General features: G+C 65.6%; 99 protein-coding genes and 1 tRNA gene (2 of these 100 only partly in view). 41 read left to right on the forward strand and 59 right to left on the reverse strand.

Annotation, left to right across the window (positions count from 1 at the left end; genetic code table 11):
- Window positions 1-101 carry the 3' end of a winged helix-turn-helix transcriptional regulator gene (locus CAL26_RS16525; protein ID WP_094847935.1) on the forward strand. 349 nt of this gene lie to the left of the window's left edge, so the window shows 101 of its 450 coding nt (coding positions 350-450); the start codon falls outside the window, past its left edge; the stop codon is at window positions 99-101.
- Between the two features lie 114 nt (window positions 102-215).
- Here the strand turns inward: CAL26_RS16525 and CAL26_RS16530 are convergent, their stop codons facing one another.
- Together CAL26_RS16530 and CAL26_RS16535 are read right to left on the reverse strand one after the other, a co-directional pair.
- The gene (locus CAL26_RS16530) at window positions 216-1,208 is read right to left on the reverse strand and encodes an MBL fold metallo-hydrolase (RefSeq protein WP_094847936.1); all 993 of its coding nucleotides are present in this window, start codon (window positions 1,206-1,208) and stop codon (window positions 216-218) included.
- Window positions 1,209-1,216: 8 nt separating this feature from the next.
- Window positions 1,217-1,888 carry an HD domain-containing protein gene (locus tag CAL26_RS16535; RefSeq protein WP_094847937.1) on the reverse strand — a complete coding sequence of 224 codons (672 nt, stop codon included), beginning with the start codon at window positions 1,886-1,888 and terminating at the stop codon, window positions 1,217-1,219.
- Between the two features lie 181 nt (window positions 1,889-2,069).
- On the opposite strand from CAL26_RS16535, the gene pdxR reads away from it, so the two are divergent.
- The 4 genes from pdxR (at window position 2,070) to CAL26_RS16555 (ending at window position 5,305) form a co-directional block, all read left to right on the forward strand.
- Window positions 2,070-3,479 carry a MocR-like pyridoxine biosynthesis transcription factor PdxR gene (gene pdxR / locus CAL26_RS16540; RefSeq protein WP_094847938.1) on the forward strand — a complete coding sequence of 470 codons (1,410 nt, stop codon included), beginning with the start codon at window positions 2,070-2,072 and terminating at the stop codon, window positions 3,477-3,479.
- A gap of 119 nt (window positions 3,480-3,598) precedes the next feature.
- Entirely contained in the window at window positions 3,599-4,015 is a 417-nt protein-coding gene (locus tag CAL26_RS16545; RefSeq protein WP_094847939.1) for a cupin domain-containing protein, read from the forward strand.
- 20 nt (window positions 4,016-4,035) lie between these two features.
- A complete protein-coding gene (locus CAL26_RS16550) occupies window positions 4,036-4,491 on the forward strand; it encodes a carboxymuconolactone decarboxylase family protein (RefSeq protein WP_094847940.1) in 456 nt (151 codons plus the stop codon).
- Between the two features lie 40 nt (window positions 4,492-4,531).
- Complete coding sequence (locus CAL26_RS16555; protein WP_094849926.1) at window positions 4,532-5,305, forward strand: HD domain-containing protein; 774 nt, start codon at window positions 4,532-4,534, stop codon at window positions 5,303-5,305.
- A 39-nt stretch (window positions 5,306-5,344) separates the two neighbouring features.
- Here CAL26_RS16555 and CAL26_RS16560 read toward each other — a convergent pair whose 3' ends face one another.
- Window positions 5,345-5,962 carry an FMN-dependent NADH-azoreductase gene (locus CAL26_RS16560; protein WP_094847941.1) on the reverse strand — a complete coding sequence of 206 codons (618 nt, stop codon included), beginning with the start codon at window positions 5,960-5,962 and terminating at the stop codon, window positions 5,345-5,347.
- A 109-nt stretch (window positions 5,963-6,071) separates the two neighbouring features.
- Here CAL26_RS16560 and CAL26_RS16565 point away from each other — a divergent pair, with 109 nt between their 5' ends.
- Genes CAL26_RS16565 through CAL26_RS16580 form a run of 4 tightly spaced genes read left to right on the forward strand, consistent with a single transcriptional unit; the run spans window position 6,072 to window position 7,756 of the window.
- Window positions 6,072-6,515: a winged helix-turn-helix transcriptional regulator gene (locus tag CAL26_RS16565; protein WP_094847942.1), complete on the forward strand. Its 444-nt coding sequence runs from the start codon at window positions 6,072-6,074 to the stop codon at window positions 6,513-6,515.
- Window positions 6,512-6,946: a YeeE/YedE family protein gene (locus tag CAL26_RS16570; RefSeq protein WP_094847943.1), complete on the forward strand. Its 435-nt coding sequence runs from the start codon at window positions 6,512-6,514 to the stop codon at window positions 6,944-6,946. Before CAL26_RS16565 ends, CAL26_RS16570 begins: the two co-directional genes overlap by 4 nt.
- A gap of 1 nt (window position 6,947) precedes the next feature.
- The gene (locus CAL26_RS16575) at window positions 6,948-7,355 is read left to right on the forward strand and encodes a YeeE/YedE family protein (protein WP_094847944.1); all 408 of its coding nucleotides are present in this window, start codon (window positions 6,948-6,950) and stop codon (window positions 7,353-7,355) included.
- A 32-nt stretch (window positions 7,356-7,387) separates the two neighbouring features.
- A complete protein-coding gene (locus CAL26_RS16580; protein ID WP_094847945.1) occupies window positions 7,388-7,756 on the forward strand; it encodes a VOC family protein in 369 nt (122 codons plus the stop codon).
- Between the two features lie 48 nt (window positions 7,757-7,804).
- Here CAL26_RS16580 and CAL26_RS16585 read toward each other — a convergent pair whose 3' ends face one another.
- Window positions 7,805-8,071, reverse strand: coding sequence for a VOC family protein (locus CAL26_RS16585; protein WP_373454515.1), 267 nt, complete (start codon window positions 8,069-8,071; stop codon window positions 7,805-7,807).
- Between CAL26_RS16585 and CAL26_RS16590 the strand changes: the two genes are divergently transcribed.
- Window positions 8,066-8,401 (forward strand): TetR-like C-terminal domain-containing protein, encoded by a 336-nt coding sequence (locus CAL26_RS16590; RefSeq protein ID WP_218831561.1) that lies wholly within the window; start codon window positions 8,066-8,068, stop codon window positions 8,399-8,401. The genes CAL26_RS16585 and CAL26_RS16590 overlap by 6 nt on opposite strands.
- 94 nt (window positions 8,402-8,495) lie before the next feature.
- Here CAL26_RS16590 and guaA read toward each other — a convergent pair whose 3' ends face one another.
- From guaA to fusA, 3 genes are all read right to left on the reverse strand, one after another.
- Window positions 8,496-10,088 carry a glutamine-hydrolyzing GMP synthase gene (gene guaA, locus CAL26_RS16595; RefSeq protein ID WP_094847946.1) on the reverse strand — a complete coding sequence of 531 codons (1,593 nt, stop codon included), beginning with the start codon at window positions 10,086-10,088 and terminating at the stop codon, window positions 8,496-8,498.
- A gap of 82 nt (window positions 10,089-10,170) precedes the next feature.
- Complete coding sequence (gene guaB, locus CAL26_RS16600) at window positions 10,171-11,631, reverse strand: IMP dehydrogenase (RefSeq protein WP_094847947.1); 1,461 nt, start codon at window positions 11,629-11,631, stop codon at window positions 10,171-10,173.
- 191 nt (window positions 11,632-11,822) lie between these two features.
- A complete protein-coding gene (gene fusA / locus CAL26_RS16605) occupies window positions 11,823-13,931 on the reverse strand; it encodes an elongation factor G (protein WP_094847948.1) in 2,109 nt (702 codons plus the stop codon).
- 281 nt (window positions 13,932-14,212) lie between these two features.
- On the opposite strand from fusA, the gene CAL26_RS16610 reads away from it, so the two are divergent.
- Window positions 14,213-15,073: a class I SAM-dependent methyltransferase gene (locus CAL26_RS16610; RefSeq protein WP_094847949.1), complete on the forward strand. Its 861-nt coding sequence runs from the start codon at window positions 14,213-14,215 to the stop codon at window positions 15,071-15,073.
- A gap of 33 nt (window positions 15,074-15,106) precedes the next feature.
- Here CAL26_RS16610 and CAL26_RS16615 read toward each other — a convergent pair whose 3' ends face one another.
- The 11 genes from CAL26_RS16615 to CAL26_RS16665 all read right to left on the reverse strand — a co-directional run bounded on the left by CAL26_RS16615 (window position 15,107) and on the right by CAL26_RS16665 (window position 29,921).
- The gene (locus CAL26_RS16615) at window positions 15,107-15,655 is read right to left on the reverse strand and encodes a DUF1415 domain-containing protein (protein WP_094847950.1); all 549 of its coding nucleotides are present in this window, start codon (window positions 15,653-15,655) and stop codon (window positions 15,107-15,109) included.
- A gap of 3 nt (window positions 15,656-15,658) precedes the next feature.
- Window positions 15,659-17,131 (reverse strand): M20 family metallopeptidase, encoded by a 1,473-nt coding sequence (locus CAL26_RS16620; protein ID WP_094847951.1) that lies wholly within the window; start codon window positions 17,129-17,131, stop codon window positions 15,659-15,661.
- A gap of 15 nt (window positions 17,132-17,146) precedes the next feature.
- A complete protein-coding gene (gene purL / locus CAL26_RS16625; protein ID WP_094847952.1) occupies window positions 17,147-21,184 on the reverse strand; it encodes a phosphoribosylformylglycinamidine synthase in 4,038 nt (1,345 codons plus the stop codon).
- A gap of 114 nt (window positions 21,185-21,298) precedes the next feature.
- A complete protein-coding gene (gene greB / locus CAL26_RS16630; RefSeq protein ID WP_086065730.1) occupies window positions 21,299-21,856 on the reverse strand; it encodes a transcription elongation factor GreB in 558 nt (185 codons plus the stop codon).
- Between the two features lie 46 nt (window positions 21,857-21,902).
- Window positions 21,903-22,751, reverse strand: coding sequence for a 3',5'-nucleoside bisphosphate phosphatase (locus tag CAL26_RS16635; protein WP_094847953.1), 849 nt, complete (start codon window positions 22,749-22,751; stop codon window positions 21,903-21,905).
- 35 nt (window positions 22,752-22,786) lie between these two features.
- Complete coding sequence (locus CAL26_RS16640) at window positions 22,787-23,710, reverse strand: alpha/beta fold hydrolase (RefSeq protein ID WP_094847954.1); 924 nt, start codon at window positions 23,708-23,710, stop codon at window positions 22,787-22,789.
- Window positions 23,692-26,343 (reverse strand): DNA internalization-related competence protein ComEC/Rec2, encoded by a 2,652-nt coding sequence (locus CAL26_RS16645; RefSeq protein WP_094847955.1) that lies wholly within the window; start codon window positions 26,341-26,343, stop codon window positions 23,692-23,694. The genes CAL26_RS16640 and CAL26_RS16645 overlap by 19 nt, the downstream gene beginning before the upstream one ends.
- Before the next feature lie 324 nt (window positions 26,344-26,667).
- A complete protein-coding gene (locus CAL26_RS16650; protein WP_086065733.1) occupies window positions 26,668-27,012 on the reverse strand; it encodes a DUF4148 domain-containing protein in 345 nt (114 codons plus the stop codon).
- A 175-nt stretch (window positions 27,013-27,187) separates the two neighbouring features.
- Window positions 27,188-27,997, reverse strand: coding sequence for a TatD family hydrolase (locus CAL26_RS16655; protein ID WP_094847956.1), 810 nt, complete (start codon window positions 27,995-27,997; stop codon window positions 27,188-27,190).
- A 24-nt stretch (window positions 27,998-28,021) separates the two neighbouring features.
- A complete protein-coding gene (locus CAL26_RS16660) occupies window positions 28,022-28,696 on the reverse strand; it encodes an ABC transporter ATP-binding protein (RefSeq protein ID WP_094847957.1) in 675 nt (224 codons plus the stop codon).
- On the reverse strand, window positions 28,689-29,921 hold the full coding sequence (locus CAL26_RS16665) for a lipoprotein-releasing ABC transporter permease subunit (RefSeq protein WP_256988642.1): 1,233 nt from the start codon (window positions 29,919-29,921) through the stop codon (window positions 28,689-28,691). Before CAL26_RS16665 ends, CAL26_RS16660 begins: the two co-directional genes overlap by 8 nt.
- A 101-nt stretch (window positions 29,922-30,022) precedes the next feature.
- On the opposite strand from CAL26_RS16665, the gene CAL26_RS16670 reads away from it, so the two are divergent.
- Entirely contained in the window at window positions 30,023-31,057 is a 1,035-nt protein-coding gene (locus CAL26_RS16670) for a hypothetical protein (RefSeq protein ID WP_094847959.1), read from the forward strand.
- Window positions 31,039-32,739: a single-stranded-DNA-specific exonuclease RecJ gene (gene recJ, locus CAL26_RS16675; RefSeq protein WP_094847960.1), complete on the forward strand. Its 1,701-nt coding sequence runs from the start codon at window positions 31,039-31,041 to the stop codon at window positions 32,737-32,739. The genes CAL26_RS16670 and recJ overlap by 19 nt, the downstream gene beginning before the upstream one ends.
- 16 nt (window positions 32,740-32,755) lie before the next feature.
- On the opposite strand, the gene CAL26_RS16680 is transcribed toward recJ, so the two are convergent.
- Window positions 32,756-34,063 carry an MFS transporter gene (locus CAL26_RS16680; protein WP_094847961.1) on the reverse strand — a complete coding sequence of 436 codons (1,308 nt, stop codon included), beginning with the start codon at window positions 34,061-34,063 and terminating at the stop codon, window positions 32,756-32,758.
- Window positions 34,064-34,289: 226 nt separating this feature from the next.
- Between CAL26_RS16680 and prfB the strand changes: the two genes are divergently transcribed.
- The 3 genes from prfB to lysS all read left to right on the forward strand — a co-directional run bounded on the left by prfB (window position 34,290) and on the right by lysS (window position 37,801).
- Window positions 34,290-35,394, forward strand: a protein-coding gene (gene prfB, locus CAL26_RS16685; RefSeq protein ID WP_143277448.1) for a peptide chain release factor 2 whose coding sequence is annotated in 2 segments (ribosomal slippage) — window positions 34,290-34,370 and window positions 34,372-35,394 — 1,104 coding nt in all. Because the reading frame shifts where the segments join, the coding sequence is not laid out codon by codon here.
- Between the two features lie 107 nt (window positions 35,395-35,501).
- A complete protein-coding gene (locus CAL26_RS16690) occupies window positions 35,502-36,257 on the forward strand; it encodes an SDR family oxidoreductase (RefSeq protein ID WP_094847962.1) in 756 nt (251 codons plus the stop codon).
- 8 nt (window positions 36,258-36,265) lie between these two features.
- Window positions 36,266-37,801 carry a lysine--tRNA ligase gene (gene lysS, locus CAL26_RS16695; protein ID WP_094847963.1) on the forward strand — a complete coding sequence of 512 codons (1,536 nt, stop codon included), beginning with the start codon at window positions 36,266-36,268 and terminating at the stop codon, window positions 37,799-37,801.
- 9 nt (window positions 37,802-37,810) lie between these two features.
- Here lysS and CAL26_RS16700 read toward each other — a convergent pair whose 3' ends face one another.
- The 11 genes from CAL26_RS16700 to uvrB all read right to left on the reverse strand — a co-directional run bounded on the left by CAL26_RS16700 (window position 37,811) and on the right by uvrB (window position 47,741).
- Window positions 37,811-38,698 (reverse strand): methylglyoxal synthase, encoded by an 888-nt coding sequence (locus CAL26_RS16700; RefSeq protein WP_094847964.1) that lies wholly within the window; start codon window positions 38,696-38,698, stop codon window positions 37,811-37,813.
- A 106-nt stretch (window positions 38,699-38,804) separates the two neighbouring features.
- Window positions 38,805-38,999 carry a Fe-S cluster assembly protein IscX gene (iscX, locus tag CAL26_RS16705; protein WP_094847965.1) on the reverse strand — a complete coding sequence of 65 codons (195 nt, stop codon included), beginning with the start codon at window positions 38,997-38,999 and terminating at the stop codon, window positions 38,805-38,807.
- Entirely contained in the window at window positions 38,999-39,340 is a 342-nt protein-coding gene (gene fdx, locus CAL26_RS16710) for an ISC system 2Fe-2S type ferredoxin (RefSeq protein ID WP_094847966.1), read from the reverse strand. The genes iscX and fdx overlap by 1 nt, the downstream gene beginning before the upstream one ends.
- 67 nt (window positions 39,341-39,407) lie before the next feature.
- Window positions 39,408-41,303: a Fe-S protein assembly chaperone HscA gene (gene hscA / locus CAL26_RS16715; RefSeq protein WP_094847967.1), complete on the reverse strand. Its 1,896-nt coding sequence runs from the start codon at window positions 41,301-41,303 to the stop codon at window positions 39,408-39,410.
- Window positions 41,304-41,422: 119 nt separating this feature from the next.
- Window positions 41,423-41,947: a Fe-S protein assembly co-chaperone HscB gene (gene hscB / locus CAL26_RS16720; protein WP_256988495.1), complete on the reverse strand. Its 525-nt coding sequence runs from the start codon at window positions 41,945-41,947 to the stop codon at window positions 41,423-41,425.
- Window positions 41,944-42,267, reverse strand: a complete 324-nt coding sequence (gene iscA, locus CAL26_RS16725) for an iron-sulfur cluster assembly protein IscA (RefSeq protein ID WP_086065745.1) — start codon at window positions 42,265-42,267, stop codon at window positions 41,944-41,946. Before iscA ends, hscB begins: the two co-directional genes overlap by 4 nt.
- A gap of 1 nt (window position 42,268) precedes the next feature.
- Window positions 42,269-42,655: a Fe-S cluster assembly scaffold IscU gene (gene iscU / locus CAL26_RS16730; RefSeq protein WP_094847968.1), complete on the reverse strand. Its 387-nt coding sequence runs from the start codon at window positions 42,653-42,655 to the stop codon at window positions 42,269-42,271.
- A gap of 78 nt (window positions 42,656-42,733) precedes the next feature.
- Complete coding sequence (locus CAL26_RS16735; protein WP_094847969.1) at window positions 42,734-43,945, reverse strand: IscS subfamily cysteine desulfurase; 1,212 nt, start codon at window positions 43,943-43,945, stop codon at window positions 42,734-42,736.
- Window positions 43,946-43,966: 21 nt separating this feature from the next.
- Window positions 43,967-44,521: a Fe-S cluster assembly transcriptional regulator IscR gene (gene iscR / locus CAL26_RS16740; protein ID WP_256988497.1), complete on the reverse strand. Its 555-nt coding sequence runs from the start codon at window positions 44,519-44,521 to the stop codon at window positions 43,967-43,969.
- 441 nt (window positions 44,522-44,962) lie between these two features.
- The gene (locus CAL26_RS16745) at window positions 44,963-45,454 is read right to left on the reverse strand and encodes a low molecular weight protein-tyrosine-phosphatase (RefSeq protein WP_066351875.1); all 492 of its coding nucleotides are present in this window, start codon (window positions 45,452-45,454) and stop codon (window positions 44,963-44,965) included.
- Window positions 45,455-45,713: 259 nt separating this feature from the next.
- Window positions 45,714-47,741 (reverse strand): excinuclease ABC subunit UvrB, encoded by a 2,028-nt coding sequence (gene uvrB, locus CAL26_RS16750; protein WP_094847970.1) that lies wholly within the window; start codon window positions 47,739-47,741, stop codon window positions 45,714-45,716.
- 86 nt (window positions 47,742-47,827) lie between these two features.
- Here uvrB and CAL26_RS16755 point away from each other — a divergent pair, with 86 nt between their 5' ends.
- Both CAL26_RS16755 and lexA read left to right on the forward strand, forming a co-directional pair.
- A complete protein-coding gene (locus CAL26_RS16755) occupies window positions 47,828-49,033 on the forward strand; it encodes an amino acid aminotransferase (RefSeq protein ID WP_094847971.1) in 1,206 nt (401 codons plus the stop codon).
- Between the two features lie 176 nt (window positions 49,034-49,209).
- Complete coding sequence (gene lexA / locus CAL26_RS16760; protein WP_094847972.1) at window positions 49,210-49,860, forward strand: transcriptional repressor LexA; 651 nt, start codon at window positions 49,210-49,212, stop codon at window positions 49,858-49,860.
- A gap of 101 nt (window positions 49,861-49,961) precedes the next feature.
- On the opposite strand, the gene lon is transcribed toward lexA, so the two are convergent.
- The 4 genes from lon to tig all read right to left on the reverse strand — a co-directional run bounded on the left by lon (window position 49,962) and on the right by tig (window position 55,943).
- Window positions 49,962-52,415: an endopeptidase La gene (lon, locus tag CAL26_RS16765; RefSeq protein ID WP_094847973.1), complete on the reverse strand. Its 2,454-nt coding sequence runs from the start codon at window positions 52,413-52,415 to the stop codon at window positions 49,962-49,964.
- 165 nt (window positions 52,416-52,580) lie between these two features.
- The gene (gene clpX / locus CAL26_RS16770; protein WP_094847974.1) at window positions 52,581-53,879 is read right to left on the reverse strand and encodes an ATP-dependent Clp protease ATP-binding subunit ClpX; all 1,299 of its coding nucleotides are present in this window, start codon (window positions 53,877-53,879) and stop codon (window positions 52,581-52,583) included.
- 97 nt (window positions 53,880-53,976) lie between these two features.
- Entirely contained in the window at window positions 53,977-54,633 is a 657-nt protein-coding gene (gene clpP / locus CAL26_RS16775) for an ATP-dependent Clp endopeptidase proteolytic subunit ClpP (protein ID WP_086065754.1), read from the reverse strand.
- Entirely contained in the window at window positions 54,633-55,943 is a 1,311-nt protein-coding gene (gene tig / locus CAL26_RS16780; RefSeq protein WP_094847975.1) for a trigger factor, read from the reverse strand. The genes clpP and tig overlap by 1 nt, the downstream gene beginning before the upstream one ends.
- Window positions 55,944-56,173: 230 nt before the next feature.
- On the opposite strand from tig, the gene CAL26_RS16785 reads away from it, so the two are divergent.
- Window positions 56,174-56,749 carry a TIGR00645 family protein gene (locus tag CAL26_RS16785; RefSeq protein WP_094847976.1) on the forward strand — a complete coding sequence of 192 codons (576 nt, stop codon included), beginning with the start codon at window positions 56,174-56,176 and terminating at the stop codon, window positions 56,747-56,749.
- Window positions 56,750-56,856: 107 nt separating this feature from the next.
- Here CAL26_RS16785 and CAL26_RS16790 read toward each other — a convergent pair whose 3' ends face one another.
- Both CAL26_RS16790 and CAL26_RS16795 read right to left on the reverse strand, forming a co-directional pair.
- Window positions 56,857-57,063 carry a cold-shock protein gene (locus CAL26_RS16790; protein ID WP_094847977.1) on the reverse strand — a complete coding sequence of 69 codons (207 nt, stop codon included), beginning with the start codon at window positions 57,061-57,063 and terminating at the stop codon, window positions 56,857-56,859.
- Window positions 57,064-57,311: 248 nt separating this feature from the next.
- Window positions 57,312-57,398, reverse strand: a tRNA-Leu gene (locus CAL26_RS16795).
- Between the two features lie 44 nt (window positions 57,399-57,442).
- Between CAL26_RS16795 and dapC the strand changes: the two genes are divergently transcribed.
- From dapC to CAL26_RS16820, 5 genes are read left to right on the forward strand one after another with little or no spacing between them, the layout of a single operon-like run.
- The gene (dapC, locus tag CAL26_RS16800) at window positions 57,443-58,642 is read left to right on the forward strand and encodes a succinyldiaminopimelate transaminase (RefSeq protein ID WP_094847978.1); all 1,200 of its coding nucleotides are present in this window, start codon (window positions 57,443-57,445) and stop codon (window positions 58,640-58,642) included.
- Window positions 58,643-58,662: 20 nt separating this feature from the next.
- Window positions 58,663-59,484, forward strand: a complete 822-nt coding sequence (gene dapD / locus CAL26_RS16805; protein WP_094847979.1) for a 2,3,4,5-tetrahydropyridine-2,6-dicarboxylate N-succinyltransferase — start codon at window positions 58,663-58,665, stop codon at window positions 59,482-59,484.
- Entirely contained in the window at window positions 59,484-60,623 is a 1,140-nt protein-coding gene (gene dapE, locus CAL26_RS16810; RefSeq protein WP_094847980.1) for a succinyl-diaminopimelate desuccinylase, read from the forward strand. Before dapD ends, dapE begins: the two co-directional genes overlap by 1 nt.
- Before the next feature lie 8 nt (window positions 60,624-60,631).
- Window positions 60,632-61,528, forward strand: a complete 897-nt coding sequence (gene prmB / locus CAL26_RS16815) for a 50S ribosomal protein L3 N(5)-glutamine methyltransferase (RefSeq protein ID WP_094847981.1) — start codon at window positions 60,632-60,634, stop codon at window positions 61,526-61,528.
- On the forward strand, window positions 61,525-63,453 hold the full coding sequence (locus tag CAL26_RS16820; protein ID WP_094847982.1) for an ABC-F family ATP-binding cassette domain-containing protein: 1,929 nt from the start codon (window positions 61,525-61,527) through the stop codon (window positions 63,451-63,453). Before prmB ends, CAL26_RS16820 begins: the two co-directional genes overlap by 4 nt.
- Before the next feature lie 49 nt (window positions 63,454-63,502).
- Here CAL26_RS16820 and CAL26_RS16825 read toward each other — a convergent pair whose 3' ends face one another.
- Window positions 63,503-65,800, reverse strand: coding sequence for a UvrD-helicase domain-containing protein (locus CAL26_RS16825; RefSeq protein WP_094847983.1), 2,298 nt, complete (start codon window positions 65,798-65,800; stop codon window positions 63,503-63,505).
- Window positions 65,797-67,005: a DesA family fatty acid desaturase gene (locus CAL26_RS16830; RefSeq protein ID WP_094847984.1), complete on the reverse strand. Its 1,209-nt coding sequence runs from the start codon at window positions 67,003-67,005 to the stop codon at window positions 65,797-65,799. Before CAL26_RS16830 ends, CAL26_RS16825 begins: the two co-directional genes overlap by 4 nt.
- A gap of 138 nt (window positions 67,006-67,143) precedes the next feature.
- Here CAL26_RS16830 and CAL26_RS16835 point away from each other — a divergent pair, with 138 nt between their 5' ends.
- Window positions 67,144-67,665 (forward strand): hypothetical protein, encoded by a 522-nt coding sequence (locus CAL26_RS16835; RefSeq protein WP_143277449.1) that lies wholly within the window; start codon window positions 67,144-67,146, stop codon window positions 67,663-67,665.
- Here CAL26_RS16835 and CAL26_RS16840 read toward each other — a convergent pair.
- Entirely contained in the window at window positions 67,637-69,055 is a 1,419-nt protein-coding gene (locus tag CAL26_RS16840; RefSeq protein WP_094849929.1) for an RsmB/NOP family class I SAM-dependent RNA methyltransferase, read from the reverse strand. The genes CAL26_RS16835 and CAL26_RS16840 overlap by 29 nt on opposite strands.
- 151 nt (window positions 69,056-69,206) lie before the next feature.
- Window positions 69,207-69,821, reverse strand: a complete 615-nt coding sequence (purN, locus tag CAL26_RS16845) for a phosphoribosylglycinamide formyltransferase (RefSeq protein ID WP_373454485.1) — start codon at window positions 69,819-69,821, stop codon at window positions 69,207-69,209.
- A gap of 119 nt (window positions 69,822-69,940) precedes the next feature.
- Between purN and CAL26_RS16850 the strand changes: the two genes are divergently transcribed.
- The 5 genes from CAL26_RS16850 (at window position 69,941) to coaBC (ending at window position 77,182) form a co-directional block, all read left to right on the forward strand.
- The gene (locus CAL26_RS16850; RefSeq protein ID WP_094847987.1) at window positions 69,941-70,909 is read left to right on the forward strand and encodes a bifunctional riboflavin kinase/FAD synthetase; all 969 of its coding nucleotides are present in this window, start codon (window positions 69,941-69,943) and stop codon (window positions 70,907-70,909) included.
- Window positions 70,899-73,760, forward strand: a complete 2,862-nt coding sequence (gene ileS / locus CAL26_RS16855) for an isoleucine--tRNA ligase (protein ID WP_094847988.1) — start codon at window positions 70,899-70,901, stop codon at window positions 73,758-73,760. Before CAL26_RS16850 ends, ileS begins: the two co-directional genes overlap by 11 nt.
- 13 nt (window positions 73,761-73,773) lie before the next feature.
- Complete coding sequence (gene lspA, locus CAL26_RS16860; protein WP_373454517.1) at window positions 73,774-74,295, forward strand: signal peptidase II; 522 nt, start codon at window positions 73,774-73,776, stop codon at window positions 74,293-74,295.
- Between the two features lie 151 nt (window positions 74,296-74,446).
- Window positions 74,447-75,892, forward strand: coding sequence for an NAD-dependent succinate-semialdehyde dehydrogenase (locus tag CAL26_RS16865; RefSeq protein ID WP_094847990.1), 1,446 nt, complete (start codon window positions 74,447-74,449; stop codon window positions 75,890-75,892).
- Window positions 75,893-75,985: 93 nt separating this feature from the next.
- Complete coding sequence (coaBC, locus tag CAL26_RS16870; RefSeq protein WP_094849930.1) at window positions 75,986-77,182, forward strand: bifunctional phosphopantothenoylcysteine decarboxylase/phosphopantothenate--cysteine ligase CoaBC; 1,197 nt, start codon at window positions 75,986-75,988, stop codon at window positions 77,180-77,182.
- Window positions 77,183-77,194: 12 nt separating this feature from the next.
- On the opposite strand, the gene CAL26_RS16875 is transcribed toward coaBC, so the two are convergent.
- Window positions 77,195-78,235, reverse strand: coding sequence for a metal-dependent hydrolase (locus tag CAL26_RS16875; protein WP_094847991.1), 1,041 nt, complete (start codon window positions 78,233-78,235; stop codon window positions 77,195-77,197).
- A 94-nt stretch (window positions 78,236-78,329) separates the two neighbouring features.
- On the opposite strand from CAL26_RS16875, the gene CAL26_RS16880 reads away from it, so the two are divergent.
- The 3 genes from CAL26_RS16880 to dut are packed head-to-tail and all read left to right on the forward strand — an operon-like array spanning window position 78,330 to window position 80,081.
- The gene (locus CAL26_RS16880) at window positions 78,330-78,971 is read left to right on the forward strand and encodes a DedA family protein (RefSeq protein ID WP_094847992.1); all 642 of its coding nucleotides are present in this window, start codon (window positions 78,330-78,332) and stop codon (window positions 78,969-78,971) included.
- 8 nt (window positions 78,972-78,979) lie between these two features.
- The gene (locus CAL26_RS16885) at window positions 78,980-79,579 is read left to right on the forward strand and encodes a hypothetical protein (RefSeq protein WP_094847993.1); all 600 of its coding nucleotides are present in this window, start codon (window positions 78,980-78,982) and stop codon (window positions 79,577-79,579) included.
- Window positions 79,580-79,631: 52 nt separating this feature from the next.
- Window positions 79,632-80,081 carry a dUTP diphosphatase gene (gene dut, locus CAL26_RS16890; RefSeq protein ID WP_094847994.1) on the forward strand — a complete coding sequence of 150 codons (450 nt, stop codon included), beginning with the start codon at window positions 79,632-79,634 and terminating at the stop codon, window positions 80,079-80,081.
- Window positions 80,082-80,095: 14 nt separating this feature from the next.
- Here dut and CAL26_RS16895 read toward each other — a convergent pair whose 3' ends face one another.
- Window positions 80,096-81,208, reverse strand: a complete 1,113-nt coding sequence (locus CAL26_RS16895; protein WP_094847995.1) for an NADH:flavin oxidoreductase/NADH oxidase — start codon at window positions 81,206-81,208, stop codon at window positions 80,096-80,098.
- Between the two features lie 222 nt (window positions 81,209-81,430).
- Here CAL26_RS16895 and CAL26_RS16900 point away from each other — a divergent pair, with 222 nt between their 5' ends.
- Window positions 81,431-82,723: an Nramp family divalent metal transporter gene (locus CAL26_RS16900; RefSeq protein ID WP_094847996.1), complete on the forward strand. Its 1,293-nt coding sequence runs from the start codon at window positions 81,431-81,433 to the stop codon at window positions 82,721-82,723.
- Window positions 82,724-82,754: 31 nt separating this feature from the next.
- On the opposite strand, the gene CAL26_RS16905 is transcribed toward CAL26_RS16900, so the two are convergent.
- The 13 genes from CAL26_RS16905 to clpS form a co-directional block, all read right to left on the reverse strand.
- Window positions 82,755-83,486: an ABC transporter ATP-binding protein gene (locus tag CAL26_RS16905; protein WP_094847997.1), complete on the reverse strand. Its 732-nt coding sequence runs from the start codon at window positions 83,484-83,486 to the stop codon at window positions 82,755-82,757.
- The gene (locus tag CAL26_RS16910; RefSeq protein ID WP_094847998.1) at window positions 83,483-84,268 is read right to left on the reverse strand and encodes an ABC transporter ATP-binding protein; all 786 of its coding nucleotides are present in this window, start codon (window positions 84,266-84,268) and stop codon (window positions 83,483-83,485) included. The genes CAL26_RS16905 and CAL26_RS16910 overlap by 4 nt, the downstream gene beginning before the upstream one ends.
- Window positions 84,265-85,308 carry an ABC transporter permease subunit gene (locus CAL26_RS16915; protein WP_373454518.1) on the reverse strand — a complete coding sequence of 348 codons (1,044 nt, stop codon included), beginning with the start codon at window positions 85,306-85,308 and terminating at the stop codon, window positions 84,265-84,267. The genes CAL26_RS16910 and CAL26_RS16915 overlap by 4 nt, the downstream gene beginning before the upstream one ends.
- A 41-nt stretch (window positions 85,309-85,349) precedes the next feature.
- Complete coding sequence (locus CAL26_RS16920) at window positions 85,350-86,279, reverse strand: branched-chain amino acid ABC transporter permease (RefSeq protein ID WP_094848000.1); 930 nt, start codon at window positions 86,277-86,279, stop codon at window positions 85,350-85,352.
- Window positions 86,280-86,381: 102 nt separating this feature from the next.
- Window positions 86,382-87,536: a branched-chain amino acid ABC transporter substrate-binding protein gene (locus tag CAL26_RS16925; RefSeq protein ID WP_094848001.1), complete on the reverse strand. Its 1,155-nt coding sequence runs from the start codon at window positions 87,534-87,536 to the stop codon at window positions 86,382-86,384.
- 311 nt (window positions 87,537-87,847) lie between these two features.
- Window positions 87,848-91,660 (reverse strand): trifunctional transcriptional regulator/proline dehydrogenase/L-glutamate gamma-semialdehyde dehydrogenase, encoded by a 3,813-nt coding sequence (gene putA / locus CAL26_RS16930; protein WP_094848002.1) that lies wholly within the window; start codon window positions 91,658-91,660, stop codon window positions 87,848-87,850.
- Window positions 91,661-91,913: 253 nt separating this feature from the next.
- A complete protein-coding gene (locus tag CAL26_RS16935) occupies window positions 91,914-92,564 on the reverse strand; it encodes a PqiC family protein (protein WP_094848003.1) in 651 nt (216 codons plus the stop codon).
- The gene (locus CAL26_RS16940; RefSeq protein WP_094848004.1) at window positions 92,561-94,261 is read right to left on the reverse strand and encodes a PqiB family protein; all 1,701 of its coding nucleotides are present in this window, start codon (window positions 94,259-94,261) and stop codon (window positions 92,561-92,563) included. Before CAL26_RS16940 ends, CAL26_RS16935 begins: the two co-directional genes overlap by 4 nt.
- A 12-nt stretch (window positions 94,262-94,273) precedes the next feature.
- Entirely contained in the window at window positions 94,274-95,626 is a 1,353-nt protein-coding gene (locus CAL26_RS16945) for a paraquat-inducible protein A (RefSeq protein ID WP_094848005.1), read from the reverse strand.
- On the reverse strand, window positions 95,626-97,929 hold the full coding sequence (gene clpA / locus CAL26_RS16950; RefSeq protein ID WP_179283382.1) for an ATP-dependent Clp protease ATP-binding subunit ClpA: 2,304 nt from the start codon (window positions 97,927-97,929) through the stop codon (window positions 95,626-95,628). Before clpA ends, CAL26_RS16945 begins: the two co-directional genes overlap by 1 nt.
- A gap of 52 nt (window positions 97,930-97,981) precedes the next feature.
- Window positions 97,982-100,252, reverse strand: coding sequence for a penicillin-binding protein 1C (pbpC, locus tag CAL26_RS16955; RefSeq protein ID WP_373454519.1), 2,271 nt, complete (start codon window positions 100,250-100,252; stop codon window positions 97,982-97,984).
- Window positions 100,253-100,254: 2 nt separating this feature from the next.
- Window positions 100,255-105,516 carry an alpha-2-macroglobulin family protein gene (locus tag CAL26_RS16960; RefSeq protein WP_094848007.1) on the reverse strand — a complete coding sequence of 1,754 codons (5,262 nt, stop codon included), beginning with the start codon at window positions 105,514-105,516 and terminating at the stop codon, window positions 100,255-100,257.
- A 141-nt stretch (window positions 105,517-105,657) separates the two neighbouring features.
- Entirely contained in the window at window positions 105,658-105,972 is a 315-nt protein-coding gene (clpS, locus tag CAL26_RS16965; RefSeq protein ID WP_094848008.1) for an ATP-dependent Clp protease adapter ClpS, read from the reverse strand.
- A gap of 220 nt (window positions 105,973-106,192) precedes the next feature.
- Between clpS and CAL26_RS16970 the strand changes: the two genes are divergently transcribed.
- Window positions 106,193-106,438: a cold-shock protein gene (locus tag CAL26_RS16970; RefSeq protein ID WP_006220277.1), complete on the forward strand. Its 246-nt coding sequence runs from the start codon at window positions 106,193-106,195 to the stop codon at window positions 106,436-106,438.
- A gap of 95 nt (window positions 106,439-106,533) precedes the next feature.
- Entirely contained in the window at window positions 106,534-107,040 is a 507-nt protein-coding gene (locus CAL26_RS16975) for a DUF192 domain-containing protein (protein WP_094848009.1), read from the forward strand.
- A gap of 137 nt (window positions 107,041-107,177) precedes the next feature.
- Here the strand turns inward: CAL26_RS16975 and pcaF are convergent, their stop codons facing one another.
- From pcaF to xseA, 4 genes are all read right to left on the reverse strand, one after another.
- Window positions 107,178-108,383, reverse strand: a complete 1,206-nt coding sequence (gene pcaF / locus CAL26_RS16980) for a 3-oxoadipyl-CoA thiolase (protein ID WP_094848010.1) — start codon at window positions 108,381-108,383, stop codon at window positions 107,178-107,180.
- Window positions 108,384-108,477: 94 nt separating this feature from the next.
- Window positions 108,478-109,863 carry a chloride channel protein gene (locus CAL26_RS16985; RefSeq protein ID WP_256988505.1) on the reverse strand — a complete coding sequence of 462 codons (1,386 nt, stop codon included), beginning with the start codon at window positions 109,861-109,863 and terminating at the stop codon, window positions 108,478-108,480.
- Between the two features lie 185 nt (window positions 109,864-110,048).
- Window positions 110,049-110,627: a superoxide dismutase [Fe] gene (sodB, locus tag CAL26_RS16990; RefSeq protein ID WP_094848011.1), complete on the reverse strand. Its 579-nt coding sequence runs from the start codon at window positions 110,625-110,627 to the stop codon at window positions 110,049-110,051.
- Between the two features lie 140 nt (window positions 110,628-110,767).
- A complete protein-coding gene (xseA, locus tag CAL26_RS16995; RefSeq protein ID WP_094848012.1) occupies window positions 110,768-112,129 on the reverse strand; it encodes an exodeoxyribonuclease VII large subunit in 1,362 nt (453 codons plus the stop codon).
- A gap of 367 nt (window positions 112,130-112,496) precedes the next feature.
- Here xseA and CAL26_RS17000 point away from each other — a divergent pair, with 367 nt between their 5' ends.
- The 5 genes in view from CAL26_RS17000 to kdsB are tightly spaced (at most 42 nt apart) and all read left to right on the forward strand, a layout consistent with a single transcriptional unit that may run on beyond the window.
- Window positions 112,497-113,180, forward strand: coding sequence for a MotA/TolQ/ExbB proton channel family protein (locus CAL26_RS17000; RefSeq protein WP_094848013.1), 684 nt, complete (start codon window positions 112,497-112,499; stop codon window positions 113,178-113,180).
- A complete protein-coding gene (locus CAL26_RS17005) occupies window positions 113,177-113,587 on the forward strand; it encodes an ExbD/TolR family protein (RefSeq protein WP_086065793.1) in 411 nt (136 codons plus the stop codon). The genes CAL26_RS17000 and CAL26_RS17005 overlap by 4 nt, the downstream gene beginning before the upstream one ends.
- A complete protein-coding gene (lpxK, locus tag CAL26_RS17010) occupies window positions 113,584-114,651 on the forward strand; it encodes a tetraacyldisaccharide 4'-kinase (protein ID WP_094848014.1) in 1,068 nt (355 codons plus the stop codon). Before CAL26_RS17005 ends, lpxK begins: the two co-directional genes overlap by 4 nt.
- A 42-nt stretch (window positions 114,652-114,693) precedes the next feature.
- Complete coding sequence (locus tag CAL26_RS17015) at window positions 114,694-114,882, forward strand: Trm112 family protein (RefSeq protein ID WP_094848015.1); 189 nt, start codon at window positions 114,694-114,696, stop codon at window positions 114,880-114,882.
- Between the two features lie 7 nt (window positions 114,883-114,889).
- Window positions 114,890-115,003, forward strand: partial view of a 3-deoxy-manno-octulosonate cytidylyltransferase gene (gene kdsB / locus CAL26_RS17020; RefSeq protein ID WP_094848016.1) — the 5' portion only. 651 nt of this gene lie beyond the right edge of the window; the window shows 114 of its 765 coding nt (coding positions 1-114); it begins with the start codon at window positions 114,890-114,892; the stop codon falls past the right edge of the window.

Below are 115,003 nucleotides of genomic sequence, written 5' to 3' on the forward strand. Positions count from 1 at the left end.
TCTACGATTGGGCGCTGACGTACGGCCCCCAACTGGAACGCGCTCAAGCGGAATACGACCGCGCGCGGGACGACGGGACGACGCGCGCCAGCGCTGCTTGATCCCGATGGCGGCTGAGCGGCACTTGATCAAGCAGCAAAGTCGTCTCCTCAATGCGCGCAAAACGGCCATCGGATCACGCCGTGCGAACACGGATACTTCCTGGCGAAACCGGCCTATAGACCCGCGTATACCATCTTCGTGAACTGATCGCCGTTGAACACGAAATTGCCCCATTTGGCATCGAAAGCGACCGTAGGTTTGGCGGCGACGATTTCGTCGAGCGATTTTCCCTGTTGTTTCAGCGCGGCCACGCTGTTGCGGACGGCAACCAGCATGTCGCGGAATTCGATCAGCTGAGCACGCCTGCCGACAGGCCCGTGACCGGGGATGACGATGGTGTGATCCGTCGTGCGCGCGACAGCCTCGTTGGCCCAATGGATCGCGCCGTCGATGTTGCCGCCGTCTTCGTTGTCTATATACGGATAGAACCCATTCCAGAAGGTGTCTCCCAAAGCGAGTACGTCCGCCTGCCTGAAATAGACCCAGAGGTCGCCGTCGGTATGACCACCGCCGAAGTTTTCCACGTCGATTTCGGTTCCTGCGAACGTGAAGGTCTTCTTGTGGTTGACCAATAGCGTCGGCCGCGCTTCCACTGGAACGGGATAGAAGGTCCAGTTCCATGCATTGACGTGTGTCTTTTCGCTCAGGTGCTTCAGCGTATTCCCGTGCGAAACGATGGTGGCCCCAGCCGCATGCATCCATCCATCGCCATCGGTGTGATCCCAGTGCCAATGCGTGTTCACCACGTATCTCAGCGGTGATGAACGGATTTTGTCCAATGCAGCCTGCAGCTTGTCGTGCGACTTGCTGATGCCGGCGTCCACGAGGAACTTGCCTTCCTTTCCGGACAGAACGGTAATGTTGCCACCGGAGCCCATCACCACCGAGATGTCCCCGCGCAAAGGTTCGATCGTGAGATCCGAATCAGCACGTCGCAGGTATCGGGCGCCCGCACCCGTGTGGAAATAGTCATCGGGCGCCGTCGCCTGGCTGCTGGAAGATAAGGCCGTCTGGGCGGTCAGTAGCAAGCCAGCGGCAATGGAGATCGATACCAGCAAGAGCCGGCTCGGCTTTTTCACGAATGATTGGATAGGGAGACGAGACATGAGTTTCTTCAGGTAGTGGGAAATTCCCACGGGGAACTAAAAATGACGCTGCACAGGTTCACGCGCTCGAAGCCCGGGTCCTTGTATGCCAGGAAATCGTCGTTGAACGTGCCGAACGTCGTGCCCGGACGATGCTTCATGCCGTTGTAAAAGGCATCGATCATCCTGTCGGCGAAACAAGCGCCGCGAGGAAAGCCTGCGATAACCGCCGCGCGCTGTTCCTCGGTAAAGTCGTCAAAGCCCCGTCCCGCCACGTCCATCCCCGCTCCGGCCTGCACCAGCGAGATTTCGCCGTGCATGTGCTCGGGAATGCCCGGCGTCGTATGGAGCGCAACTGCGCTCCATACCTTCGCGACATCTGCCTCGTCGACGTGATGACTGCGCAGAAAATCGCGCGCCGCGTTGGCGCCGTCAACTTCAAAACGCAATCCGCTTTCGCGATAGGCTGACGTCAAGCCGATATCGTGGAACATGGCCGCAACGTAGAGCAGCTCCGGATCGAAGGCGACATCCTTTCGTTTCCCCAGCAGCACGCCCCATAGATAGACCCGTGTCGAGTGGTTGAAAAGCAATTCGCTTTCGGTGTCGCGGATGAGCTGTGCGACCTCGCGCGCCAGCCGGCTGTCGGGAATGATGACGCCGGCCATGTCGTTCGCCGGTGTTTCTTTATCCTGGTTCATCAGGTGCCTCGAGCGATGAATAGCGGTCGGTTTCCGCGACACGCTGGACTTCCGGAGGGCGCCGCTTGGTCCGCAGACATCGCATGCGAATGCTCCGGCAGCGCCACCCCGGCAAAGTTACGCTGCCCTTGAGTCATGCAAAAGACCCAAGTTCGAACAATCCGAATGTACTATCGCGTCCATGAGCAAGCTTTCCGTCGGCCTCGACCGCTCGGGGCGTATTTCTCTATCGGCGCAAATCTACGGCTCGATTCGAGACGCGATCGGGTCGGGCCAGCTTGCCGCCGGCGCGCGGCTGCCCTCCTGGTCGGATCTGGCCGCCCAGCTCGGAGTGTCCCGGGGCACGGTGCGGGCCGCCTATGAACGTCTGATCGACGAGCAGTACGCGATCGGCCTGGGCGCGGCGGGCACCCGGGTCGCCGCGCGGCCCTCGCCAGCGACGACCGGGTGGTCGCCCGAGACGCCGCCGCTGCCTGATCTGTTCTACGACTTCAATGCGGCGCCTTTGGCATTTCAAATGGGTGTGCCCGCCCAGGACGCCTTTCCATTCAAGCTCTGGTCACGCATACAGGCGCGCGCGGCGCGCCGCGCAGCGGCAACTCCGGTCGGCTACCCCGATCCCCGTGGCGAACCGGACTTGCGACAGGAGATCGCGGCGTATCTTGGTGTCTCACGCGGGCTTCGATGCAGCCCGTCCCAGGTCTTCATCACGGCAGGTTTCTCCGGCGCGCTCAATCTCGCGATTCGTGCCCTGCGCGTGGAAGGCGGACACGCCTGGATGGAAGACCCTGGATTCCCGCTCACGCGTACGGCGCTCGGGCTGGCGGGAATGACCGTGGCGGGCGTGCCGGTGGACACGGACGGGCTCGATGTCGACGCAGGCATCCGGATCGCCCCCGAAGCCGTCCTCGCGGTGGTGACGCCGGGCCAGCAGGCCCCGCTCGGGATGACGATGTCCCTCGCCCGACGGATGTCACTGCTCGGCTGGGCCAGACGACACGACGCCTGGATCGTCGAAGACGATTATCTCGGCGAGTTGCAGCTGAAAGGACGGGCCGCGCCGGCATTGGCCTCGCTGGATCAGGACGGACGGGTGCTGCACGCCGGGACCTTCAGCAAAACGATCAACCCGGCGCTGCGCCTGGGGTTTCTCATTGTCCCGCCGGCCATGGCACGCCACTTCGACGACGTCGCGGCGTGCCTGTCCCCCGCCCCGGCCGCGGCCGTGCAGCACGCCGTGACCGAGTTCATGCACGACGGACACTATCTGCGCCATCTGCGTCGAATGAAACGCCTCTACACCGCGCGGCAGGAAGCGCTCGTCCGTTGCCTGAAGGAGCAGGACTCGGAGTCGCTGAGGGTGCAAGCCGCCGCCGGGATGACCGTCGTGGCCGCGCTTCCCCAATCCGCGTCGGACGTCGATATCGCCTCGCGGGCGCGCGCTTTCGGGCTGGCCCCGGTGCCGCTTTCACCTTGGTACGCGGGCGATAAAAGGCAGCAGGGGCTACTGCTCGGCGTGACGAATCTGGATGAAAGAACCCTGCCGGCCAACTGTTCCCGCCTGCAGGAAATCGCTCGTGGGCACCACTGACGGACCCGCGACATCTGCTTTGCCACCGCTTCTTGGTACAGTGAAAATGTTCATTCCTGGTGCTTTTGCACGCCCGCGTGTCACACGACAATGCGGTAAAGCAAAGGAGCCAGACTTCCATGAATATTCAATCCATCGCAAGAGCCGCCTGCACAGCCATGGCCGTTGGCATCGCCGTGCCTGCCTTGGCGCACGGTGGGACTGAAACCGTCACGCCGAACTTTCAACACGCCATTCCCAACATCCCCGGCAAGGCCTTGACCGCCGTCGTCGTCGACTATGCACCCGGTGCGGCGTCTTCAGCGCACACGCATGCGGGCTCGGCCTTCATCTATGCCTATGTCGTATCGGGCGAGATCGAGTCACAGGTCGATGACGGTCCGAAGCGTGTCTACCATGCCGGCGAGAGCTTCTTCGAAGCGCCCGGCGCCGTTCATCGTATAAGCCGCAACGCGAGCGGAACAAGGCCTGCAAAGTTGCTCGCCGTGTTCGTCGCGGACAGCGACGACAAAACCTTGACCACTCCCATCAAGTAATCCCCTCAAGGAGTCACATCATGAGCAAGCGCCTGGACTACACACAGATTTCGCCCGCGGGCGTCAAAGCCCTCGGCGGCGTCTACGGCTACGTCATGCAGAGCGGCCTGTCGCCGGTTGTCGTCGACCTGGCCTACCTGCGCGTATCGCAGATCAACAACTGCGCGTATTGCCTGGACATGCACACGCGCGATTTGATATCAAAAGGCGCAGCGATCGAAAAACTGGCCTTGGTGCAGGCGTGGCGGGAAGGAGGCGATCTCTTCGATCCCCGCGAGCGCGCGGCACTCGCGTGGGCGGAATCGGTCACGCTGGTCGCGCAGACCGGCGTGCCGGACGCCGCCTACGAGGCTGCCCGCGCCGTGTTCAACGAACGCGAACTGGTCGACCTGACCATCGCCATCGGTTTGATGAATACCTATAACCGTATGGCCATCAGCTTCCGAAACACCCCACAGGCCGTGATGAAACAGTAAAGGCATGCGGGTTCTCGGCATCTTGAAAAGGAATTGGATGATGAAGATCGCTCGCGCCATGGGATCGGCTTGCGCCGTGCTCTTAATTCTTGTGCTGGGCTTCATTCAAGCGTCGGACGTGCGTGCCGCCGACCGTGCACTTGCACCGGATCACCAGCGTTCGGAAACGGCGGATCGGACGCCCGCCATGGCGATCCCCGACAGCGCACTGGCACGCGACGCTGCTCAATACATACGTGATTCGGAAGGAAAATTCCTTTTCGAGCATTCGATGCGGGTCTACTATTGGGCGGCCTTGACGGCGCAACGAAATGGCCTTTCCTACGACCCGCAGCTTTTGTACGTCGCAGCAATGTTCCATGATTACGGCCTGACGGCGCACTACGCACAGAGCCATCTGCGATACGAGGTGGATGGCGCGAACGCTGCTCGCGAATTCCTGCGTCGCCACGGCGTACCGGAGGCCACGAGCGAGCAGGTCTGGCTTGCGATTGCGCTGCATACGACGAACGGTATCCCCGCGCACGTCTCACCGCTGGCCACACTGATCGCACAGGGCGCAAACATGGATCTGGTGGGCGCCGGCTACGACGATTTCACCGCCGAGCAGCGAGATGCCGTCGAGAAGACCTATCCTCACCCGTCCGACTTCGCCGAGGTTTTCATGCGTGCCTTATACGACAGCCTCAAGCATCGGCCTGAAACCACGCAGGGCACCGGCCTGGCGGACGTCATGGCCTATGAGGATCCCAAGTTCGTCCGTAGAGACTTCAGCGCGCTCATGCGCAATTCTCATTGGGCCGCAAGGAAATGAGAACCGAATAACGTGATAGTCCTTTTCCCAGCCATGCCGTCACTCAGCCTTCGCCAACAAGGCCTTGACGGCCATTTCGGTGTTGACGATCGCGGTCTTCGCCGCATCGGGTCCGAGAACCGTGCCTTCGACGCGCACTACTTCAACGTCTGTCAGGCCGATGAAACCGAGCAGGTGCAGCAGATAGTTGGTCTGAAAGTCGAACGGCGCCCAGGCACCTTCCGAGAACACGCCGCCAGCAGCGGTAACGAGATAGACCTTTTTGCCGGTCAGCAGGCCCTTGGGGCCAGTATCGCCATAGCCGAAAGTGACGCGCGGCCAGGTGACGTGGTCGAACCACGCCTTGAGCTGCGACGGCAGGCCGAAGTTGATCATGCCCGAACCGAGCACGATCACATCGGCCGCCTTCAACTCATCCACGAGCGTCTGGGCGACCTTCACCGCTTCCACCTGTTCCGGCGTGCGATCTTCTGGCGCCGTGATCCGGCCTTGGATGTAGGCCGGCGTGATGTGCGGCGGTGGATTCGCGGCGAGATCGCGCACGGTCAGCGGTCCGCCTGAGCGGGCCTGGATGTCTTCGGCGATTTCGGTAGCAAAGCGAGTGGAAAGGCTGTCAGCCCCGCGCGGGCTGGAAGTAATAAGCAAGACATGGCCCATGACGGCTCCAAGGTATAAAACAATAACCAAGTCATTCAAAGAGCCTGACTTACTGGTCTATACGAAGGATGGTATGGTTCCTGCCAACTCTCCACAAGAAGGCACACGCATGTCACCTGGTCACACCAAGCAGCCTGCCGATAAGCCCTCACCTGACGATGGCGGCTGCCTGGCGACCCGCGAAATCCTGGATCGCATCGGCGACAAGTGGAGCCTCTACATCGTCGCCGTGCTGGCCGAAGGCCCCCGGCGCTTCAACGAATTGAAGCGTGGCATCGACGGCATTTCGCAGCGGATGCTGACCTTGACCTTGCGCGGGCTGGAACGCGACGGACTGATCACGCGAACGATGTTCCCGACGATTCCTCCCCGTGTCGATTACGAACTCACCGACATGGGAAGAACGCTGTTGAAGCCCGTCATGGCGCTGGTCGACTGGGCGAACAAGCACCGATTCGCCATTGCCGAAGCACACCAACGTTTTGACGAAAAGCCGGAGGCCGATCAGGTCCTGATTCAGGACGTCGTCTACCAACGTCGATACTTGAAATGAACATAGACTGGGTCCACTTCACACCACTTTCCGCCTTAAGCGGTGGCTTGTTGATCGGTCTCGCGGCAACACTGCTTGTACTTGGGAACGGTCGCATCGCTGGCGTCAGCGGCATTCTTGGCGGCCTCCTCGACACCACATCCGGCGATCGTGCATGGCGCGCGGCCTTCGTCATCGGGCTGTTCGCCGGGCCCTGGATATTCAAGCTGTTTTCGGCACTTCCGGCTATCACGATCACCGCGACGCCGCCCGTGCTCATCCTGGCGGGCCTGCTCGTTGGCTTCGGCACGCGTTACGCATCGGGCTGCACCAGCGGTCATGGCGTATGCGGCCTGTCCAGAGGTTCGATACGCTCGCTGGCCGCCACGGGGACGTTCATGGCGGCGGGTTTTCTCACCGTCTTCGTCATCCGCCGTTTATTGGGGCTTTGACATGCTCAATTTCAACGCGCTGCTGGCTGGACTGATATTCGGCGTGGGACTGATCGTGTCCGGCATGTCCGACCCTGCCAAAGTACTGGGCTTTCTTGATATCGCCGGCAATTGGGATCCGTCGCTGGCGTTTGTCATGGCCGGCGCAATCGCGATCGGCAGCATCGGCTTCGCGATTGCACGCAGACGCAAGCGCAGCCTACTCGGCGCGCCGATGTCTCTCCCCACCGCCACGCGCATCGACCGGCGCCTGATCGCGGGTAGCGCCCTCTTCGGCGCCGGCTGGGGCCTCGCCGGTTTCTGTCCGGGACCAGCACTCGTGAATGCCGGCGCCGGCGACTACAAGGCAGTGCTATTCGTGATCGCAATGCTGGTCGGCATGAAGATTTTTTCCCTGGGCCGGCGATAGCGCCTGAACCACACTATCGAGGATGGAAGCTCATGTTTGACCACATAGGCATACGCTCAGGCAACCCTGAAGGCCTGGAGGCATTTTTTCTTCGCGCTCTGGCGCCATTGGGCGTGACGACCGCCATGCGGGGCCCGCATGGCGCGGGGCTGGGAAAGAGTGGAAAGCCCTCGCTGTGGATCCACGCGACCACTGAGAAACCGACCCCGCTGCACCTCGCGTTCACCGCCGAGCACCGTAGCCAGGTGGATGCGTTCTACGCATCGGCCATCGCGGCAGGCGGTCAGGACAACGGGCCTCCCGCACTGCGGCCGCATTACCACCCGCACTACTACGCCGCCTTCGTCATCGGGCCGGACGGCCACAACGTCGAGGTGGTCTGTCATCGGCCAGAAGCCTGATTTGGAACCTGCGAAATCGCAGCCACTGGCGTCGGGGCCGTCGGCCGATCAACCCCTCGGGATCGGCTTGAAGAAATTGACGGGGTTGCCGTCGGGATCGCGGAACAACATCGAGCGGTTGCCCCACGGCATATCCTTGGGTTGCTGCAACCAGTCCGCCACGAACGGATCGATCCGCGCGCGCTCTGCATCGACATCGTCGACTTCGAATTCGAGGATCGCCGACCTGTTCGCGCTTGCCGACCATTCCACGCCATGCATGAGATTTGCGGCCTTCCGGCTGGCGATCGCGAGGATAGCGCCGCCCGGATGCAGCTCGACATAGTTATCATCGCCCTTGGGCGAAACGCCGAGGACCCGGCCTGGGCCTCGGTCTATCCGTCGATCATCGATGCCGCCGAGCGCGATCCCGAAATCGCCGCGCTGCAGGCTGGACTGCACAAGGCCTTCATGCCGCCGTTCCACGCTGCCGTCGAACAAGCCAAGGACAGGGGTGAAGTGCAGCCGGAGAAGTCAGCCGCCGAAGTGACCGCGGCGGTGGTTGGTCCACTCTTTTATCGCCGCTGGTTCTCCAAAGAGGCGATCGATGACCGCTTCATCGAAAACACAATCGATGGAGCGGTTAAGGCCGCTCTCGGCCGTTGACGTTGGCGTGTCTATATTGGGTGCCGGCGCTGCGCCTACAGGCTTGGTCGGCTCCATTAGCGCAGCCTTGGGCGTGAGGTTCTAGCGCGGCAAATCACTCCCACTCGATCGTCGCCGGCGGCTTGCTGCTCACGTCATACACGACCCGATTGATCCCCCGCACCTCATTGATAATCCGCCCGCTGACTTTCGCCAGCAAGGGATACGGCAACGGCGCCCAATCCGCGGTCATGAAGTCCGACGTCTGCACCGCGCGCAGCGCGACGACGTAGTCGTAGGTCCGTCCATCGCCCATCACGCCCACCGACTTCACCGGCAGGAACACGGCGAAGGCCTGCGACGTCAGGTCGTACCAGGACTTGCCGCTGACCGGATCCAGCGTGCTGCGCAATTCCTCGATGAAGATCGCGTCCGCGCGACGCAGCAGATCGGCGTATTCCGTCTTGACCTCGCCCAGGATGCGCACGCCCAATCCCGGTCCCGGGAACGGATGGCGATACACCATGGAATGCGGCAGGCCCAGTGCGACGCCCAGCTCGCGGACTTCGTCCTTGAACAGTTCGCGCAGCGGCTCCAGCAGCTTCAGGTTCAGTGTTTCCGGCAGGCCGCCGACGTTATGGTGCGACTTGATCGCCACGGCCTTGCCGGTTTTCGCGCCGGCCGACTCGATGACGTCGGGATAGATCGTGCCCTGCGCCAGCCACTTGGCCGCCTTCAGCTTGCCGGCTTCGGCCTGGAAGACTTCGACGAACTCGCGGCCGATGATCTTGCGCTTGGCTTCGGGATCGGAGACGCCCGCCAGCTTGCCCATGAACTGTTCGCTGGCGTCGATGTGCAGGATCTTCACGCCCATGTTTTCGGCGAAGGTCTGCATGACCTGCTTGCCTTCGTCCAGGCGCAGCAGGCCGTGGTCGACGAACACGCAGGTCAGCTGGTCGCCGATGGCCTTGTGGATCAAGGCCGCGGCCACGGAAGAATCGACGCCGCCGGACAGGCCCAGGATGACCTCGTCATCGCCGACCTGTTCGCGAATGCGCTGCACGGCTTCGGAGACGTAGTCGGGCATGTTCCAGTCGCCCTGGCAACCCGCGATATCGCGAACGAAGCGTTCCAGCAGGGCCTTGCCCTGGATGGTGTGGGTGACTTCGGGATGGAACTGCACGCCGTAGAAACCGCGCGCTTCGTCGGCCATGCCGGCGATGGGGCAGGAAGGCGTGGAGGCCATCAGCTTGAAGCCCGGGGGCAGCTGGGTGACCTTGTCGCCGTGGCTCATCCAGACCTTCAGCATGCCGTAGCCTTCGGGCGTGGTGAAGTCCTCGATATCCGTCAGCAGGCGCGTGTGGCCATGCGCGCGCACTTCGGCGTAGCCGAATTCACGATGGTCGGACCACTCGACCTTGCCGCCCAGTTGCTGCGCCATGCTTTGCATGCCGTAGCAGATGCCCAGGACGGGAACGCCGACTTCGAACACGGCCTGCGGCACGCGCAGCGAGCCTTCGTCATAGGCCGAGGCGTGGCTGCCGGACAGGATGATGCCTTTCAGCCCCTGCGATCGCTGTTCGCGCACGAAATCGTCGCCGACGTCGCCGGGGTGGATTTCGCAGTACACGCCGGTTTCGCGCACGCGGCGGGCGATAAGCTGGGTGACCTGTGAACCGTAATCGAGGATCAGAATGCGCTGGTGCATGGTTGGCTCTAAATAGAAAAGCGCACCGGCGGGAAGCGGGCTTCCTCCGGTGCGCGGATGCTGCGTGGCGGTGCGCCGGAAATCACTCGGCGCGGTAGTTCGGCGCTTCCTTGGTGATCTGCACGTCATGGACGTGCGATTCGCGGAAACCCGCGGACGTGATCTGCACGAACTGGGTCTTGGTGCGCATCTCGTCGATGGTGGCGCAGCCGCAATACCCCATGGAGGCACGCACGCCGCCGGCCAGTTGGTAGATGATCTGCAGCACGCTGCCCTTGTAGGGGACGCGGCCTTCGATCCCTTCCGGCACCAGCTTGTCGGCGTTATTGGCGGGATCCTGGAAATAGCGGTCGGCTGAACCATCCGCCATCGCGCCCAGGCTGCCCATGCCGCGATACGACTTGTACGAACGGCCCTGGAACAGGACGACTTCGCCCGGGGCTTCTTCGGTACCGGCGAACATGCCGCCCATCATGCAGGCGAAGGCGCCGGCCGACAGGGCCTTGGCGACGTCGCCGGAATAGCGGATGCCGCCGTCGGCGATCAAGGGGACGCCGGTGCCTTCCAGCGCCTTGGCGACGTCGGAAATGGCGGTGATCTGCGGCACGCCCACGCCGGCGACGACGCGGGTGGTGCAGATGGAGCCGGGGCCGATGCCGACCTTGACGCCGTCGGCGCCGTATTCGAGCAAGGCGCGGGCGGCTTCCGCGGTGGCGATGTTGCCGCCGATGACGTCGACCTTGGGGTAGTTCTTCTTGACCCAGCGCACGCCTTCCAGCACGCCCTGGGAATGGCCGTGGGCGGTATCGACGATGATGACGTCGACGCCGGCGGCGACCAGTTTTTCAACGCGTTCTTCCGTGCCCGCGCCCACGCCGACCGCGGCGCCGACACGCAACTGGCCTTGGGCGTCCTTGTTGGCTTGCGGGTGCGCGGTGTTCTTGACGATGTCCTTGACAGTGGCCAAGCCGCGCAGTTCGAAGGCGTCGTTAACGATCAGGACGCGTTCCAGGCGATGCTTGTGCATCAGGTGCTGGGCTTCGTCCAGGGTGGCGCCTTCGCGCATGGTGACCAGGCGTTCCTGCGGGGTCATGATGTTGCGCAGGGGTTCGTCCAGCCGCGTCTCGAAGCGCAGGTCGCGGTTGGTGACGATGCCGACCACCTTGCGGCCTTCCACCACCGGCAGCCCGGAAATCCCATGCTGCTGCTGCAGGGCGATGGCGTCGCGCACTTTCATCTGCGGCGTGACGGTGATCGGGTCGATCACGATGCCGAATTCGTGCCGCTTCACGCGGGCGACTTCCCGGGCCTGTTCATCCGCCGTCAGGTTCTTGTGGATGATGCCTATCCCGCCTTCCTGCGCCATGGCGATCGCCAGGCGCGACTCCGTCACGGTATCCATGGCGGCGGACACAAGCGGAATGTTCAGGGTGATATTGCGAGTGAGGCGGGTGGCCAGCGACGTGTCGCGCGGCAGCACCTGGGAGAACGCGGGCACCAACAGAACGTCGTCGAAGGTGAGCGCAGTTTGGATGAGACGCATGGGAAACTCCGGGCGCAAAGCAAGATTATACGCGTTCCGCCAGGAATTTCTAGGTGTAACCCCTAACATACCGCGGTATGCGGTTATACGCGCGGCGCGCCCGCGCAACACCCGCCGGGCGGCCCCGCCGGGGAACCGCGCCGGCGTCCGACAGGCCGGGCCAGGGACCTGGCCCGGCGCCACCGTCCCGATTACTTGCCGCCCTTGGACGCCATGACTTCCTCGGCGATCTGGCGCGGCACCTCCGCGTAGTGCTTGAACTCCATGGTGTACGTCGCCCGGCCCTGGGACAGGGAGCGCAGCGTCGTGGAATAGCCGAACATCTCGGAAAGCGGGACTTCGGCGCGCACCAGCTTGCCACCGCCGCCCGCGATGTCGTCCATGCCCTGCACCATGCCGCGCCGCGAGGATAGGTCGCCCATGACGTTACCCATGAAGTCCTCAGGGGTTTCGACCTCGACGTGCATCATGGGCTCCAGCAGCACCGGCTTGGCGCGCCGCATGGCTTCCTTGAAGGCCATGGAGCCCGCCATGCGGAAGGCGTTTTCGTTGGAGTCCACATCGTGGTACGAACCGAAGGTCAGCGTGACCTTGACGTCGACGACCGGGTAGCCCGCCAGGATGCCGGACTTCAAGGTGTCCTGGATGCCCTTGTCCACCGCCGGGATGTATTCGCGCGGAATGACGCCGCCCTTGATGGCGTCGACGAATTCATAGCCCTTGCCCGGCTCGTTCGGCGCCAGCGTGATAACCGCGTGGCCGTACTGGCCGCGACCGCCCGACTGCTTGACGAACTTGCCTTCGACATCGGTCGCCGTGGCTCGCACCGTTTCCCGGTACGCGACCTGCGGCTTGCCGACCGTGGCTTCGACGCCGAATTCGCGCTTCATCCGGTCGATCAGGATTTCCAGGTGCAGTTCGCCCATGCCGGAAATGATGGTCTGGCCGGATTCCTCGTCCGTATGGACGCGGAACGACGGGTCTTCCTGGGCCAGGCGATTCAGGGCGACGCCCATCTTCTCCTGGTCGGCCTGGGTCTTGGGCTCCACCGCCTGCGAAATCACCGGCTCGGGGAAGATCATCTTTTCGAGCACAATGGTCTGCCCCGGATCGCACAGCGTGTCGCCGGTCGTGACGTCCTTCAGGCCCACCGCGGCGGCGATATCGCCCGCACGGACTTCCTTGATCTCCTTGCGCTCGTTGGCATGCATCTGCAGCAGGCGGCCCAGGCGCTCTTTCTTGCCCTTGCTGGACACCAGCACGGTGTCGCCGGAATTCACCACGCCGGAATAGACGCGGAAGAACACCAGCTGGCCGACGAAGGGGTCGGTCATGATCTTGAAGGCCAGCGCCGAGAACTTTTCATCGTCGGCGGGATGGCGCTCGATTTCCTTGTCGTGGTCGTCATGGCCCTTGATGGCGGGCACGTCCACCGGCGACGGCAGGTAATCGATGACGGCGTCCAGCATGGCCTGCACGCCCTTGTTCTTGAAGGCGCTGCCACACAGCATGGGGACGATTTCGTTGGCGATGGTGCGCGAGCGCAGGCCCTGCTTGATTTCGTCTTCGGTCAGCGTTTCGCCGCCCAGGTACTTGTCCAGCAGGGTTTCATTGGCTTCGGCGGCGGCCTCCACCATCTTGTCGTGCCATTCCTGGGCTTGCTCGCGCAGTTCGGCCGGGATGTCGGCGTACTGGAACTTGACGCCCTGGCTGGCGTCGTCCCAAATGATGGCCTGCATCTTGACCAGGTCGATGACGCCCTGGAAATGGTCTTCCGCGCCGACCGGAATCTGTATGGGTACCGCGACGCCCTTCAGGCGTTCGCCGATCTGCCGCTGCACGCGAAAGAAGTCCGCGCCGATACGGTCCATCTTGTTGACGAAGGCGATGCGGGGGACTTTGTACTTGTTGGCCTGGCGCCAGACGGTTTCGGATTGCGGCTGCACGCCGCCCACCGAGTCGTAGACCATGCAGGCGCCATCCAGCACCCGCATGGAGCGTTCGACTTCGATGGTGAAGTCCACGTGTCCCGGGGTGTCGATGATGTTGATGCGGTGTTCGGGATAGTTGCCGGCCATGCCGCGCCAGAAGGCGGTCGTCGCGGCGGACGTGATCGTGATGCCGCGCTCCTGCTCCTGCTCCATCCAGTCCATGGTGGCGGCGCCGTCGTGCACCTCGCCAATTTTGTGGTTCACCCCGGTATAGAAAAGAATGCGCTCGGTGGTCGTGGTCTTGCCAGCGTCGATGTGCGCGCTGATACCGATGTTGCGGTAATTCTCAATGGGGGTCTTGCGAGGCACGATTTTCTCCAGGATGGGATCGTCCGCGGCCGGCCGGGCCGGATAGGCTGGGCCGACGAGCGCGATACAGGCGCTTCAGGTAGCGCGACAACACTACGCACGCGGAACTCCGCCCGCTATATTCGCCTTGCCATACGGAAAGCGCAAGGGACGGAGAGGCGAAGTAAATGGGGCGTTTCCCAGGCTTTCAAAGTTGCGTCCCTTATTATTTGGCTCTGGAACTCCGCCAAGTAAAATGCGTCCGTGCCGGCGTCCTCGCCAGCCTGTCTTTCCCCCGCCACATGTCCAATACCCACGAAATCCGCCCCGGCCAGTCCATCGAGCTGCTGAAGGAACTCCACATCCTGACGCGCGACGGCAAGATGAACCAGGACAGCCGGCGCAAGCTCAAGCAGGTCTATCACCTGTTCCAGTTCATCGAACCGCTGCTCAAGAGCCTGAAGGAAGACGGCCGCGATATCTCGCTGGTCGACCATGGCGCGGGCAAGTCGTACCTGGGCTTCATCCTGTACGACCTGTTCTTCAAGGATCTGGACGACGGCTCGCATATCTACGGCATCGAAACGCGCGAAGCGCTGGTGCGCCATACGCGCGAACTGGCGCAGCGGCTGGGCTTCGCGGGCGGCATGTCCTTCCTGAACCTGTCGGTGGCCGACGCCACCGAGTCGACCGAACTGCCGGCGTCGGTGGATGTGGTGACCGCCCTCCACGCCTGCGACACGGCGACGGACGACGCGATCCGCTTCGCGCTGCGCAAGCAGGCGCGCTATATCGTGGTGGTGCCCTGCTGCCAGGCGGAAGTCGCGTCGGTGCTGCGGCGGCACAAGAAGAGCGTCATGGGCGACCCCCTTTCGGAAATCTGGCGTCATCCGCTGCATACGCGGGAATTCGGCAGCCAGGTGACCAACGTGCTGCGTTGCCTGCAACTGGAAGCCCATGGCTACCAGGTCAGCGTGACGGAACTGGTCGGCTGGGAACACTCGATGAAGAACGAGCTGATCATCGCCCAGCACAAGCATCCGCCGCAACGGCGCGCCACCGAACGGCTGAACGCCATGCTGGAGCGCATCGGGCTGGACGAATTGAAAGCGCGTTTCTTCGCGCCCGCCGCGACGGCCGGCGCCGCCACGCAATCGGCCTGACCGTCCAAGGGCGGCAGCGGCCAGCGGCCTGCCCTACCCGCCCGTCATCAGCTTGCGCCAGCCATCCCATCCCAGGCGGCGCATGGTGTCCTGATTGCGTTCGTAGATATCGTCAGGATCCGGATAGGCATCCACGGCCCGCGCGATGCTGTCCTCGCGCAGCAGGTGCAGGATGGGATAAGGCGAACGGTTCGTGCAGTTTTCGATATCGTCCTGCTCGGTATCGGCGAACTGGTAGTCCGGATGGAAGCTGGCGATCTGCAGGATGCCGCGCAGGCGCAGGCGCTTGAGGATGCGGTCGGCTTGAGTCAAGAAATCGTTGTACTCGGCAAAATCCAGCAGCGCCGACGGCAGTATGAGCAGCGTGGTATCGACGCGTTCGGGATCGCTGTCGGCCAGCAGGCGCAATTCGCTTTCGAGGTCGGCAGCCACCGCGGCCGCATCGGCGGCCGGACTGGCGACGTAGCGTATCTGTCCCTTCACGTGCACGGCCTTGGCGAAGGGACAGAGATTCAGCCCGATGACGGCGCGCGTCAGCCAGGCCTGGGTGGCGGCGATGGCGGCATCCGCTGACACCGGCACCGCTCAGGCCGCCGGCATGGCCGCGATGGTCTGCGCCACAGCGGCGGTCAGCTTCTTGCCATACGGCACGTGCAGGAATTCATTCGGCCCGTGCGCGTTCGACTTGGGACCGAGCACGCCGCAGACCATGAACTGCGCCTTGGGAAAGCCTTGCTGCAGCGTATTCATCAAGGGGATGGTGCCGCCCTGGCCGATATAGCCGCAGGGTGCGCCGTAGTACTGCCGGGACGCCGCGTCCAGCGCCGCGCTCAGCCAAGGCTGCGAAGCCGGTGCGTTCCATCCTGTGGCCTGCCCTTCGCTGGGCTTGAAGATGACCTTGGCGTTGTACGGGGCGTCGCGCTCCAGCAGGGATTTCAGCTCCTGGGCAGCGGCGACCGCGTCGACCAGCGGCGGCAGGCGCAGCGACAGCTTGAACGCGGTGCGCGGACGCAGGACGTTGCCCGCGTTCGAAAGCGGCGGCAGGCCATCGGCGCCCGTGACCGACAAGGTGGGCCGCCACGTGCGGTTCAACAGGGCTTCTTCCGGCTCGGTCGTCATCGGCAGCACGAAGCCGCCGTCGGCGCCGCAGCTCCAGGGAAAGCGGCGCCAGACTTCATCACCCAATATCCTGGCGGTCGCATGGACCTGCTCGATGCGCTCGGCGGGGATCTCGCAATGGAAACTTTGCGGCAGCAGACGGCCAGTGCCGCTGTCTTCCAGGCGATCCAGCAGATGGCGCAGGATGCGAAAACTGGAGGGCACGACGCCGCTGGAGTCGCCGGAGTGGACGCCTTCGTCCAGCACCTGCACTTCCAGCGTGCCCGACACCATGCCGCGCAGCGACGTCGTCATCCACAACTGGTCGTAATTGCCGGCGCCGGAATCCAGGCAGACCACCAGCGCGACATTGCCCAGGCGTTCGCGCAAGGCATCCACATAGGGCAGCAGGTCATAGCTGCCGGATTCCTCGCAGGTTTCGACGATGCCGACACAGCGCGGCCGCGGGATGCCCTGCTTGTCCAGCGCCAGGATGGCGGTCAGGGAAGCATAGATGGCGTAACCGTCATCGGCGCCGCCCCGGCCATACAGCTTGCCGTCTTCATACTTGGGCGTCCACGGGCCCAGTCCGGCGCGCCAGCCGGAAAACTCGGGCTGCTTGTCCAGGTGGCCATACAGCAGCACGGTGTCGCCGTTGTCGGCGCGGGTGGCGGGCGCGTCGAAGAAGATCACCGGCGTGCGGCCGGGCAGGCGCACGATCTCCAGCTTCAGGCCGCCGACCTTCTGCGCTTCCACCCATTGCGCGGCGTCGCGCACCACGCGCTCGATATAGGCATTGGCTTCCCAGTCCGCGTCGAAGGCGGGACTCTTGGCGGGGATCGCGATGTAGTCGGTCAGCGCCGGCAGGATTTCGTTATCCCATTTCTGGTCGACGTAGGCCTGCAGGGCCTGCGGATCGATGGGACCGGAATGCGCGGAATCGGGGACTCGTGCGTTCATGGAAACTCCTTGCGGTTACTTCATCCAGACACGGGCATTGCGGAAGGCGCGCATCCACGGACTGAACGCGCCGCCGCTGTCGAGCTCGCCCCATTTTTCCGGCGCCCAGGACATCATGACGTTGCGGGTGACCCGCTCCGGGTGCGGCATGATCGCGGTGAAGCGTCCATCCGGCGTGGTGACCGAGGTGATGCCGCCGGGACTGCCGTTGGGGTTATAGGGATAGGTTTCGGTCTGGGCGCCCCGGTTGTCGACGAACCGCGCCGCCACGATGGTCTTGGCCGCATCGCCCTGCCGCGCGAAGTTCGCATAGCCTTCGCCATGCGCCACCGCCACGGGCGTGCGGGTTCCCGCCATCCCCGCGAAGAAAATCGAAGGCGATTCGGCGATCTCCACCATGGCCAGGCGGGCTTCGTATTTCTCCGACAGGTTGCGGGTGAAGCGCGGCCAGGCCTGTGCGCCGGGGATCATGCTGGCGAGCGCGGCAAACATCTGCGCGCCGTTGCACACGCCCAGGCCGAAGGTGTCCTGGCGGCCGAAGAACGCGGCGAACTGGTCGGCCAGCTGATTGTGGAAGCGGATGGTGCGCGCCCAGCCTTCACCGGCGCCCAGCACGTCGCCATAGCTGAAACCGCCCACGGCCACCATGCCGTTGATGGTGCGCAGGTCCACGCGGCCGGTGAGCAGGTCCGTCATATGCACGTCGACCGCCTCGAAGCCCGCGGTGTCGAAGGCCCAGGCCATTTCCACCTGGCTGTTGCAGCCCTGCTCGCGCAGGATGGCGACGCGTGGACGCTTGCCGGTGGCGATGTAGGGCGCCGCCACGTCTTCCTGCGGATCGTAGGTGACCCGCGGCGTGAAGCCGGGATCTTCCTTGTCCTGCCACACGTCGAATTCGGCCTGCGCGCAGGCGGGGTTGTCGCGGCGCGCCATGATGCGATAGCTGGTCTCGCTCCACGCACGGCCCAGTTCGGCGCGCGGCTGGCCCCAGATCTTGCGGCCATCGCGATAGAACTCGACTTCATCGCTGTTGTTCAGGCCGCCGATGACATGGGCGAACCTGGACAGGCCGGCGCCGCGCAGCACCTGCATGACGGCGTCGCGCTGGGACGCCGGCACCTGGATGACCGCGCCGGCTTCTTCCGAGAACAAGGCCTTGAGCGTGAGTTCTTCGCGCTGCACGGCCACCTGCTCGGGACGGATCTTGTAATCCCCCCAATCGGCGGAATTGGCGTCGAAGGTCAGCATGTCCAGGTTGACCGACACGCCGGTATGGCCGGCGAAGGCCATTTCGCAGATCGTGGCGAACAGGCCGCCATCGGAGCGGTCGTGATAGGCCAGCAGCGTGCCGGCCTCGGCCAACGTACGTATGGTGATGAAGAAGGCCCGCAGGTCCTGCGGCACATCGATGTCCGGCGCTTCCGTGCCGACCTGGTTGTACACCTGCGCCAGGATGGAGCCGCCCATGCGATGCAGGCCGCGTCCCAGATCAATCATGATCAATACGGTATCGCCCGCATCGGTGCGCAGGCGCGGCGTCAGGCTCGCGCGCGCGTCCTCGACCGGCGCGAACGCGGTGACGATCAGCGAAACCGGTGAAACCACCTGGCGCTGCTCGCCGTCCTGCGACCAGGAGGTCCGCATGGACAAGGAGTCCTTGCCCACGGGAATCGACAGGCCGACCGTCTGGCACAGCTCGCTGACCGCGGACACGGTGTCGTACAGCGCGGCGTCCTGGCCGGCCACGCCGCAAGCGGCCATCCAGTTCGCCGACAGCTTGATATGTTCGACCTGGCGCACGTCGGCCGCCGCCAGGTTGGTCAGCGCTTCGGCCACCGCCATGCGGCCGGACGCGGGTGCATTGATCATGGCGATAGGCGTGCGTTCGCCCATCGCCATGGCTTCGCCGCGGAAGCCTTCATAGTCGGACAAGGTGACCGCGCAATCGGCCACGGGCACCTGCCAGGGACCGACCATCTGGTCGCGCGACGACAGGCCGCCGACGTTACGGTCGCCGATGGTGATCAGGAAGGTCTTGTTGGCCACGGTGGGATGGCGCAACACGCGATAGGCGGCTTCGGTCAGCTCGATGCCGGCCAGGTCCAGCGGCTCGGCAACGCCGGGCAGGCGCTGGACGTCGCGCGTCATGCGTGGCGGCTTGCCCAGGATGACGTCGATGGGCACGTCCACCGGGCGCACCGGCCCCGCGGCCTGGCCCCGGGGATCGACGCCCGGCAGGCCTTCGCCCTGCACCACGCGCAGTTGCCGTTCTTCCGTGGCGACGCCGACGACCGCATAGGGACACCGTTCGCGCCGCGCGATCTCGTCGAAACGGCCCAGATCGTCGGGCATGATCGCCAGGACATAGCGTTCCTGCGATTCGTTGCTCCAGATCTCGGCGGGCGACATGCCGGATTCTTCCACCGGCACGCGCTTCAGGTCAAAGACCGCGCCACGGCCCGCGTCGTTGACCAGTTCAGGGAAAGCGTTGGACAAGCCGCCGGCGCCGACGTCATGGATGGCCAGGATGGGATTGTTGCCGCCTTGCTGCCAGCAACGGTCGATGACTTCCTGGGCGCGCCGCTCGATTTCCGGGTTGCCGCGCTGGACCGAATCGAAATCCAGGTCGGCGCTATTGCTGCCGACGCCCATGCTGGACGCCGCGCCGCCGCCCATGCCGATACGCAGGCCGGGGCCACCCAGCTGGATCAGCAAAGCGCCGGGCGGAATCTTTTCCTTGTGGGTCAGGCCGGCATCGATGCTGCCCAGGCCGCCGGCGATCATGATGGGCTTGTGGTATCCCCAGCGCGTGCCGCCCGCCGTCTGTTCGAAAGTCCGGAAGTAACCCAGCAGGTTGGGCCGGCCGAATTCGTTGTTGAACGCGGCGCCGCCCAAGGGGCCGTCGATCATGATGGACAACGGCGAGGCGATGCGGTCCGGCAGACCGTGATGATCGCTTTCCCAGGGCTGCGGCGCATCGTCGAAACGCAGGTGCGAGACGGTGAAACCCGTCAGCCCGGCCTTGGGCTTGGAACCGCGTCCGGTGGCGCCTTCGTCGCGGATTTCCCCGCCGGCGCCGGTGGATGCGCCGGGGAACGGTGCGATGGCGGTGGGATGGTTGTGCGTTTCCACCTTCATCAGCGTGTGGACGACGGCGTCCCGGCGCCGGTAGGTCAGCGCGTCATCCGATGTGCCGGCGACGTCCGCGTGGAAGCGCTGGGCCATGCCGCCTTCCATGATGGCGGCGTTGTCGGAATACGCCACCACGGTGCCGCCGGGCTGGGCGGCGTGCGTGGCCCGTATCATGCCGAACAGCGTCTTGTCCTGCGCCTGGCCGTCGATGACCCACTGCGCATTGAAAATCTTGTGGCGGCAATGCTCGCTATTGGCTTGCGCGAACATCATGAGCTCGACGTCGGTGGGATCGCGCTCCAGCCGGGCGAAGGCTTCCGCCAGATATTCGATTTCATCGTCGGAAAGCGCCAGGCCCAGCGTGGTGTTGGCCTGTTCCAGCGCGGCGCGCCCCTGGGCCAACACCGGCACGGTGCGCATGGCGCGGCCTTCGACCGCCGCGAACAGGGCCTGGCCGTCGAACTGCGCATCGACCACGGTTTCCACCATCCGGTCGTGCAGGCAGGCGGCCGCGCGCGCCAGCATGGCGTCGTCGAAGGATTTGGCGCCGAGCAGGCCGCGCTCCGGCGTGAGCATATAGCGCACGCCGCGTTCGATACGGCGTACAGAGGAGAACCCGCAGTTATGGGCGATATCCGTGGCCTTGCTGGCCCACGGCGAAATCGTGCCCAGCCGCGGAATGACCCGCAGCACCATGGCCTTGGCGGGTTCGGCGCCTTCGTAGGGATCGCCGTAGTCCAGCAGGTCGGCCAGCCTTTGCTGGTCCGCCGCGGACAACGGGGCATCGCACAGCACGAAATGCTCGTAGCGGGCGGAGACTTCCGCGACGGGCAGCCCGGCCTGTTTCAGTTGGGCGAGCAGGCGCTCACGGCGAAAGTTGGACAGGACAGACGAGCCGGGGAGGTACTGAACGATGGACACGATGCGGGCGCCGTAGTGGGAAGGGCAAAAACTGGATTTTACCCGTTACCGCCGGCGTTTCCGGCGCCCCGGGACGGTTTTGTCCCCGCTCCCGGCCCCGCCCTGCCGAAGCGCCTAGCCGGCCTCCGGATAATGGACTTCCAGGATATCCAGGCTTTCCACGCCGCCGGGCGTGCGCAGCGTCACGGTATCCCCTTCCCTGGCCTTGAGCAGCGCGCGGGCGACGGGGGATATCCAGCTAATCTTGCCCGCCAGCGGCTCGGCCTCGTCCACGCCCACGATGGTGACTTCATGCTCCTGCCCGGCCTTGTCCAGATAGAGCACGCGGGCGCCGAAAAACACCTGGTCCCGATTCGGCTGCACGGCCGGGTCGACCACTTCGGCGATATCCAGGCGTCGCGTCAGGAAACGCATGCGGCGGTCGATTTCGCGCAGGCGCTTCTTGCCGTAGAGGTAATCGCCGTTTTCCGAGCGATCGCCGTTGGAGGCGGCCCAGGAGACGACCTGGACGACGGACGGCCGCTCCACATTCATCAAGTGGGTGAGCTCATCGCGCAGCCGCGCATAGCCCTGCGGCGTGATGTAGTTGCGCGTGCCGGGCGGTAGCGCCTGGGCCTGCGGAATATCGTCGTCTTCGTCCTGGTCGGACTCTTTCACAAAAGCTTTGTTCATGGCGGATTCGAATGCCGGGCAATCCTGGACGGACGCCGGACTGCTGTCAGAACCAGTCGTGCCAGACCGGCTTCAGGTCAGCGGGCAATGGCGGCAGCCTGCCGAGGTCGACCCGGCTTTCATGGGGACTATGGAAGTCGGATCCCCGCGAAGCCAGCAACGAGCGCTCCCGCGCCACGTCGGCGTAGCGGCGGCATTCGTCGGAATTGTGGCTGCCGGTGGTGACTTCGACGCCTTCGCCGCCCAGGGCCTGGAATTCGTCGAACAGGGCGGTGACCTGCAGCGGCGTGTATTTGTAGCGCCCAGGATGGGCCACCACGGCGCGCCCGCCGGCATCGTGGATCCAGCCCACGGCCTCGGCCAGCGAGGCCCATTGGATGGCCACCTGCCCCGGGCAATCGTCGCCCAGGTACTTGTTGAAGACGGTCTGGACGTCGGGGCAGAACCCGGCTTCGACCAGATAGCGGGCGAAGTGCGTGCGGCTGATCAGCTCCGGATTGCCGGCGAAGGGCAAGGCGCCTTCGAACGCGCCCGGCATGCCCATGCGCGCCAGGTTTTCGCCTATGCGCCGGGCCCGGTCGGCCCGGCCGGCTCGCGTCCGGCGCAGCCCGTCTCGCAAGCCCTGGTTCAGGGGGTCGAATCCCAGGCCGACGATATGCACCGTCTGGTTGGCCCAGGTCACGGAAATTTCCACTCCCGTCACGAACTGCAGACCCGCTTCCCGCGCGGCGTCGGCGGCCTCGGCCAGCCCGCCGATCTCATCGTGATCGGTAAGCGCCCAGACGTCCACGCCGTTGGTCCGCGCGCGCAAAGCGACGTCGCGGGGCGACAGCACGCCATCCGAAACGGTGGAATGGCAATGCAGATCGACGTTATGTGCGATTGAGAGTCCCATGGCCGTATTGTAGGCGGGCGGCCATGGCGTGTCAGTCAGGCGCGCAAAAAAGCCTCGACGGGTTCGATCTGGGCGTCGTCCATCAGGGTCGGCGCATGGCCCACCCCAGGCACCTCCACGACGCGCGCGCCGGGGTTGCGACGGGCCATCTCGCGCGCGGTCTCGGCGCTCAACAGGTCCGAATGCTGGCCTCGGAGGACCAGGATGGGGCAATCGATGGCGTCATACGCATGCCAGAGCATCTGCTCGCCGGCCGCCAGCGCCGCGCCGTCCTGAACCGCGAAGGGGACGGCCAACCCCAGGTCATAGTGCTTGACCCAGCGGTCGCCGCGTCGCAGGAACACATGGGAGGCGAGTTCGCGCCACTGCTCATCCGTATGGTCGCCGAACGCCGCCGACACCTGGCGCAGATAGGCCACGGCCTCGTCGAAGCTGCCGAATTCCTGGCCCTGGCCAACGTATTGGCCGATGCGCGCCAGGGCGTCGGGCGCCAGGCGCGGACCGACGTCGTTCAGCACCATCTTGTCGAAACGCAATCCGGGTCCCTGCAGCGGACCGCCGCCCGCATTGCCGGCCGCACGGGCCCGCGCCGAGAAGGCCGCGGAGCCGGCCAGTACCATGCCGATCAAGCCGCCCATCGACGTGCCCACCCAGTCCAGGGTGGCCGGCCGCAGGCGGGCAATCAGCGTGACCATGTCGCCGACATACTGCGGCACGGTGTAGAAAGCCGGGTTCAACAGCCAATCCGACGCGCCCCGCCCCACCACGTCGGGGCACACCACGCGGTATTCGGCGGAAAGCCGCCGCGCCAGCGTGTCGAAGTCGCGCCCGGTGCGCGTCAGGCCGTGCACGCAAACCAACACCTTGTCGTTGCCCGGATCGCCCCATTCCCAATACGCCATGCGATGCATGCCAGCCGGACTGGCGCAGGTCACGAAATCTAGGCGGGGGGTCTGCATGGAGGCTCCGGATCGACGGCAGGACAAACCATGTTATCGCAAGGCCGCCGCGCGCCGTCGGGCGCCATGGCCGTGTGCCAGTAACGCCGCGCCAGCGCGCGCTGGCACCGGACCACCAGCGCATCCGCGCGCGACGTCGCGATCACCGCGCCATGATGGTCGGTGCGCCAGAACGACGCCCCCGCGCGCCGCCAGCGCCGCGCCACCGCCGGGGCCGGATGCTGGAAGCGGTTCAAATAGCCGACCTGCGCGATGACATGCCGTGCCCGCGCGGCGTCCACCAGCGCGGCGCCGGACGAAGTCTTCGAACCATGATGCGGCGCCACCACCACGTCGATGGGCGGCAGCGCCGGAGCGAAGCCGTTCTCCTGCGCCACCCCCACGTCCCCGGGCAACAGCGCCCGGTGATGGCGCCCTTCCACCAGCAGCACGCAACCATCCGCGTTCGAACCGGCGGCGCGCCCCCGCCGCGCCTTGCGCGGACGCGCCGTCTCGCGGGCCGCCGTCGGCGCCCGCGGATGCAGAAAGGCAAAACGTACGCCGTCCACCTCCCATGCCTGGCCCGCCTCGCAAGGGCCCGAGATGGCAGGCAGCGGCGCCTCGTCCGCCCATCCGCGCTTACGGGCGTCCCGCCGCAGGCGCCGCGCCACGTCGAACGACGCATGGACCCGGTCCACCGGCACCGCGCGCAGCAGGCTGTCCAGGCCGCCGGCGTGATCGTCGTCGGCATGGGAGATGACCAGTGTGTCGATGCGCCGGACGCCGCGCGCCCGCAGATAAGGCCACAGAACCCGCTGCGCCCCGTCCGTACCGTTGCGATGCAGGGGGCCGCTATCGAAGACCAGGGCATGCGTGGCGGTCTCCACCACCACCGCGCCGCCCTGCCCCACGTCCAGCGCGGTCAACCGCCATTCGCCTTCCGCGGGACGGGCCGGCCGCCAGCACAACGCAGGCACGATCAGCAGCCAGGCCCATCGGCGCGACGCCATGGCCGGCGGCAGCAAGGCCCAGGCGATGCCGGTCGCGGCCAGGGCGAGCAGGATCAGCGGCGGCGCGGCCACGTCCCATACGGACCACCCCTGTGCCGCCAGGCTGTCGATCCAGCGCATGACCAGGCCGAACATCGCTTGCGCCGTCCACCCCGGCCATGCCGCCAGGCCGGCCGCCCCGGGCACCACGCCCGCCAACGCGCAAAGCGCCGCGCAGAGCAAGGCGAGCGGCGTCACGACCAGGCTGACCGCGGGAATGGCGATCGCATTGGCCAGCGGCGAAGCCACCGACACTTGCTGCGTCAGGAATGCGAGTGCCGGCATGAGGCTCAACGTGACCACGCATTGCAGCCGGCCGGCCTGCATGCAATGGCGCAGCCACCGGTGCCAACGCCTTCCGCCCGCGCCGCGCGCGGGATTGCCGGGGCCGACGAGGTCAGCCCCATGCCCCTCACGCCCCTCACGCCCCGCCTGCCCCCACGCCAGCACAGCGGCGACAGCGCCGAAGGACAACCAGAACCCCGGCGCGATGGGCGCCCAGGGATCGAAGGCGACCACCACGCAGGCCGCGAACAACAACACGGCGTCGCGCGACAGGGGCAGGCGCAGCAAGGCCGATCCGCCGGCCACCGCCAACATGAAGAAGGTGCGCCGCGCGGGAATACCCCACCCTGCCAACAGGCAATACAGCCACGCGACGAACAAGGCCGCGGCAATGCCGGCCAGCGCGGCGGGCGTGCGCTCCGCCAGGTACACGCCGCGCCAGCGGACACGCCGCCAACTCCACGCGACCGCGCTGCCCGCCAGGCCCGCGACCAGCGTCACGTGCAGGCCGCTGATGGAGACCAGGTGCGTGATACCCGTCGCGTTGAAAACCCGCCAATCGTCGCGCGCCACGCCGGCCTGGTCACCCAGGGCCAAGGCGATGACCACGGCGCCATGACGCGTGTCTCCAAGCAGGGACCGCATGCGTTCCCGCAACACATGCCGAGCACGATGGATGCCAACCATCCCGAGGCGATAGCCTTCGTCCAGCACGTGTTGCGGCTTGCCACGCACGGTGGCGGTGGCGCGCATATCGCGGTGGAACATGCGCGCCTCACCGTCGGGCCCATGCGGATTTTGCACTGCATGCGGACGCTTGAGCACCAGCGCCATCTTCCAGTGCTGCCCGGGAATCACCGGGCGCGGCACCCCGGCATCGCCATGGATCGGCAAGGGCCACGACACCCGCAGCCTGTGTGGCGTCACCACCGGCGTCGAAGCCAGGACTTCCGCATCGAAACGCAGCGCATCGGGTGACGACTCCACCAGCGAAACGACACGCACGGTCGCGCGCATCACCTGGTTTTCCTGATCGGCCGGCAAGGCGTCTTCCAGGCGCCATTGCGCCCGCTCGATGGCATACAGCGCACCCGCGCCGCCGGCGCAGGCGCACAGCAAGACAGCGCGCAACCACGGCGCACAAGTCGGGCGGCCGGTCGGTCGGCCGGATGGCGCCGCGCGTACACGCCAGCGCAGCACCAAGGTCAAGACGCTGAGACAGCCCAACTCCCACCGCATGGCAGTGGAAGGCAGGGCCGCCAGTGTCTGCACGCCGGCGATCGACGCGATGAATGCCAGCATGGCCAGACGCCCTTCCATTCCGCCTCCCGCGAACCGAAGGCATGCTAGCCGCGCCGGTGCGCTCGAAAAGCAAAAGCAGGATGGAAACGACGCGCGGCGGCGGTGTTGCGGGCAGCGCGCAAAAAAAGGCGGCCCCGCTTGCGCGGGGCCGGTACTGCGCGAGAGGGCTACTACACAGCAACCCCGCCTCTCACCGGGGGCAACCATGCGGACAGCAAATCCGCATGGCCAGGACTTCCTGGCCACACGTACTACGAAACACGCATGGCCCGAAAGCGAGCCGAACGGTCAGGGAAGCGCCCGGCGATCATTCATCCGCCGAGCGGGTTCCCCGCCAGCGCATCAAGCGCCTTGGAACGGCTGGTTATCGATGTCGCCGAAGGCGATGTCGGTGCTGCTGCCGGCATGGTCGACCGCGGCGGCGGCGACCTGCGCACGCGTCACGCCGCTGTCCTGTTGGGCAACGAAAGGCGCGTTGTCGATATCGCCATTGTTGCCGGTCAGGCCGGCGCTGCGGGCTTGCTCCAGTTCAGCCAGCACCTGGGCGCGGCTGGCGCTGGCCTGGTCCTGGCCATAGGTGCCTTGGAAAGGCTGGTTGTCCGTATCGCCGCGCGGGGTGCGGGCCTGGGCGGCGCCGATCGCGGCAAACGACAGAATGACGGCGGTGGCGATGGTTTTGATCTTCATGTCGGTACTCCTGGTCCTGTTAGTTGGAAGGGCCGGACACCGCTTTTGCTCCTTGAGCGTGGTTCGCGGCGTCCGTTGCTGTGCCCCATGAACTGCATTCTGCGCCGCCAAGGACTAGGTATAAACCCGGATGCTCGGGAATGTTTTTTCCAAATTCCGCTGCAATCCGGGAGGATCAGGCGACGACGGGGACCAGGCGGGGCAATACCCGCAGGGCGGTGGCCGCGGTTCCGGCCGCCACGGCCGCCGCATCGATGCCGCGCAGCTCCGCCAGCGCCTGCGCCACGCCGGCCACCTGCGCGGGTGTATTACGGCGATCGGGTTCATGCAGCCATGCCGGGGGAATATCCGGAGAGTCCGTTTCCAGGACCAGATGTTCCAAACCCAATTGCTGCGCATGCCGCCGTATCTGCAGCGACCGCGGGAAGGTCATCGCCCCGCCTATCCCGAGCGCGAAGCCCAGGTCGACGAAACCGCGCGCCTGCTGTTCGCTGCCATTGAAGGCATGCGCGATACCGCTCCGCACGCCCGGCTGCCGGCGCAGGTGCTTGAGCACGATGTCCTGCGATCGACGGACGTGCAACAGCACGGGCAGGCCGAATTCGGCCGCCAGGTCGAGTTGCGCGGCGTAATAGCGTTCCTGTTTGTCGCGGGCTTCGCCGCTGGCGATTTCCTTGACGAAGAAATCGAGGCCGATCTCGCCGATGGCGACGAAGCGTGGATCACTCATGGCCGCTTCCACCGCGCCGCGCAGCGCCGTGAGATCGTCGTCCCAGGCCGCGCTCACGAACAAAGGATGGATGCCCAAGGCATAGGCGCCGCCGGGCATGGCATGCGCCAAGTCGCGCACCGCCTGGAAATTCCCGCGGCCCACGGCCGGGATCACGACCGCCCGTACGCCGGCTTCGACGGCGCGGGCGACGACCTGCGTGCGGTCCGGGTCGAATTCCTGGGCGTCGAGATGGCAGTGCGTGTCGATCAGCATGGGGACTCCTGGTGCCCGTTGCCGTTACACCAGGCGGCCCTGCTCCATGGCGAGTTGCCGATCGGCGCGGCTGGCCAGTTCGCGGTCGTGCGTGACGATAGCAAAGGCCGTACCCGATTCCTTGTTCACGCGGACCAGCAATTCGAACATGCTTTGCGCCGTATTCCGGTCCAGGTTGCCGGTGGGTTCATCCGCCAGCACGCAGACCGGCCGTGTGACCAGCGCACGGGCCAGCGCCACGCGCTGGCGTTCGCCGCCGGACAACTGCCCCGGGAAATGCAGCGCGCGCGCGGCGAGGCCGACCTGTTCGAGCACCGCCTGCGCCTGCTTGCGCGCGCCGTCGCGGTCCATGCGCCGCACGATCAAGGGCATCGCCACGTTGTCGAGCGCGGAGAACTCCGCCAGCAGATGATGGAATTGATAGACGAAGCCCAGCGCGCGGTTGCGCAACGCGCTCTTGGCGCCCTCCGCCAGCCCGGCGGCGTTGACGCCGTCGACCATCACGCTGCCGTGGGTCGGCACGTCCAGCAGCCCGAGTATGTGCAGCAGCGTGCTCTTGCCCGAGCCCGAAGCGCCGACGATGGCCAGCATTTCACCCCGCTGGATCGACACGCTGACATCGCGCAGGACTTCGATCCGCGCGGGACCTTCGTCGTATACCTTGGTCAGGTTTTCGGCATGCAGCGCGTTATCAGTCATGGCGCAGCACCTGGGCGGGTTGCAGGCGCGACGCGCGCCAGCTCGGGTACAGCGTGGCCAGCAGCGACAGCACCAGCGATGTCACGCCGATGGTAATGATGTCGGCCATCTCGGGATCCGAGGGCAGTTCGCTGATGAAATAGATCTGGCGCGGCAGGAAATGGATGCCCAGCAGGCGTTCGATGAACGGCACGATGGTCTCGATGTTGTAGGCGATCAGCATGCCGCCGACCACGCCCAGCAGCGTGCCCACGATGCCGATCAGCGCCCCCTGCACCAGGAAGATGCGCGCGACCTCGCCGGGACTGGCTCCCAGGGTGCGCAGGATGGCGATATCCGATTGCTTGTCCTTCACCGCCATCACCAGGGACGACAGCAGGTTGAAGGCGGCCACCGCCACGATCAGCGCCAGGATCAGGAACATCATGCGCTTTTCGGTCTGCACGGCGGCGAACCAGGTGCGGTTGTTGCGCGTCCAGTCGCTGGCCGTGATGTAGGGCGGCAATTGCCTGGCCAGCTCGGCGGCGACCTGCGGCGCGCGCTGCATATCGGCGATGCGCAGGCGCACGCCCGCGGTGCCGCTGTCGCGGAACACCTTGGCCGCGTCCTCGTCGTCGACGAAGGCCAGCGAGGAATCGTATTCGTAATGCCCTGAGGAGAACACGCCCACCACCGTGAATTGGCGCATGCGCGGCGCGAATCCGGCTGGACTGATGGAGGCCTGCGGCGCCAGCAGCAACACCGTATCGCCCACCTGCAGGCCCAGGTCGGAGGCCAGGTCGCGGCCCAGCACCACGCCGAACGAACCCGGCTTGAGGTCGTCGAGCTTGCCGGCCACCATCTGCCGCGGAATATCGGACACGTGGCCTTCGGTCTGCGGATCGATGCCGCGCACCTGAACGCCGCGCAGCGCCTGGCCGCGCACCAGCATGCCCTGGGCGGCAACGAAAGGCGCCGCCGCGCGGACTTCCTTATTGGCCTCGGCCGCCTTGGCCAGGGCCTGCCACTGATTCAGGATGTTTTCGGGATTGCCGCCCGGTACATACAGCTCGATGTGCGGCAGCACCGAAAGCATGCGGTCGCGCACGTCTTTCTGGAAGCCGTTCATCACGGACAGCACGATGATCAACGCGGCCACGCCCAGGGCGATGCCCGCCATCGAACTGGCGGCGATGAACGATATGAAGCGGTCGCGACGCCCGCGACGCTGACGGATGCGGGCCATGCCCGCGTAGCGGGCGCCTATCCATAATTCGTAAGGTATTTTCAGCACTCGCGCATTATGGCACTAACGGCCCGGCGGCCGGGCGCACTACAATCCCGGCCATGCAAATCGTCATTCCCGGCGTGCTGCCCCCCAGCGCGCCCATCGCCGCGGAGCTGGCGAAGCGGCTGCCCACGGCGGCCCCGACCCTGTACGCCTGGATGCGCCTGGGTACCGGGCGGCAGGCTCCCTTCGATCCCCACGAACACGGCTGCACCCCTTATGAAGCGTGGCGGCTGGAGCAGGCGGGCTTCCGCCCGGCCGCCGGACAGCCCATGGGCGCCGGCCTGGGGCCGTTGCTGGCGACGGAAGACGACGGTCACGCGGCCGGCGGCCCCGTTGACGCCGCGTTGACTAGCGCCCCCGGCTCCGCACCGGCTGCCGGGTCTCCCGCGCGCGAGCCGGTCTGGATCGCCGACCTGGCGCACATCGCCCTGGGCACCGACCGCGCCAGCCTGGTGCCCGCGCAGGCGCTGGAAGTGACCGCCGCCGAAGGCGCGGCCCTGTTCGAATCCGCGCGCCCGCTGTTCGACGACACGCCATTCGACGCTACCCCGCTGCGCCCCTATCGCTGGCGCGTCGCCATTCCGGCCGGCATGGCCCTGCCCAGCGCCAGCCCGGACGTCGTGGCGGGCCAGCCGCTCAACACCTGGTGGACCCAGGACGCCTCGGCCCGCCCCTGGCGCCGCCTGCTCAATGAAATCCAGATGGCCTGGTACGACCATCCCGTGAACGAGCAACGCATGGCGCGCGGCCAATTGCCGGTCAACGGCATCTGGCTCTATGGCGGCGCCCTGCCCTGGTCGCCGGCGTCGACGGCTTCGGGCCCGGACGCCGTCCCTCCCGCCGCGCGGACCCTGCTCGCGGCCGCCCAGGCCGAGGATTGGGCCGCCTGGCTGCAGGCCATCGAACGCCTGGATGCCGAAACACTGAAGCCGCGGGCCGACGCCCAAGGCCGTCCGCTGGAAGCGTTGAACCTGACGCTGCTGGGGCGCGACCGCCGCGCAACCCTGGCGCTGCGGCCCCGCAATCCGCTCTTGCGCTGGCTGCCGGCGCGCGAACAATCCTGGAGGGCCTGGTGGTCTCCCCCCGTCTGACCGTACGCTCCGGCGATCCTTCGATCTGCCGCATGCTGGAAGCCGCCGGCATCCATCCCCTGCTGGCGCGCCTGTGGGCCGCGCGCGGCGTCGCGCATCCCGACCAGACCCGGCTGGCCTGGCCCGCGCTGGTGCCGCCCACCCATCTGACCTGCGCGGACCAGGCGGCGGTGATCCTGGCCGACGCGATCCAGCGGCGGCTGCGCCTGCTGATCGTGGCCGACTACGATTGCGACGGCGCCACCGCCTGCGCCGTGGGGCTGAGGGCGCTGCGCGCCATGGGCGCCATCGTCGAGTTCCTGGTCCCGAACCGCTTCGAAACCGGCTATGGCCTGTCGCCCGCCGTGGTGGAGCTGGCCTGCCGCCATCATGCCGGCAAGCCCGACCTCATCGTCACCGTGGACAACGGCATCGCCAGCGTGGATGGCGTGGCCAGCGCCAATGCCGCCGGCATAGGCGTGCTGATCACCGATCACCACCTGCCGGGCGACCGGCTGCCCGACGCGCTGGCCATCGTCAATCCCAACCAGCCGGGCTGCGGTTTCCCGTCCAAGAACCTGGCCGGCGTGGGCGTCATTTTCTACCTGATGCTGGCCCTGCGCGCGGAACTGCGCCGCCGTGGCGTCTATCCGCCCGACGGCGGTCCACGCCTGGATGCCCTGTCCGACCTGGTGGCCCTGGGCACCGTGGCCGACGTGGTCAAGCTCGATGCCAACAACCGCCTGCTCGTGACGCAGGGCCTGCAGCGCATACGCAGCGGCCGCATGCAGGCCGGGCTGCGCGCCTTGTATGCCGTGGCCGGCCGCGAACCCCGCGCGGCCAACGCCTTCGACCTGGGCTTCGCGCTGGGGCCGCGCATCAATGCGGCCGGCCGGCTGTCCGACATGAGCCTGGGCATCGAATGCCTGACGACGGACGATGAAGCGCGCGCGCTGGAAATCGCCCGCGAACTGGACAGCATCAACCGCGACCGGCGCACGATCGAAGCAACGATGCGCGAACAGGCCATGGCCGCCATGCAGGAAGCGGAAGCAGCTGCCGGTGCCACGGTTTGCGTCTATGACGACAGCTGGCACCAGGGCGTGGTCGGCCTGGTGGCGTCGCGTCTCAAGGAACAATTCTGGCGCCCCACCCTGGCGTTCGCGCCGGCGGGCGAGGACGAACTGCGCGGCTCCGGCCGCTCCATCCCGGACGTCCATCTGCGCGACGTGCTGGACCTGGTGTCCAAGCGCGACCCCACGCTGATCCGCAAGTTCGGCGGGCACGCCATGGCGGCGGGGCTGACCGTGGGCCGGACCGACTTTCCGCGCTTCGCGCCGGCCTTCGAAGCCGCGGTGCGCGAACTGACGGGGCGCGACAATTTCGAGCCGGTGCTGGAAACCGATGGTTCGCTGGAGTCGGGCTACGCCAATGCCGACGTCGCCGGCTTGCTGCAACAGCAGGTCTGGGGCTCGGGCTTCGCCGCGCCGCTATTCCTGGACACGTTCCAGATCCGCGCGCAGCGCCTGCTGGGCGACAAGCACCTGAAGCTGACGCTGGAGCGCGGCCACCAGCGCTTCGACGCCATCTGGTTCGGCCAGACGCGCCTGTTGCCGGAAACGGTGGACGTGGCCTACCGGCTGGAACAGAACGTCTGGAACGGCCGCGTGTCCGTGCAGCTGGTGGTCGAACACGCGGCGTGATGAAAGCGCCTGACGCCTAACGGTTCACCAGTTTGGCGGGCTGGGCCAGGGCGATCAGCGCGCCCGCGCACAGGCAGGCGGCCAATACGTAGATGCCGCTGTTGGTCGAGCCCGTCGTGTCCTTCAGCCAGCCCACCAGGTACGGGCTGATGAAGCCCGCCAGATTGCTCACCGAATTGATCAGCGCGATGCCCGCGGCGGCCGCCGTCCCGCCCAGCACGGCGGTGGGCAGGCTCCAGAACAGCGGCAACACCGTGCAGATGCCCACGTTCGCCACCGTCAGCGCCAGGATGGCGATCCAGGTATTGCCGCTATACATGGCGGACACCACCAGCCCCGCCGCCCCGATCAGCGAAGGAATCGCCAGGTGCCAGCGGCGCTCGTGCTTCCGGTCCGAACTGCGCGCGATCAGGATCATGCCGATGACCGCGAACAGGTTCGGCACCGCGGTCAGCAGCCCGATCGTCAGGGGATCTTGCACGCCGGTGTTGCGGATCAGCGTGGGCATCCAGAAACCGACGCCGTACAGCCCCATGACGAAGGAAAAGTAGATGCTGGCCATGGCCCAGACGCGCGGCTTGGTCATCGCTTCGCGGATGGGCGGATCCTGCTTGGTTTTCTCTTCCGCCTCGATATTGCGCGCCAGCGTCGCGCGCTCGCTCTCGGTCAGCCACTTCGCCTGGCTGATGCGGTCGTCCAGATACCACAGCACGACCAGGCCGATGACGATCGACGGCAACCCTTCCAGGATGAACAGCCATTGCCAGCCGGCCATGCCATGGTCACCGTGGAAGGTGTGCATGATCCAGCCGGAAACGGGGCCGCCGATCAATCCCGACAAAGGCACCGCGGTCATGAAGAACGTGGTGATGCGGCCACGGCGCGCATGCGGGAACCAGTAGGTCAGGTACAGGATGATGCCCGGGAAGAAGCCGGCTTCCGCCAGGCCGAGCAGGAAGCGCAGCAGATAGAACATGCCGGGCGTCGTCACGAAGATCATCGCGGACGAAATGATGCCCCAGGTGATCATGATGCGCGCGATCCAACGGCGCGCGCCGACGCGATGCAGGATGATGTTGCTGGGCACTTCGAAGATGAAATAGCCCAGGAAGAAAATCCCCGCGCCCAGTCCGTAGACCGTGTCGCTGAACTGCAGGTCCTGCAGCATCTGCAACTTGGCGAAACCCACGTTCACGCGGTCCAGGTAGGCGACCACGTAGCAAAGCACCAGGAAAGGCACCAGCCGCAAGGTCACCTTACGGTAGAGCGGATCTTCCGCGCTGGTCGCGGGCGCCGACGCGCCGGGTGTCATGACGGTTTCCATCGTCTCCTCCATTACGGACGGTTATGTAAAGGCCAGCTCGTGGTCGCCCGGGCGCGCGCGTCGCGTCGCCCCAGGCATGGCCGGCTTGCAAACTCCCGCAGGCTAGTCGGCATTGCTGACTAAAACCTGAATAAAACCGCTGCGCCTGGCCCCCAAGGCAGGCTAAAATGTTCGGTTTTCGAAATTCAGCCAGACTCTGTGTCCAGAGTCGCAGCCAGGACCCATCATGGAAGCCGAACGCCAGAACCAGATCGCCGCCCGCCTCGCCGACTACGCGGAGCGCGAAAAGGCGCTACGGAGGTATCTTTGACTACGATGCCAAGTCCGAACGCCTGCAAGTCGTAAACGCCGAACTCGAAAACCCCGACGTCTGGAACGATCCCAAGCACGCCCAGGATCTGGGCCGTGAAAAGAAAAGCCTGGAAGATGTCGTCCAGACGCTGTCCGCGCTGGGCAGCGGCCTGGCGGACGCCGCCGAACTGTTCGAACTGGCCGCCTCCGACGAAGACGACGCCACGCTGCTGTCCATCGAAACGGACGCCGACGCTTTCCAGGAAAAACTCGAAGGCCTGGAATTCCGCCGCATGTTCGCCAATCCGGCCGATCCGCTGAACTGCTTCCTGGACATCCAGGCCGGCGCCGGCGGCACCGAAGCCCAGGACTGGGCGTCGATGCTGCTGCGCCAGTACCTGAAATACTGCGAACGCAAAGGCTTCAAGGCCGAGATCCTGGAAGAATCCGAAGGCGAAGTCGCCGGCATCAAGTCGGCCACCATCAAGGTGGAAGGCGAATACGCCTTCGGCTACCTGCGCACCGAAACCGGCGTGCATCGCCTCGTGCGCAAAAGCCCCTTCGATTCCTCCGGCGGGCGCCATACCTCCTTCGCCAGCGTTTTCGTCTATCCGGAGATCGACGATTCCTTCGAAATCGAGATCAATCCGGCCGACCTGCGCGTGGATACCTATCGCGCCAGCGGCGCCGGCGGCCAGCACATCAACAAAACCGACTCCGCGGTCCGCATCACCCACATGCCCACCGGCATCGTGGTGCAATGCCAGAACGACCGGTCGCAGCACCGCAACCGCGCGGAAGCCATGCAGATGCTGAAGTCGCGCCTGTATGAACTGGAAATGCGCAATCGGATGGCGGAACAGCAGAAGCTGGAAGACTCCAAGACGGACGTCGGCTGGGGCCACCAGATCCGCTCCTACGTGCTGGACCAGAGTCGCATCAAGGACCTGCGCACCAACGTGGAAATCTCGAATACGCAGAAAGTCCTGGACGGCGACCTGGATCCTTTCATCCAGGCCAGCCTGAAACAGGGCGTCTGACGCTCCGTTGCTTGTTCCGTGATTGTTCCGTGATTGTTCCGTTTGATTGCTCCCTTTGACGTTCAGCAAATCCCCAACCTTCGACGTTCGCGCATAAAGGCCATTCCATGACCCAATCCGTAGTCGTTCTGACCGGCGCTTCCCGCGGCATCGGCGCCGCACTGGCGCGTCAGCTGGCCAAACCGGGCACGCGCCTGATCACCCTGGCCCGGCGCCAGGATCCCGAACTGGCGGCCCATGCCGAGGCCCAGGGCGTGGAACTGGAACAGATCGCCGTCGACCTCGCGGATACCGCCGCGGCGACCGCCGTCGCCGCGCGCGTGGCCGCCGGGCTGCCGCGCGACGCCAGGCGCTACGCGCTGATCAACAACGCCGGCACGGTGAACCCCGTCGCGGCCGTGGATACCCTGGACGACGCGGCCGCCATCAATCAGGCCCTGAACCTGAACGTCGTGGCGGTCATGCTGCTGACCTCCCGCTTCCTGGCGGCCACGCGCGACCTGCAGGCGGACCGCCGGGTGCTGAACATTTCCTCCGGCGCCGGCCGCAATCCGACCGCCGGCTGGGGCGTCTACTGCGCCACCAAGGCCGCGCTGGACATGTACACGCGCGTCGCCAAGCAGGAGCACGACGCCCATGGCGCCCGCTTCGCCTCGCTGGCGCCGGGCGTGGTCGACACCGACATGCAGGGCGTCATCCGTGGCAGCAACCCGGGCGCCTTCCCTGCCCTGCCGCGCTTCCAGGACCTGCACGCCAGCGGCAAGCTGGCCGCGCCGGCCGACGTCGCCGCGCGCATCGCCGCCTATCTGGAACGCGACGATTTCGGCAACACCGAAATCGACGACATCCGCAATTACAACTGATCCGTACCATGACCGACTCTTCGACCGCTCCCAACGCGCAGGACCTGGCTGGCCGCGATGAAAACCGCCTGATCGCCGAACGGCGAGCCAAACTGGCCAAACTGCGCGAAAGCGGCCCCGCCTTTCCCAACGACTTCACTCCCGACGCCCGCGCGGCGGACCTGCACGCCGCCTACGACGACACCGACCAGGAAACCCTGGCCGCGACGGGCAAGGTGGTCAAGGTCGCCGGCCGCATGATGCTCAAGCGCGTCATGGGCAAGGCCAGCTTCGCCACGGTGCAGGACGCCAGCGGCCGCATCCAGATCTACCTGGACCGCGGCGTGCTGGGCGACGACAGCTACGCGGCCTTCAAGCAATGGGATATCGGCGACGTCATCGCGGTCGAAGGCTCGGTCTTCAAGACCAACAAGGGCGAACTGTCCATCCACGCGTCGCAGGCCCGCCTGCTGTCCAAGTCGCTGCGCCCCCTGCCCGACAAGTTCCACGGCGTGGCCGACCAGGAGCTGCGCTATCGCCAGCGCTACGTCGACCTGATCATGACCGACGCCACGCGGCGCACCTTCGAGGCGCGCAGCAAGACGATAGGCGCGATACGGCAGTACATGCTGAACGCCGGCTTCCTGGAAGTCGAAACGCCCATGCTGCATCCCATCCCGGGCGGCGCGGCGGCCAAGCCCTTCGTCACGCACCACAATGCGCTGGACATGGAAATGTTCCTGCGCATCGCGCCCGAGCTCTACCTGAAGCGCCTGATCGTCGGCGGCTTCGATCGCGTCTTCGAGGTCAACCGCAACTTCCGCAACGAAGGGGTCAGCCCGCGCCACAACCCCGAGTTCACCATGATGGAGTTCTACGCGGCCTACACCGATTACCGGTGGCTGATGGACTTCACGGAACAACTGATCCGCCAGGCGGCGATCGCCGCCACCGGCAGCGCCGTGCTGACCTACCAGGATCGCGAACTGGACCTGTCGCGGCCCTTCGACCGGCTGACGATCTGCGAAGCCATCCTGAAGTACGCACCGGGCTATACGCAGGCCCAGCTGGACGACGCGGACTTCGTGCGCGCCGAACTCAAGCGACTGAAGGTGGACGTCGACGCGCCGCCGCTGGCGCGCGCCGGCCTGGGCGCCCTGCAGCTGGCGCTGTTCGAGGAAACCGCCGAGTCCTTGCTGTGGAACCCGACCTACATCATCGACTACCCGGTGGAAGTGTCGCCGCTCGCGCGCGCCTCGGATACGCGCCCGGGCATCACCGAACGCTTCGAGCTGTTCATCACCGGACGCGAGATCGCCAACGGCTTTTCGGAGCTGAACGATCCGGAAGACCAGGCGGAGCGCTTCCGCGCCCAGGTGGAAGCCAAGGATGCCGGCGATGAAGAAGCCATGTACTACGACGCGGACTACATCCGCGCCCTGGAATACGGCATGCCGCCCACCGGCGGCTGCGGCATCGGCATCGACCGCCTGGTCATGCTGCTGACCGACAGTCCCAGCATACGCGACGTCATCCTGTTCCCGCACCTGCGGCGCGAGGATTAGGGGCGCGGATCAGGCCGCGTCGCGCACCACCACCGCCTGGGCCCAGCGGCGCGCCACGGCCGGCGACGTGGCGCAGGACGCCACCCTCGAAACCACCCGCACCGCGCGTTCCAGCAGCTGGATATCGGCTTCGTGCTGCCGCGCCACGTGCGGGTCTTCGAAGAAGATCACCCGTTGGCATTGGTGCTCCAGCACCAGCTCGGCGATCTGGGCGTCGCCCCCCAGCGGCCCGCTCAGGTAGCGATGCGTCCAGGGGTTGTCACGGGGCCAGCCACGCGACCAGGCCAGGTCATTCAAGCGCCCCCCGGTCGTGCCGGTGGCGACCCGCCGCCTGAACCGTGACAGCACGTCGAAGTGCTGGTCCGCGAAGGCCACCATTTCATCCTTCAGCGCGTCATGGGCGACCAGCGCCAGCGTCTGCGCCGAAAAATCGAACAACTCCGCCGCCGCCGGATCCGGGGCCAGCCCCGCGTGCAGGCGTTCCACTTCTATCCATTCACGCGCCCCGGCAAGGGTGGAAATGAAAGGTTTGCCGTGCGTCACGCACTGGCGTTTCAGCGCCTGCGCTTCCGGAAACACGGACGAAGGATCCACCGGATCGATGAAGTAGATGGCGCCGTCGAAAGGCACCGTTCCATCGCGCCCTTCCGTCACGCGCGCCACCAGCTTCATCAGGCCGCCTTCGCGGCCGTAGGGATAACGTATCAATCCCGCGTAGCCCTGCAGCATGCCTTCGCGTGTGATCGCGTCGTGGGTGCGCCCCACGGTGTAGAGATGTACCCCCATCTCGCGGATGCTGGCCGAACAGGCCCGCAGCCAATCGAACAGCACGGCATCGGGAGTCTCGTGGTGCAGCCGGTTCGCGGCCAGGCCGAAGTGCAGGATGGGAGCGGTCATGGGCGGATGAAGGCGGACGAACGCACATTGCGAACGCCAAAATGTAAACGGGGCAGCTACGGATCATACCGCCGCTGCCCCGCGATCGACGTGACGCTTTTTCTGCTCAGTCCTGCTCTTCGATCCAGGCCTGCTGGATGGCTTCCAGGATCTTCTCGCCGGAACGTGCCGGATCGTCGCTGAATCCCGGCAACGCCATCACCATGTCGCGCAACGCCGTGAACCGCACCTGGGTGGGGTCGACGTCAGGATGCGCGTCGGCCAGCGCCGCGGCGATATCGAACACATCGGTCCACTTCATCAGTGGTTCTCCTTGGCGTGATTGATCGTGTAGCGCGGGATTTCCACGGTCAGGTCCTGGTCGGCGATCCTGGCCTGGCAGGACAGGCGCGACGTCGACGTCAGTCCCCAGGCCTTGTCGAGCAGATCCTCTTCCGAGTCGCTGGCTTCCTCCAGCGACTGGTATCCCTGCCGGACGATGACGTGGCAGGTCGTGCACGCGCAGGACAGCTCGCAGGCGTGCTCGATTTCGACGTCGTGATCCAGCAGGACCCGGCAGATCGAAACTCCACTGGGCGCGTCCTCGATGACTTTTCCTTCGGGACAGACATCGGGATGCGGCAATACGGTCAATTTCGGCATGATGGGATAGGAAAGGGTTCTTGCTGGGTCCGCGCCCGCGGCCCGCAGGGGCGCGGGCCGCGGACCATCAGGTCAGTTCATCCAGTTTGCGGCCCGACAACGCCTTGCGGATACTGCGATCCATGCGGCGGGCGGCGAAGTCGTCGGTCGCTTCGGACAGCGCGCTGACGGCGGCGCGCACCTGCTCCAGGTCGTCCCCGTCGCGCGCCGCGTCGGCGCGCGCCAGGGCTTCGTCCACGTGCGCGCGTTCGCCATCGTCCAGCAAGTCGCCATCCACGGCCAGGGCCGCGCGCACCGATTCCACCAGCTGGCGCGCCTCGACCTGCTGCTCGCGCAGCATGCGCGCGCGCGCGTCCGCGTCGGCCTGGTCGATACTGTCGGCCAGCATGCGGGTAATGTCGTCATCGGACAGCCCGTACGACGGTTTCACCGTCACGGAGGCTTCCACTCCTGTCGTCTGCTCGCGGGCGGTCACGCCCAGCAGGCCGTCCGCATCGACCTGGAAGGTCACGCGGATCCGCGCGGCGCCCGCCACCATGGGAGGAATCCCGCGCAATTCGAACCGCGCCAGGGAGCGGCATGCGGATACCAGCTCCCGCTCGCCCTGCACCACGTGGATGCTCATGGCACCCTGCCCGTCCTTGAACGTCGTGAACTCCTGGGCCCGCGCCACCGGTATCGTGCTGTTGCGGGGAATGATGCGCTCCACCAGTCCACCCATGGTTTCCAGGCCCAGCGACAGCGGAATGACGTCCAGCAGCAGCCAGTCTTCTCCCGCCATGCGGTTGCCCGCCAGCAGGTTGGCTTGCAAGGCGGCGCCCAGGGCGACTACCTGGTCGGGATCCAGATCGGTCAACGGCGGCTGGCCGAACAGCTCGCCGACCGCGCGGCGCACGACCGGCGTGCGGGTGGCGCCGCCCACCATCACCACGCCACGCACGTCCGCGGGCTGCAGGTTGGCGTCGCGCAAGGCGCGCCGCGCGCAATCCAGCGTGCGCTCGATCAGCGGCGCGGCCATGGTTTCGAACTGTTCGCGGGTAAGCGGCACATCCACCGCGGTGCCATCCTGCAGCTGGAAGCTGACCAGCGTTTCATCGGCATCCGACAAGCGCTCGCGCGCCGCGCGCGCGGCCACCAGCAGCGCGCGGCGATCATGGCGGGACCAGCCCGCCGAACCCGCCACCGCCTCGGTCACGCGCTGCGCGATCAAGGCGTCGAAGTCGTCGCCGCCCAGCACGGTATCGCCGCCCGTGGCCACGACTTCGAACACGCCCTTGGTCAGGCGAAGAATCGATACGTCGAAGGTGCCGCCGCCCAGGTCATAGACCGCATAGACGCCTTCGGCGGCATTTTCCAGGCCGTAGGCGATGGCGGCGGCGGTGGGCTCGTTCAGCAGGCGCAGCACGTTCAAGCCGGCCAGCCGGGCGGCATCGCGCGTCGCCTGCCGTTGCGCATCGTCGAAGTACGCGGGCACGGTGATGACCGCGCCCACCAGTTCATCGCCCAGCGCCGCTTCGGCACGGCTGCGCAGCCGCGCCAGGATATGGGAAGACACTTCCACGGGAGTGAGATCGCCGTGCGCGGTGCGCAGCCGGACCGTGCCGGACGCTCCCGCAGGGGACGTGTCCACGCCGGTCCCATCCACGAAGTCATACGCGCTGCCCGAAGCGCGCGCTTCATCCGTGGTGCGGCCCATGAAGCGCTTCACCGACACGATGGTGTTACTGGGATCTTCCGCCTGCGCGCCCAGCGCGTCGTGACCCACGATGGGCTGGCGATCGCTGAAATAACGCACCGCCGACGGCAGCAGCGCACGGCCGGACTCATCGAGCAGAACCTCGGGCACGCTGCTGCGCACCGTCGCCACCAGCGAATTGGTCGTACCCAGGTCTATCCCCACCGCCAGCTTGCGCTGATGCGGCGCGGGCGATTCACCTGGTTCTGAAATCTGCAATAAAGCCATGGTTGGGTTCTATCGAATTGTTGGTTTGCAGCGCGGCCACGGTCGACGGCGGCGATTGTAGGCGGAGAAGGACCGGAGAACCTAGTGCGGACCCCGGCTTTGGGACTGGTCGGCCGCGCCTAGGTGGCAGCCTGGGCCAGTTCCTGGCTGATCTTGCGCACGAACATCCATTCGCGCACCTTGATCGCCGCCGCGGCGGCATCGCTCTGCTGGTCCAGCAGCCGGCCGACCTGATCCCGCAAGCCAGTCTCGGCGTCCCGCAGCTCGGCATCCAGCGCGGCGGCAGCCGCGCCCGCGCTGCCCTGCTCGCGTACGTCATCCAGCATTTCGCGCCAGGCCATCTGCTGCATCAGGAAGTCCGCGTCCATCGACGTATTGCTTTCCGTCTGCAGGTCGACACCGGCCCGCTCGCAAAGATAACGGGCCCGCAGCAAAGGATCGCGCAGTTGCCGGTAGGCCTCGTTGGCGCGCGCCGCCCATTGCATGGCGACACGGCGTTCGGCCGGCGAGGCGGTCGCGTAGCGATCGGGATGCACCCGCGCGGCGACCTCGCGCCAAGCCTGTTCCAGTTGCGTGGGATCGATGTCGAAACGCACCGGCAGGCCGAACAGCGAGAAATGATCGTCCACGGTCGCGGAATTCAAACCGTGAACGACTCGCCGCAGCCGCAGGTCGCCTTTTCGTTGGGGTTGTGGAACTTGAACCCTTCGTTCAGCCCTTCACGCGCGTAGTCGAGTTCCGTGCCGTCGATATACGACAGGCTCTTCGGATCGACAAACACCTTCACGCCATGGCTTTCGAACACCTGGTCGGCGGCGTCGGGCTCATCCACATACTCCAGCTTGTAGGCCATGCCCGAGCAGCCGGTGGTCCTGACGCCCAGGCGCAGTCCCAACCCTTTGCCGCGGCGCTGCAGATAACGGCTGATGTGGTTTGCCGCTTGGGGGGTCAGAGTGACGGCCATATCAGCTCCGCGTGTGCTTCTCTTTGTAGTCCTTGACGGCCGCCTTGATGGCGTCTTCCGCCAGGATGGAACAGTGGATCTTGACGGGCGGCAGCGCCAGTTCTTCGGCGATCTGGGTGTTGCGGATGTTCATCGCTTCGTCCAGCGTCTTGCCCTTGACCCACTCGGTCACCAGCGAGCTGGAGGCGATCGCCGAACCGCAGCCGTACGTCTTGAAGCGCGCGTCTTCGATCACGCCGCTGGCGTTGACCTTGATCTGCAGCTTCATCACGTCGCCACAGGCGGGCGCGCCCACCATCCCGGTACCCACGGAATCGTCGCCTTTCTCGAAAGAACCGACGTTGCGCGGGTTTTCGTAGTGATCCAGAACCTTTTCGCTATATGCCATGATGTTTCTCCCCTTCGCCAGGCGAAGGCAACTCGTACTGGTTCGTGCCGGACGCCCGGCACCGGACTATCTTCGATATCAGTGCGCGGCCCATTGCACGCTGTTCAGGTCGACGCCGTCCTTGGCCATTTCCCAAAGCGGCGACATATCGCGCAGCTTGCCGACCCGCTTCTTCAGCAGGTCGACGGTGAAGTCGATTTCCTGCTCCGTGGTGAAGCGGCCGATCGTGAAGCGGATCGAGCTATGGGCCAATTCGTCGTTGCGGCCGAGCGCGCGCAGCACGTAGGACGGCTCCAGGCTGGCGGAGGTACAGGCCGATCCGCTGGAGACCGCCAGTTCCTTGACCGCCATGATCAAGGACTCGCCTTCGACATAGTTGAAGCTGACGTTCAGGTTGTGCGGCACGCGGCGTTCCATGTCGCCGTTGAGGTAGACCTCTTCGATTTCCGACAGGCCGGCCCACAACCGATCGCGCAGCATGCGGATGCGCTCGTTTTCGGTACCCATTTCTTCCCGCGCCAGGCGGAAGGCTTCGCCCATGCCGACGATCTGGTGCGTGGGCAGCGTGCCCGAGCGGAATCCACGTTCGTGACCGCCGCCGTGCATCTGCGCTTCGATGCGCACACGCGGCTTGCGCCGCACGTACAGCGCGCCGATGCCCTTGGGACCGTAGGTCTTGTGCGCCGAGAAGGACATGAGATCGACCTTCAGCTTCTGCAGGTCGATTTCCACCTTGCCGGTCGCCTGCGCGGCATCGACATGGAAAATGATGTTCCGCTCGCGGCAGATTTCACCCAGCGTTTCGATATCCTGGATGACGCCGATTTCGTTGTTCACCATCATCACGGACACCAGCACGGTATCCGGCCGCAGCGCCGCCTTGAACACGTCGAGATCGATCAGGCCGTTGTCCATCACGTCCAGGTACGTGACTTCGAAGCCCAGGCGTTCGAGTTCGCGCGTCGTATCCAGCACGGCCTTGTGTTCGGTCTTGACCGTGATGATGTGCTTGCCGCGTTCCTTGTAGAAGTTCGCCGCGCCCTTGATGGCCAGGTTATCGGATTCCGTGGCGCCCGACGTCCAGATGATTTCGCGGGGATCCGCGTTCACCAGCTTGGCGACTTCTTCACGCGCGCGTTCCACCGCGTCTTCCGCTTCCCAGCCGATCGAATGGCTGCGGGACGCCGGGTTACCGAAGTTTTCGTACAGCCACGGCACCATTTTGTCCACTACACGCGGATCGACCGGCGTCGTGGCGGAATAGTCGAGGTAAATGGGACGGGTAGTCATGTCGTACAGCTCCTGGTTTTCTTATACGGTGGCGGACGCGCCGGGCTGCGCCGCGGCGTTGCCGGAACATGCGGCGCCCACGCCGGCGCCGTTCGTCATGCGGTTGACGCGCACCGTGCCGTTCTGGGCTTGATTGCTGGCTTCCTGCAATTGGCGCACGCGCTGCTGATCCACCAGATCCTGCAGCGACACCGAATCCAGGTAATCCACCATCTTGCGATTCAGCGTGGCCCAGAGTTCGTGCGTCATGCACTTGCCCGACTTGCCGTCCTTGCCGCTGCTACAGTCCTGCTTGCCGCCACAGCTGGTGGCATCCAGGGGTTCGTCGACAGCGAAAATGATGTCGGCCACCGTGACGTTGCGCGCCAGGCGCGCCAGCGAGTAACCGCCGCCCGGCCCGCGCACGCTGTCCACGAGTTCGTGGCGGCGCAGTTTGCCGAACAGCTGTTCGAGGTAGGAAAGGGAAATGTTTTGGCGCTGGCTGATGGCCGCCAGCGTGACCGGCCCGCTATGCTGACGCATCGCGAGATCGATCATGGCGGTCACGGCGAAACGTCCTTTGGTAGTCAGCCGCATATCAAGGTTTCCTGTGTTGCCAGAGGCCCGGCACGGCCGGGGGCGCAATACCTGAGTAATTGCCTCAAGTATAGCCTATTCCCGACTAATTTGCTATGAAACCCTGCCGCCGATAGGGATGAGCAGCCCTATGGGGAAATGACGCGCGAGATGGCGAAGAAATGCAAAAACCGCACGCGGCATTGGCGTGCGGTTCAGCTGGACTGAAGCGATCCGGGTGTAACCCGACGACGGGGCCGGACCGACTGCGCTGCCCGAGATGAAAGCGCCCGAGGATTTAGCCTGTATTCCAGCCCAGCATTCCAAGGCGGGAAGTCAGGTCCGACGGGTTCGGAGTTACGCAGCCTGGATACGCAGCCTGGATACGCAGCCTGGATACGCAGCCTGGATACGCAGCCTGGATACGCAGCCTGGATACGCAGCCTGGATACGCAGCCTGGATTACGCAGCCTGGTACTGGGTCGCGCGCTTGCGCACCAATTCCAGCACGCCCTGACAGGCGTCTTCCAGATAGTCCAGCACTTTGCCAAACCCTTCGGGGCCGCCATAGTACGGATCCGGCACCGTGGCTTCTTCGAATTCGTTGGCGAACCGCATGAGCAGCATCAGCTTGTGCTGATACGCCTTGGGGCACTGCTGCTGCAGCGCGGACAGGTTTTCCCAGTCCATCGCAAGGATGAGATCGAATTCACGGAAATCGTCGGGCGTGACCTGACGCGCCTCGCAATGCGTGATCTCGTAACCGCGCTTTCGGGCAGCGGCTTGGGCCCGGGCGTCCGGCGCTTCACCAATGTGAAAGGCATGTGTACCGGCGGAATCGATCCGCACGACATCGCCCAGACCGGCATCATTGACCAGCCGGCGGAACACGCCTTCTGCGCTCGGCGAGCGACAGATGTTGCCCATGCAAACGAAAAGTACCTTGGTCATCATGCTTAATAGTCTGCGGGAAAACCCGCAATTAGGCAAGCTTTTTTTCTGGGAAAACCATATACTCCGCGCCCGTCCGAGGAGCGGAAAAACCCATTCGAATTAGTGCCTTATAGCGGAAAGCTAATAAACCGATTGATATTCCCTAAGTCGGTATTCGGCCCCAATTCAATGGCTGCCGACGCAGCGCTGCAACACGGGAAGATGTCCGCCTTATTTCCGCGGCGTGACTGTGGTAGGACAGCCGCGCCGGCCGCCCCGCTCAACGGGCCCCGTCCAGCAACACCCTTTCCTTGAGCGCGTTCAGGGCATCGCGAGCCGCGGCGGCCTGTTCGAATTCCAGGTTGCGCGCGTGGTCCATCATCGACTTTTCCAATCGCCGGATTTCCCGCGCCAGGGCCTTTTCGTCGGTCAGGAGTTCCGCCGGCAGCGCATCTTCGATCGTGGGGTGCTGGATCGGGGCCACCACGCCGTCGATCAGCTCGCGGACGGCCTTATGGACGCCCCGGGCGGTAATGCCGTGGGCCAGGTTGAATTCCTCCTGCTTCTTGCGCCGGCGCTCGGTTTCGCCGATGGCGCGGTGCATGGAATCCGTGACCCGGTCGGCGTAGAGGATGGCCCTGCCGTTGATATTGCGCGCCGCCCGGCCGATGGTCTGGATCAGGCTGCGTTCGGACCGCAGGAAGCCTTCCTTGTCGGCGTCCAGGATGGCGACCAGGGACACTTCCGGTATATCCAGGCCTTCGCGCAGCAGGTTGATGCCGACCAGGACGTCGAAGGTGCCCAAGCGCAGGTCGCGGATGATTTCCACCCGCTCCACCGTGTCGATATCCGAATGCAGGTAGCGCACGCGCACTCCATGCTCGGCCAGGAAGTCCGTCAGGTCTTCGGCCATGCGCTTGGTGAGCGTGGTCACCAGGACGCGCTCGGACTCGGCCACACGCAGCTTGATTTCGCCCAGCAGATCGTCCACCTGGGTACGCGCGGGTCGCACCTCCACGATGGGGTCGACCAAGCCGGTGGGCCGCACCACCTGCTCGACCACGTTGTCGGCGTGCTCCTGTTCGTAATTCGACGGCGTCGCGGATACGAAGACGCACTGGCGCATGCGGGCTTCGAATTCCTGCAGCTGCAGCGGCCGGTTATCCAGGGCCGAAGGCAGGCGGAACCCATATTGCACCAGGGTTTCCTTGCGCGCGCGGTCGCCACGGTACATGCCGCCGAGCTGGCCGATGGTCACGTGGCTTTCGTCGATGAACATCAGCGCGTCGGCGGGCAGGTAATCGATAAGCGTGGGCGGCGGCTCGCCCGGGGCGGCGCCCGACAAATGGCGGGAGTAGTTTTCGATGCCCTTGCAGAATCCCAGCTCCTGCAGCATTTCCAGATCGAACCGGGTGCGCTGTTCCAGCCGTTGCGCTTCAACCAGCTTGCTCTGCGACGTGAAAAACTGCAGGCGCTCGCGCAGCTCTTCCTTGATGGTTTCGATCGCCCGCAGCACGGTATCGCGCGGCGTGACGTAATGCGATCCAGGATAGACCGTGAACCGCGGCACCTTCTGGCGCACCTTGCCCGTCAAGGGGTCGAACAATTCCAGCGTTTCGACTTCATCGTCGAACAGCGTCGCGCGCAAGGCCAGTTCAGGGCTTTCCGCCGGGAAGATATCGATGGTTTCGCCGCGCACCCGGAACACCCCGCGGGTGAAGTCCGCGTCGTTGCGCGTGTACTGCATCGCCACGAGGCGTGCCAGGATCTCGCGCCGCGATATCCGATCGCCCGCGCGCAGGATGAGCACCATGGCGTGATAATCGCCCGGGTTGCCGATACCGTAGATGCAGGACACGGTACCGACGATGACCGTATCGCGGCGCTCCAGCAGGCTTTTCGTGGCCGACAAACGCATCTGTTCGATATGCTCGTTGATCGACGAGTCCTTTTCGATGAACAGATCGCGCGTCGGCACATAGGCTTCGGGCTGGTAATAGTCGTAATACGACACGAAATACTCGACCGCGTTCTTGGGAAAGAACTCGCGCATTTCGGCGTACAACTGCGCGGCCAGCGTCTTGTTCGGCGCGAGCACCAGCGCCGGCCGCCCCAGGCGGGCGATGACGTTGGCCATCGTATAGGTCTTGCCCGAGCCGGTGACGCCCAGCAGGGTCTGGTACATCAGGCCGTCCCGCACGCCGTCCACCAGGCCGCCGATGGCGCCGGGCTGGTCGCCGGCCGGCGGATAGGGCTGATAGAGCTGAAAAGGGCTATCCGGAAATTCGACGAATCCAGTGTCGGTCATGCTAGACTGTCTCAGGGTAAACCCCCCATTATCCGCCGCATATCCGGCTGCGTCCACCTACCCTTTTGCGTACCCTTTGCGATCCGATGAGCACCCTTTTCCAGAACGTCGAGTTGGCCCCGCGCGACCCCATTCTCGGGCTGAATGAGCAGTACAACGCTGACACCCGGCCTGGCAAGGTCAATCTGGGCGTCGGGGTGTATTACGACGACAACGGGCGCATCCCGCTGCTGGCCGCGGTCCGCAAGGCCGAAATCGCCCGCATCGAAGCCGCCGCCGCGCGCGGCTACCTGCCCATCGAAGGCATTGCCGCCTACAACAAGGGTGCGCAGGCCATGCTGCTGGGGGCGGACTCGCCCCTGACGGCGGAAGGTCGGGTGCTGACCGCGCAGGCGCTGGGCGGCACCGGCGCGCTCAAGATCGGCGCGGACTTCCTGCGCCAGCTGCTGCCGCAGTCCAAGGCCTATATCAGCGATCCCAGTTGGGAAAACCACCGCGCCCTGTTCGAGCGGGCCGGTTTCCAGGTCGAAAGCTATCCCTATTACGATCCGGCCACGCATGGCCTGAACTTCGAAGGCATGCTCGCCGGGCTGAAGTCCATGCCCGCCGGCAGCGTGGTCGTGCTGCACGCCTGCTGCCATAACCCCACGGGCGTGGACCCCACCGCCGAGCAATGGCAGCAGATCGCCAATGTCGTCAAGGAACGCGATCTCGTGCCCTTCCTGGACATCGCCTACCAGGGCTTCGGCGCCGGCCTGCAGGAAGATGCCGCCGTCGTGCGCCTGTTCGCCGGCATGGACATGACGATGTTCATCAGTTCGTCGTTCTCCAAGTCCTTCTCGCTGTACGGCGAGCGCGTCGGCGCCCTGACGGTCGTCGCCGGCAGCAAGGACGAAGCCGCCCGCGTGCTCAGCCAGCTCAAGCGCGTCATCCGCACCAATTACTCGAATCCGCCCACCCACGGCGGCACGATCGTGTCGACGGTGCTGAACACGCCGGAACTGTTCGCCCTGTGGGAACAGGAACTGACCGGCATGCGCGATCGCATCCGCCTGATGCGCCGCCAGTTGGTCGACAAGATCAAGGAACAGGGCGCCAAGCAGAATTTCGATTTCGTGCTGCAGCAGCGCGGCATGTTCTCCTATTCCGGCCTGACGTCGGCCCAGGTGGACCGCCTGCGCGAAGAACACGGCATCTACGCCGTTTCCAGCGGCCGGATCTGCGTGGCCGCGCTGAACAGCCAGAACATCGATACCGTGGCCAAGGGCATCGCCCAGGTGCTGAAGGGCTGAGGCCCAGGCCCCCCAGGTCACAAGTCCTTCGTTCCCCGCTTTTGCACAGGGCCCCTTCGGGGGCCCTTGTGTTTTGCGCGGCAATTGCCCGCCTGTGGGTCGTACCCCCTTGCGTTTTGAAGCTGCGTCCCCCAAAATTCGAACCTGTATATCCATACAGGGAACAGGAACGCCCAATGGCCAGCAAACTTACCGAACGCCAGCAGCAGATACTCGACCTGATCCGCCAGGCGGTCGCCAGCACGGGATTCCCCCCCACCCGCGCCGAAATCGCGCAGGCCCTGGGATTTCGCTCGCCCAACGCGGCGGAAGACCACCTGAAAGCCCTGGCCCGCAAAGGCGCGATCGAGCTCACCGCCGGAGCCTCGCGCGGCATCCGCCTGAAAGACACCCGTCCCGAAGGCGGCCAGGCGATGCTCCCCATCCCTTCGCTGTCGCAGTTGATCTTGCCGCTGGTCGGTCGGGTGGCGGCAGGCAGCCCTATCCTGGCGGCCGAACATGTCGAACGCGACGTCGGCGTCGACCCTGCCCTGTTCGCCCAACGGCCAGACTACCTGCTCAAGGTCCGCGGCATGAGCATGCGGGACATCGGCATCCTGGACGGCGACCTCCTGGCGGTCAAGAAAGCCAGCGAAGCCCGTGATGGCCAGATCGTCGTCGCCCGCATCGACGAAGACGTTACGGTCAAGCGCCTGCACCGCCAGGGTGGCCGTATCGAACTGCTGCCGGAAAACCCCGAGTTCGAACCGATCCTGGTGCGGCCGGGGCAGGAATTCGCATTGGAAGGCATCGCGGTCGGATTGATCCGCACGCAGGCGCTGCAGTAAGGCTGGGGCTAAGGCCACCACGGCTACGGCCCGCGCCGCCACACGAAAAAGGCCTGGAGCTCACGCTCCAGGCCTTTTTTATCGAGCTCGTACGATCGCGCTTAGTGCTTGATCACGGGATCGACCGACTCCGGCGAAGAGGCTGCGGGCGTCACCATCGGCTTGTCCTTCGCGTCTTCTTCCGAGATCGGCTCAGGCATGCGTTCCAGCGCGCGCTCCAACACCTTGTCGATCCAGCGAACCGGCACGACTTCGAGCTGGTTCTTGACGTTGTCGGGGATCTCGGCCAGATCCTTGACGTTTTCCTCCGGGATCAACACGGTCTTGATGCCACCGCGGTGCGCGGCCAACAGCTTTTCCTTCAAGCCGCCGATCGCCAGCACTTCGCCACGCAGCGTGATTTCGCCCGTCATCGCGACGTCCGCACGCACCGGAATACCGGAAAGCGCGGACACCATCGCGGTGGTGATCGCGATACCCGCGGACGGACCGTCCTTGGGCGTCGCGCCTTCGGGCACGTGCACGTGCATGTCGCGCTTTTCGAACACGCTGTCGGCGAATCCCAGGCGGCGCGCCCGCGAACGCACGACCGTGCGAGCCGCTTCGACCGATTCCTTCATCACGTCGCCCAGCGAGCCGGTACGTTGGATGGCGCCCTTGCCGGGCATGTCGGCGACTTCGATGGTCAGCAGATCGCCGCCCACTTCCGTCCACGCCAGGCCGGTCACCTGCCCCACCTGGTTTTCCTTTTCCGCCATACCGAAGTTGTAGCGACGCACGCCCAGGTAATCGTTCAGGTTTTCCGACGTCACCGCAATGGCGCTGGCCGTACCGGTGCCATCCGCGGCGGGCTTGCCTTCGCGCTCGGTCAGCAATTGCTTGACGACCTTGCGGCACACCTTGCCGATCTCGCGTTCCAGTGCCCGGACGCCCGCTTCGCGCGTGTAGTACCGCACGATGTCGCGCAGGGCCGACTCGTCTATCGTCAGCTCCGTTTCCTTCAGGCCATTGTTCTTCAACAGCTTGGGGATCAGGTGGTCGCTGGCGATATGGACTTTTTCGTCTTCCGTATAGCCGGACAGGCGTATGACTTCCATCCGGTCCAGCAGGGCCGGGGGAATATTCAGCGTGTTGCTGGTCGCGACGAACATCACGTCCGACAGATCGAAGTCCACTTCGACGTAGTGATCCTGGAACGTGTGGTTCTGCTCGGGATCCAGCACTTCCAGCAGCGCCGACGACGGATCGCCACGGAAATCCATGCCCAGCTTGTCGATTTCGTCCAGCAGGAACAAGGGATTGCGCACGCTCACCTTGCTCATGTTCTGCAGGATCTTGCCCGGCATGGAGCCGATGTACGTACGACGGTGGCCGCGGATTTCGGCCTCGTCACGCACACCGCCCAGCGCCATCCGCACGAACTTGCGGTTGGTGGCCTTGGCAATCGACTGCCCCAGCGAGGTCTTGCCCACGCCCGGAGGGCCGACCAGGCACAGGATCGGCGCCTTGACCTTGTCGACACGCTGCTGCACGGCGAGATATTCCAGTATGCGTTCCTTGACCTTTTCGAGACCGTAGTGGTCGTCGTCCAGGACAGTTTCGGCATTGCCGATGGAGTTGTTGACCTTGCTCTTCTTGCGCCATGGCAGGTTGATCAAGGTATCGATGTAGTTGCGCACCACCGTCGCTTCGGCGGACATGGGCGACATCAGCTTGAGCTTCTTGAGCTCGGCGTCGGCCTTTTTGCGCGCTTCCTTGGGCATGTGCGCCGCGACGATCTTCTTTTCCAGCTCTTCGATGTCGGCGCCTTCTTCGCCTTCACCCAGTTCCTTCTGGATGGCCTTTACCTGTTCGTTCAGGTAGTAGTCGCGCTGGCTCTTCTCCATCTGCTTTTTCACGCGGCCGCGGATCCGCTTTTCGACCTGCAGGATGTCGATTTCGGTTTCCAGCTGCGTGAGCAGGCCTTCCAGGCGCTCGGCGGTGCCGAAGATCTCGAGCATCTTCTGCTTCTGCTCGAGCTTCAACGGCAGGTGCGCCGCGATGGTGTCGGCCAGCCGGCCGGCATCGTCGATCCCCGCCAGGGACGTCAGGATCTCAGGCGGGATCTTCTTGTTGAGCTTCACGTACTGTTCGAACTGGGCCACGATGGCGCGGCGCAAGGCTTCCGTCTCGGATCCCTGGATGGGGTCGAGCTGGATGGGCACGACTTCGCAGGTGAAGTGCGTTTCGACGTCGTCCACGCGCGTGATGCGGGCGCGCTGCGCGCCTTCGACCAGCACCTTCACGGTGCCGTCGGGCAGCTTCAACATCTGCAGGATGCCCGCCACGCAGCCGATCTCGTAGACGTCTTCAGGCGACGGATCATCCTTGCCGGCCGACTTCTGCGCGACCAGCATGATGCTTTTACCGGCTTCCATGGCGACTTCGAGCGCGCGTATGGAGCGGGGGCGTCCGACAAAAAGCGGGATGACCATGTGCGGGAACACCACGACGTCGCGCAGCGGGAGCAACGGCAGGTCGATGGGTTCGGAAGGCAGGGTCTGAGTGCCAGACATAAAGATTCCTTGGGATGATCTACGTAGCGGCGATGCGGCGGAGTCAGTCAGCAATCCCGTCTATCGTCAGTTACGTCTGATATGGGAACAATAGCCGAAAAATCAAGTTTCCGGCCGGCGACCGCAAAAACGGTAAAAACCCGTCACGCGGGACGGGTTTTTAGGTTACGCGGCGGCGTCCCTGACCTCGCCCCGTTCCGGCTTGGATGCCTGGGCAGCATCGTCCGCATAGATGAGCAAAGGCTGACCGTCGCCTTCGATGACGTTGTCCTCGAGCACGACGCGGCTGACATTGCCCAGCGAAGGCAGTTCGTACATCGTGTCCAGCAAGGCGGATTCCAGGATGGACCGCAGGCCACGCGCGCCGGTCTTGCGCTTGAGCGCCTTGCGGGCGATGGCGCGCAAGGCGCCCGGCCGAACGTCCAGTTCCGCCCCTTCCATCGCGAACAGTTTCTGGAACTGCTTGACCAGGGCATTCTTGGGTTCGGTCAGGATCTGCACCAGCGCGGCTTCGTCCAGCTCGTCCAGCGTGGCGACCACGGGAAGGCGGCCGACCAGTTCCGGGATCAGGCCGAACTTGATCAGGTCTTCCGGCTCGGCTTCGCTGAACAGCTCGCCGACGCCCCGCTCGGATTTGGCCCGGACCGCGGCCGAGAACCCGATGCCCGATTTTTCCGTCCGGTCGCGGATGACCTTTTCCAGCCCGTCGAAGGCGCCGCCCACGATGAACAGGATGTTGGTCGTATCGACCTGGACGAAGTCCTGGTTCGGATGCTTGCGTCCGCCCTGCGGCGGCACCGACGCCACCGTGCCTTCGATCAGCTTGAGCAAGGCCTGCTGCACGCCTTCCCCGGACACGTCGCGCGTGATGGAGGGGTTGTCCGACTTACGAGAAATCTTGTCGATTTCGTCGATGTAGATGATCGCGCGCTGCGCTTTTTCAACTTCGTAGTTGCAGTTCTGCAGCAGCTTCTGGATGATGTTTTCGACGTCTTCGCCGACGTAGCCCGCTTCGGTCAGCGTGGTGGCGTCAGCCATGACGAAGGGCACGTTCAACATGCGTGCCAGGGTCTGGGCCAGCAGCGTCTTGCCGGAACCGGTCGGTCCCACGAGCAGGATGTTGCTCTTGGAAAGCTCGACCTCATCGCCCTTGAGTTCGCCGTGGCGGATGCGCTTGTAATGGTTGTACACCGCGACCGCCAGCGTGCGCTTGGGCGTGTCCTGGCCAATGACGTACTGATCCAGGAATTTTTTGATTTCAGTCGGGGTGGGCAGTTCCGAGCGAATAGCGGCGCGCGCCGTCGCCTGCGCTTCTTCCCGAATGATATCGTTGCAAAGATCGATGCATTCGTCGCAGATGAACACGGAAGGCCCCGCGATCAATTTGCGGACTTCGTGCTGGCTCTTGTTGCAGAAAGAGCAATGCAGCACCTTCGCGTCTGCCGATCCCTTTTTTTCAGGCATATATATCTCTGGTGACGATGGATGCCGCGCCTGCGCGCGCCACCCATCCTACGCTGGCTCGAAATAGCGGCGGTTCGGAACCAGGCCCGCGGACGCCTTAGCGATCCTCGGAGCGCGAGGCCAGGACCTTGTCCACCAAGCCATACGATACAGCATCTTCCGCGGACATGAAGTTGTCGCGCTCCGTGTCCAGGGCGATGCGTTCGACGGGCTGGCCGGTGTTCTCCGCCAGGATGCGATTCAGGCGTTCGCGCAGGTCCAGGATCTCACGAGCCTGGATCTGGATATCGCTGGCCTGGCCCTGGGCGCCGCCCGACGGCTGGTGGATCATGATCCGGGAATTGGGCAAGGAGTAACGCTTGCCCTTCTTACCTGCCGCCAGCAGGAATGCGCCCATGCTGGCCGCCAGGCCGGTGCACAGCGTGGAGACATCCGGCTTCACGAAATTCATCGTGTCGTAGATGGCCATGCCGGCATAGACCGAACCGCCCGGCGAGTTGATGTAGAACGAAATGTCCTTGTCCGGATTTTCCGATTCCAGGAACAACAGCTGGGCCACCACGAGGTTGGCGGAGTTGTCGTTCACCGGTCCGACCAGGAACACCACCCGCTCGCGCAACAACCTGGAATAAATGTCGTAGGCACGCTCGCCGCGCCCGGACTGCTCGATCACCATGGGGATATACCCCAGGGCGGTCGGCGTCACGGACTCGCCGCCGTACATGGAGGCATAGAAATCCGTAAATCTATTCATCAAGCCATCCCCATCAACTGGTCGAAAGGCACTTGCTCGTCCGTGACCTTGGCCTTGTCGAGCACATAGGAAACCACATTATCTTCCACCACGAGAGCCTCGATCTCGGCGCGGCGCTGGCGGTCGGAAAGATAATAGCTGACCACCTGGGCCGGCTCTTCGTAATTCTGCGCGAACTCTTCGATGCGCGCGCGAACCTGTTCAGGCTTGGCCTGCAGTTGCGCTTCCTTGACCAGTTCGGACACCAGCAGGCCCAGGCGCACGCGGCGTTCGGACTCGCTGCTGAAGGCTTCCAGCGGGATCGGCACCGAATCGGCATTCGGCAGGCCACGCTGCTTGAGTTCTTCGCGCGCGGCGGCGACGCGGCTGCTGACATCGCTGTCGACCAGCGCGGCCGGCACGTCGAACTTGGCCGCTTCGGCCAGCGCGTCCATCACGCTGTTCTTGGTGCGCACCAGCAGGCGCGTCCTGGCTTCGCGCTCGACATTCTTGCGGATGTCGGCCTTCAGCTTTTCGACGTCGCCTTCGGCCTGGCCCAGCGACTTGGCGAATTCGCTATCCACGGCCGGCAGCACGGCTTCGGCCACTTCCTTGATGGTGATGGTGAATTCCGCGGTCTTGCCGGCGACTTCCTTGCCTTGGTAGTCTTCCGGGAAGCTCAGCGGGAAAACCTTGGTTTCGCCCGCCTTCATGCCCTGCGCGGCGGCTTCGAACTCGGGCAGCATGCGACCCTGGCCCAGCACGAAGGGGAAGTCTTCGGCCTTGCCGCCGTCGAACGGCACGCCGTCGATGGTGCCGGCGAAATCCAGGGTGACACGATCGCCGTCCTGGGCCGCGCGGCCTTCGCGCGCTTCGTACGAGGCGCGCTGCTTGCGCAGGACGTCGATGGTCTGGTCGACTTCCGCGTCGGTGACCGGGGCGTCGTAGCGCGTGACGGACAGGCTGGACAGGTCGGGTACGGCCACTTCGGGATAGACCTCGAAATCGGCGGTGAACACGAGCGCGTCTTCACCCACGCCTTCGGTCTTCGGCTCGATGGAAGGCGCACCGGCGACGCGCAGCTTCGCGGAATCGATGGCCTGTTCGAATGCACGACCCACCTGGGTATTGATCACGTCATAGCGGATGCCGGGCCCGTGGCTGCGCTCCAGCATGGCCATGGGCACTTTGCCGGGACGGAAGCCGGGCACCTTGGCGGTGCGCGCGACGCGCTTCAACTGCGCCTGGACTTCTTTTTCGATGTCCGCGACGGACACGGACAGATCGACGCGGCGCTTCAGGCCGGAGAGGGTTTCAACCACAGGCTGCATTAGAAAAGACCTATTTTGCGAGTGAATGGAAGATGGGAATCAACCGGTCATTTTACCGGAAACTCATTTGTGCCCGCCAAGGCGGTCCGAAGGGTCGGGGACGGATAAGCGTGGGCGTTGATCCGATCGCCAATAATGCAACGCGAGACCCGGCGCGCGGGCCGGAAAGCTGAATGTCAGCTTGATAGAATTCCCGCTCTGCCATTACCTGGGCTTCCCCGCCTTTTCCTATGCAATCACGCGCCCCCGGCGATACCCGTCCCCGCCTGAGCACCATGGCCGCCCTGATCTTCAGCTCGCGCTGGCTGCAGCTGCCGCTGTACCTGGGCCTGATCGTGGCGCAAGGCGTCTATGTGTTGCTCTTCGTGAAGGAACTGTGGCATCTGGTCAGCCACGCGACCACGTTCGGCGAACAGCAGATCATGTTGATCGTGCTCGGCCTGATCGACGTCGTCATGATCTCGAACCTGCTGGTCATGGTGATCGTCGGCGGTTACGAGACCTTCGTCTCCCGGCTCAGGCTGGAGGGACACCCGGACCAACCGGAATGGCTAAGCCACGTGAACGCCAGCGTGCTGAAGGTCAAGCTGGCGATGGCGATCATCGGCATTTCGTCCATACACCTGCTGCGCACCTTCATCGAGGCGGGCGGCCTGGGCAAGCCCGACGTCACGTTCACCGAAAGCGGCGTGATGTGGCAGACCATCATCCACTGCGTCTTCATTTTGTCGGCGATCGGGATCGCCTATGTGGACCGCTTGCTGGCCCCACCCCATGCAGAGGCCAGGGAACGCGGCACGCACTGACGCCTGACCCGGCCCGCGGCGCCCCGGCGCTGCGGGCGACGGGCGGCCGGGCCACGAAAAAGACCAGCCAAAAAAACGGCGTGCCCTGTGCACGCCGTTTTTTTATCTCACTTCACAATCTGGATGTTCATGGCGGCGGGGCCTTTGGCGCCCTGCCCGACCTCATACGAGACGCGCTGGTTCTCCTGCAGCGTCTTGTAGCCTTCGGTGCGGATCTGCGAGAAGTGCACGAAAAGATCCTTGCTGCCATCGTCGGGCACGATGAAGCCGTATCCCTTTTCCGCGTTGAACCACTTGACAATGCCCGTTGCCATATTTGCACCACCTGAGCTGATGAATAGAGGAGAGGCGCCAGATTATCAAGGATGGGAAATCGGCAACTACAGTACCTTTGACGTACCTTTGCGGCGACAGAGAACTAAGACCGCGTCGCTTGAATATCTCGCCGAGCGAGTGTAATCGGGATATTTTTACCCGGTCAACCGCGCTTGCCCCCAAAATCAGCAATTGGCGCTAAGCCATGCCAAACCCGCCATGGGGGGCTACCCATGGCGGAGCGTTCTGGTGCGAAGGAGGGGACTCGAACCCCTACACCTGTTACGGCGTCAGGACCTAAACCTGGTGCGTCTACCAATTTCGCCACCTTCGCAAGCGGAGCCCGGTATTGTAGCTTGCTTGTTAAAATCGCGCCCCATGAACCCCCGCCTAGACGCTCTACACCCCTATCCTTTCGAAAAGCTGCGCCGCCTGATGGCCGACGCCGGCTCGCCCCCCAGCGGGCTCGCGCCGATCAATCTGTCCATCGGCGAGCCCAAGCACGACACCCCCGCCCGGGTGGCCCAAGCCATGGTGCAGGCCCTGCCGGGCGGCCTGGCGTCCTATCCGAGCACCAAGGGCGAACCCCGCCTGCGCGAAGTCATCGCGCAGTGGCTGGCCAAGCGCTACGGCATACCGGCGCCGGATCACGAGACCCAGGTCCTGCCGGTGCTCGGATCGCGCGAAGCGCTGTTCGCCTTCGCGCAAACCGTGATCGACCCGACCGGGGACGACATCGTCATCTGCCCCAACCCGTTCTACCAGATCTACGAGGGCGCGACGCTGCTGGCCGGTGGCCGGCCCTATTTCGTCAATGCCGACCCGGCGCGCAACTTCAGCCCGGACTGGAGCCAGGTGCCGGCGGACGTATGGCGCAAGACGCGCATGGTGTACGTCTGCTCGCCCGGGAACCCGGCGGGCAATGTCATGTCCATGGAAGACTGGCGCGAGATTCTCGAGCTGAGCGACCGCTACGGCTTCATCATCGCGTCCGACGAGTGCTATTCCGAGATCTACCTGAACGAAACCCAGCCGCCCCTGGGCGGCCTGCAGGCGGCGCACGCGCTGGGACGCACGGATTTCCGCAACCTGGTCGCGTTTTCCAGCCTGTCCAAGCGCTCGAACGTGCCCGGCATGCGCTCGGGTTTCGTCGCGGGCGACGCCGCGCTGCTCGCCCGTTTCCTGCTTTACCGCACTTATCATGGCAGCGCGATGAGCCCGGTCGTGACCGCCGCCAGCATCGCGGCCTGGACCGATGAAACGCACGTGCGGGAAAACCGCCGTCTCTACCGCGAGAAATTCGACGCGGTGGTGCCCATCCTGCAACGCGCCATGGACGTGACCCGTCCGGCGGCGTCGTTCTACCTGTGGGTGGCGACACCCATTCCGGATACCGATTTCGCCCGCGATCTCTACGCACGCACGGGCGTGACGGTGCTGCCGGGCAGCTACCTGGCGCGCGACGCCCACGGACGGAATCCCGGCGTGAACCGCGTCCGCATGGCACTGGTCGCCCCGCAGGGACAATGCGTGGACGCCGCCGAACGCATCGCCGATTTCGTCAAATCTTCCGTTTAACTCCACAACAGCCAAGAACCATGACTCTCGACCTACAAACCACCATCGAACAAGCCTGGGAAGCCAGGGCATCCCTGACGGCGACCGATGCCAGCGCCGAAGTCCGCGAAGCGGTCGAACACACCATCGACGCGCTGGACGCCGGACGCCTGCGGGTGGCGGACAAAGCGACGGGTGAATGGATCGTGCACCAGTGGATCAAGAAAGCCGTGCTGCTTTCGTTCCGCCTGCAGGACAACGCGGTCATGGGCCAGGCCCCGCTGCAGTTCTACGACAAGGTGCCGTTGAAGTTCGCCGAATACGGCAACGCCGCCTTCCAGCACGGCGGCTACCGCGTGGTGCCGCCCGCCGTGGCGCGCCGCGGCGCCTTCATCGGCCGCAATGTGGTGCTGATGCCCTCGTACGTCAACCTGGGCGCCTACGTGGACGAAGGCACCATGGTGGACACCTGGGCCACGGTGGGTTCGTGCGCCCAGATCGGCAAGAACGTCCATTTGTCCGGCGGCGTCGGCATCGGCGGCGTGCTGGAGCCGCTGCAGGCCAACCCGACCATCATCGAGGACAACTGCTTCATCGGCGCGCGCTCCGAGATCGTGGAAGGCGTGATCGTCGAGGAAAACTCGGTGCTGTCGATGGGCGTGTACCTGTCGCAAAGCACCAAGATCTTCGATCGCGCCACAGGCAAGATCACCTACGGCCGGATCCCCTCGGGCTCGGTCGTCGTGCCCGGCTCGCTGCCGGCCGCCGATGGCTCGCACAGCCTGTACTGCGCCGTGATCGTCAAGCGTGTCGACGCGCAGACGCGCGCCAAGACCAGCATCAACGATCTGCTGAGGGCGTAATGGCCGCGACCGCCGTACTCGATCTGGTCAAGGACCTGATCGCCCGCCCCTCCGTCACGCCGGCGGACTTCGACTGCCAGCAGATGCTGGCGCAGCGCCTCGAGCGTGCCGGATTCCGCTGCGAGACCATCGTCTGCAACGACGTGACCAATCTCTGGGCACGGCGCGGCAGCGCCGGTCCGTTGGTGGTGTTCGCCGGACACACCGACGTGGTGCCGCCCGGACCGCGCGAAAAGTGGGACAGCGATCCTTTCCTGCCGGTCGAGCGCGACGGTTTCCTGTACGGCCGCGGCGCGGCGGACATGAAAACCTCGATCGCCGCCTTCGTGGTGGCGGTGGAAGAATTCGTGGCCGCGCACCCGGACCACGACGGTTCCATCGCCCTGCTCCTGACGTCCGATGAAGAAGGCCCGTCGGTGGACGGCACCGTACGTGTCTGCGAATGGTTGCAGCAGCGCGGCGAAACCCTGGACTACTGCATCGTCGGCGAACCGACGTCGGTCGAGCGCCTGGGCGATATGTGCAAGAACGGCCGCCGCGGCTCGCTGTCGGGCCGGCTGACGGTCAGGGGCATCCAGGGCCACGTCGCCTACCCCCACCTGGCCCGCAACGCGGTGCATGACGTCGCCCCTGCCCTGGCCGAACTGGTGTCCATCGAGTGGGACCAGGGCAACGAATATTTCCCGCCGACCACCTTCCAGATCTCCAACATGTCGGCGGGCACCGGCGCGACGAATATCGTGCCGGGCGAAGCCGTGCTGCTGTTCAACTTCCGCTTTTCGACCGCCAGCACGCCTGAAGGCCTGCAATCGCGCGTGAAGGCGGTGCTGGACAAGCATGGCGTCGATCATCACATCGACTGGCAGCTGGGCGGCGAACCGTTCCTGACGCCCCGGGGCGCGCTGAGCACGGCGCTGACCGCCGCCATCCGCGCCGAGACCGGCCTGGATACCGAGCTGTCGACCACGGGCGGCACTTCCGACGGCCGCTTCCTGGCCAAGATCTGCCCGCAGGTCATCGAATTCGGCCCGTGCAACGCCACCATCCACAAAGTCAATGAACGCGTCGAGCTCGACTCGCTCACACCCTTGAAGAATATCTACCGCCGCACGGTTGAAAACCTGCTGCTGCCGGCGTAACGGACCCAATGCCCTCTTCCAATCGTTCCGAATTGCAGACCGTGCGCGACCTGATCCGCTACGGTGTCTCGCGGCTGAATGCCGGGCAGGTGAGCTACGGCCATGGCAGCGACAATGCCTGGGACGAAGCCGTCTACCTGGTCCTGCACACGCTGCACCTTCCGCTCGATACGCTGGAGCCTTTCCTGGAGGCCCGCGTCCTGCCGGACGAGCGTGAACAGGTGCTGGCCTTGCTGGACAAGCGCGTGGCGGAGCGCCTGCCCGCGCCCTACCTGACCAACGAAGCCTGGCTGCGCGGCCGCCGCTTCTACGTGGACAACCGCGTGATCGTGCCCCGCTCGCCGATCGCCGAACTGCTGGACGACAGCCTGTCGCCGTGGGTGGCCGATCCCGAAACCGTGGAGTATGTGCTGGACATGTGCACGGGATCGGGATGCCTGGCGGTCCTGTCCGCGCTGGCATTTCCTTTCGCGCATGTCGATGGCGTCGACATTTCCGCCAGCGCGCTGGAAGTCGCCATGCACAACGTGGGCGCCTATAACCTGCATGACCGCATCTCCCTGCACTGCAGCGATCTTTTCCAGAAGCTGCCCGCGCGGCAGTACGACGTCATCATCTGCAATCCGCCCTATGTGAATGCGGATTCCATGGACGCGCTGCCGCAGGAATACCGGCATGAACCGCATATGGCGCTGGCCGGCGGCGACGACGGCATGGACCTGGTCAAGCGCATCATCGACGAAGCCCCCGCCCACTTGCGTCCCAAAGGCCTCCTGGTGCTGGAAATCGGCCACGAGCGCGAACATTTCGAGGCGGCATTCCCGCACCTGGATCCGGTGTGGCTGGATTCCTCGGAAGCCTCCGACCAGATCATGCTGCTGACGCGCGAGCAGTTGGCGCCGTGATACGAGGATCCGGAATCACCCTGCGCCGCGGGACGAAAATCCTGCTGGACGGCGCGGACTTCGTCGTCAACCCCGGGGAGCGTGTCGGCATCGTCGGCAAGAACGGCGCCGGTAAATCCACATTGTTCGCCTTGTTGACGGGCACCCTGGACCTGGACGCCGGCAGCCTGGCCATGCCGCCCGACTGGCGCATCGCCAGCGTGCAGCAGGAGTTGCACGCCGACGATCGGCCCGCGCGCGAATTCGTCATCGATGGAGACGTGCCGCTGCGCACCCTGCAGGCCAGGCGAGCGGCGCTGGACGATGACCAGGGTACGGAAATCGCCGAGACCGAAGCGGCACTGATCGAGGCCGGCGCCTGGACCGCGCCATCGCGCGCGGAGCAGTTGCTGGCCGGCCTGGGCTTCAAGCCCGACGAATGGATGCAGCCGGTCGCCAGCTTTTCCGGCGGTTGGCGCATGCGGCTGGCACTGGCCCGCGCGCTGATGGCGCCATCGGACCTGCTGTTGCTGGACGAGCCGACCAACCACCTGGACCTGGACGCCATGCTGTGGCTGGAAAAGTGGCTGACGGCGTATCCAGGGACGGTGCTGCTGATTTCGCACGATACCGAATTCCTGGACGCCGCCGCCAAGGCCATCCTGCACTTCGACCACGGCAAGCTGGTCCGCTACCGCGGCGGCTACCAGGATTTCCTCGAACAGCGCGCGGAACGCCTGCGCCAGACCCGCATCGCCCATGAAAGGCAGACTCGGGAAGCGGCGCGCCTGCAGGGCTTCATCGACCGCTTCAAGGCCAAGGCTTCCAAGGCCAAGCAGGCCCAGAGCCGCGTCAAGGCGCTGGCGCGCATGCAGACGCTGGCGCCGCTGCATGCGGAAGCGGGCATCGATATCCGCATTCCGTCGCCGGACCACATGCCGGATCCCCTGCTGATCCTGGAAAAGCTCTGTGCCGGGTATACGGACGCGTCAGGCAAGCCTGTCGACATCCTGCGCGATGTGACGCTGATGGTGCGCGCCGGCAGCCGCGTCGGGATCCTGGGCGCGAATGGCGCGGGCAAGAGCACGCTGGTCAAGACGATTGCCGAAACCCTGCCCGTGCGGGCCGGCGAGCGCCGCGCTTCGCGCGGGCTGTCCATCGGCTATTTCGCCCAGCATCAGCTCGATATGCTGGACCTGAACGCCACGCCGCTATTGCACCTGGCGCGCATCGCGCCGGAAGCCCGCGAACAGGAGCTGCGCAATTACCTGGGTGGTTTCGGATTCTCCGGCGATTCGGTCACGGGACCGGTCGGCCCGATGTCGGGCGGCGAAAAAGCGCGGCTGGCCCTGTCGCTGATCGTCTGGCAGAAGCCGAATCTGCTGCTGCTGGACGAACCCAGCAACCACCTGGACGTCGAAACGCGCGAAGCGCTCGCCGCCGCGCTGGCGGAGTTCGCCGGCAGCATGCTGCTGGTTTCGCATGACCGGCATCTGCTGCGCACCACCGTGGACGACTTCTGGATCGTGGCCGACGGCACGGTGCGCGAATTCGACGGCGACCTGGAGGATTACCGCGACTGGCTGGCGGCGCGTGGCGCCCAGGAAAAAGCCGACGCGTCGCGCACGACCACGGACGCTGCGGCCCCCGCCGACCGCAAGCAACAGCGCCGGCAGGAAGCCGAGGCGCGCCAACGCGTCGCGGCCGCGCGCAAACCGCTGGAAAGCAGGCTGGGCAAGGTGGACGCCGAAATGGCGGCCATACGCAAGCGCCTGGACACGCTGGACGCCCTGATCGCCGACGCGGATCTGTATTCCGACGCCCGCCGCGGCGAGCGCCAGAAGGTCATGAGCGAACATGGCGAGCTGGCCAAGCGCATGGACGAACTGGAAGAACAGTGGCTGGAGCTGCAGGAAGCCATCGAGGCGGTCGAGAAATCCGCCTGAGGAAAAGCGGCTGAGGCAAGCCGCCTAAGGAAAACCGGCCGAGCCCGACTCAGCCGGCAATCACGTCCAGCTTGGCGATCCCGAGCGCGAGCGTCTTGGGACCCACGTCGCGGAACTGGATCTGCGCCTGCGCATCCTGGCCGTTGCCGCTGAGACCGATGATGGTCCCGTCGCCGAAACGCGCGTGCCGCACACCCTGCCCGATACGGTATTGACGATCGCCGACCGTCACGCCCGACGACACGCCGCGCGGCTGGCGCGGCGCAATGGTGCCGGTGGGCTTGCGGCCGAAGGCATCGCGGTCGGCGCCGCGCCAATCCCTGCTGCCAGCGCCATACTCGTCCCCCATCGTGGCGCGGGGGGTCAGCCATTTCAGATGCTGTTCGGGGATTTCGCCCAGGAAGCGCGAACGCATGGCGTAGCGCGTCTGTCCGTGCAGCATGCGGCTTTGCGCCAGGCTCAGGTACAGGCGTTCACGCGCCCGGGTGATCGCCACGTACATCAGCCGGCGTTCTTCTTCCAGGCCGGCTTGCTCCAGGACGCTGTTTTCATGCGGGAACAGGCCTTCTTCGAGCCCGGTGATGAAAACCGCGTCGAATTCCAGGCCCTTGGCCGCGTGCACGGTCATCATCTGGACGGCGTCCTGCCCGGCCTGCGCCTGGTTGTCGCCGGCTTCCAGCGCCGCATGGGACAGGAAGGCCGCCAGCGGCGTCAGGTTTTCCGTCGGCGCGGCGAACGCGGGATCCGTCGTCCCGGCGGCGTCAGGCTCCGGGATCGGTTCGCGTTGGGCGGCCACGCCCGCCGGCAGGCCGTCGAAATTTTCCTCGGTCGAAAACACCGCCGCGGCGTTGACCAGTTCGTTCAGGTTCTCGATCCGCTCCGTGCCTTCTTTTTCGCCACGGTAATGTTCGATGAGCCCGCTGGCTTCCAGCACGTGCTCGACCATTTCCGGCAAAGGTAGTTCACGCGTGTCGTCCGCCATGCGCCCGATCAGCGTTGCGAACTGCGCCAGATTGGCGCCACCCTTGCCCGCCACGCGGGCGACCGCGCCGTACAGGCTGGTGTCGTGCGCGCGGGCGGCATCCGCCAGTTGTTCGAGCGTGCGAGCGCCGATCCCGCGCGCCGGGAAATTCACCACCCGCATCCACGACGTATCGTCATGCGGGTTGGCGATCAGGCGCAGGTAGGCCAGCGCATGCTTGATTTCCTGGCGCTCGAAAAAGCGCAGGCCGCCATAGACCTTGTAGGGAATGGCGGCGGAAAACAGTGCGTGTTCCAGCACGCGCGATTGCGCGTTGCTTCGATACAGCACGGCGATTTCGCGGCGCGCCCGCCCGTCGTTGACCAGGGCGCGGATTTCGTCCACGACCCACTGTGCTTCCATGCCGTCGGAAGGCTGTTCGATGACGCGCACGGGCTCGCCTTCGCCCTGCTCCGTCCAGAGGTTCTTGCCCAGACGGCCGCTGTTATGGTCGATCAGCGCGTTGGCGGCGTCCAGGATATGGCCGTAGGAACGGTAGTTCTGTTCCAGGCGGATGACCGTGCCGTGCGCATAGTCGCGTTCGAAGTCGGCCATGTTGCCGACATTCGCGCCGCGGAAAGCGTAGATGGACTGGTCGTCGTCGCCGACGGCGAAGATATGCGCGCCGCCCCCGGCCAGCAAGCGCAGCCACTTGTACTGCAGCGTGTTGGTGTCCTGGAATTCGTCCACCAGGATGTGGCGGAACCGGCGCTGGTAGTGCTCGCGCACCGGCGCATTGCGCGACAGCAATTCGTAGGCGCGCAGCAGCAGTTCGGGGAAATCGACCACGCCCTCGCGCTGGCACTGCGCTTCGTACAGCTGATAGATTTCGATCAGGCGGCGTCGATGGCTATCCCAGGCTTCGAGTTCGCCCGGGCGCTGGCCTTCTTCCTTGGCGCCGTTGATGAAACGCTGCACGTCGCGCGGCGGGTATTTTTCATCGTCGATGCCGTTGGCCTTGAGCAGGCGCTTGATCGCCGCCAGCTGGTCCGCCGTGTCCAGTATCTGGAAGGCCTGGGGCAGGCCCGCGTCGCGGTGATGCGCGCGCAACAAGCGATTGCACAGGCCGTGAAAGGTACCCACCCACAGGCCGCGCGTGTCGAGCGGCAGGATCGCGGTGATCCGTGCCAGCATTTCGCGCGCCGCCTTGTTGGTGAAGGTGACGGCCAGCAGTGCATAAGGGCTGGCCAGGCCGTTCTGGATCAGCCACGCCATGCGCGTGGTCAATACACGCGTTTTGCCGCTGCCTGCCCCGGCCAGGACCAGGGCATGCTGCGGCTCGAGCGTAACGGCGGCGCGTTGTTCGGGATTTAACTTATCGATCATGCCGCATAGCGGCGGAGTCGGTCGGCGAACTGCTCCAGCCCTTCAATTCCGCTCTGCTGCGCGCGCTGGCACCAGGCCTGCAGGTGATGCAACAGCTGTTCGCTGCTGGCGCTGGAGCTTTCCCACAAGCGGCCCAGTTCGCGGCGCATCTGCACCAGCGTGGACAGCGACTGGCTGCCGGCGATGGCCTGATCCACCTGCGCGACCTGTTCCGGCTGCAAGGCGTCTTCCGAGCGGTGCAGCCAGCGGCGGACGCGACGCAGCGTGGTCCAGCGGCATTCGGCGCTGTCGGGCGAACGCGACGTCTTGAGCTTGGCCAGCTCCTGGCGCGCGGCGCTCTTGATGATGTCGCCGTAGCGCGCCATGACTTCGTAGCGGTGCGTGATCACGCCCTGCAGCGTGCCGAGATCCACCATCGGCTTGTCGGATTCCAGCTTGAGCTTGGGAGCGACCTTCTTGACCTTGGCCAATCCGACGAACTGCAGGATGCGGATATAGCCCCAGCCGATGTCGAACTCGTACCACTTGGCCGAAAACTTGGCGGACGTACCGTAGGCGTGGTGATTGTTGTGCAGTTCTTCACCACCGATGACGATGCCCCAGGGGAAGACATTCGTGCTGGTGTCCGGGCTGGCATAGTTGCGATAGCCCCAGTAGTGGCCGATACCGTTGACGACGCCCGCGGCCCAGAAGGGAATCCAGGCCATCTGCACCGCCCAGACGGTCACGCCGACGGCGCCGAACATGGCGATGTCCAGGGCCAGCATGATCATCACACCCAGCAGGCTGTGGCGCGAATAGACGTTGCGTTCGAGCCAGTCGTCCGGCGTGCCGTGGCCGAACTTGGCCATGGTCTCGGCGTTGGTGGCTTCTTCGCGATACAGCTCGGCGCCGCGGAACAATACTTTCCAGATGCCGAACAGCATGGGCGAATGCGGATCGCCTTCGCGCTCGCACTTCGCGTGATGCTTGCGATGGATGGCGACCCATTCCTTGGTCACCATGCCGGTGGTCATCCACAACCAGAAGCGGAAGAAATGCATGACCGCCGGATGCAGGTCCAGCCCGCGGTGGGCCTGGCTACGGTGCAGGAAAACCGTGACTGCTACGATAGTGACGTGCGTGGCCACCAGCGTGAATACAACGATCTGCCACCACGAAGCTTGCAGGAAACCGCCTGCGGCGAAGGAGAGAAGGTGATCCATATGGGTCGTAAATACCTCGGGTTAAAGCTACACAGCGAGTTTAGCGTACCTTTCGCCCTTATGACAGCATGCTGATTTGACCAAACACACTTGAAATTCTTGCAAAGTTGTTGTTTCCACCCATCTTCTGTGCTCATCTTGACCGCTTTTTCAACGACCAGCCCCGCTCGCGGCCTCTGGCGCACCGGGATTGCCGCCCTGGACGCCGGGCGGCGATGCCTGGGCGCGGGCGTGCGGGCGCGCCAGGCGCGTTACTTTTCCGCCACATCCCTTGCTCTACTGTGTTGCCTGCCTGGCCTGCTCCGCGCCGAAGACAGCCAGCGCGGCGGCTGGACGGTCGGCGCCGGCAGCACCACGGTCCTGGCGGAATACTATGAAATCCAGGCGTCGGACTGCCGCGCCCTGCGTGCGCCGCCGGTGGTGGTCAAGACGCGCCCCACGCAGGGCAAGCTGGTCATCAATACGACGACCGGCCAGGCCGACAAGCCGGCCAAGTGCCGGAATGTCCAGGTACCGGTGACCCGCGTGCTCTACCATGCGGACTCGCGGCCAGGGCGCGACGCCGTGGGCTGGGAGATATTCTTCCAGTCCCGCGAGCTGGGCACCCGGTCGGTCCAGGGGACCGTGACGGTTACGGCGCGTCAGCCGCCCGGTCGTTGACGGCGGACTGCCCGGCTTCGGGTTCCAGGTCCACCTCGACCGGATCGGCCACCGGATCGGCCGCCGGATCAGCCGCGAGGGCACCGGCGCCGTCGGGCTCCGCCGTTGGCGCGTCAGCGGTGGTATCCACCCCGGCTGCGGCGCCGGCTTGCGCGGCGGCGGCAGGCCCCTTCCGGCGCTCGAAGACCGCGGCGAAAAACCCGTCCGTGCCGTGCACGTCCGGCCGCAGCTGCATATAGGGTCCCTTCAGGTCCAGGCCTTCGCAGCGCGCATTGATCAAGGCGGCGGCGTCCAGTTGCTCGAATTCCGGATGGGTCGCCAGGAAGACTTCGGCCTGCGCCTCGTTTTCTTCCGGCAGCAGGCTGCAGGTGGCATACACCAGCCGTCCGCCCGGCGCGACGCAGCGGGCCGCCGCGTTCAGGATGCGCGCCTGCAGCAGGCCCAGCTCCTGCAGCGCCTCGGGATGCTGGCGCCATTTCAGGTCGGGATTGCGCCGCAGGGTGCCGATGCCGCTGCATGGCGCGTCCACCAGGACGCGCTGGGCCTTGCCAGCCAGGCGTTTGACGCGGGTATCGTTTTCGCTGTCGATGACGACCGGCACCACGTTGGACAGGCCGCTGCGGGCGAAGCGCGGCTTGGCGCGCGCCAGGCGCGCCGCCGACACGTCGAAGGCGTACAGGCGGCCCGTCGATCGCATCAGCGCGCCCAGCAGCAGGGTCTTGCCCCCTGCCCCGGCGCAGAAGTCGATGATCATCTCGCCGCGGCGCGGCGCCACGAGCAGCGCCAGCAGCTGGCTGCCTTCGTCCTGGACTTCGATGTCGCCCGCCTCGAACTGCGGCCAGCGGTTCACTGGCGGACGCCCCTGCAGCCTGATGCCCCAGGGAGAAAACGGCATGGCGCGGGGCTGATAACGCGCGGCGGGGCCGTCGTTCAGGCTGCGCAGGACGGCATCCCGGTCGGCCTTCAAGGGGTTCACGCGGAGGTCCAGCGGCGCCGGGCGGTTCAAGGCATCGGCCAGCGCGTCGGCATTCTCGTAGGCGCCCAGGCGCTCGTCGAGCCAGTCGGGCAGGCTCGCGCGGACCGCGCGCGGCAGGGTCGCCGGGTCGATCCGCAGCACATGATCGAGCCAGTCGTTTTCTTCCGGCGCCAGCGCTTCGCGCAGGGGTTCGCGTCCCAGCGTGGCCGCCAGGCCCAGTATCGCCAGGCGCCGCGCGGCGGCGCCCACGCCGGTCTCGGCCAGCCGGCGATAGCGCCGCAGATTGCGCAGCACGTCGTAGGCGGCCTCGGACACTTCCGCCCGGTCGCGGCCGCCCAGGGCGGGGTGAGCCCGCAGCCAATGCGTCAGCACGCCATCCGCGGGGTGCGCCCACTGCAGCATTTCGCCAAGCACCTGCTGCACCTGGCCCAGGCGGACGGCGGCGAACGATGGGCGCGGGCGATCCGCCCCACCGGCACGCTGCGCTGGGGATTTCGCGCCTGCGCGCTGCGGTTTCTTCATGTTGTTTCCCTGGCGGGCCCTGGGCCCGTCGATAAAAGTTGCTTCAATTCGCCGGCGCGTCGCCAGCCGTCCACATGTAAAGGCGCGGCGAGTCGCCCCGCACGACCACGCGATGATCCGCCGTCTGGCTGACGCGGCCTTCCGCCAGCCAGCGCACGGCGGCGGGGAACACCCGATGTTCCATGGCCAGCACGCGTTCGGCCAGGCTTTCCGGGGTGTCCCCGCTGAGCACCGGCACGCAGGCCTGCGCGATGATGGGGCCGTGGTCCAGCAGCGGCGTGACGAAGTGCACCGTGCAGCCATGCACCTGCACCCCGGTGGCCAGCGCCTGCCCGTGGGTATGCAGTCCGGGAAACGCCGGCAGCAGCGAAGGATGGATATTGACCAGCCGATCCGCGTAGCGATTGACGAAGCCCGGCGTCAGCACCCGCATGAAACCGGCAAGAATCACATAGTCGGGCCGATGCCGGTCGATCTCTTCCGCCAGCGCGGCGTCGAAGGCTTCGCGGCCGGCGTAGTCGCGATGGTAAACCGAGGCGACCGGGATGCCGGCCTCGCCGGCCCAGCGCAGGCCGTCCGCGTCGGGCCGGCTGGCGATGACCGCGACGATGTCCGCCGGCCAGTTTTCCTGGCGGCAGGCCTGGACCAGGGCTTGCATATTGCTGCCGCGACCCGAAATGAGTATGACGAGCCGCCGCCGGCCCGGAGATGAAGCTGCCAAGATAGAGGTTCCACAGGAAAAAGAGCAAGACCGGGCAAAATTGTAAACTCTCGTCCGTGAAACCCGCGCTGCATATCTTCCGTTCCCTTCCGCCGCCCGGCGCCCGCCGTCCCTGCGCCCTGACCATCGGCAACTTCGACGGGGTCCACCGCGGACATCAGGCCATGCTGGCGCGCGTGCGCGCCGCCGCCCGCGCCCGCGATCTGGTGCCGGCGGTCATGACCTTCGAACCCCATCCGCGCGAGTATTTCGCCGCGCTGAACCAGCGTCCGGAACTGGCGCCGACCAGGATCACCGGCCTGCGCGACAAGCTCGACGCGCTGGCGCGCTGCGGTATCGAGCAGGTCGTCGTCGAACGCTTCAACGCGCGGCTGGCCGATATGGCGCCCGACGCCTTCATCGAGCGCCTGCTGGTGGGCGGGCTGGGCGCGCGCTGGATCCTGGTCGGCCCCGACTTCCGCTTCGGCCGCAAGCGCAGCGGCGATATCGAATTACTGCGGCAGGCCGGCAAGGTGCATGGGTTCGAGGTCGAAACGCTGGAAGACATCACCGACGCCCACGGCCACCGCATTTCCAGTTCGGAAGTGCGCACCGCCCTGGCGGTGGGCGACCTGACGCGCGCGCAACATCTGCTGGGCCACCCGTATCACTTGAGCGGGCACGTCGTGCACGGCCGCAAGCTCGGCCGCACGCTGGGCTATCCGACCTTGAACGTGCGCGTGACGCCGCGCTGCGCGGCCCGTTCCGGCATCTACGTGGTGCGCGTGCATGGCCTGGCCGGTTCCCCCCTGCCGGCGGTGGCCAGCCTGGGGGTCAGGCCCACCGTGGAAAACCATGGCCGCGTGCTGCTGGAAGCCCATGTGCTGGACGTCCCTGCCCTGGATGCATACGGTAAACTCGTACGGATCGAGTTCCTGCAACAGCTGCGGGACGAAGAAAAGTTCCCCGACCTCCCCACCCTGACAGCCGCCATCGCCGAAGACGCGCGAAACGCGCGCGCCTATTTTGCCGTTCATGGACTATAAAAAGACGCTCAACCTGCCCGACACCTCCTTTCCGATGCGGGGCGACCTTGCGAAGCGCGAGCCCGCCTGGGTTGCCGAATGGGAGGAAAACCACGTCTATCAGGCCATCCGCGCCGCCAGCAAGGGCCGGCCGCGCTTCGTGCTGCATGACGGGCCGCCCTATGCGAACGGCGACATCCACATCGGCCACGCGGTCAACAAGATCCTGAAGGACATGATCCTGAAGAGCCGCAACATGGCCGGCTACGACGCGCACTATGTGCCGGGTTGGGACTGCCACGGCATGCCGATCGAAATCCAGATCGAAAAGAAATACGGCAAGAACCTGCCCGTGGCGGAAATGCAGTCCAAGGCGCGCGCCTACGCCCTCGAACAGATCGAGCGGCAGAAAAAGGACTTCAAGCGGCTGGGCGTGCTGGGCCAGTGGGACCGTCCCTACATGACCATGGCCTACCGCAACGAGGCCAACGAGATCCGCGCCCTGGCGCGCATCATGGAAAAAGGCTATGTGTTCCGCGGCCTGAAGCCGGTGAACTGGTGCTTCGACTGCGGCTCGGCGCTGGCCGAGGCGGAAGTCGAATACGCCGATCGCGTCGACCCGGCGGTGGACGTGGCCTTCCCCTTCGCCGACAAGGCCGGCCTGGCCCGCGCCTTCGGCCTGCCGTCGGTGGACGACGGCGCCATCGTGATCTGGACGACGACGCCCTGGACCATCCCGTCGAACCAGGCACTGAACCTGCATCCCGAGATCGAATACGCGCTGGTGCGGCTGTCCGCGCCCCGGGCCACCGGCTCGCTGCTGCTACTGGCGACCGAACGGGTCGAAGCCTGCCTCAAGCACTGGGAGCTGGAAGGCGAGATCATCGCCACCACGCGGGGCGAAGCCCTGGCCGGCTTGAACTTCCATCATCCCCTGGCACGCATGGACGCGGGCTACGACCGCCTGTCGCCCATCTACCTGGGCGACTACGTCACGCTGGATACCGGCACCGGCGTCGTGCACTCCGCGCCCGCCTACGGCATCGAGGACTTCGTCTCCTGCAAGGCGCATGGCATGACCGACGACGCCATGCTCAGCCCGGTCATGGGCGATGGCCGCTACGCGTCCAGCCTGCCGCTGTTCGGCGGGCTCAGCATCTGGGACGCCAATCCCAAGATCATCGAAGCCCTGCGCGAAGCCGGCACGCTGCTGCACAGCGAAAAGCACAAGCACAGCTACATGCATTGCTGGCGCCACAAGACGCCCATCATCTATCGCGCCACCAACCAGTGGTTCGCCGGCATGGACATCACGCCGCGCGAAGGCGGCCCCACCCTGCGCGAATCCGCGCTGGCCGGCGTCGACGCCACGCGCTTCTATCCCGCCTGGGGGCGCGCCCGCCTGCACGCGATGATCGCCAACCGGCCGGACTGGACCTTGTCGCGCCAGCGCCAATGGGGCGTGCCGATGGCGTTCTTCGTGCACAAGGAAACCGGCCAGCTGCACCCGCGCACGGTGGAACTGCTCGAAGAAGTCGCACGCCGCGTCGAACAGGGCGGCATCGAAACCTGGCAGTCGCTCGATCCTCGCGAACTGCTGGGCGACGAGGCGGACCTTTACGAAAAAAGCCGCGACACCCTGGACGTGTGGTTCGATTCCGGCACCACGCACTTCACCGTGCTGGGCGGCAAGGACGCCACGCAATCCGGATCGCACGGCGAAGAACTGGCGTGGCCGGCCGACCTCTACCTGGAAGGCTCGGACCAGCATCGCGGCTGGTTCCACTCTTCGCTGCTGACCGGCTGCATGCTGTATGGCCGGCCGCCCTACAACGCGCTGCTCACGCACGGTTTCGTGGTCGATGGCCAGGGCCGCAAGATGAGCAAGTCGGTGGGCAACGTGATCGCCCCGCAGAAAGTGTCGGATTCCCTCGGCGCCGAAATCCTGCGCCTTTGGGTGGCATCGACCGACTACTCGGGCGAGCTGTCGATTTCCGATGAAATCCTCAAGCGGGTGGTCGAGAGCTACCGGCGTATCCGCAATACGCTGCGCTTCCTGTTGGCCAACTTGGCCGACTTCGATGCGGTGTCCATGACGGTGCCCTATGCGCAACGCCTGGAAATCGACCGCTACGCGCTGGCGATGACGGCGCGCATGCAGCAGGAAGTGCTCGACTGCTACGAGAAATACGACTTCCACCCCGCGGTTTCGCGGCTGCAGAACTTCTGCTCGGAAGATCTGGGCGCCTTCTATCTGGACGTGCTGAAGGACCGCCTGTACACCACCGGCGCCACCAGCCTGGCGCGCCGGTCGGCGCAGAGCACCTTGCTGGAGATCACCCAGACCCTGGTGAAGCTGATGGCCCCGGTGCTGTCCTTCACCGCCGAAGAAGCCTGGAAGGAACTGACCGCCAGCGCGCTCAAGCATCAGGCCGACGTGTCGCGTGCCACGGTCTTCGCGGAAGTGTTCCAGTCCCTGCCGCCGCTGGCGGAAGGCGACGCGCTGCCGGCAAAATGGGACCGCCTGCGTACGATCCGCGCGGAAGTCATGCGCAAGCTGGAAGAAGTGCGCAGCGGGGGCGGCATCGGTTCCTCGCTGCAGGCGGAAATCGACATTACCGCTTCCGGCGACGACCTGGCCGCGCTGCAAAGCCTGGGCGACGACCTGCGCTTCGTCCTGATCGTGTCGCGCGCCACCGTGCACGCGGGCACGGGCGAGCTGAAGATCGCCATCGTGCCGTCCTCCCACAGGAAATGCGAGCGCTGCTGGCATTGGCGCGCCGACGTCGGCGCGGATCCGGAACATCCGGAAATCTGCGGACGCTGCGTGAGCAACCTGTTCGGCTCCGGCGAGGCACGCGACCATGCTTGACGCCGGCAATCGCGTGGCGGCGGCGCCCGCGGCGCAACCCGCCCGGGGCCGCGGAGTGGCGTTCTGGCTGGTGCTGGCCGCCGTCATCGTGGTCCTGGACCAGGCGGCCAAGCTGTATTTCAATACCGGCTACGCGTACGGGCAGCGCGTCAACATATTGCCCGTGTTCGACTTCACGCTGGTGTACAACCGCGGCGCCGCCTTCAGCTTCCTGGCGACGGAAGCCGGCTGGCAACGCTGGTTCTTCACCGTGCTGGGCGTGGGTGCGGCCGTCGTCATCACCTGGATCCTGGCGCGCCAGGGCCGCCGGGCCCAACCCCGCTTCGCGCTGGCGCTGGCCATGATCATGGGCGGCGCGATCGGCAACGTCATCGACCGGGTCGCCTACGGACACGTGGTCGATTTCCTGCTGTTCTACTGGAAGGATTGGTACTACCCGGCCTTCAACCTGGCCGACGTCGCCATCACCTGCGGCGCCATCCTGCTGGTCCTGGACGAGCTGCTGCGGATGCGCAAACCCGGCAGCCCCGGGTAAGGCCGCCCCCGCGCCGGCGGGCGAACGATTTGGTAGCTGCGCCGGTTTCCGGTTTATCCTCGGGTGCTTGATAGCCCCATCCAATGTCGTCCGCGGCGAGGACGCCCTCACGAGCCGTCCCTGGGCCGCGCTGCCTACTCAAGGAACTTGCATGAGCATTCCCAATTATCCTCATACCCAGCTTCTGATTAACGGCGAATGGTGCGATGCCGCCGATGGCAAGACGCTGGATGTGGTCAACCCGGCGACCGGTCAGCCTATCGGCAAGGTCGCCCATGCCGGGCGCGCCGACATGGACCGGGCCCTGGAAGCGGCTCAACGCGGATTCGAAGCCTGGCGCAAGGTCCCTGCCCAGGAACGGGCCGCCATCATGCGCAAGGCAGCCGCCATCGTGCGCCAGCGCGCCGAGGACATCGCCCGCGTGATGACGATGGAGCAAGGCAAACCTTACGCCGAGTCGCGTATCGAAATGCTGGCGGCTTCCGACATCATCGAATGGTTCGCCGACGAAGGCCGGCGCGTCTACGGCCGCATCGTGCCATCGCGCAATCTGGCGCAGCAATCGTTGGTGCACAAGGAGCCGATCGGCCCGGTCGCCGCCTTCACGCCGTGGAACTTCCCCGTCAACCAGGTGGTTCGCAAGCTCAGCGCAGCGCTCGCGTGCGGGTGCTCCATCATAGTCAAAGCGCCGGAAGAAACTCCCGCGTCGCCCGCCGCGCTGCTGCGCGCCTTCGTCGAAGCCGGCGTGCCCGCTGGCGCAGTCGGCTTGTTGTACGGCAACCCAGCCGAGATCTCCAGCTACCTGATACCTCACCCCGTCATCCGCAAGGTGACGTTCACTGGCTCCACGCCGGTGGGCAAGCAACTGGCGGCGATGGCCGGCCAGCACATGAAGCGGGCCACCATGGAACTGGGCGGCCATGCGCCCGTGATCGTCGCGGAAGATGCGGACATCGAACTGGCCGTCAAGGCCTCCGGCAGCGCCAAGTTCCGTAACGCCGGCCAGGTCTGCATTTCGCCCACACGCTTCCTGGTCCACAACAGCATCAAAGAGGCATTCACCAGCGCACTGGTCAAGCATGCCGAAAGCCTGAAGGTCGGCGACGGCCTGACCGAAGGCACCACGCTAGGTCCGCTGGCCAATAGCCGCCGCCTGGAAGCCATGGCGAAAATCCTCGAGAACGCACGTGCGACCGGCGCCAAGGTCGCCACGGGCGGCGAGCGCATCGGGTCCGCGGGCAATTTCTTCGCCCCGACCGTGCTGACCAACGTGCCCCTTGAAGCCGACGTCTTCAATAACGAGCCGTTCGGCCCGATTGCCGCAATCCGCGGCTTCGATTCGCTCGAAGATGCGATCCAGGAAGCGAATCGCCTGCCTTACGGCTTGGCGGGCTACGCCTATACCCGCTCGCTGCGCAACCAGCATCTGCTCTCGCACGGTGTGGAAGTGGGCATGCTGTGGATCAACCAGCCGGCCACGCCGACGGCGGAGCTGCCGTTCGGCGGTGTAAAGGATTCGGGCTATGGCTCGGAAGGCGGTCCGGAAGCGATGGAAGCGTATCTGGTGACGAAGACCGTCGTGACAACGATGGTCTGAACGCGCGCCAGGCGGGGCATCTTTGCCCCCGCCTGGCGTCAACAGGCCATGGTCGCGCATAATAGGCCGGTCTTTCCCAACCGCGGTTTCTCCATGCTCGATCTCGCCCGCAAACGTATCGTCCTAGGCATGTCGGGTGGCATCGCCTGCTACAAGATCGCCGAGCTGGTGCGCCGCCTGACGGAACAGGGCGCCGCCATCGACGTGGTCATGACCGACGCGGCCACGCATTTCATTACCCCCGTCACCATGCAGGCCTTGTCCGGCCGGCCCGTCTATGTCAGCGAATGGGACGCGCGCATGGACAACAACATGGCGCACATCAACCTGACGCGCGGCGCCGACGCCGTGCTGGTGGCGCCGGCCAGCGCCGATTTCATCGCCAAGCTGGCCCATGGCATGGCCAACGACCTGCTGTCCACGCTGTGCCTGGCGCGCGGCTGTCCGCTGCTGATCGTCCCCGCGATGAACCGCGAAATGTGGGCCAACCGCGCCACGCAGCGCAACGCCCGGCAGTTGCGCGAAGACGGTATCGAAATCCTGGGACCTGCCGCGGGCGACCAGGCCTGCGGGGAAATCGGCGACGGCCGCATGCTGGAACCGCATGAAATCCTGGCCGACGTCATCGCCTTCTTCCAGCCCAAGACGCTGGCGGGCAAGCATGTACTGGTGACCGCCGGCCCCACCGTCGAGCCCATCGACCCGGTGCGCGTGATCAGCAATCGTTCGTCGGGCAAGACCGGCTATGCCATCGCCCGCGCCGCGCGCGAGGCTGGCGCCCGCGTCACCCTGGTGTCGGGACCGACGTCACTGCCCGCGCCACGCGGGGTGGACGTCCATCCCGTACAGACCGCGCGGCAGATGCACGCGGCCGTCATGGCCCAAGCGCATCATGCGGACGTGTTCATCGCGGTGGCCGCGGTCGCCGACTGGCACGTGAAAAACGCCAGCGACCAGAAGCTGAAGAAAAACGACACGGGCGGCGGCGCGCCGTCGCTCGAATTCGAACCGAATCCCGACATCCTGGCCGACGTCGCCGCCTTGGCCGACGGCCCCTGGTGCGTGGGTTTCGCGGCGGAAACCCAGGATCTGGAACGCCATGCGGAGGCCAAGCGCCTGCGCAAGGGTATCCCGCTGCTGGTCGGCAACCTGGCGCATCGCGTGATGGACCTGGACGACACCGAGCTCGTGCTGTTCGACGATAAAGGCGCCCATCCCCTGCCCCCCGCCGCCAAGCTGGATGCCGCCCGGCGTCTCATCGCCGAAATCGCGGCCCGCCTGCCGGGCTGACCCGGCGGCCGGTCATTCCGGCTGGACCGTCCGGCGCGCCCAGGCATCCAGCGGCAAGGGGGGATGAGGCTCGACGATGCGGGCCAGGATCTGCCGCAGTTCCGGCCAACCGCCCCGACTGCTCGGCCAACGGCTGGGCAGCACCGCGCGCCAGCCGGATTGCGGCGCCCCCTGCGCCATGACGAAACGAAAGGTGTAATACCCCGGCATGCCCATGCGCAGGTCCGTGACCACCAGGTTTCCGCCGATCGCGTCGTAGCGCAGCCATCCGTCGGTGAACCACTCCAGCCTGGCCAGCAAGGGGTCCGCCGGCACTTCGCGGCGCAAGCCCAGGTTGAGCGGCTGGCGCAGTTGCTCCGGCTCGCCACGATCGAAGACGCTGGTCACGGTTTCGTAGTACGTGTCGGCCGGGCCGCGGGCGATGACTCGCCACAGCAGGCTGTTCAGGGGCATGGGCGCGGAAAACAGTTCGGAGGCCTGCTCGCCTCGCGCCGCCAGGGCGGTGCGGACATGCTGCTCGACCAGGGTTTTCGCGGCCAGCGTCCACGCCAGGTAGGCGGCGGCGAATCCCAGCGCCCCGCCCCGCAGGCGACTGATACGTTCGCCCCAGGCCAGGTTCGCCAGGAAGGCGATCAGCAGGGGGAGCGTGAAAACCGGGTCGATGATGAAGATGCTGGAAATGCTGACCGGTTGCAGCGGCAGGGGCCAGAACAGCTGGGTCCCGTAGGTCGTCATGGCATCCAGCAGCGGATGCGTGATCAGTACCAGCCATAAGGTCAGGAAGAGACGCCCCGCGCTGTACGGCGCGTCCGGCCAGCGGCGTCGCACCAGCCAGGCGAGCACGCCCGCCAAGGCGGTCAACACGAAGACGGAATGGGAAAATCCCCGGTGGTACGTCATCAGCGAAACGGGATCGGGGTACGGCACGAAGACGTCCAGGTCCGGCAAGGTCGCCAGCACCGCGCCATACAGCAGCGCCTTGCGCCCCTGGACGCGGCCCAGCAGCGCGGCCTGGATACTGCCCCCCATTACGACGTGCGTCAGTGAATCCATGCTTGCTTGTCATTCCTTTGGATGGACGCCGGCGCCGCCCCACGCGGTCACTCATGCACAAGGTAAGATACCGCATCCAAATGGCGGGGCGCGCATGGACCAATTCGTCGACCATATTCGAAGCTTCATCGAGACCAACCAGGAATGGGCGGGACCGGTCACGGCCTTGCTGACCATGGCGGAATCGGTGGTCATCCTGGGCCTGTTCGTACCCGCCACGGCGCTGATGCTGATCACCGGCGGACTGGTCGGCAGCGGTTCGCTGGATGGCGCCACCATCCTGATCTGGGGTATCGCGGGCGCCATCGTCGGCGATGCCTTCTCGTATTGGCTGGGACGCGGCGTGGGCCCGCGCGTCTTGCGCCGCTGGCCGCTCAGCAACCATCGGCCCGCCGTGGCGCGCGCCAGGCTGTTTTTCTCGCGCTACGGTTTTGCGTCGGTGCTGGCCGGCCGTTTCATGGGCCCCATACGCAGCACCATTCCCACCGTCGCGGGCGTCATGGGCATGAGCCACGCCCGGTTCCAGACGGCCAACATCCTGTCCGCCGCGCTGTGGGTGCCTGCCATGCTGGCGCCCGGCTACCTGACGATGCGCAACGTCGATGACATGTCGGGCGCCAGTCACATCGGCATGGCGATCGGCACCGGCATCTCGATCCTGCTGGGCGTCTGGCTGCTGTGCATGGTGCTGCGCAAGCGTCGCGTGCCGGCCGCGGGACGCCGGGCGCGCCGTTAGGAGCTCGCATGGCGATCGATGGCGAGCCCAAGGACGGCGACTACGTTCGCTATGTCGAACAGCTGATCAACCGCGGCCAGGCGGCGCCCGGCCAGGTGGTGGCGAAGGCGCGCGATGCCTTGTCCGGCGCGGCGACCGCGCGCGGCGCCCGGTCCGCGCCGGGAATGGCGCCGTCGCCCGGCGAAGTCGTCGGCAAGACCCGCCCCACCCGGCAGGAAGCGGTGAAACTGGATACGCAGTGGGGCCGTGAACCTGCCGCCGCGCCCGCGGGCGCGCCGTCGGCCGCCGTGCCCCCCATGCCCCCGGCTGGCGCCGCGCAGGCGCGCAATGCCACGCTGGCGACGCGCGCCTCCACGCGCCGCGGCGCGTTCGCCGTGACCATCGTCGCGCTGGCGATTGCATGGCAGGCGGTGCGCATGCTGTTCGAGGCCCTGCGCCGACCGGGATTCGACCCGCATGAACTGGTGCCCGTCGCTTTCCTGGCCATCTTCGCCGGCCTGCTCTGGCGCGCGGCGCGCAGCCAGCGCAAACGCGCCGGCCAACCGCTGGCGTCCCTGCCGCCGCTGACCACGATCTCCAAGAACGGCCCGGGCAATACGGGCCGCTGATCCCCCTGCCGCCGCCGCGCGCGAACGGCACTGTCTTTCTGCATCCTACTCAATGAAATCCGTCGCCCTGAAAATCCTCGATGAACGCATGCGTGAATTCCTGCCCGCCTACGCCACGCCCGGCGCGGCCGGACTGGACCTGCGCGCCTGCCTGGAAAGCCCGCTGACACTGGAGCCCGGCGCGACCGCGCTGGTGCCGACCGGGCTGGCCATCCATATCGGCGATCCGGGCTATGCGGCGATGATCCTGCCGCGCTCCGGACTGGGCCACAAGAACGGGATCGTGCTGGGCAATCTGGTGGGCCTGATCGACTCCGATTACCAGGGCCAACTGATGGTGTCCACCTGGAATCGAGGCGGCACGGTATTCACCTTGCAACCGATGGATCGGCTGGCGCAGATGGTGATCGTGCCCGTGGCGCAGGTCGCGTTCGACGTCGTGGAAGATTTCCAGGCCTCCGACCGCGGCGCCGGCGGCTTCGGCAGCACGGGGCGCGGCTAGCGCGCCCGCTACCGTTATCGCTGGCCGAAGTTGGCGTCGACGAACAGGTCTTTCAACTCGCGCGGCTGGGAACGCCAGTATTGCCTGGGCGCATGCACATGCTGTCCCAGCTCCGCGGCGGCGTGCCAGGGCCAGCGGGGGTTGTAAAGCATGCCCCTGGCCAGCGACACCATATCCGCCTGGCCCTGCTCGATGATCTCGTTCGCCTGCTCCGGCTCGGTGATCAAGCCCACGGCCATGGTGGGCAGGCCGGTCTCGCGCTTGACGCGTTCGGCGAAGGGCACCTGGTAGCCCGGCCCCAGCGCGATCTTCTGGGCCGGCGACATGCCGCCGGACGACACATCGATATAGTCACAGCCGCGCGCCTTCAAGGCCTGCGCGAACGCAACCGTCTGTTCGATATCCCATCCGCCATCGACCCAATCGGTGGCCGACACGCGCACTCCGACGGGCTTGTCGGCGCTGAAGGCCTGGCGCACCACGTCATAGACCTCCAGCGGGAAGCGCATGCGGTTTTCCAGGCTGCCGCCGTATTCGTCGGTCCGATGGTTCGCGAGCGGCGACAGGAACTGGTGCAGCAGGTAGCCGTGCGCGGCATGGAGTTGGACCGTGTCGAACCCCAGCCGGTCGGCGCGGCGCGCAGCCTGGGCGAAGGCGTCCTTGACCCGCTGCAAACCGGCGCGATCCAGGGCATGGGGCGGCTCTTCGCCGTCCTTGTAGGCCACCGCGGAAGGCGCATCGCATATCCATCCGCCCTGCGAGGACGGGACCTGGTTGCCGCCCTCCCACGGAACGTGGCTGGAAGCCTTGCGGCCGGCGTGCGCCAACTGCATCCCCATGTGGATGGTCGAATAGCGGCGTATGGCGTTCATGACCTTGGCGATGGACGCCTCGGTCTCGTCATCCCACAACCCCAGGTCCGCGGCGGTGATGCGGCCGCCCGGTTCCACCGCGGTGGCTTCGGTGAACAGCAGCCCGGCGCCCGATAAGGCCAGATGGCCCAGGTGGATCATGTGCCAGTCCGTCGCCCTGCCGTTATCAGCCGAGTATTCGCACATGGGGGCGATGACGATACGGTTCGCGAGCTGAAGCCGTCCCAGCGAGACGGGCGAAAAAAGCGTGGTCATGCGGGCTCCAAGCGGAAAGTATCCAGCCGTTATACCGCACGGTTTCCGGTGATCGCCTGAAACCCCTACAGCGGTCCCGGTGGGTCGGGCATAACTTCTGCGTTAGCCCCGATCATCGGGTCGCCATCGATAGGCAATCGCTAACGGAGCTCTAGTATCAATTTATTTGACCAGCAGGCCGGCAGTCTCGACAATAAGAACCATTCTCAGAAAGGAAATACCATGACGGAGCTGATTTACGCGATTGCGGGTGGCAAGGCTGCCCTGCAGCAAGGCGGCAAGGTGCCGGCCGGGCTGCGGCGCCTGGTCGGCTCCGGGCTGCTGGTTGCCGTGGGCTATATCGACCCGGGCAATTGGGCCACGGATATCGCGGGCGGCAGCCGCTACGGCTATCACCTGCTGATGGTCGTATTCATGGCGGCTTTCCTGGCCCTGGGTTTCCAGATTCTCGTGTCGCGGCTGGCGCTGGCCACCGGCCAGGACCTGGCCGCGCTGACCGTGCGCCACCTGCCCCGGCCGCTGGCGCGAGCCGCCTGGCTGGCCGGCGAAGCCGCCATCCTGGCGACGGCGCTGGCCGAACTGATCGGCGGCGCCATCGCATTGCGTCTGCTCCTGGGCGTCCCGCTGATGGCAGGCGTCGCCATGACGGGCGCGGGCACCTACGCGGTGCTGCTGTTCGCCCGCAACAACGCCGAACGCCATGAGCGGATCATCGCCATCCTGCTGGCCATCGTGTCCGTGTCCTTCGTATATCTGCTCTTCCGCGCCAATCCGGAATGGACGGCCGTTGCCCAAGGGGCTGCGCAACCGGGTAACGCCCTGCGCTCGCCGGAAGGCTTCCTGATCGCCCTGGGCATCGTGGGCGCCACACTGATGCCGCACAACCTGTATCTGCATTCGGGCGAACTGGCCGAACGCGGCCGCGACCTGCCGTCCGCGCTGCGCGGCGCGGCGATGCGCGTCGCCCGCAGCGACACCGTGCTCTCGCTGGGCATCGCGACCCTGATCAACGCGGCCATCATGATCGTCGCCGCGGCGTCCTTGTCCGGAAACGGCCTTGAAGTGACCAGCCTGGACCAGGCCCATGCCGTGATCGGCAAAACCTTGGGCGTCGGCGCCGCGATCGTGTTCGCCGTCGCGTTGTATGCGGCGGGCCAAAGCTCGACGATCACCGGCGTGCTGGCGGGCAAGGTGCTGTCCAACGGCTTCAGCACCGGCGGCTGGTCGGACCGCAAGCGGGCCCTGGTCACCCGGGCCATCGCCGGAACCGCGGCGCTGGGCATGCTCGCCTACACCGGCGGACAGAACCCCGACCAGTTGCTGGTGATCAGCCAGGTGATATTGAGCCTGGCCCTGCCCTTCGCGCTGGTGCCCCTGGTCATGCTGGCCGTGCGGCGCGACGTGATGGGAGCGTACGTCCTGCGCGGCGTCTGGTGCGTGCTGGCGGTGACCGCAACCGCCGCGATCATTGCGCTGGACGGCTACCTGCTGGTGATCCAGGCGGTGCAGGGCTGATGCCGCGCCCGCCGGCGCGGCGGCCCTGGCGTCAGGCGTTTTCCAGCTCGCCCAGATATGCCGCGCGCACCTTGGGATCGTTCAGCAGCGATCGCGCGGCGCCGGACAGCGTCAGCTCTCCCGACTCCATGACGTAGCCCCGCTGGCTGTATTCCAGGGCCAGCCGGGCATTCTGCTCGATGAGCAGGATCGTCACGCCTTCGGCGGCAATGGCGGAAACGACTTCGAACACCTTTTCGACCATGAGCGGCGCCAGTCCCATGGACGGTTCGTCCAGCAGCAGCAGCTTGGGACGGGCGATCATGGCTCGTCCCATGGCGACCATCTGCTGCTCGCCACCCGACAAGGTGCCGGCGGCCTGCTTGCGCCTTTCGGCCAAGCGCGGGAATTGCTCGAATACCCGATCGAGGTCGGCACGCACGCCGGCGGCGTCGCGGCGCACGTACGCCCCCATCGCCAGGTTTTCCTCTATGGTCAACTGGCCGAAAATGCCGCGGCCTTCGGGCACCATCACCAGGCCTTCGCGCACCAGTTCGTGGGAACGTCGTCCCTGGATCGGCGCCCCTTGATACAACACCTGTCCGCCGGCCACCGGTATCAAGCCGCAGATGGCGCGCAAGGTCGAGCTCTTGCCCGCGCCATTCGCGCCGATCAGGCAGACGAGTTCGCCTGGATTCACCACCAGGTTGACGCCGCGTACCGCTCGGATACCGCCGTAGGCCACCTGCAGGTCACGGAGTTCCAGCAAAGGAGTCTGGGTCATGCCGCCGCCTCCTGCGCCGCGCCGACGCCGAGGTAGGCCTCGATCACTTTGGGATTGCGCTGGACGTCGGCCGGTTTGTCCATCGCCAGGACTTTCCCATACTCCAGGACCAGTACCCGATCGCACAGCCCCATCACCAGTTTCATATCGTGTTCTATCAACAGCACGGTTACGCCATCGGCGCGGATCTTTTCGATGAGCCGGCGCAGCACGACGGTTTCCGAAGCGTTCATGCCGGCCGCGGGTTCATCCAGGGCCAGCAGCCGGGGTTCCGTGGCAAGCGCGCGGGCGATCTCCAGACGGCGCTGGTCGCCGTAGGACAGCGATTTGGCGATGTCGTTGGCGCGCGCCGCGATGCCGGTGTATTCCAGCAACGCGTGGGCACGCGCTTCGATATCGGCTTCTTCACGCCGCGTGCGACGATTGCGCAGCACGGCGCCGAGCAGACCGGCGCGGGTCCGCACGTGGCGGCCGATCATGACGTTTTCCAGCGCCGTCAGGTTCGCGAAGAGGCGTATGTTCTGGAACGTGCGCGCCAGGCCCAGCGCGGCGATCTCATGCGGTTTCGCGCCCACCAGGTTTTCGCCGGCGAATACACACTGCCCGTCTTCCGGCACGTACAGGCCCGTCAGCACATTGAACAAGGTCGTCTTGCCGGCGCCGTTGGGGCCGATCAAGCCGTAGATCTCTCCACTGAGGATATCGAAGCTGACGTCCGACAGCGCCTGCAGCCCGCCAAAGCGCTTGCCCAATCCGCGGGCTTCCAGCAAGGTTGCATTCATGCCTGGCCTCCCTGTGGCTGGCGGCTGAGTTCACGCTTGCGCACCGAAGACGGCCACAAGCCGGCGGGCCGGAACAGCATCACGCACACCATGGCCAGGCCGAACAGCAGCATGCGGATGGCTTCCGGATCGACGACCACGCCGCCGAAAATCGCCTGCTGGGCCGGCACGATGACGGCGCGCAGGAATTCCGGAAACACGGCCAGGATGACCGAACCCAGGATGACGCCGGGGATATGCCCCATCCCGCCCAGCACCACCATGCACAGCACCGAAATCGACTCGGTCAGGCTGAAGCTTTCGGGACTGACGAAGCCCTGCATCGACGCAAACAAGGCGCCGGCCACGCCACCGAACGACGCGCCCATGGCAAAGGCCAGCAGCTTGATGTTGCGCGTATTGATCCCCATGGCCTTGGCCGCGACTTCATCTTCGCGTATGGCTTCCCATGCGCGGCCGATGCGCGAGTTCTGCAGCCTCAGGCATACGAAAATGATCAACAGGGTCAGCAGGAGCAGCAGGTAATAGTACTTTTCCGGCCCGGTCACACGTATGCCGAACAAGGTTTCGGTGCGGTTGAAGGCAAAGCCCGCCACGCGGAAAGGATCGATGCGGTTGACGCCTTGCGGACCGTTGGTGATATTGATCGGCGCGTTCAGGTTGTTCAGGAACACGCGGATGATTTCACCGAAGCCCAGCGTGACGATGGCAAGGTAGTCCCCCCGCAACTTGAGGGTGGGCGCACCGAGCATCACGCCGAACAGGCAGGCCAGCGCCACGCTCAGCGGCAGGATCGCCCAGAACGGCAGATGCAGGCCGAAGTGCGGCGACGCCAGCAGGGCCCAGGTATAGGCGCCCACGGCATAGAAGGCGATGTAACCCAGGTCCAGCAGGCCCGCGAAGCCGACCACGATGTTCAGGCCCAGCGAAAGCATCACATACAGCAACGCGAAGTTCAGTATGCGCACCCAGCTCTGGCCGGCCATGCCCAGTACGAAGGGCAGCACGGCCAGCGCGATCGCGACGACCGCCATACCCATCCATGCGGCCGGCGATATGCGGCCGCGTGTAGCGATACTTGTCATGCGCGATCTCCCACGCGTTCGCCCAACAAACCGGAGGGACGGAAAATCAGCACCAGCACCAGCACCAGGAAAGCGAACACGTCCTGGTAGTTGCTACCCATGAAGCCGCCGGTCAGGTCGCCGATGTATCCGGCGCCCAGCGCTTCTATCACGCCCAGCAATATGCCGCCGAACATGGCGCCCGCCAGATTGCCGATGCCACCCAGCACGGCCGCCGTGAAGGCCTTCAGGCCCAGCATGAAGCCCATCGTATAGTGCGCCACGCCGTAATAGGTGGTGACCATCATCCCGGCCACCGCCGCCAGCGCGGAGCCGATCAGGAAGGCCGCGGAAATGACCGTATTGATGTTCACGCCCATCAGGCCCGCGACTTCGCGGTTCTGCGCGGTGGCGCGCATGGCGGTGCCCAGCCGGGTCTTGTGCACGAGTAGCAGCAGCCCGGCCATCATCAGCGCGGCGATGACGATGATGGCGATCTGCAGCGTGCTGATGCGCGCGCCGTCGATCTGGAAGACATGCGGTTCGAGTATCTGCGGGAAATGCGCGTAGTCGCGGCCCCACACCATCATGGCCACGTTCTGCAGGATGATCGATATGCCGATGGCCGTGATCAGGGCCGCCAGCCGCGGCGCGCGCCGCAAGGGGCGGTAGGCGACTCTTTCCGCCAGCCAGCCCAGGCCCATGCAGATCGGTACCGCGCAGATCACGCCCGCGCCCAATATCAGCCACGGCGACATCGCGGGATGGGCGCCGACGAGCGCCAGGGCCACGGAAGTCGCCACCATGGCGCCCACCATGACCACGTCGCCATGCGCGAAATTGATCAGGCCGACAATGCCATACACCATGGTATAGCCCAGCGCGACCAGGGCATAGACGCTACCCTGGGTCAGGCCGTTGATAAGTTGCTGTATGAAGATATCCATGGAATGCCAGGTGAAACATGAATCGCGCGGACGGGAGACGCCGCGCCTGGTACGCCCCGCGAAGGCGGGGCCGGGCCCGGCGTCGCGCCGGACCCGGGCGCTTTATTGCGCCTGGCTCACCATGGTCTTGACCATTTCCCACTTGCCGTTCTTGACCTGATAGACGGTCACGGACACTTCCTTGAGATCGCCCTTGGCGTCGTAGGCAATGTTCTGGCTGGTGGCGCCGCTGCGGTGCAGCTTGCGCAACATGGGCAGGTACTTCTGCGGTTCGGCGGAGTTGGCTTGCTCCATGGCCGTGATCATGTTCCACGCGCCATCGTAGGCATAAGGTGCGTAGACGCCGGGATCATCCTTGAAGCGGGCCTTGTAGGCCGCGGCGAAGGCCTTGCCGGCGGCCATCTGTTCAAGCGGGACGCCCGCCAGAGACGCATAAGTGCCTTCCGCCGCATCGCCGGCGAGCTTCAGGAAGGTTTCGCTGCGCGTCATTTCGCCGGACACGAAGGGCATCTTCATGCCCAGGGTCGCCATCTGGCGCTTCATCGGGCCGGACTGGGCATCCAGCCCGCCGAAAAAGATCGCATCCGGCGCGACGCCCTTGATATTGGTCAGGATGGACGTGAAGTCGTTGGCCTTGTCCGTGGTGTATTCGCGACGGATGACCTGGCCTCCCGCGGCTTTCACCGCCTTGTCGACCTGATCCGCCAGGCCTTGCCCATAGGAAGTGCGGTCATCGATGATGGCGATCTTCTTGGCATGCAGATCCTTGACCATGAATTCGCCAACGGCGGCACCCTGCTGCGTGTCGCTGGTCATCATGCGGAAGGTGTTGTCGTAGCCCTGGTTCGTGTATTCCGGGGCGGTGCCCATGGCGATCTGCACCAGGCCGGCATCATGGTAGACCTGCGACGCGGGGATGGTGGTGCCGGAATTGAAATGTCCGAGCACGCCATCGACGCCTTCGTCGACCAGCTGCTGGGCCACCGTGACGGCGGTGCGCGGGTCGGCCTGGTCATCCTTGGAAATGAGCACGAACTTGGCGGTCTTGCCGTCGAGCTTGATGCCCTTCTTGTTGGCTTCCTCAATGGCCAGGACCAGGCCATTCTGCATGTCCTGGCCGTAGTGCGCCTGTGGGCCCGTCAGCGGGCCGGCATAGCCCAGCTTGACCTCCTGGTCCGCCGCGTGCGCGGCGCCGGCCACGCAAAATCCAGCGGCGACAGCCACGGCGAGCGAACGTATCGTTGTCTTGAAGCCCATCATTTCCTCCTCGTAGGATAAGGCTCAGAGATCGGGCGGGAGGTCTTCCCGCCGTCCTTGCAGGCATGATTCGCGGATGACGCGACCCGTACCTTTTAGTATTTATTTGCCCATGGCAGGGGATTTTCGATGGCGCCACGTATGGCAGGTATTGGCGATTACCCTCCCCGTGCTTGCCGAAAATCCCCGTCGCGCGGCATCCGGAAGCATATGCCAAGTAAAGCGCCGGTGTGTCTCATCGATACACTGATGAAACACACCGGCGCTTTCGTTTTTTCAACGCGTCGCCCGCCCTGGGCGTTGAAATTACCTCACCCTATGGTCATCAGGCTGGCATTTCCGCCCGCCGCGGCCGTGTTGACGCTGATGGAGCGCTCGGCCAGCAAGCGGTCCAGCACATAGGATTGCCCCTGCGCCACCGCGTCGGACGACAGGCCTTGCACGGAGACGATGGGCCCTGGCCGCGTAGCCACGCGAGCGGAGAGCACGCGCAGCGCGTCGCTGTCGCCTTCGAACAGCACGGCCTGGTAGTCCGCGCTTTCGACGTCTTCGTCACGCATGAAAGCCACACCCTCACGCTGCGCGGGCGGCAGGCTCTGGGCGTGCTGGCGCGCCACGTCGTTGTCGGCGTACAGCACACGGTTGCCGGTGGCCTGCGCCGCAGCCCACTGCGCGCGCGCGCCCTGTTCCGACGCCGCGACGCACAGCACGGTGCCGCGCGGCTCCAGGCGATAGGTATTCGCTTCGCCGGTGGGCCCGGGCAGCGTCAGGACCACGGGCATCGCCGACGCGCCGCCCGCCACGGGCAGCCCGGCCGGCCGCACGGACAGCAGACGGTACAGGTACAGCGGTCCGCCGGCCTTGGGCCCGGTGCCGGACAAGCCTTCCCCGCCGAAGGGCTGCACGCCGACCACGGCGCCCACGATATTGCGGTTCACGTACATATTGCCCGCATGAATGCGGGAGGTCACATGGCCGATCGTTTCGTCGATGCGGGTATGCACGCCGAAGGTCAGCCCGTAGCCGGTGGCATTGATGTCGTCCAGCAGGCGGTCCAGCTGGTCGCGCTTGTAGCGCACCACGTGCAGCACCGGGCCGAAGACTTCGCGCTTGAGTTCGCGGACACTGCCGATTTCGATCAGCGTCGGCGCGACGAAGGTACCGTTGCGGCACGTCGCCGGCAGCGGCAGCTGCGTGATCGTCTTGCCAGCATTGCGCATGGCGTCGATGTGACGCTGTATGCCTTCGCGCGCCTCGCCGTCGATGACCGGGCCGATATCCGTCGACAGATGGTCGGGGTTGCCGACCCGCAATTCGGCCATCGCCCCGCGCAGCATTTCCAGCACGCGGTCGGCGCTGTCCTCCTGCACGCACAGCACGCGCAGCGCCGAGCAGCGCTGGCCCGCCGAGTCGAAAGCGGAGCCCAGGACGTCGTACACGACCTGTTCGGTCAAGGCGGAGGAATCCACCACCATGGCGTTCTGGCCACCGGTTTCCGCGATCAGCGGGATGGTGTTACCCGCGTCATCCAGGCGTTCGGCCAGGCTGCGCGAAATCAGCCGCGCGACGTCGGTGGAGCCGGTGAACAGCACGCCGCGGATGTCCGGGCTGGCGACCAGCGCCGCGCCCACGGTTTCGCCGCGACCGGGCAACAACTGCACGGCGTCTTCATGCACGCCGGCCGCGCGCAGGATGGCGATGGCCTGCGCCGCGATCAGCGGCGTCTGTTCCGCCGGCTTCGCGATGACCGCATTGCCCGCCGCCAGCGCGGCCGCAACCTGGCCGGTGAAGATGGCGAGCGGGAAATTCCACGGACTGATGCACAGGACCGGTCCCAGCGGCCGATGGGTCGCATTGTCGAATTCGCGCTCGGCCTGTTCGGCGTAATAGCGCAGGAAGTCGACCGCCTCGCGCACCTCCGCGATGGCATTGGGCAGGGACTTGCCGGCTTCGCGCACGATCAGTCCCAGCAGCATCTGCATCTGCTCTTCCAGCATCTGCGCGGCGCGGCGCAGGCAAAGCGCGCGTTCGGCGACTGGCGTGGATTGCCAGATCGAGGCCCCCTGCCCCGCGCGGCGCAAGGCTTCCTGCGTTTCCGCTTCGGATGCCTCGATGACGTGTCCCACGACGTCCCGGTGGTCCGACGGGTTGCGCACGGGCATGGCGCGCGCCTCGTCCCAGGCGATCGCGCCCACGGTCGGGTGCGCCCGCCATGCGGTCGCGGTGCTCGACAGCAAGGCCGCCGACAAGGACGCCAGGCGGTGTTCGTTGCTCAGGTCCAGCCCTTGGGAATTGGCGCGGGCGCCGGCGCGCACGCTGCCATAGAGTTCGCGCGGCAGCGGAATCTTTTCGTGCGGCGCGCCCAGCGGCACGATGGCCGACGCGGCGGCCACCGGGTCTTCGATCAATTCGTCGATGGATATGCTTTCGTCGCCTATGCGGTTCACGAAGGACGTGTTGGCGCCGTTTTCCAGCAGCCGCCGCACCAGATAGGCCAGCAGCGTTTCATGGGTGCCGACCGGCGCATAGATGCGGCAGGGCCGGTTCAACTTGCCTTGCGCCACCGGGCCGACGACTTCTTCGTAAAGCGATTCGCCCATGCCATGCAGGCACTGGAACTCGTATTGGCCGGGATAGTAATTCTGGCCGGCGAGTTGATAGATGGCCGCCAGCGTGTACGCGTTGTGCGTGGCGAACTGCGGGAACACCGCTTCCGGCGCGGCGAGCAGCTTGCGCGCGCATGCCAGGTAGGCGACGTCCGTATAGATCTTGCGCGTATAGACGGGATAGCCTTCCAGGCCATCGACCTGCGCCCGCTTGATTTCGCTGTCCCAGTAGGCGCCCTTCACCAGGCGCACCATCAGGCGATGCCGGCTGCGCCGCGCCAGGTCCACCACGTAGTCGATCACGAAGGGCGCGCGCTTCTGATAGGCCTGGATCACGAAACCGATGCCGTTCCAGCCTTCCAGTTCCGGATCGAAGCAAAGCGCTTCCAGCAGGTCCAGAGAGATCTCCAGGCGATCGGCTTCTTCGGCGTCGATGTTCAGGCCGATGTCGTAGCCCCTGGCCAGGCGCGTCAGCGAGCGCACGCGCGGCAGCAGTTCGGCCATGACCCGATCGCGCTGCGCCCGCGAATAGCGCGGGTGCAAGGCGGACAGCTTGATCGATATGCCGGGCCCCTGGTAGATCCCGCGGCCCGCGGCGGCCTTGCCGATGGCATGGATGGCCTGTTCGTAGGAAACATAGTAGCGATCCGCGTCGGCCGACGTGGTGGCCGCTTCGCCCAGCATGTCGTACGAGTAGCTGAAGCCCTTGGCTTCCATCTTGCGATTGTTGGCCAGGGCTTCCGAAATGGTCTGGCCGGAGACGAATTGCTCGCCCATCATGCGCATGGCGATGTTCACGCCCTTGCGGATCAGGGGCTCGCCACCCTTGCCGATCAGGCGCGTCAATGCGCGCGACAGCGACTGTTCGCTGTTGACGGCCACCAGCTTGCCGGTCAGCATCAATCCCCAGGTCGCCGCGTTGACGAACAGCGACGGCGATTCGCCGACATGGGACCGCCAATCTCCGCGGGCCACCTTGTCGCGTATCAATGCGTCCCGGGTGGCGCGATCGGGAATACGCAGCAGGGCTTCGGCCAGGCACATCAGGGCCACGCCTTCCTGGCTGGAAAGAGAGAATTCCTGGATCAGTCCTTCCACCCCGCCGCCCGTGCGCTTGTCGCGCAGGGACTGCACCAGCCCGGCGGCCATCGCATGGATTTTTTCGGGGTGCGGCATACGGGCCTGCCCCAGCAAGAGCGGCACGCATTCCGGCTCGGGACGGCGATAGGCCGCGGTGATGGCGGCGCGCAGCACCGACTGCGACTGCACGTCCTGCCCGAATTCGAAAAACGGCGGTACCTGGGCGAGCGGTTGCAGCTCCGCTTCTTCGACTGTGGTGTCGGTGCCGGTGAAATGCGCGATTTCCGCGGGAAGCTGGCCGCGCTCGATCTTCTCGAGGTAAGCCACGATGGCCTGCTTGTGCAGCCAATGGGGAGTGCATTTCAATTTGGCGGCGGCGTCTTTCAGACGGTCGCGCAGCGCTTCGTCTACCTTGACGCCCAGAGTGGTGGTGCCCATGCTGCTTGGTACTCGCTGTTGGAATATAGGAACCTGCCGCCGCCCCACGGGGACGGAACACGGCTTGCCCGGGCTCGATGCCGGCCCGGGTTCACCGCGATCATAGGCGGGTTATACCTTTGCAAGTATTAAGGTTAACCCCTAGATTCCACTAGCTTTCCTATTGGAGCGGCGGGCGGGTCCGCCGCCGTGCGCGGCCTGGCGCCGCGCCTCCGTCCGCTCAGCGCTCAGGGCCTCGCGGCGCAGGGCCGTCTCAGGCGTTCGTGCAACCCTGCAGCTGCACGGCGGCATCGGCCGCGGTCGCCTGCGCGCCGCCGGACCGGATCGCGCTGGCGATGGTCGCCGCCAGCGCCACGGTGGCCTTTTGCTGCGCGGCCACGGCATTGCCGGGTGACGACCCGCCGAGCGGCATGCGGATCACGCTGCGGCACAGCAGCCCGCGTCCCTGCAGGTTCACGGGACGCACCCGCCAGGTGGCATCCAGCACCGCGGATCCGCCAGCGGCGGCGTCAAAGCGCTGTACGTCCACCTGGACCCGCCACATGGCGGCGTCGCTGGGCGCACTGAGGGTCTGCACGTCCAGCACGCCCAGGTCCCGCACCAGGTTGTACGAGAGCGCGCCGCGTATTTCGTCCGGCAAGGGCGCCGTCCAACGATCCGAGTAATACGCCGACACCGCGCCATCGGATTGCCGCATCATGATCTGCGGCTGGTCGGCCTGCGACGGGACCGTCACGGGCAGGACTTCCAGCAGATATGGCGGCTGGCCATCGCGCGGCGCCTGCGCGGCCGCGGTCTCGGGCGTCAGCAGCGTGTAGTAATTCACCGGCGGCGACGCGGCGCACCCGGCCAGCGCCGCCGCGATCAGGGTGGGTGCGAGCAAAAGTCCAAAGGCGCGATTCATCGAGGGCTCCTGGTGGCACCGTAGTTGGGCAGAGGATCCGGCCCGCGGCCGCGCAGCAGCGCTTCGGGATTCGTCTGCAGATAATCCGCCAAGGCGCGCAGCGACCGCGCCGCCCGCGACAGTTCTTCCATCGCGCGCTGGGCGTTGACCGGCAGGGCCGAGTCGGGCGCCAGCAGATTGCCCAGATCCGCCAGCGACTTGTTGGCCTGCTTCAGCAGCGCCTCGGCCTGCGGCGCCACCTGCTTGTCCAGCTTGTTCATGAGGCGGGCCGAGCCTTCCAGCGTGCGTTGCAGATCCATCCCTATTCTGTCGAAAGGAATCTTATCCAGCTTGGTGGCGATGTTGGATATCTGTTGTTGCAGCTGGTCGAGATTGCCGGGCTGCGTAGGAATGCTGGCCGGCGATTGCATCTCGAATCTGACCGGTTTGGCGTTGGGGAATACATCCAACGCCACATACAGCTGCCCCGTCAGCAGGTTCGAGCTGCGCAATTGCGCGCGCAAGCCGTGCTGCACCATCGCCCCGAGCAAGCGGCCTCCCGGATGGATCACCTTCGTGCCTTCGACTTCCTTGTCTTCCTGCTCGGAGAACTCCTTCACCCTTTCGTAGACAGGCCCCAGGCGCTGCGGGAACAGATTGGCATGGACCAGCGCGAAGAAGCGCTTGGAATTCCTGTCGAAGTCCATCGTGATGGAATCGACCTGACCCAACTGGATGCCGTTGAAGTCGATCGGCGCGCCCACGCTCAGCCCGCGTATGGACTGATCGAAACGCATGACCACAGGGAAAGGATCGCCATCCGGCGTTGCTTCCGCGGCGGCCTGCGTGCCGTAAAGCGTAAACACAGTGTCTGCCTTGGCGAGCATGGCGCTGGGATTGTCGTCCGATTGCGCGAAGGCGATGCCGCCCACCGCCACCGAAAGCAACGACTGCGTGCGTACCTTCAGGCCGTCGGCATTGAGGGTGAAATCCACCCCGCTGGCATTCCAGAAATGCGTGTCGGCCATCACGAATTTGTCGTACGGCGCGTCGACGAACACCTGGATGTTGACGAAATGCCCGGTCGGATCCAACTGGTATCCGATCACCTGCCCCACACTGATGCGGCGGTAATACACGGGCGACCCGACGTCCAGCGACCCCAGGTCCGTGGCCCGCACCGTGAACCGCTTGCCCGGGCGATCGTGCGTCACTTCGGGCGGCGTCTCCAGGCCGACGAACTCGGTTTTCTCCTCGTCCGGCAGCGGTTTGCCGCTGGCGTCCTTGCCGGTGGTGGCATCCACGCCGATATACGCGCCGGACAGCAGCGTGCCCAGCCCGGAAACCCCGCTGACGCCCAGGCGCGGCCGCACCACCCAGAATTGCGTGCCTTCGCGCGCAATGCTGGCCGCGTCCTTGACCAATTCCGCCTTCACGACGACATTCGCCCGGTCTTCGCTGAGCCGTATGCTGCGGACCGTACCGATGTTGACGTCCTTGTAGCGCACCTGCGTCTTGCCGACCTCCAGGCCTTCCGCCGTCTTGAAGGTGATGGTCACCGTCGGTCCGGTTTCGAACCAGGTACGTGCCACCAGGGACAGGCCCGCGATGGCGGCAACGAAGGGGACTAGCCAGATCCACGAAATTCGGCGCTTGCGCCGGTTGACCACCGGAGTCCGGATCTGCTGATTGTCTCCGGACGATGCTGGGTCGGACATGCTGCTGGTTCCTTATTCCTCTTGTTTTCGAATGGCATGGTCCACGGCGGGCCCGCGCGATCCACTTCCCGTGACCTGCACAGCCTGCGCCGGCGCCGATCCCGCGACCGGCGCCGCGCCAGGGCCTCGCGGCGCGCGATCCCATCCGCGCCTGGGGTCGAAGCTCATGGCCGCCAGCATGGTCAGGATGACGACCATGCCGAAGGCGCCAGCACCCGGACCGGCGCTGATCGTCATCAACCCCTGGAACTGCGCGAGCGCGGCCAGCAGGATCACGACGAACACATCCAGCATTGACCATTGGCCGATGAATTCGACCATCCCATACAGGCGCGTGCGCTGGACCAGGCTGTTGCGGCTGCCCCGCTGCACTTGCCATGCCAGCACGCCGAGTGCCAGCAGCTTGGTCAAGGGAACCATCACGCTGGCCACGAAGACGATCAGGGCGATATCCCAGGATCCCGTCTGCCAGAGTTCGATCACACCGCCCAGGATAGTGTGCGCACTATCCCCCAGTAGGGAATCGATATTCATGACAGGCAGCACGTTGGCGGGGATGTAAAGAATCACCGCGGCGATCAGCAATGCCCATGTGCGCGCCAGATGATCCGGCTTGCGCAGGTGCACCGGGTTCTCGCAGCGCAGGCAATGGTGGACGTGCTCGGCGTCGGCCACGGGCAACGCCTGGACCTGCCCGCACACATGGCATCCCGCCAGCGCCTCGTCCGCCGTCGGGCGGGGAGTATGCGATTCGACGACACCCGCCCGTTCCGCGTAGTGCCACAAGGACTGCGCCGACAGCCGTCCCAGCATGGTGAGCAGGACGGTCAGCAGCGCGAAGCCCAACATCCCGAGGCCCGGCGTCACGGATGCCATGCCCGCCAGCTTGACCACGGCCACCAGCACGCCCAGGACGAAGACGGGGACCATGCTCCAGGGAGCAAGCATGCCGAGCAATCGGGTGGTAAAGCCGAAAGCCCGCGGCCGCGCGCCCATGGACAGCGGGTACAGCACCCACAGCAGCAGCACCAACTGCAGCAGCGGCAGCACCACGCCCGCCAGCCCGGTCATGACGGCGACGACCTCATGGCCCTGTTCCCAGGTCACGAAGACGGCGTCCGGCAAGGAAGCGGATTGCACCATGCCCTGCACCCGCATGATGGCCACGGGGTAGGCATTGGCGATGATGAAAGTAATCAGGGCGGCGAGCGCGAGCGCCAGCCACCCTGAAGGTTGCAAACCGCTGTAGCGCCATAACACGGTGCCACAGCGGCCGCAGCTCGCGACTTCACCCTGGCCCAACTCCTGGCGGCGATAAACACTGCCGCAGTTTTCGCAGGAGATGAGCGGGTGTTCCGAGGCCATTAATCCGCCAACGCAACTTCCTGCGCGTCAGGCGCGTCCGAGGCCGGTTTGTCGCCAAAGGTCAGCGCGACCTTGCCGTCCTGATCCAGGTCGACCGTGACCGTGCCGCCGTCGACCAGCTTGCCAAACAGCAGCTCGTCCGCCAGGGCGCGGCGTATCGTGTCCTGGATCAACCGCTGCATGGGACGGGCGCCCATGAGTGGATCGAAGCCTTCCTTGGCCAGGTGTTCACGCAACGCATCCGTGAACACCGCGTCGACGCGCCGTTCGTGCAACTGGTCTTCCAGCTGCATGAGGAACTTGTCGACCACCCGCAGGATGATCTCGCGCGACAGCGGGGCGAACGGGATGATGGCGTCCAGGCGGTTGCGGAACTCGGGCGTGAATATGCGCCGGATTTCCGCCATTTCGTCGCCGACCACGCGCGCGTTCGCGAAGCCTATCGACGGCCGATTCAAGGTTTCCGCGCCCGCGTTGGTCGTCATGATCAGGATGACGTTGCGGAAATCGGCCTTGCGTCCGTTGTTGTCGGTCAACGTGCCGTGGTCCATGACCTGCAGCAGGATGTTGAAGACATCCGGATGCGCCTTTTCGATTTCATCCAGCAGCAGCACGCAATGCGGTTGCTTGGTGATGGCTTCCGTCAGCAGGCCGCCCTGGTCGAAACCGACATATCCCGGAGGCGCGCCGATCAGGCGCGACACGGCATGCCGTTCCATGTATTCCGACATATCGAAGCGCAGCAGCTCGACGCCCATCGTGAAGGCCAATTGCCGTGCGACTTCGGTCTTGCCGACACCGGTCGGACCGGAGAACAGGAAGGCGCCGATCGGCTTTTCGGGCTTGCCCAGACCGGAACGCGCCATCTTGATGGAGGCGGACAGCGCTTCGATCGCGGCGTCCTGGCCGAAGACCACCGTTTTCAGGTCGCGATCCAGCGTGGCGAGCTTGCTGCGGTCGTCGTTGGACACCGACTGCGGCGGAATGCGCGCGATCTTCGACACGATGTTTTCGATATCCACCTTGCCGATGACCTTCTTCTGCCGCGAACGCGGCAGCAGCCGCTGGGCGGCGCCGGCTTCATCGATGACGTCGATGGCCTTGTCCGGCAGATGGCGGTCATTGATGTGGCGCGCCGACAATTCGGCCGCGGCCAGCAAGGCGGCCGCCGAATAGCGTACGTTGTGGTGTTCTTCGAAGCGCGTCTTCAGCCCGCGCAGGATCTGCACCGTCTGTTCTACGCTGGGTTCGCTGACGTCGATCTTCTGGAACCGGCGCGACAGCGCGTGGTCCTTTTCGAACACGCCGCGGTATTCCGTGTAGGTGGTCGCGCCTATGCACTTGAGCTGGCCCGAAGACAGGGCCGGCTTGAGCAGATTGGATGCGTCCAGCGTACCGCCCGACGCGGAGCCCGCGCCGATCAGCGTATGGATTTCGTCGATGAACAGGATCGCGTCGGGATTGCCGCGCAACTGCTTGAGCACGCCCTTCAGGCGCTGTTCGAAATCGCCGCGGTATTTCGTACCGGCCAGCAAGGCGCCCATATCCAGCGCATAGACCTGCGCCGATTGCAGTATTTCGGGAACTTCGCCGCGCGTGATCCGCCATGCGAGCCCTTCCGCGATCGCGGTCTTGCCCACGCCGGCCTCGCCCACCAGCAAGGGATTGTTCTTGCGGCGGCGGCAAAGCACCTGGATGACGCGCTCGACTTCCGATTCGCGCCCGATGAGCGGATCGATGCGGCCCGCCAGGGCGGCCGCGTTCAAGTCGGTCGCATATTGATCCAGCGGGGATTGGCGCGATTCGCCTTGTTCCTCGGGATTGGGCTGCTGCTCTTTCTGCGACGCGGCCGATTCGACCTGGGGCTGCTTGGTAATCCCGTGCGACAGGAAATTCACCACGTCCAGGCGCGTGACGCCCTGCTGTTGCAGGTAATAGACCGCGTGCGAATCCTTTTCGCCAAAGATGGCGACCAGCACATTGGCGCCGGTCACGGGCTTCTTGCCACTGCCACCGGCGGACACGTGCATGATCGCGCGCTGTATCACGCGCTGGAAGCCCAGCGTGGGCTGGGTATCCACTTCGGCGCCGCTCGGAATCACCGGGGTGTTCTCGTTGACGAACTGCCGCAGATTGCGACGCAGATCATCCAGATTCGCGGCGCAGGCGCGCAGCACTTCCACCGCGGAAGCGTTGTCGAGCAGCGATAACAGTAGATGCTCTACTGTAATGAATTCGTGCCGGGCCGAACGGGCCTCGACAAAAGCCATATGCAGGCTGACTTCAAGCTCTTGGGAAATCACGCTTCCTCCATAACGCATCGAAGCGGACAAAAACACAATTCATATTCTATGCCTATCGGGGCGTAACGCCAGCGATTTCAAATTCGATCCGATCGTAACGGCCGTGGCTGTCCATTGCCGTAAGCGTATACCGACCGTCGCGCCTCAACGACACCTTGAAAGGATGACCGGCCTGGCCTTGTCCCAGCACCTGGCCGTCCAGCATCCACCATACATCACCTTGCGCCCCCGCCGTGTCCACGTCGACGTCGATCAGGCGTCGACCGGGAATCGGCCGTAATACCGAGCCATCCGCCAGACCCAGCACCCGTAGTGGCGCCTGGCCGGGATTCGCATATCCCGCGAACGAGGGAGGAACGGTGTTGTTCAAAGCCCACGCCTGGCGTTGTTCGGGACAATTCCTGGCGCCCATATTCTCAAAACGACTACCCAGCGGCCAACAAATCACGACCGCCTGCACGCTGGAAGGCCTGACTCGCGCGCGCGGCGGGCCTTCGGGCAATGCGGATACAACGTCCCGCAGTAACGGCGCCGCCACATTGGCGCCGAAAAATCCAGGATTGGGGGTACCGTCAGGCCTGCCAACCCACACACCGATGGTCCAGCTGTCCGTGACGCCTACCGCCCAGGCATCGCGAAAGCCAAAGCTGGTGCCGGTTTTCCAGGCCAAGGCCTTTCCCGGCGCACCGCTCTGGTGAAACGGACGGTCCGGGTGGCCGCCGCCTTCCAGGATATCCCGCACGATCCACGCAGCCCCCGCACTGATCATGCGCGTTTCCTGCACGGGTTGGCGCGGATCCAGACGCGGGCGCCCGGCCAGGCCATCACGCGCCAACGCACGATAAGCGCCCACCAGTTCTTCCAAGGTGGTGCCGCCACCGCCCAAAATCAAGCTCAAATTAGGCGACGCACCAGCCGGCATGCGCAAACGCACGCCGCCACTAAGCATAACCGAAGCGAAATGCGCGGGGCCGACACGGTCCAGCAGATCCACCGCCGGCACATTCAGCGAGCGCTGCAATGCCTGCGCAACACTGACCGGGCCGGAAAATGCCGCCTGGAAATTGCCCGGCGCATACCCGCCGAAGGACATGGGCACGTCCAGCAGCAGGCTTTCGGAATGGATAAGCCCGTCATCCAGCGCGATGGCATACAGGAAGGGTTTCAAGGTCGAACCGGGCGAGCGGACCGCGCTCACCATATCCACGTGCGCGTATCGGGTATTGTCGCTGTAGTCCGCCGAGCCTGCGTAGGCACGCACCGCCAGGCTGTCGTTGTCCATGACCAGCACCGCCATGGAAACCTTGGGAGGCAGCGCGTCGACGCGATCCAGCAGCATCTGTTCGACGCGGGCCTGCAATTCGGCGTCGATGGTGGAAGCGATGACCTGTCTGGAATGAGGCGCTTGCGCGCCACCCGCGGCGCCGGCGCCGGGCTCGCACGTGGCGCATGCCGGCCCGCCCGTCGCGGCGGCCTCGCGCAGCAGTCGCTGCGCCGCCAGCGGCGCGAGCCAATGCGCGCGTAGCGGCGGCGCCATGACTGGCTCCATCCGGGCGTCCGCCACCTGGGCCGGGCTCCAGTAACCCAGCGCCGCCATGCGATCCAGCACCTTGTCGCGGGCGACGCGCGCCAGCTCGGGGTGCCGATCGGGCCGCAGGAGCGACGGCGATTGCGGCAAGGCCGTCAACAAGGCCGACTCGCCGGCGCTCAGATCGCGCGCCGATTTTCCCAGCCACAGGCGGGCGGCCATCTCGGCCCCCTGGACGATGCCGCCCATGGGCGCGCGGCTCAGGTACATCGCAAGGATCTCATCCTTGCCGTAGTGCATTTCCAGCTGCAGCGCGCGAAAACCCTGGCGCAGCTTGGCGCCTATATTGCGGGAGGGACGTCCCGCCAGCGCCGGGTCGATCAGCCGGGCCACCTGCATCGTCAGCGTCGAGCCGCCGGACACGATATGTCCATGCGCCAGCCATTGCCATCCGGCGCGCGCCATGGCGACAGGATTGATGCCGGGGTGCCAATAGAACCAGCGGTCCTCATACGCCAGCAGCGTCTGCAGATAGGCGGGGGAAACGTCGCCCGGCCGCACGGGATAGCGCCAGATGCCGTCGCGGCTGGGATAGTTGCGCAAAGGCGTGCCGTCGGCGGCGGCGACCACGACGGCGCCATCCGCATAAGGCGGTGGCAAGGGGTACTTGCGATCGAGCGCGAGCACCGCCGCGCAAACGAGGATGGCGAGCACCGCGGCGCCAGCCACGGCGCGGCGCCAGGCAGCGCGCCCGCCCCTGGCCCCGGCGCCGCCGGGGGGTGCGCCATCCGGCATGGTCATGGACCGGCTGCGCCGCGGTCGCGGATCTCGATGTTGCCCCATGACTCGCCCACGCCACGGACCTCGGGTCGATACATGTCCTCGGCCACGGTCGACGGCACCGCATACTTGCCCGGCGTCACGACTCGCAGCAGGTAGAAGATGTCGACCGGCCCCTGTCCGAGCGCGACGGCCGCCACGTAGCGGTCATCGCGGAACTCCGTGTGCTTGACGCGCGGATCCGACAACGCATCCGCCACGCGGTGTTGCGCGATGGTCCAATCGTTCATGTCCGGGTTCTGGGACAGGTTCAGGTTCTCGACTTCCAGGCCCGCCGGCACCCGGTCGGTGACCAGGGCATCCGGGATGGCGCGGCTCGCATCGGCCCGTATCCAGGCCACCAGCATGTCGCCGGTCCGCAGGACGCCACCGTCCCACGGCTTGCCGTCGGGGCGATACCACTTGCGCTGCAGGCGGATGACGTTGGCGCGCGGCGCCGGCGGCTGCATGGCGCTGCCCTGGATATCGAATTCCGCGAACACCGGGCGGCTGCCGCTATTGACCAGCTGCATGGCGCCGAGATCGGCGGCGGCCAGGGGTACGGTGCGGTCGTCGGCGCCCTGCAGCACCGTACGTTCCGTGCCCTTGGACAGCGTGGCCTCCCAGGAACCGGGGCTGGCCACGCCGCTGGCGCGCGCCGCGAGCAGCAGAGCCATGCCTTCCTGCGTCGAGAAATACGACCGTCCGTTCAGACGCGCGGCCAGGTCGGTGAGCAGCACTTCGCGGCGCGCGTGGCGCAGGTCGTACTGCTGCATCAAGGCGTACGACAAGGCCAGGTCGCGCACCGCGCTGCCGTAGTCGCCCATCCACTCGTCCACGCCACCGAACGCCGTGCCGACGCCATAGGGACGGCTCATCGCGGCGTCCAGCGCGGCGCGCTCGCGATCGGCGTCGCCCATCAGCTTGAAGGCCGCCGCCAGTTGCACCAACGGCAGCGGCGAGCGTGCGCGCTCCTGGTAGTTATCGAACAGCTGGCGCACGGTGGCCAACGGCGCCTTGCCGTCACGAGCCAGTACCAGCGACGCCGCGGCCAGGCCAGCAAAGCGGCGGTGATCGTCGCGCAGCACGCTTTGGGCGTCGGCCGGAATACGACCGCTCTGTACCGCGTTGCGCAGTACCGCCGACCAGGTGCCGAAGCCGGAAGGCGCCTGCTGCACCTGCTGCAGCAGCCAGTTGCGCGAGCGATCGAGCGTGGCGTCGGGCACGCTGAAGCCACGTTCGCGCACATCCTGCAGGAAGCCGACGGCATAGGCGGTCAGCCAGACGTCGCGGCTGCCGGAAGGCCCGCCCCACAGGGAATACGCGCCGCTGCTGCCGCGCATGCCGGACAGGCGCTGCAGCGCCCTGTCGACGCGATCCTGGCGCGCGGCGGGCGAGAAATCCTTGACGCCGTAGGTGCGCGCCGTATCGGCGTCCATCAGCAGCCAAGGCATGGCGGCGCTGATGGTTTGCTCCGTGCAGCCATACGGATACGTCAACAGGTTGGCGACGATGCGTTCGACATTGAACGGCGGCCGGTCGGATACGGTCAGGCTGACCGTGGCGGAATCGGGGTAGTAACCGGCGACCCAGGCCGGGTCGGGCCGCATCGTTTCACCCGGCATGAGGCGCAGCCGGCGCACCTGGCGTTCGGGCGCCTGCGCCGGTTCGACCTGCAGCACGGACTCGCGCACGATATGGACGGCGTCCGCCCCGCCCTGGCTGGACACCGACAGGCGCATCAGCCCCAGCCCGTAGGAGCCGGTGGTGGTGGCGGTGTAGCGCAGCGTGGTGCGTTGCTGGTGCTTCAACGTGACGGTGCGCGGCTGTCCGTCGGCGATCGCCAGCGGATCGAGCGCCTGCAAGGTGACGGCGAAGGTTTGCGTGCGCCCCGTCAGGTTGGTGACGTCCAGCGCGATGGCGGCCTGGTCGCCCGGGGTGATGAAGCGCGGCGTGCTCAATTCGGCCACGACCGGCGCGGCGACGATCATCTCGGCGTCCGCGTTGCCATAGGTGTCGCCGGTGAAGGCCACCGCCATGAGCCGCAACGTCCCGTTGAAGTCGGGGATGTCCAGCGGGATTTCCGCCTCGCCCTTGGCATCCAGCTTCACCGGACCGGAGAACAGATCGACCAGCTTCACCTTCTTGGGCAGGTTGCGGCTATCCCCGCGCATCGCGGCGTCGCCGCCCCATTTCAAGCGGCCCTTGGTGCCGTCCATTTTCTCGATCAGCTTGCCGTACATGTCGAGCAGATCCGGCGCGTAGCGGTGCTTGCCGAAGAAAAATCCATAGGGATCGGGCGTCGCATAGTTGTCGATGTTCAGGATGCCGACATCGACCGCCGACAAGGTCACGGTGGCCTGCGTATTGGCCGCGCCATCCACCTTGACCCGTACGGTCGCGCGCGTTTCCGGGCGGACCTTCGCCGGCGCCTGCAGCGATACGTTCAGCTTGCGTGCCGACGTATCCAGCGGCAGCGGCGCCAGGCCGACGGCCCGCGCGGGCGTCACGCGGTCGCCCTGGCTGCCAGGGCGGAAGACAACGGCGCCGACGTACAGGTCGTGACGCTTCCATGACGGGTCCACGGGGATGTCCACCTCCGTTCCCGTGGCCTTGGCATCGACCCACTTGGACCACAGCATGCGGTCGCCTTCCACGGTGATCAGCGCATGGCCGTCGTGCGGCGGCGTCAGGGTCAGCTTGACGGTATCGCCAGGCTTGGCGGGCAGGCCTTCCATCTGCATGCGCACGCGATCCGGCCGGTTGCCCGCGGCCTCGTCGCCCTGGGCGCCCCAACCCGCGTAGAAGCGATAGCGCAGGGTCTGGCCGGTATCGGGGTCGGAGATTTCCAGGCGGTAGCGGCCATAGCCGACCGGTACGTTGAAGGTCTCGCGACCGGCCAGCGACAACAGGCGCGAATCGGCGAGCTCCTCGGTTTCGGTATAGCCGCTGTTCCAGCCACGCTGCTCGTCGTAGCGCCAGTAGTACTGGCGCTCTTCGCGATAGAGCCGCATCTGCGCCTGCGCCAGCGGCTGGATCTTGCCGTTGGCGTCCACGCGTATCGCCTCGAAGCCGGCGGGCGTGTTTTCCGCCGCCACATCGCCGTCGAAGAGCGGACGCACGGCGATCAGCACGGGCGCGGGCCAGATGGAGCGCGTGATCGATCGGACGACAGGCCGGCCGCCGGATTCCAGCAGACTGGCCGATACCCGCACCTGCAGCGGCGAATCGGCTTTCTGGCCGGACAGGTCGACGTCGATCGCGCCCTTGCCCTCATCGTCCAGCTGCGATTCCGGCAGCTCTTCGTAGTGCCGCAGCTTGTCGTCGGCCACGTCGCCGAAGATGAAGCCCGGCCACTGCGCCGCCAGCGCATAACGGTCCCGTTTCACGGTGAAATTGGCGAGCAGGCGATTGCCGGCGGCCGGCGCGCCATACAGATAGTCGCCCTGCACGTCCACGTGCAGCGACTCGCCGGCGGGCAGCGCGCCTTCCGGCGCGGTCAAGACCAGCTTCATGCGTTCCGGCAGGAATTCCTCGACATGGAATGACCACGTCGCATCCGCGTTGCGCGCGCCGGGGTCCACGCGCATCTCCAGCAGCCAGGTGCCGGTCTGGGCGTCGGCCGGCAATTCGATGGCATGCTGGATATAGCCCTGCGCCGACGGATCGGGGCGCCAGAGCGCCGTCTGGACCACGCGGCCGTCCGGGCGCTTCAGCGTGGCGGTCAACGGCGCGGCCTTGGGCATGCGTCCGTCGGCGTCCCGCGCGAGTACCGACACCTGCAGCGTTTCGCCAGGACGATACAGGTCGCGGCCAGCGTAGACGAACAGGCTGTTTTCCACCGAAGGCAGGCCGCCGACGTCGAACTCCGACAGATCGAGCGCGGGCTCGGCCAGCGACAACACCGTCATCTCCTTGCCACGCGTCGCGCGCAGTACGCTGGCGCGCGCATAATCCCCATCGAAGCGTACGTGCCCCTGGGCGTCGGCATTCGCCTTGGCCAGCACCTTGCCGGCGCCGTCGATCAGCTCGATCGTGTCGTTCGCGATCGGTTCGCCCGATCGCAGCGATACCGAAAATGCTTCGATACGGTCCGAGTAGCGACGCGCATGCAGGCCGATGTCGCTGACGTAGAAATAGGTGGTCTGGTATTCGCTGCGGAACCGTCCGGGTTCGCTCATCACCGCCACATAGATGCCGGCCTCCTGCAGTTCCTTGATGTTCTCCACCGGCAGGAAGGTCACATGACGCCGGTTGGGCTTGTCATCGGTCAGGAAGCGGCCCTGGTAGACGCTGGATGCGATGGTGTTCAGGCGATCCAGGTCCCAGCTGTTGACCGCGCCCTTCATGGATACGGAATTGTTGTAGCCCCCATCCTGGCCGTCGTCATCCGCCTGATCGCCATCGCCACGACGGCTGCCCAGCAGGATATCGAAGAAGGCGGGCACATGTTCGGGCGCGATGCGCAGGAACTGCACGTCGACTTCGGGCATGTTCACCGTGGCCACGGGCAAGCCGCCATTCTGGCCTGCCGGCAGCACGACGCCCCGGCTGGCGAAGTAGAAGGCCGGCGGCATCGCGTCCGTGTTCAGCTGGCAATGCGCGCTCTGTCCCAGCGTGGCGCCATCGGCGGCGGGCAGTTCGGCCGCCAGTTTGACGGTGTAGCGACGCTGCGGCTGGACATAGGGAAAGTAGACGACGCGCGGATTGTCGCCCACCACCCAGCTGCCCTGTACCGGCTTGCCGGATACGCTGCTGTCGCCCTTTTCGATAGCGCGTGACGGCGCCGGCGTGTCCTTCGCACCGTCGTCGGACGACGCGTCCGCGGATGGCGCCGCGCCGCTGTCGATCACCTGCAAGTACCGGCTCAGGTCTTTCTTGCGGTCGACGGGCTGGGTGAGCGTGATGGAAAGCGCCAGGCTGCCCTGGTACTGGCGTGCGCCGCAATTCAAGCCGGCGAAGGGATCGGCGCCGACCGTCGCGGTGGCGGGCGCCTGGGAGCCCGCGGCGCTGCTTGCCGCATTGCTTGCCGTATTGCTTGCCGTATTGCTTGCCGTATTGCTTGCAGTACTGCTTGAGGTATTGCCTGCGGAAGGGCCGGCGTTCCCGGCCGGCGCCGATCCGCTTGCGCTCGAAACGGCGGGGGCATTCGCGGGCGGCGCGCTCCCTGTAGAGGAACGATGGACCAGCCATGCGGCGGCCAGAATGATGATGACGGCCACAATGGCCACGCCCGCCATACGGCGGGCGCGCGTGCGCTGCTCCACGATACCCCTCTCCCAAGTGTCGACTACGTAGTCCGGGGCGCCGTTTATGCCACGGTCGGCCGCCGGTTTGGCATTGCTTATTGATTTATCAGCCCCGACCGGCCAGGCACTCCATCAAACCGGCTCCATCACGCATTGCAAGGGGTGCTGCTTGGCACGCGCATATTGGGCTACCTGGGCCACGCGGGTGGCGGCGATATCGCGGGGGTATACACCGCAGACGCCGCGACCTTCGTTATGGACCTGCAGCATGATGCGGGTCGCTTCATCCTCGCTTTTGCCGAAAAACTTCTGCAGGACGCCGACGACGAATTCCATCGGCGTGTAGTCATCATTGAGCAATACCACCTGGTACATGGGCGGCGGCGCCGTGCGCGCGCTCTCTTTCTCCACGACCAGATCATGCTGAGTATCCGTACTTGTGCTCATAGCGGCGGCTATTTTATTTAACGGTAGAAACGCCGGTATCGAAAACCGGGTATTTTTACATGTCGAAATGCGTAGTTTCCATACTTGACGTGCTAAAGAAAAGCAGCGCATTATCCGAGGATTCTAAGTGCTTTCAACTGTTTGTTAGCCTTGGAAAAGGGGGGGAGACGGCCCTGCCGGGGAGCCCTTCTGTCAACATATGATTCAAGAGGCAGTCCGCATGTCTGATACGACCGCAACCGCTGTCCAAGGGGACAATCCCAAATCCACGGGTACCGTGAAGTGGTTCAACGACGCCAAGGGATTCGGTTTCATCACTCCCGACGACGGCGGTGAAGACTTGTTCGCGCACTTCTCGTCCATCCAGATGAACGGGTTCAAGACCCTGAAAGAGGGCCAAAAGGTGGCATTCGAGATCATCCAGGGACCCAAGGGCAAGCAGGCCTTGAACATTACCGCGGCCTGAGCGATCAGTCGTGGGCTTGTAGGCGTCTTCGAGTACCATACGAAGGCGGGGCGGCTGACGCCCCGCCTTTTTTGCGTACTCCTTTCGTAGCCATCATGCATAACGGTGCTGTCTTGCTGCAAGCCAAATACCCATCGAAAGGGCGTCAGGCCGCCCTCGCCGCCTTCCTCGCCATCGCCGCGCTGGTCTCCAGCACCCTCCCGGTCCCGGCACGGGCCCAGCAGTTCGCCGAAGCGCAATCGGTACTCCCCAAGACCCAACTGTCGGCGGGCATACACGTCATCCAGGCCGAAGTCGCCAACACCGACGAGACCCGCGAACGAGGACTGATGTTCCGCAAGCAGCTCGAGGGCAACGACGGCATGCTGTTCGTGTTCGAGCGGCCTGACCGGCAATGCTTCTGGATGCACAACACGCCCCTGCCCCTGTCCATCGCTTTCATCGCCGATGATGGCACCATTGCCAATATCGAGGACATGGCGCCCGAAACCGACGATACCCACTGTTCCCGGAAACCGGTCCGGTATGCCCTGGAAATGGCGCAAGGTTGGTTTGCCAGTCATGGAATCAGTACGGGCCAGAAAATCGACGGCCTGCCTTAAATGTACCGAGAAGAATACATAATAAAAAAGCGAGCAGCCATTGCTCGCTTTTTTTTCTGCCGATAATCGGGCCTGGTCGGCCCGATAATACCGGGGGAAGCGAAAAGCGGGCGTGTAAAACCCGCCGACCGTCCTTTTTACACCCGTTCCAGGATCACCGCGATGCCCTGCCCGACGCCAATGCACATCGTGCACAGGGCATAGCGGCCACCGGTGCGGGCCAACTGGTTGATTGCCGTGGTGGCCAGGCGGGCGCCGCTGGCGCCCAGAGGATGCCCCAGGGCGATCGCGCCACCATTCGGATTCACCCGGGGGTCGTTATCGCCGATGCCCAGTTCGCGCAGCACCGCCAATCCCTGGGCCGCGAAGGCCTCGTTCAGTTCGATCACGTCCATCTGATCCAGCTTCAGCCCGGTGAGGGCCAGGACCTTGCGGGTGGCGGGGACCGGACCGATTCCCATGATACGGGGCGGCACGCCGGCCGTGGCCATCCCGACGACCCGGGCGCGCGGCGTCAGTCCGTGGCGGCGCAAGGCGCCTTCACCCGCCAGCAGCAGCGCCGCAGCGCCGTCGTTGACGCCCGAGGCGTTGCCCGCCGTCACGGTGCCGTTTTCCCGCACCACGCCCTTGAGACGTGCCAGGGCTTCCATGCTGGTTTCGCGCGGATGCTCGTCCTTGCCGACCAGGATGGGGTCACCCTTCTTCTGTGCCACCGAAACCGGCGTCAGCTCGGCGTCGAAGTAGCCGGCCTGTTGGGCCTTGACGGCCTTTTCCTGGCTGGCCAGGGCGAAACGATCCTGATCTTCGCGGCCGATCTTGAATTCGGTGGCGACGTTCTCCGCCGTCTCGGGCATGGAATCGACACCGTATTGGGCCTTCATCAGCTTGTTGACGAAGCGCCAGCCTATGGTGGTGTCGTAGATCGCGGCATTGCGCGAGAACGCGCTCTCTGCCTTTCCCATGACGAACGGCGCGCGGCTCATGCTTTCGACCCCGCCCGCCAGCATCAGGCCGGCTTCGCCGGCGCGGATCGCGCGGGCGGCGCTACCCAGGGCGTCCAGTCCCGACCCGCAGAGGCGGTTGACCGTGGCGCCCGGCACCTCGACCGGCAGGCCCGCCAGCAGCAGCCCCATGCGGGCGACGTTGCGGTTGTCCTCGCCCGCCTGGTTGGCGCAGCCGAAGATGACGTCGTCGAGTTCCTGCCATTGCACGCCCGGATTGCGCGCCATCAGCGCCTTGATGGGTACGGCGGCCAGGTCGTCCGCGCGCACGGAAGACAACGCGCCACCGTAGCGACCGAAGGGGGTGCGGATGGCATCACAGATATAGGCTTGCTCGGTCATGTCTCGCTCTCTGGAAGTTAGAAGCGAAATGGTAGCCCAGGCGGGCGAGGCGCCTGGGAAAGGCGGGGCGGGACGTCCATGCCATGGACATCGTCTAAGGGCTGGACGAAGCGGTTGGCGTGGAGGCCTGCTTGGCGGCCCGGCCCGCTTCCACGATGGCCTGGCGGCGGAAGCGGCCGGCGGCCAGGTGATAGAAGGCATGCGGGCAGAATTGCCGCGACACCAGCGAGCCCGTCAGGGAACCCAGCAGCAGCCAGAACAGCATGGGCTGGCTGCCCGTCATTTCCATCACCACGACGCTGGCGGTAAGCGGCGCCTGCGTGGCGGCGGCCAGGAAGGCCGCCATCGAGATAAGCACCAGCACACGCTGGTCGACCGCGCCGTCCATCAGGCGCCAGATGGACTCGCCCATGCCGGCGCCCGCGGTGAGCGCCGGCGTAAAGATGCCGCCAGGGATACCGGCCCAGTAGGACGCCAGCGTCGCGGCCACCTTGGCGAGGCCGAAACCATGGTGATCCACCTCGTGCCCGGCCAGCAGTTGCGCGGCGGAGCCGTAGCCCGTGCCATAGGTCAGGCCGCCCATTGCCCAACCCAGCAGCGCCACGGCAAGGCCCAGCACGAAGGCCGTCACGATGGGATGCGCCCGCACGCCCGCGCGCCATTTGGCGGGGACGAGCACGGTCGGACCCTTGCCCAGCAGCCGACCGAATATGCCGCCCACGACGCCATTGACCACGCCGCACAACAGCACCCAGCCCACCATATCGGCCACGGTACTGCCGGTGAAAACGCCGAAATAGGGATTGTTTCCCGATAGCGCGACGACCATGAAGCCGGACGCCAGCACGCCGATCAGCACCACCCGCTGCCAGCGCAGCGGAGTGCCTCGGCCCAATTCCTCGATCGCGAAAATCACGCCCGCCAGGGGCGCGTTGAAGGCGGCCGCCAGCCCGCCGGCGGCGCCGGCCGCGATCAGTTCGTTATTGTGAAAACCCCGCAAGGGCAAGCGGCGGTTTTTCCAGAACCGGCCCCAGGCCAGCATGAGCGCCGCCCCAACTTGCACGGACGGCCCTTCCCGGCCGATGGACGCGCCGGCGAGCAGGCCCAGGAAAGTCAGCGGAATCTTCCAGACCGTCTGCTTCAGCGACACCAGGCTGTGCTGGCTGGGGCCCGCCGGCAGGGACAGCGCGCCTATCACCTGCGGAATGCCGCTGCCCGAGGCATTGGGCGCCAGGCGCAGCGTCAGCCAGCGTATCGCCGCCAGCCCGAACGGCAACAGGATGAAGGCCAGCCAGCTGGACCGTTCGATCCAGGCCGCATTCCAGCGCAACGCCAGGTCGGCGAGCTCGGCGAATCCCAGCGACACCAGCGCCACCAGCGCGGCGCCGCCCAGCAACAGTCCCATTTCCACCGACTTGCGCGAAAGACGGCGGACCTGACGCGTCTTGCGGCGCATGATGCGTCGGGAACGCGCGAACATGCCCCGCAAGCGGGGTGGCGAAGATTCGGACATCAAAGGGATGTGCGTGGGCGGAACAAGGGCGTAACCATACCACCAACCCGGCCTCTGGCCGGTCGCGCCGGCTCACCTTTTCCTACACGCATTCAACCTGCCCAAAAAAAACCGCTGCGGCGAGCAGCGGTTTCGTCCAGTCACCGGGCGGCTCAGCCCAGGTTCTTGGCGGCGAAGTCCCAGTTCACCAGGTTCCAGAAATTCTCCAGGTACTTGGGACGGGCATTGCGGTAGTCGATGTAGTACGCGTGTTCCCACACGTCACAGGTCAGCAGGGGCTTGTCCGCGGTGGTCAGCGGCGTGGCGGCGTTGCTGGTGTTGACGATGTCCACCGAGCCGTCCGCCTTCTTCACCAGCCAGGTCCAGCCCGAACCGAAGTTACCGGCGGCCGACTTGTTGAATGCTTCCTTGAAAGCGTCGAAGCTGCCCCATTTGGCATTGATGGCGTCCGCCAGCTTGCCGCTGGGCGCGCCGCCGCCCTGCGGCTTCAGCGAATTCCAGTAGAAGGTGTGGTTCCACACCTGGGCGGCGTTGTTGAAGATTCCGCCCGAGGACTTCTTGACGATTTCTTCCAGCGGCGAGTTTTCGAATTCCGTGCCGGGGATGAGGTTGTTCAGGTTCGTAACGTAGGTCTGATGGTGCTTGCCGTAGTGGAACTCCAGCGTTTCCTTGGAGATGTGCGGTTGCAGGGCATCCATCGGGTACGGCAGGGGGGGAAGCGTGTGCGCCATATTCGGGTTCCTTCTTCGTTGAGAGCACGATCGAGCCAATGATTGTATCGGCACTTTCCTCAATGGCGCATTAACCCGGGTGAATCGGCGGGTTAATGGCCGATGCGGCGACGCGGCAGGCGCCACCGGCGACACGATGCTCAGGCGTCTGTCCGGCCCGCGCTCAGCACGGTGACGTCGGCGCTGCCCTGGCTGAAGCGGACCTGCAGGGACTGCCCCGGCGCCAGCACGGCGGCGTCGCGTACGACATTGCCGCGCTCGTCCCGCACCAGCGAATAGCCGCGCGCCAGGACATTCTGCGGATCGAATGCCCTGAGCTGGGTCGCCAGCGACGCCAGGCGGGCGCGACGCTGCTCAAGCAGACGGCCCTGCGCGCTTTGCAGCCGCCGCATGCGATCCCGCAACCGATCGCGGGCCCGCTCCAGATCGGGGCCCCGATGCAGGAGCTTCGCCAGCAGCAGGTCGATGCGCGCACGACGCCTGGCCTGCGGCGCGGCCCAGGCGCTCATCAGGCGATGCCGCAAAGTCGCCAGGCGTTCACGCTGGTGCGCCAGCCGCTGGCCTGGCGAGGTGAGTTGGCCCGTCGCGCGGTCCAGGCGCTGTGCCAGCCGTTCAAGCTGCCTTTCCTGCGCGCGGACCAGGTAGCCCGCCAGCCGCATCACCTGGTTGTAGAGGTCCAGGCGGGGTACGCAGGCCAGCTCGGCCGCCGCCGTGGGGGTCGGCGCGCGCACGTCCGCGACGAAATCGACGATGGTGAAATCGGTTTCATGCCCCACCCCGCTGATCACCGGGATGGCGCTGTCCGCGACCGCGCGCGCCAGGCCTTCATCGTTGAAGCTCCACAGATCCTCGATGCTGCCGCCGCCTCTCACCAGCAGCACGGTATCCACTTCCGCGCGCCGATTGGCCGCGGCCAGGGCGGCGATCAGCCGCGGCGCCGCGTCGGCGCCCTGCACCGGCGCCGGATAGAGCACGATCGGGACGTGCGGCGCGCGGCGCGCCAGCGCCGAAAGGACATCGCGCAGCGCCGCCGCGCGCAACGATGTGATCACGCCGATGGCGCGCGGCCGCGCGACCGGCGTGCGTTTGCGTTCCGGCAGGAACAGCCCTTCGGATTCGAGTTTCTGCTTCAAGCGCAGGAATGCCTCGAACAGGTCGCCCAGCCCGGCGCGCCGCATGGCGTCGACCTGCAGCTGATAGTCTCCGCGCGGCTCATACAAGCCGACGCGGGCGCGGAGTTCGACGCGATCGCCCGCCCGGGGCACGAAGCCCACCGCCATCGCCCGGCTGCGAAACATGACGGCGCGCACCGCGGCCCGGCTGTCCTTCAGGGTGAAGTACCAATGGCCCGACGCGGCCTGGGTGAAATTGGAGATCTCGCCCCGCACCCACAGCATCGGGATCCCGCGTTCCAGGAGCTGCCCGACGGCCTGATTGAGCTGGCCGACCGTCACGATTTCCCCGGAAAACACGGGCTCTTTAACTTGAAATTCAATTGTCATAAGGGTTTCCGGGCAAAACCTGTCCACAGGCCGCGTAAATACGTGGGAGACGCCCTTTGCACGTCGATTTTTTGCACCACGTCGACCTGAGCTTTAACACCCGCTCGCAACCTATTGAAAAGTATAAGAAAACGACCAACAGAAGGTCACTCGCGCTTCTGCACCCGCCGGGCGATGCCGAAGCAAAGCCCGGCAAATCGGGCCGTCCGCCGGGGTTTTGCACAGAATTATCCACAAAAATTGTGGATAGCTCGGCCCGTCACCGGCTATTGCCAGGGGCGGGCCCGGCCCGTTACAGTGCGCTGATTCGGCGCGGGCCATCCGCCCCCCTTCCGCGCTGCCGCGCGGCGACCTCTGGAGTTCCTTCTTGCTGTCCGTCCTTCGTGATGCAGGCTGGCCGATCTGGCCCCTGCTTGCCACTTCCGTACTCTGCCTGGCGCTGATCATCGAGCGGCTTTTTTCATTGCGGCGCAGCCAGGTCGCGCCCGCCGGCCTCGTCACGCAGGTACTGGAAATGGTCCGTAACCGCCAGGATACGCCCGAGGCGGTGGCCCGGCTGGAGCGCAATTCGCCCCTGGGACGGGTGTTGGCGGAAGTCCTGCGCCAGCGCAACCTGCCACGCGAAGAAATGCGCGGCGCCGTCGAAGACACGGGCCGCGCGGTCGCGCACGACCTGAACCGCTACATCGGCGCCATCGGCACCATCGCGGTCGTGGCCCCGCTGCTGGGTCTGTTCGGCACCGTGGTCGGGATGATCGATATTTTCGGCTCGTATTCGCCGACCGGCGGCGATCCCGCGCAACTGGCCCATGGGATATCGGTGGCCTTGTACAACACCGGGTTCGGCATCCTGATCGCCATTCCAGCCATGATCTTCCATCGGTACCTGCGGGGGCGCGTGGACGATTACATGCACCAGCTGGAAAACGCGGCCTCGCGCACCGCGCGCGTCCTGGCGGCGCCGGCGGCAGCGCCGGCGCGCCGCCGCGTCGACGAGGACGAAAACCTGTTCAGTCCGCGCGGCGCCGCGCTGCAGGACCCGCTCGCATGAATTTCGGCAATCAGCGCCGGCAGGACGAGCTGGAGATCAACCTGATCCCCTTGATCGACGTCCTGCTCGTCATCCTCATCTTCCTGGCGGCGACGACGTCTTTCGCGCGGTTCAGCCAGCTGAAGGTCACCCTGCCCCAGGCCACCGCGGACCAGCGCGCCGCCGCGCCCATCGAAGTCGCCATCAGCCAGGATGGCCATTACGCCCTGGACGGCACGCTGTTGGAAGCCACCGGCACGGACGACATCGCCGACGCGTTGCGCCGCGCGGCCGCCGGCAAGGCCGACCCCGTGCTGGTGATCAACGCCGATGCGCTGGCCACCCACCAGACCGTCGTGAACGTGATGGAAGCCGCCCGCCTGGCGGGCATCGCCAGGGTGAATTTCGCCACGCAGCTCGCACGATGAGCCAGGCGATTCGAGGGGTACTGCAATCGCAATGGCAGCATGGCGGCTGGTTGTCGCGGCTGCTCGTCCCGCTTTCCTTCCTGACCCTGCTCGCCGTCAAGGCCAAGGGCGCCTGCTACCGGCGCGGCTGGCTGAAATCGTACCGGCCGCCGGTTCCCGTCATCGTGGTCGGCAACATCTACGTGGGAGGCACGGGCAAGACCCCGGTCGTCATCGCGCTCGTCCAGGCCCTGCGCGCACGCGGCTGGACGCCGGGCGTGGTCAGCCGCGGCTACGGCGTGAAGATCGGCAACCATCCCCGGACCGGCCAGGGCGAGCTGGCGGCGGAGCGCTTCGGTGACGAGCCCGCGCTGATATCGCATGCGACCAACGCGCCCGTCAGCATCCATCCCGACCGTCCGCGCGCGGTACGCACGCTGCTGAGCGCCTTCCCCGACGTCGACGTCATCGTGTCCGACGATGGATTGCAGCACCTGGCGCTGGCGCGTGATGTGGAAATCGTGGTCCAGGATGGACGCGGCGTCGGTAACGGCCGCCTGCTGCCCGCCGGCCCCCTGCGCGAACCGGCGTCGAGGCTGCGCGAAGTGCATACCGTGGTGACCAACGTGGATGGCCCGGCGGCCAAGGCGCCGGCCTCGGCCGGGCAACGACCTTACCGGGTCAACATGTGGATGGAGCCCGGCGCGGCCTGGAACCTGCGCGAGGGCACCTTGCGCACCTTGTGGGAACTGCAGGCGGAGTACGGGCGCGCCGGCATCGCGGCCGCGGCCGGCATCGGCAATCCGGAGCGTTTTTTCGCCACGCTCAGGTCCGCCGGCGTGTCGCTGAAGACCACGGTCCCGCTGCCCGATCACTACAGCTATGCCAGGTCGCCCTTCGCGTCCGTCAAGACAGGCCTGATCCTGGTCACCGCGAAGGACGCGGTGAAATGCAGCGGCTTGGGCGACAACCGGCTGTGGGCCGTGCCCGTCACCCCGCATTTTTCCGACCCTGCCTTCTTCGACCGCATCGCCGAACGGCTGCCGGCGCCCGGCGCGAAAGCCGCGTCCGCGCCACGGCAGTGACCGGCCTGCCGCCCGGCGGCAAAACTCCACTAAAATCCGCCCATGGAATCCCGTCTGCTCGACATACTCGTCTGCCCGATCTGCAAGGGCCCGCTCCGCCACGACCGCCAGGAGGCGGAACTGGTCTGCCAGGCCGATCGCCTGGCCTATCCCGTGCGCGACGGGATTCCGGTCATGCTGGAAAGCGAAGCGCGGCCGCTCGAGGCCGAGCGCGCCGCCGATCCCAGCTAGCGGCATCGTGGAATTCATCGCCCTGATCCCGGCCCGCGCCGCGTCCACACGGCTGCCGGATAAACCCCTGGCCGATATCGGCGGCAAACCCATGGTGGTCCGCACGGCCGAACGCGCCGCC

The sequence above is a fragment of the Bordetella genomosp. 9 genome (genome assembly GCF_002261425.1).
Classification (GTDB): domain Bacteria; phylum Pseudomonadota; class Gammaproteobacteria; order Burkholderiales; family Burkholderiaceae_B; genus Bordetella_C.

What these genes read in the sequence shown, in the direction of transcription:
- CAL26_RS16530 (WP_094847936.1), bottom strand. Translation starts at nt 1,208, where the DNA reads ATGTCTCGTCTCCCTATCCAATCATTCGTGAAAAAGCCGAGCCGGCTC.
- CAL26_RS16535 (WP_094847937.1), bottom strand. Translation starts at nt 1,888, where the DNA reads ATGAACCAGGATAAAGAAACACCGGCGAACGACATGGCCGGCGTCATC.
- pdxR (WP_094847938.1), top strand. Translation starts at nt 2,070, where the DNA reads ATGAGCAAGCTTTCCGTCGGCCTCGACCGCTCGGGGCGTATTTCTCTA.
- CAL26_RS16545 (WP_094847939.1), top strand. Translation starts at nt 3,599, where the DNA reads ATGAATATTCAATCCATCGCAAGAGCCGCCTGCACAGCCATGGCCGTT.
- CAL26_RS16550 (WP_094847940.1), top strand. Translation starts at nt 4,036, where the DNA reads ATGAGCAAGCGCCTGGACTACACACAGATTTCGCCCGCGGGCGTCAAA.
- CAL26_RS16555 (WP_094849926.1), top strand. Translation starts at nt 4,532, where the DNA reads ATGAAGATCGCTCGCGCCATGGGATCGGCTTGCGCCGTGCTCTTAATT.
- CAL26_RS16560 (WP_094847941.1), bottom strand. Translation starts at nt 5,962, where the DNA reads ATGGGCCATGTCTTGCTTATTACTTCCAGCCCGCGCGGGGCTGACAGC.
- CAL26_RS16565 (WP_094847942.1), top strand. Translation starts at nt 6,072, where the DNA reads ATGTCACCTGGTCACACCAAGCAGCCTGCCGATAAGCCCTCACCTGAC.
- CAL26_RS16570 (WP_094847943.1), top strand. Translation starts at nt 6,512, where the DNA reads ATGAACATAGACTGGGTCCACTTCACACCACTTTCCGCCTTAAGCGGT.
- CAL26_RS16575 (WP_094847944.1), top strand. Translation starts at nt 6,948, where the DNA reads ATGCTCAATTTCAACGCGCTGCTGGCTGGACTGATATTCGGCGTGGGA.
- CAL26_RS16580 (WP_094847945.1), top strand. Translation starts at nt 7,388, where the DNA reads ATGTTTGACCACATAGGCATACGCTCAGGCAACCCTGAAGGCCTGGAG.
- CAL26_RS16590 (WP_218831561.1), top strand. Translation starts at nt 8,066, where the DNA reads ATGCAGCTCGACATAGTTATCATCGCCCTTGGGCGAAACGCCGAGGAC.
- guaA (WP_094847946.1), bottom strand. Translation starts at nt 10,088, where the DNA reads ATGCACCAGCGCATTCTGATCCTCGATTACGGTTCACAGGTCACCCAG.
- guaB (WP_094847947.1), bottom strand. Translation starts at nt 11,631, where the DNA reads ATGCGTCTCATCCAAACTGCGCTCACCTTCGACGACGTTCTGTTGGTG.
- CAL26_RS16610 (WP_094847949.1), top strand. Translation starts at nt 14,213, where the DNA reads ATGTCCAATACCCACGAAATCCGCCCCGGCCAGTCCATCGAGCTGCTG.
- CAL26_RS16620 (WP_094847951.1), bottom strand. Translation starts at nt 17,131, where the DNA reads ATGAACGCACGAGTCCCCGATTCCGCGCATTCCGGTCCCATCGATCCG.
- greB (WP_086065730.1), bottom strand. Translation starts at nt 21,856, where the DNA reads ATGAACAAAGCTTTTGTGAAAGAGTCCGACCAGGACGAAGACGACGAT.
- CAL26_RS16635 (WP_094847953.1), bottom strand. Translation starts at nt 22,751, where the DNA reads ATGGGACTCTCAATCGCACATAACGTCGATCTGCATTGCCATTCCACC.
- CAL26_RS16640 (WP_094847954.1), bottom strand. Translation starts at nt 23,710, where the DNA reads ATGCAGACCCCCCGCCTAGATTTCGTGACCTGCGCCAGTCCGGCTGGC.
- CAL26_RS16645 (WP_094847955.1), bottom strand. Translation starts at nt 26,343, where the DNA reads ATGGAAGGGCGTCTGGCCATGCTGGCATTCATCGCGTCGATCGCCGGC.
- CAL26_RS16650 (WP_086065733.1), bottom strand. Translation starts at nt 27,012, where the DNA reads ATGAAGATCAAAACCATCGCCACCGCCGTCATTCTGTCGTTTGCCGCG.
- CAL26_RS16655 (WP_094847956.1), bottom strand. Translation starts at nt 27,997, where the DNA reads ATGCTGATCGACACGCACTGCCATCTCGACGCCCAGGAATTCGACCCG.
- CAL26_RS16660 (WP_094847957.1), bottom strand. Translation starts at nt 28,696, where the DNA reads ATGACTGATAACGCGCTGCATGCCGAAAACCTGACCAAGGTATACGAC.
- CAL26_RS16665 (WP_256988642.1), bottom strand. Translation starts at nt 29,921, where the DNA reads ATGGCCCGCATCCGTCAGCGTCGCGGGCGTCGCGACCGCTTCATATCG.
- CAL26_RS16670 (WP_094847959.1), top strand. Translation starts at nt 30,023, where the DNA reads ATGCAAATCGTCATTCCCGGCGTGCTGCCCCCCAGCGCGCCCATCGCC.
- CAL26_RS16680 (WP_094847961.1), bottom strand. Translation starts at nt 34,063, where the DNA reads ATGGAAACCGTCATGACACCCGGCGCGTCGGCGCCCGCGACCAGCGCG.
- CAL26_RS16690 (WP_094847962.1), top strand. Translation starts at nt 35,502, where the DNA reads ATGACCCAATCCGTAGTCGTTCTGACCGGCGCTTCCCGCGGCATCGGC.
- lysS (WP_094847963.1), top strand. Translation starts at nt 36,266, where the DNA reads ATGACCGACTCTTCGACCGCTCCCAACGCGCAGGACCTGGCTGGCCGC.
- CAL26_RS16700 (WP_094847964.1), bottom strand. Translation starts at nt 38,698, where the DNA reads ATGACCGCTCCCATCCTGCACTTCGGCCTGGCCGCGAACCGGCTGCAC.
- iscX (WP_094847965.1), bottom strand. Translation starts at nt 38,999, where the DNA reads ATGAAGTGGACCGATGTGTTCGATATCGCCGCGGCGCTGGCCGACGCG.
- fdx (WP_094847966.1), bottom strand. Translation starts at nt 39,340, where the DNA reads ATGCCGAAATTGACCGTATTGCCGCATCCCGATGTCTGTCCCGAAGGA.
- hscA (WP_094847967.1), bottom strand. Translation starts at nt 41,303, where the DNA reads ATGGCTTTATTGCAGATTTCAGAACCAGGTGAATCGCCCGCGCCGCAT.
- iscA (WP_086065745.1), bottom strand. Translation starts at nt 42,267, where the DNA reads ATGGCCGTCACTCTGACCCCCCAAGCGGCAAACCACATCAGCCGTTAT.
- iscU (WP_094847968.1), bottom strand. Translation starts at nt 42,655, where the DNA reads ATGGCATATAGCGAAAAGGTTCTGGATCACTACGAAAACCCGCGCAAC.
- CAL26_RS16735 (WP_094847969.1), bottom strand. Translation starts at nt 43,945, where the DNA reads ATGACTACCCGTCCCATTTACCTCGACTATTCCGCCACGACGCCGGTC.
- iscR (WP_256988497.1), bottom strand. Translation starts at nt 44,521, where the DNA reads ATGCGGCTGACTACCAAAGGACGTTTCGCCGTGACCGCCATGATCGAT.
- CAL26_RS16745 (WP_066351875.1), bottom strand. Translation starts at nt 45,454, where the DNA reads ATGATGACCAAGGTACTTTTCGTTTGCATGGGCAACATCTGTCGCTCG.
- uvrB (WP_094847970.1), bottom strand. Translation starts at nt 47,741, where the DNA reads ATGACCGACACTGGATTCGTCGAATTTCCGGATAGCCCTTTTCAGCTC.
- CAL26_RS16755 (WP_094847971.1), top strand. Translation starts at nt 47,828, where the DNA reads ATGAGCACCCTTTTCCAGAACGTCGAGTTGGCCCCGCGCGACCCCATT.
- lexA (WP_094847972.1), top strand. Translation starts at nt 49,210, where the DNA reads ATGGCCAGCAAACTTACCGAACGCCAGCAGCAGATACTCGACCTGATC.
- lon (WP_094847973.1), bottom strand. Translation starts at nt 52,415, where the DNA reads ATGTCTGGCACTCAGACCCTGCCTTCCGAACCCATCGACCTGCCGTTG.
- clpX (WP_094847974.1), bottom strand. Translation starts at nt 53,879, where the DNA reads ATGCCTGAAAAAAAGGGATCGGCAGACGCGAAGGTGCTGCATTGCTCT.
- clpP (WP_086065754.1), bottom strand. Translation starts at nt 54,633, where the DNA reads ATGAATAGATTTACGGATTTCTATGCCTCCATGTACGGCGGCGAGTCC.
- tig (WP_094847975.1), bottom strand. Translation starts at nt 55,943, where the DNA reads ATGCAGCCTGTGGTTGAAACCCTCTCCGGCCTGAAGCGCCGCGTCGAT.
- CAL26_RS16785 (WP_094847976.1), top strand. Translation starts at nt 56,174, where the DNA reads ATGCAATCACGCGCCCCCGGCGATACCCGTCCCCGCCTGAGCACCATG.
- CAL26_RS16790 (WP_094847977.1), bottom strand. Translation starts at nt 57,063, where the DNA reads ATGGCAACGGGCATTGTCAAGTGGTTCAACGCGGAAAAGGGATACGGC.
- dapC (WP_094847978.1), top strand. Translation starts at nt 57,443, where the DNA reads ATGAACCCCCGCCTAGACGCTCTACACCCCTATCCTTTCGAAAAGCTG.
- dapD (WP_094847979.1), top strand. Translation starts at nt 58,663, where the DNA reads ATGACTCTCGACCTACAAACCACCATCGAACAAGCCTGGGAAGCCAGG.
- dapE (WP_094847980.1), top strand. Translation starts at nt 59,484, where the DNA reads ATGGCCGCGACCGCCGTACTCGATCTGGTCAAGGACCTGATCGCCCGC.
- prmB (WP_094847981.1), top strand. Translation starts at nt 60,632, where the DNA reads ATGCCCTCTTCCAATCGTTCCGAATTGCAGACCGTGCGCGACCTGATC.
- CAL26_RS16825 (WP_094847983.1), bottom strand. Translation starts at nt 65,800, where the DNA reads ATGATCGATAAGTTAAATCCCGAACAACGCGCCGCCGTTACGCTCGAG.
- CAL26_RS16830 (WP_094847984.1), bottom strand. Translation starts at nt 67,005, where the DNA reads ATGGATCACCTTCTCTCCTTCGCCGCAGGCGGTTTCCTGCAAGCTTCG.
- purN (WP_373454485.1), bottom strand. Translation starts at nt 69,821, where the DNA reads ATGCAAGCCCTGGTCCAGGCCTGCCGCCAGGAAAACTGGCCGGCGGAC.
- ileS (WP_094847988.1), top strand. Translation starts at nt 70,899, where the DNA reads ATGGACTATAAAAAGACGCTCAACCTGCCCGACACCTCCTTTCCGATG.
- CAL26_RS16865 (WP_094847990.1), top strand. Translation starts at nt 74,447, where the DNA reads ATGAGCATTCCCAATTATCCTCATACCCAGCTTCTGATTAACGGCGAA.
- coaBC (WP_094849930.1), top strand. Translation starts at nt 75,986, where the DNA reads ATGCTCGATCTCGCCCGCAAACGTATCGTCCTAGGCATGTCGGGTGGC.
- CAL26_RS16875 (WP_094847991.1), bottom strand. Translation starts at nt 78,235, where the DNA reads ATGGATTCACTGACGCACGTCGTAATGGGGGGCAGTATCCAGGCCGCG.
- CAL26_RS16880 (WP_094847992.1), top strand. Translation starts at nt 78,330, where the DNA reads ATGGACCAATTCGTCGACCATATTCGAAGCTTCATCGAGACCAACCAG.
- CAL26_RS16885 (WP_094847993.1), top strand. Translation starts at nt 78,980, where the DNA reads ATGGCGATCGATGGCGAGCCCAAGGACGGCGACTACGTTCGCTATGTC.
- dut (WP_094847994.1), top strand. Translation starts at nt 79,632, where the DNA reads ATGAAATCCGTCGCCCTGAAAATCCTCGATGAACGCATGCGTGAATTC.
- CAL26_RS16895 (WP_094847995.1), bottom strand. Translation starts at nt 81,208, where the DNA reads ATGACCACGCTTTTTTCGCCCGTCTCGCTGGGACGGCTTCAGCTCGCG.
- CAL26_RS16900 (WP_094847996.1), top strand. Translation starts at nt 81,431, where the DNA reads ATGACGGAGCTGATTTACGCGATTGCGGGTGGCAAGGCTGCCCTGCAG.
- CAL26_RS16905 (WP_094847997.1), bottom strand. Translation starts at nt 83,486, where the DNA reads ATGACCCAGACTCCTTTGCTGGAACTCCGTGACCTGCAGGTGGCCTAC.
- CAL26_RS16910 (WP_094847998.1), bottom strand. Translation starts at nt 84,268, where the DNA reads ATGAATGCAACCTTGCTGGAAGCCCGCGGATTGGGCAAGCGCTTTGGC.
- CAL26_RS16915 (WP_373454518.1), bottom strand. Translation starts at nt 85,308, where the DNA reads ATGGGTATGGCGGTCGTCGCGATCGCGCTGGCCGTGCTGCCCTTCGTA.
- CAL26_RS16920 (WP_094848000.1), bottom strand. Translation starts at nt 86,279, where the DNA reads ATGGATATCTTCATACAGCAACTTATCAACGGCCTGACCCAGGGTAGC.
- CAL26_RS16925 (WP_094848001.1), bottom strand. Translation starts at nt 87,536, where the DNA reads ATGGGCTTCAAGACAACGATACGTTCGCTCGCCGTGGCTGTCGCCGCT.
- putA (WP_094848002.1), bottom strand. Translation starts at nt 91,660, where the DNA reads ATGGGCACCACCACTCTGGGCGTCAAGGTAGACGAAGCGCTGCGCGAC.
- CAL26_RS16935 (WP_094848003.1), bottom strand. Translation starts at nt 92,564, where the DNA reads ATGAATCGCGCCTTTGGACTTTTGCTCGCACCCACCCTGATCGCGGCG.
- CAL26_RS16940 (WP_094848004.1), bottom strand. Translation starts at nt 94,261, where the DNA reads ATGTCCGACCCAGCATCGTCCGGAGACAATCAGCAGATCCGGACTCCG.
- CAL26_RS16945 (WP_094848005.1), bottom strand. Translation starts at nt 95,626, where the DNA reads ATGGCCTCGGAACACCCGCTCATCTCCTGCGAAAACTGCGGCAGTGTT.
- pbpC (WP_373454519.1), bottom strand. Translation starts at nt 100,252, where the DNA reads ATGCCGGATGGCGCACCCCCCGGCGGCGCCGGGGCCAGGGGCGGGCGC.
- CAL26_RS16960 (WP_094848007.1), bottom strand. Translation starts at nt 105,516, where the DNA reads ATGGCGGGCGTGGCCATTGTGGCCGTCATCATCATTCTGGCCGCCGCA.
- clpS (WP_094848008.1), bottom strand. Translation starts at nt 105,972, where the DNA reads ATGAGCACAAGTACGGATACTCAGCATGATCTGGTCGTGGAGAAAGAG.
- CAL26_RS16970 (WP_006220277.1), top strand. Translation starts at nt 106,193, where the DNA reads ATGTCTGATACGACCGCAACCGCTGTCCAAGGGGACAATCCCAAATCC.
- CAL26_RS16975 (WP_094848009.1), top strand. Translation starts at nt 106,534, where the DNA reads ATGCATAACGGTGCTGTCTTGCTGCAAGCCAAATACCCATCGAAAGGG.
- pcaF (WP_094848010.1), bottom strand. Translation starts at nt 108,383, where the DNA reads ATGACCGAGCAAGCCTATATCTGTGATGCCATCCGCACCCCCTTCGGT.
- CAL26_RS16985 (WP_256988505.1), bottom strand. Translation starts at nt 109,863, where the DNA reads ATGTTCGCGCGTTCCCGACGCATCATGCGCCGCAAGACGCGTCAGGTC.
- sodB (WP_094848011.1), bottom strand. Translation starts at nt 110,627, where the DNA reads ATGGCGCACACGCTTCCCCCCCTGCCGTACCCGATGGATGCCCTGCAA.
- xseA (WP_094848012.1), bottom strand. Translation starts at nt 112,129, where the DNA reads ATGACAATTGAATTTCAAGTTAAAGAGCCCGTGTTTTCCGGGGAAATC.
- CAL26_RS17005 (WP_086065793.1), top strand. Translation starts at nt 113,177, where the DNA reads ATGAATTTCGGCAATCAGCGCCGGCAGGACGAGCTGGAGATCAACCTG.
- lpxK (WP_094848014.1), top strand. Translation starts at nt 113,584, where the DNA reads ATGAGCCAGGCGATTCGAGGGGTACTGCAATCGCAATGGCAGCATGGC.
- CAL26_RS17015 (WP_094848015.1), top strand. Translation starts at nt 114,694, where the DNA reads ATGGAATCCCGTCTGCTCGACATACTCGTCTGCCCGATCTGCAAGGGC.